Origin of the sequence: Shouchella sp. JSM 1781072, assembly GCF_041949915.1 — a bacterium.
Classification (GTDB): Bacteria; Bacillota; Bacilli; order Bacillales; family Bacillaceae_D; genus Shouchella.
In genome coordinates, this window is the sequence record NZ_JBHFQE010000001.1 from 115,344 (window position 1) to 229,575 (window position 114,232).

Below are 114,232 nucleotides of genomic sequence, written 5' to 3' on the forward strand. Positions count from 1 at the left end.
TACACCAGGGTATCCTGGATCGGGACCATTTGGGCAACCGATTATGGAAGGGCGTGTAGGTACTGGCGTTGGAATTGATCGAATTCAACGAGTGCGCGATCAATTTTTAGATCAACAGTTTCGATTAGAAGCCCATGTTTCAGGATATACAGGCGTTCAAAGCAGAACGTTCAGTAGACTTGAAGATTTATTTAATGAGGCGCCTCATAATGAAGGGGATTTAGGAGGACTTTCGAGTCAACTCAATGGTTTTTTTAACGGCTGGAGAGAGATTGCTGCTGGACAAGATAGTCAGGCAGTGTTGATTGAACAATCTGAAGCCGTAATGGACACGTTTGATTCTTTAGAGAAAGCGTTTCAATCTGAAATCCGTTTACTCGAGCAAGAGCAAGACATCACCGAAACGAAGATAAACGATTTACTCGCACAAGTCGCAGATAATAATGCTGCGATCAAGAAAATAGAAGAGAATGGACAAGCTGCAAACGAACTTTATGATCAGCAAGATCTGTTAATCGACGAGTTGGCAACTTTGATCCCGATTGAAGTAAGCCGATCAAGTTCGCAAAAAGGGCACGAAGGTAGTTATGATATTAAACTATTAAACAGTGACGTTGTGTTAGTAGATGGACAAGCATCTGCAGATTCATTTTCTCCTTTTACCTTTTCTGTAGAAAATCAAAACGGTGAACCTGCGTTGATAGTCAATGGTGAACCGTATAGTGACGTGATTAGCGGGAAATTTCTTGGAATTGATGCTTCTATAGCTAACGTTGAAAAAGCAATTGAAACGATGCAAGATCTTAGAGGTCAGCTTATTGAAGATGTGAATGGCATCTTGCCTAATTTTTTTGATGAAGCAAGCCGGCGTGTCTCAACTGATTTTATTGAAAATCCCAATCTTTTAAATGTGAATAAAGAGACGGCACAGCGTATCGCAAATCTTAGTCAAGAAAATGATTCTGTGACGAAACAATACCAGCAGTTTATGAGTGAATTAGGCGTGGAGACACAAAGCGTACAGAGGAAGGCCGAGGCAGCTCAGGCTCGATTACGCAACATTGATGGAAACCGCATGTCGATAAGCGGCGTTTCGTTAGATGAAGAACTGACAATGTTGGTTCAGTTCCAGCATTCCTATAATGCGGCTGCTCGGGTAATGACGGCAATGGACGAAATGCTTAACACCGTTATTAATGGAATGGGCGTAGTTGGACGTTAAAGGGAAGGAAATGATGAAATGAGAGTTACACAGTCTATGTTAACGGCAAATACGTTGCACTATTCACAAGCAAGCTATCAAAGACTTTCTACTTTACAAGAACAATTAAGTACACAGAAAAAAATCACACGGTTTTCGCAAGATCCTGTTACAGCTGCTAAATCAATGCAATTTCGCGAATCAGCTGACCAAATTCAACAGTATAAGCGTAATATGAGTGAAGCACACAATCGATTGGATCAAAGTGATACATCCCTACGAGAAACGAATAGTATTTTAACGAGAATTCGTGAATTGGCGATAAAAGCATCAACGGATACATATGGTGAAGACGAACGAAAAAGCATTGCTCAAGAAGTTGAGCAATTGACAGACCATCTGCTCACAGTAGCAAATACAAATATTGCAGGAAACTATATTTTTAATGGTGAACAACGGGATCGTGCGCCAATAGAAAAACTTGACCCATCCACGGTTACAAGCGATCAATTTAATAACAATACAATGATTTATTTTAATGGCTCGACATATGCCTATCAAGAAAACGGTACGTTTGAAAATGAAGAAGGTGCGCAAGTTCAATTTCAAGACGGGCAATGGTTTTCTGGTGAAAATTCTATTCAACCGGAAGAAATGCGAATGATGAATCATCAATTTGCTTCTGCAGCATTTGAATTAGAACTTCAGCAAGGCGTAAAGATCACGGTTGGAGCTGATGCTCATCGTTTGTTTACAACCGATATGTTTAATGAATTGTATCAATTTCAACAAGCGCTTGCTGATCCAAATATTGAAGCAGAAGAGTTAAGTGCTTTTGTTGGTAAGGTAGACGGTCACTTAAGAACAGCGGCAGATATAAATGGGCAACTTGGAGCACGAATGAACCGGGTTGATTTAATTGAAGATCGGCTAAATACGCAAGCATTCTTACTAGAGAAAGTTAAATCTGAAAACGAAGACGTTGATTTCGAAGAGACGGTTATGAAATTATTAGTCGCAGAAACCGTTCATTCTGCTGCACTAGCAGCAAGTGCACGAGTCTTGCAACCTTCATTATTAGATTTCTTAAGATAGGTGGTTTCCATGCAAGTTGAGACAAATTATTTAGGCACAATTGAAATCGAACAAGCGGACGTGCTCCATTTTCCAAATGGGCTCCCCGGTTTTCCTTTAGAAAATGAATTTGTATTAATTCCGTTTCCACAAAGTGACTTCTTTCTCTTACAATCAACCAAAGGAAAACACGTTGCTTTTGTCTGTTTAAATCCATTTTCAATCTGGCAGGATTATCGGATTGAGCTCGATCAAAATACAATTGACCAGTTAAAGATTGAAAAGGAAACCGATGTCGCTGTATTTGTGCTGATTACGGTTAAAGACCCCTTTTCTACGTCAACGGCGAACCTTAATGCACCACTTGTCATGAATACGGTTAGCCATTTAGGTAAGCAGCTGATCTATGAAGCGCAGTTGTATCCATCAAAAGCGTTACTCGCAGGTAAGGGAGGCGAATAAATGCTTGTTCTCTCACGAAAAATCAATGAATCTATTTGCATTGGCGATCATATTGAACTGACTGTTTTAGAAGTAAGTGGTGATCAGGTCAAGATTGGCATCCAAGCACCAAAATCGGTCGATATTTTTCGAAAAGAAATCATTGAAGTGGTCGAAAAAGAAAATAAGCAAGCTGTCGAATCCTTATCTATTGATTCACTTAAAGCGTTAATAGAACAAAAGAATCAATCGTAAGTTTAGCTAGTATGATTTTTCAAAAGGTGGCGATATAAGGTCCATGGAAATTCATTCAGCAGGAAACCATTCATTTTTAAGCGATCCTCTTTACCGTGTTTTGGATAGGAACCAAAACCGAACAGAAACAGAGAACACCCTTGCGACTGATGAGCAAAAGGTAAAGAAACGTGCCTTATCTTTCCACATTCATTCTGATCTTGGTCGGGTGTATGTGAAAGTTGTGGATTCGGACACCGAGGAAGTTGTTCGTGAAGTTCCACCTGAACAATTACTGAATCTTGTTGCATCAATGATGAAGTCAGCAGGATTAATAATCGATCGTCAAGTATAAAAAGAGGTGAAGAAACGATGCGACTATCAGGCTTATCATCGGGGCTAGATATCGATCAAATGATGAAAGACCTCATGCAGGCAGAGCGGATGCCTGTAAATAAATTAGAAAAACAAAAAACAGAGCTTGGTTGGAAAATGGACAACTACCGAGATATCAATTTAAAGCTACGCGCTCTCCATACATCAATGTTTGACTCCGTTATGCGTGCATCCTCCATGCAAAGGCGCTCGGTTTTGTCATCGAATCAAGCGGTTGTTTCAGCTACGGCTTCTTCTAATGTTGGAAATACGAGTTTTACAATTAATGAAGTAAAGCAATTAGCTACTTCCACTACTTCAATTGGTCGACCGATTTCAAAACAGAACTCGAGTGAACCTGTCTCCAATCAAACGTCGATTAAGGAATTAGCTGGGGATGAAATGGAATGGGTTTCTGGAAGAAAAGCACGAGCATCTGTTCAAGTTAGCGAGGATAAGACGATTTCATTAACGCAGCCCTTAGCGGATGGTGCAACACATATTTTGGTTCAAGGCAAAGCATATGAAGTTGTAGCCGACCAAGGTGCTCCTTTACAACAAAATCAAGTTCGTTTAGACGATTCCGGGACCGTTACGTTTCATGATGACGTATCGTTGTCGTCACAAGTACAAGTAGAATACATTGCAAAAGCTGAAAATGAAGAGCAAGCACAGCGCTATACGTTTTCATCCCTTTCTGTCATGGCAAATGAAAAAGGGGAGTTCCACACAACATCCTTTTTCTTTAATGAAGCTGATACGATTCAAAGTGTCGTGACAACGGTCAATCAATCAAAAGCAAATGTATCGGCTTTTTTTGATGACCATAATAAAAAGCTTGTGTTGACGAATAAAGATACCGGGACATTTAATACGTCAGAAAATGAATTTGCCTTTAGCGGTGGGTTGTTTACGTCTGCCTTTGGTCTAGATGAAGTGACAAACGGTCAAAATGCAATTTTTACTATTAATGGTCTTGATACGGAAAGACGGAGCAATACATTCGCCATAAGTGGCATGACGATAACGCTTAAAGATGTGTCAACCCAACCCATTACGCTCACTGCGTCTACAGATGTTGACTCGATTTATGAAACGATCACATCCTTTGTAAAAGAGTATAACGAGTTAGTTGACTTTATGAACGGCAAAGTCAATGAACGCTACTATCGTGATTATGATCCTTTAACAGATGAGGAAAGAGATGCATTATCTGAAACGGAAGCAAAAAGATGGGATGAACGAGCGCAAAGTGGCTTGTTACGAAATGATTCACTTTTGCAAACGAACATGAACCAAATGAGGAATAATGTGTATAAAGTAATCCCTACTGGTGGTTCGTTTACACATCTATCGCAAATTGGCATTACGACGACGAGAGACTATGCGGATGGTGGAAAGTTAGAAATCAATGAGGATAAGTTAAGACAAGCGATTGAGAATGATCCTGAGGGTATCTTCACGCTATTTAATGGAAATCAAGAAACTGAAGGAATCGCTCAGTCCATGAGGCGAGACTTACAACAATCTATGTCTGCAATTGCAAGAAGAGCTGGAGGTTCAGAAGGATTCCATGAATTGCACCAGTTTACGATTGGGCAACAAACTCGAACGATTGATCAGCAATTAGAAAATTTCGAACGTCGGTTAGAGCAAAAAGAATCAAGATACTGGCGTCAGTTCACGGCCATGGAGAGAGCGATGCAAATGGCAAATCAACAAAGTGAATCGTTATTTAACTTGCTTTACAACAATTAAGGGAGGCACTGTATGCTAAAACAAGCGACGTACAAACAACAATCCGTCCAAACAGCCTCTCCGGGAGAATTAACGCTTATGCTTTACAATGGCTGTCTGAAACAACTGAGAATAGCAGAAGAAGCCATTGAAGCAAAACAGTTTCAACAAAAAAACGAAGCGTTAACAAAAGCAGAGGCGATTGTAAAGGAGCTCATGATTACTCTAAAAACTGACAGTGAAGTTGGCCAAAATATGATGCGAATGTATGAGTATATTCACCATCATTTAGTTGAGGCGAATATAAAAAGCGATGTATCTTCTTTACATGAAGCAAAACAATATATGCTGGAATTTCGAGATACGTGGAAAGAAGTTATTCGGTTGGAGCGCCAGCAACGTTATGGAGGAGCTGACGTAAATTGACAACGGTAGAAAAGAACTTGGCGGCGCATACCACGAACCTTGTTACCCACCTTTCTAATGGCTTACCTAATGAGGATCTTGATCGAGATGGTTACATTGAAGAGCTGATGCGTTTACTAGAAAATCGACAAAACGTCATTAATGAGTTAATCAAGCAAGACGCACATGAGCCGTTGAATTTAACAGAAGAAAAGCGGATCAAAGAGCTTCTTTCAACTCAGCTTGAAGCAATAAAAAAAGAGATGAGTCGATTTACCAAGCAAAAAGAAGGGCGTCAAAGATACCAGCAGGCATATGGAAGAAGCCAATCCGGCGTATTTTTAGATAAAAAAACGATATAAATGAAATGTGAACATGCGCTAGTTTGTAAACTGGGGTGTGTTTTTTCTGATAAAAAAAGAATCCCTGTGCATGGTGCAAGGGATTCTTCGTAATTATTGTGCAACAGATGGGTATTGGATGCCTTCTGGACTGTTCACACTCGAGCGTGTCACGGTTAAGTCTTTTCGTACCGCATATTCTTCAGCTGGAGCATCAATAATAAATTCAAATACAGTATTTGATTTTTCAAGGAGATACGTTTCTTTATCAATAAATAGCATAAAATCAAGCTGTGAAACCTGATAGGAGCTATTTCGCAAGTCAATCTCTTCAAGTCCAAATAAGGACTGATCAAACAAATCCATATGTAATGCCATATCATCGAGCTCCTCATTGGTTGCTTCTATGGTTAATACATACAGATCGTCATATTCCCGTACAGAAACAAATTCTGTGATCCCCTGTAAAAGAGATAGTTGGTTTTGAGGTGAATAGTCAGAGGACAAAATAGACCCTACCTCCGCTGTTTCATTAATCTCTTCCCATCCATCATTATTATGGTTTGAAATAAGCATATCATCAATTTTTAATAAACCGAGTGCTTCCTCGACTTGATCAATCTTGCCAGCATCCGTCATGGCATATCGAGCAAAATTTGAATAGATAACCTCTGGTTCTTTTTGATAAGAAAGGGTTCCATCGGTTACTTTTTGAATTTGTTCGTCTCTGAATGAAATAAAATCTGTCATTTTTATATTTGCACTGTAATTTTCAAGTGTTGATTCAGCAGCAATGGCGTTTTCAATGAGAGCATGACTTTGGTCATCTGAAGGTTGATGATTCATCTTCTCTGTCTCATCTGGTAATTGTCTCGGTTCATCCGTTTCGATATCGGATAATGAACATGCCCCGAGAAGGATTGATAAAGTCACACTTGAATATAGCCAATTTTTGTGTAACATGGTCATCTACTCCTGCTAATTTGAGTGAGCGCCCTTTAATAATATTACATTTGTGTTACAAGCGCTTGTGACATTGTAACAAAAGTCGTATAAGTTGCAAATAGGAAATTAGAACCAAGGCTACTTTTTCAAAAGAAAAGCGTTCTATATTATGGAAGAAACAGAAGCAGGACTCATGTCGAAAAAAATTCTAGGAAAAACTTTCGACAAATTTCATATTTTCCATCATTTTTACGTTTGACTTAAAACTTGTATTCTATTAACTCTTAATAGAAAGCGTTAACAATTTAAGAGAATTTGATCGACATAATCAGACAAAATGCCGACTCGTAATTTGAAGAAAGAGTTTGACTTATATGAATCGTGCTGGTATATTGAATCTGTGGTATAACACCATATAATGAAATTTTATGTAACGAAGGGAATGTGAAACATGCAAGGAAAAGTAAAATGGTTCAATGCAGAAAAAGGTTTTGGTTTTATCGAGCGTGAGGATGGAGACGACGTATTCGTACACTTCTCAGCAATCAACTCTGAAGGATTCAAAACTCTTGACGAAGGTCAAGATGTAGAATTCGAAATCGTTGAAGGCGCTCGTGGACCACAAGCTGCAAACGTAGTTAAGCTTTAATTCACATTCCTGTAAGGATATGAATAATAGCTAATGCTCAACCCACTCCATTCTTAATGGGGTGGGTTTTTTGTATTGATTTTGTCAAATCTTCAATGTTTAAGAAGGATTTTAGAGGGAAATGTAGAAGTAAGCAAGGGAAAAGGAGGAGTTCAACGATGCATTATAATATTCGTGGTGAAAACATTGAGGTAACGCCAGCAATTAGGGAGTATGTGGAAAAGAAGGTCGGAAAGCTTGAACGATACTTTGATACCACTCCAATTGCGGATGTAAATGTAAAGCTACAGATCATTAATAGTAGCGAATCAAGTATAGAGGTTACTATTCCAATGCCAAGGCTCTTATTAAGAGGCGAGGAAACAAATGCGGATATGTATGCAGCAATCGACGTAGTCGTCGAAAAGTTAGAACGCCAAATTAGAAAGCATAAAACGAAAGTCAATCGTAAATTTAGACAAGAGGGTAGCCTCAAGCATATGTTTAAAAACGACTTGGAACCTTTAAGAGAAGAAATCATTGAAGAAGAAGACGAAAATGATTTAGAAGTGGTTCGAACGAAGCGATTCAATTTAAAACCAATGGATGCAGAAGAAGCAATTTTGCAAATGGATTTACTAGGTCACAATTTCTTTGTCTTCTCTGATGCTGATAGTGGAAGCACAAACGTTGTGTATCGTCGAAGAGATGGGAAATACGGGTTAATTGAGTCAGAAGCATAAAATGAAAGTGTCAGCCATGCGCTGACACTTTTTAATGTTGACAGGTGGGCAAGCAGTCTTGTAAGCCACTGTTTAAACTGCTAATATAAGGTATGATCATGTAAAAAGAATCGTTTCGTGTATTGCCGTTAAGAGAGGAAGATGAAGATGCTCGGATTACTTCGAAAAGTAGTAGGCGATCCTGCTCAAAAGCAATTAAAGAAAAATGAAAAAGTGATTGATCAAGTTGAGGCTTTAGCTGATGAAATGACAAAGCTCTCGGATGACCAATTAAGAAATAAAACACAAGAATTTAAGCAACAAATTGAAGAAGGTACGTCAATTGATGACATTGTTGTTCCTGCCCTAGCCACTGTAAGAGAGGCGTCGAAACGAGTGCTCAATGAGTACCCTTACCGTGTGCAGTTACTTGGAGCGCTTGCCTTGCACCAAGGAAATATTTCCGAAATGAAAACAGGTGAAGGGAAAACGCTTGTTGGTACCTCAGCTTGTTATGTACAGGCGTTACTTGGGAAAGGTGTTCATATTGTTACTGTTAATAATTATTTAGCTAGCCGTGACTTAGGGAATTATGGTCGCGTATTTCAATTTTTAGGGTTAACAGTTGGATTAAACGAAAACGGTTTAACCCGAGAAGAGAAACAAAAAGCTTATGCTGCAGATATTACGTACAGCACGAACAACGAGCTTGGCTTTGATTATTTACGTGACAACATGGTTCTTTATAAAGATCAAATGGTTCAACGTCCTCTTCATTTTGCGTTAATTGATGAAGTTGACTCCATTTTAATTGATGAGGCTCGTACCCCATTAATTATTTCAGGTTCGGTTGAGCGAAAAACAAAGCTTTATGGGCAAGCCAATACATTTGTGCGTGTACTCAAAGTAGATGAGGATTATACGTATGATGAAAAGACAAAAGCGGTTCAATTAACCGATGAAGGGGTTAATAAAGCCGAGCGTGCCTTTAATATTGATAATTTGTATGACCAAAAGCATGTCTCGCTTAATCACCATATTAACCAATCATTAAAAGCACATGTAGCTATGCAACGTGATGCCGATTATGTAGTAGAAGACGGCGAGGTAGTGATTGTTGACCAATTTACAGGCCGACTTATGAAAGGCCGAAGATACAGTGACGGTTTACACCAAGCGTTAGAAGCGAAAGAAAATTTGCAAGTGCAAAAAGAAAGCATTACGCTCGCTTCCATTACATTCCAAAACTATTTTAGAATGTATCAAAAGCTTGCAGGTATGACCGGTACTGCCAAAACGGAAGAAGAAGAGTTCCGAAATATTTACGGTATGGATGTTATGGTTATTCCAACAAATAAAGACATCGCTAGAGATGACCGCTCTGATTTAATTTATAAATCGATGCAAGCGAAATTCAATGCGGTTGTGAACGAAATCGCGGAGCTACATAAAGCTGGACAACCGGTTCTTGTAGGTACAGTGAATGTAGATACGTCCGAGATTGTTTCGAAAATGTTAACGAAAAAACGTATCCCGCACCATGTGCTAAACGCGAAAAACCATGAGCGTGAAGCGGAAATTATTGAAAATGCTGGTCATAAAGGCGCTGTGACCATTGCCACAAATATGGCTGGGCGTGGAACGGATATTAAGTTAGGACCTGGTGTGAAAGAAGTAGGTGGCCTTCACGTACTAGGAACAGAGCGACATGAATCTCGTCGTATTGATAACCAGTTACGAGGACGTTCTGGTCGTCAAGGAGATGTCGGTTCCTCGCAGTTCTACTTGTCTATGGAAGATGAACTCATGAGACGCTTTGGTTCAGATAATATGCGTAACATGATGGAGCGCCTTGGTATGGAAGAAGACCAGCCAATTGAATCTAAGCTCGTATCTAGAGCCGTGGAAACAGCGCAGAAGCGTGTGGAAGGAAATAACTATGATGCCCGTAAACAAATCTTGCAGTTTGATGATGTCATGCGCGAGCAACGTGAAATTATTTACAAGCAGCGGATGGAAGTGCTTGAGTCAGACAATTTACGGTCTATTGTAGAAAATATGCTAACAGCAACGGTTGCCCATGTTGTCCAAACGCATACGCCAGATTCCCTTGTGCAGGAAGAATGGGACTATCAAGCGATTGTCACGTATATTAATGGACAGTTGTTATCTGAAGGGGCATTAACTGAAAAAGAGATTAATGGTCTGGAACAAGAGGAAATTGTGGAGCTTGTAACGGAAAAAGTTCGCACGGCTTATCATCAGAAAGAATCCGAAGTGTCTCCTGAGCAAATGCGTGAATTTGAAAAAGTAATCATGCTTCGTACAGTCGATCGTAAATGGATGAATCACATTGATCAGATGGATCAGTTGCGACAAGGGATTCATTTACGTGCATATGGGCAGAACGATCCGCTTCGTGAATATCGTTTCGAAGGCTTCAATATGTTTGAAGCGATGATTGTTGAGATTGAAGAAGAAGTGTCGATGTACGTCATGAAAGCTGAAGTTCAGCAAAACTTACAGCGACAAGAAGTGGCGCAAGGAAAAGCTGTTCAACCGTCAGCGAATAATGATGAACAAAAACAAGCGAAGAAAAAGCCTGTCCGCAAAGGAGAAGACATTGGTCGAAATGATCCGTGTATCTGTGGAAGTGGCAAGAAATATAAAAACTGTTGCGGTGCAAACGGCTAAGTTTGATAAATGAAGAGGTGGAAGCGTTGGATTTAGTAGAAATTAAGCAAGAGCTAACGGCTTTAGAGAAACGATTAACGGACTTTAGGGGGTCTCTTTGACGTCGCAGATAAAGAAGAGCGAATTGCTGAGCTAGAGGAGAAAATGACTGATCCTGGTTTCTGGAATAACCAAGAAGAAGCTCAAAAAGTGATTGCGGAAACGAACGGCCTTAAAGATCAAGTGCATACGTTTAAAGATATGGCTGAGGCTTACGAAGATTTAGAAGTGAATCTTGAGTTAGTTCGGGAGGAAGGCGATCCTGAGCTAGCGGCTGAATTAGAAAACGGGGTAAAAGCGCTTATAGAGAAAATGAACCAATTTGAACTGCAGCTTTTACTAAGCGAGCCTTATGATAAAAACAATGCCATTCTAGAACTTCATCCTGGTGCTGGTGGAACAGAATCCCAAGACTGGGCTTCGATGCTTCTAAGAATGTATACGCGTTGGGCTGATAAGCGAGGCTACTCGGTTGAAACCCTTGATTATTTACCTGGTGAAGAAGCTGGGGTGAAAAGTGTAACATTGCTCATTAAAGGACATAATGCCTATGGGTATTTAAAAGCGGAGAAAGGCGTCCATCGTTTGGTGAGAATTTCGCCATTTGATTCTTCTGGAAGAAGGCACACATCGTTTGTTTCCTGTGAAATCATGCCCGAGTTAGACGATACCGTCGATATTGAATTAAATACGGAAGATCTAAAAATTGATACGTATCGCGCCAGTGGTGCAGGTGGTCAGCATATTAATACGACTGATTCCGCTGTTCGTATTACCCACCTTCCAACGAATACGGTTGTTACGTGTCAAAGTGAACGCTCTCAAATTAAAAACCGCGAACAAGCGATGAAAATGATGAAAGCAAAGCTCTATCAATTAAAAATTGAAGAACAAGAGCAACAACTTGCCGAAATTCGTGGCGAACAAAAAGAAATTGGTTGGGGAAGTCAAATTCGTTCATATGTCTTCCACCCGTATTCGATGGTGAAAGACCATCGCACAAATCATGAAAATGGAAATTCGAATGCCGTGATGGATGGGGATTTAGACCCGTTTATTGATGCGTATTTACGTCAAACTATTAACATTGACTAGAAAATAAAACCGGCTTAGTAGCCGGTTTTTTGCTTGAATGTTGCTAATGAGGAGGGACGTTATTGAAGCCGTATGTACCCGTAAGTATAGTGACGTTTCTTCTCTTATTAAGTGGATGTGGTTCTAAAGGTGATGATTCCACCCAAGTACAGGATAGTGAGGAACGAACGTTTAGTGGTGATGAATATGAACTTTATCAAGAAAACAGCTGTATTACGTGCCACGGAGATCAGCTGCAAGGAGCAACAGGGCCGACGTTAATTGGCTTAGATTATTCGGCTGAAGAAATTGAGGCAATTATAAAAGATGGTATCGGCTATATGGCACCTCAAAAAGTCGAAGAAGAAGATCGAGAAGCATTGGCAAAGTGGCTAAATGAACTGTAACCATACAGTTCATTTTTTTGTGTTCGCCATGTTTACCCGCTAATATCTGACAGTAAACCTCAATTGAAATAGAAATGTAATATTTTTAGCGCTTATCTAATGATATAATAACCGCGAAGCGTGACTAAATGTCTGCAAAACATGACAAATAACAACAATTGACCTTGGGATTATTGATTAAAGGTTGTGATGAAATGAGTTTAATACAGCTTACGGATGTCTGGAAAGTCTATCCTAACAGCGTGAAAGCAATAAATGGTATGTCTGTTCAGTTTAATAAAGGCGAGTTTGTTTATATCGTTGGTCCAAGTGGCGCCGGTAAATCTACATTTATTCGCTTATTATATCGAGAAGAACAAGTATCTAAAGGTGAAATTTACATTGATAACGTGAATTTATCTCAACTGAAACACAAAGAAGTGCCTAGCTTAAGAAGAAGAGTTGGCGTAGTCTTTCAAGATTTTAAGCTGCTTCAATCGCTTACAGTATATGAGAATATTGCCTTTGCACTAGAGGTTATTGAAGAACACCCTTCAAAAATCAAGCAAAAAGTAATGGAAGTATTAGAGCTTGTTAAGATAAAAAGTAAGGCGAAATTTTATCCAAGTGAACTGTCAGGTGGTGAACAACAGCGTGTAGCGATTGCGCGAGCTGTTGTCAATCGACCGGATATTTTAATTGCGGACGAGCCTACAGGAAACCTCGATCCTGATACAGCTTGGAGCATCATGGACATTTTAGAAAACGTTAATGCTCTTGGTACAACAGTTATCATGGCTACGCACAATAAAGAAATTGTGAACACGCTAAAGCGCCGAGTGATTGCGATCGAAGCTGGACGCATTGTACGTGATGAAGCTAGGGGGAACTACGGTTATGAAGTTTAATGCAGCCAAGCGTCATATCCGTGAAGGGTTTAAAAATATTGGACGTAGCGGTTGGATGACATTTGCATCAATAAGTGCTGTAACCGTTATGCTCGTCATTGTTGGTTTCTTTATGATCGTTTTCTTAAACGGGAATCATATCGCTTCAACAATTGAAGATAATGTCGAAATTCGAGCTTTTATTGAAAGAGGGACAGACGAAGCTGAAATCAATGACTTAATTGAAGAAGTGAATGAAGAGTATGATGTTGCACAAGTAGAGTTTATTGATAAAGAAGAGGGGCTTGAAAACTTAATTGCCTCAACAGACGGAGAGGATTATTGGGGGAGCTTACGAGAAGACAATCCATTAAGAGATGCACTACGGATTATTGCGTCAACACCTCAGTTAACGGAAGAAATTGCTCAGTCAGTAGATGAACATCCATATATAGGAAGAGTTTCTTATGGAGAGGAAATTATTTCTGATCTGTTTACGATTACGAACACAGGAAGAGTAGCAGGAGCTGTTGTTGTAGCTGCACTATTATTCACGGCGATGTTCTTAATCTCAAATACAATTAAATTAACAATTTTAGCGAGAAAAAATGAAATTCAAATTATGAAATTAGTAGGTGCGAAAAATAGTTTTGTTCGTTGGCCGTTTTTAATTGAAGGGATGTTATTAGGGATTTTAGGAAGTATCGTTCCTATTTTACTAATAAGCTTCGGCTACACTTATTTATACAATCAATCGGCGAGCTTTTTACAGAGCGTACCGTATGATTTACTTGCACCTAACCTATTAATCTTACAATTATCAATCTTATTAGTGGTTGTTGGACTTGGCGTTGGTATATGGGGAAGCGTCATGTCTGTGAGGAAATTTTTAAAAGTGTAAAAGGTATATTCATTATCAAGGGGGAAAAAGGGTTGAAAAAACGTACGATAAGAGCGACTGTTGCAGTAACTGCAGCAGCGGCTCTCCTATTTACTGGGGTCCAACCAGCAATGGCAAATACAGAAATCAATTCAAAATTAGATCAGGTGCGTGAACAGCAAGCATCAAACCAAGAATCCGCTAACGAAACACGTTCTGAAATTACAGAGCTAGAAAGCGAGCTTGATGAACTTTCAAGTGAAATTCAAACATTGACGGTAAAACAAGATGAAAACGAGCAAAAGCTAAATGACACAGAAGCTGAACTTGTTCAGCTTGAAGAGGAAATCAAAGCGCTTGAAGAAGAAATCAAGATTATTGAAGAGCGCATTGAAGAGCGTACAGAAATTTTGCAAGAGCGTGCCGTTGCAGCATATGAAACAGACGGAGAAGTAAGTTATATTGAAGTCTTGCTTGGTGCGCAAAGTTTCGGGGATTTTATTGAGCGTTTTAGTGCAATTACAACCATTGCTGAAAGCGACCAAGAGTTACTAGACGAGCATGTTGCAGATGAAGAACGTCTACATATTGCAAAAGAAGAAGTTCAAGAGAAAAAAGCAAAAGTAGAAGAAAATAAAGCAGCTTTAAAAACCGTTCAAGAAGAATTGGATAGCCAACAAGGTGAATTAGAGCATTTGCAAAATGATTTAAATGACAAAGAAGCACAACTTCAAGACGAATTAAATGCGATTATTTCTGATGAAGAATTGCTAGAAGGGCAAGAAGCCGCTCTTGAAGCTGAGCTTGTTGCGTGGGAAGAAGAGCAAGAAAGAAAACGTGAAGAAGAAGAGCGTCGCAAACAAGAAGAGAAAGAAAGACAAGAGCGTAAAGCTGCAGAAGCGGAAAGAGCTGCAGAAGAAGCAGCAGAATCTGCTAAAGCAGAATCTTCTTCTAAAGCAGAAACAACGGAGCGTGCATCAAAATCAGCAACACCGTCGTCTAGTGGAAACAATGCTCCGGTCCAAACGACTGCAGCAGCTCCATCAGCAAACAACTCATCTTCCTTTATTCGACCTGCAACAGGAACCGTTACTTCTCAATTTGGTCCACGTTGGGGAAGACAACATTGGGGCATTGATATTGGGAAAAATGGCAGAAGTGGCGATGTACCAATCGTATCTGTATTAGACGGAACCGTTGTTGAAGCAGGATACCACGATGGTGGTTTTGGTAATTGGGTACTTGTTACGCACCAAATGGATGGTCAACAATATACAACTGTATATGCACACTTAGATCGAATTGATGTTCGTGCGGGTCAACGTGTTGGTCAAGGCCACCAACTAGGCACAATGGGGAATACTGGGGATTCACAAGGCGCACACCTACACTTTGAAGTACATAGAGGTGCCTTTAACTGGGCTCGTACAAATGCTGTTGATCCAATGAATTATATATAAAACGAAAATAGCGTCCACCTACAGGGGCGCTATTTTTAAATTTTTTGACAAAAATAGGACAAACGAGTTTTGACATTAGGCTGAGAACGACTTAGAATAAATATAATGCTTGAATTGTATGTCTAACTCATTGGGAGTGGTGAAGCGTTTTGAAATTAAAGCAGTTGATTTTTACTTTATCGGTGATGGTCATTATTGCTGTAGCTGCTGTCTTTTTTATAAATGATGGAATTCAGTTTGGGGCTTCAAATGAAACACCGCCTTCTTCAAGTGGTGAAGATGTTGATGTTCCAGAAGTGCTATTAGATGATGATGAGTTGATGGAGAAATTCGAAACAGCATTAACAACGATTGAAAATAATTACGTTTCTGAAGTAGAGCGAACAAAGCTGGTTGAAGGGGCTATCAGTGGGATGGTTGAGACATTAGAAGATCCCTTCTCAGATTATATGGATGTCGAATCAGCAGCAAATTTCCAGGAATCATTGAGCTCTCATTTTGAAGGAATTGGTGCAGAAGTTGGTATGGTGGATGGCTATGTGTCTATTATTAGTCCGATGAGAGAATCTCCAGCGGAACGGGCGGGTCTCTTACCAAATGATGCAATCGTAGAAATTGATGGAGAGTCGATCGAAGGCTATTCCGTAAATGAAGCGGTTCAGCTAATTCGTGGCGAAGGTGGTACGGATGTCACGCTGACGATTCAAAGAGGCGAACAAGGTGAACCTTTTGATGTCACAATTGAACGAGATCGAATTCAAGTGGATGCAGTCCGTGCAGATACATTTGAAGCGGATGGTCAATTAATTGGCCGTTTAGAAATTACATCGTTCTCTGAAGATGTGGGGAGTCAGTTTGAAGAGTTGTTACAGGAATTAGAAGATGAAGGCATTGATGGTTTGATTGTGGATGTTCGGAATAATCCAGGTGGCTATTTAGATGGCGCACAAAATATCGGAAACCTAATAATCCCTGAAAATAACCCGATTGTTCAAATTGAGCATAGCAATGGAAGTATTGAAAGCTATGAATCCGATTTAGATGATCGTAAACCGTATCCAATTGTTGGTTTAATAAATGAAAGTAGCGCTTCAGCTTCCGAAATTCTCGCTGCAGCACTAAAAGAATCAGGAGGCTATGATCTTGTTGGAAACACGACTTTCGGTAAAGGTACCGTCCAAAAATCAATTCGAATGACCGATGGAAGTGCCTTGAAGATTACGACCGATCGATGGCTAACTGCAGGCGGAAATACCATTGATCAAGATGGTGTTGAACCGACTGTTGAAGTTGATCAGCCAGATTATTTTTACTCAGTTGCCCTTTCCATTGAAGAGGCTTTTGAACAAGACCAAGTATCCGATCAAATCGGCCGTGCACAAAGCATGCTCGAAGGATTGGGATATGAAGTAGGACGAACAGATGGCTATTTTGATGACCAGACCGAAAGTGCGATAACTGAGTTTCAAGAAACGCATGATTTAGACGTTAATGGTCAACTCGATGAAGATACTGCGCAAATGATTCAAGAAGAAATACGCGCTCATATTCGAGATGTGGAAAATGATGCACAATTAAATCGAGCGATTGAACTTGCTGCTGAGCAAGCATCATAAGTATAATAAGAAGTATTACATGCATGAAAAAGAGATATCTGTATGAACTAGCACAGATATCTCTTTTTAAGTAAGTGCTGGAGGACAAGTTATGGTAGATACAATCGTAATTGCACTAGCGAGCTTTTTTTTAAATCCTGTTGTTTATATTGGTTTACTCGTACTCTTTTTTATTGCAAATCAACGTGTAAAGCTAGAACGAGAATCATTTCATACGCGGGTATATGCACGACGGGCCGATTTTTTATTTAGTATCATTCCTTCTTTTGTGGCGGGTGTACTAATTAGTATCGCCACAGTTGCAGTTGGGGCGTTATTGCCGATTGATGTTGTGATTGCAATAGGAGTGGCAACGCTGCTGTTACTAGTAACTGGACAAATGCAGCTCGTGACACCGACTTATTTATTTTTACTTGTTGGACTTTATCTTGTACTCGTACCACAAGTAATTGCAGTTCCTAACATAGATGATTCAATGAGAGCCTCTTTCATTTTTCCGACAATTTTATTTATAATGACCGTCTGCTTACTAGCGCAAGCGGTGCTAATTCGAAAAAACGGTTCGAAGTTAGTGTCTCCACAGTTAGAACAAGGGAAAAGAGGACGGTATGTCGGCATTCACAAGATAAATCGGTTGTGGATTATACCAGTTGTATTCTTTATTCCTGAAGGCATCGTTTCCCTTCCTTGGTCATGGCCGTTGTTTACAGTAGGAAATTTGGCTCTTCAGCCTGTTCTGTTTCCGATTTTTCTAGGATTCAAATTGCAAACGCGTAATCAGATGCGTCGACGTACGGATCAACATACACGTATATATCTTTTATTAGCAATCATAGCTGCGGTATCTACAATTATCGTAACCTTTTATCCGAATGCATGGCTGTTTGCAAGTATACTAGGATTGATGGGGCTTCTTCATCTCACATTGCAATTGTCTATTTGGCAAAAAGCAAAAAAAGATCCTGCTTTTTTTACGGAGGAAGAAGAGAGCTGTCGTGTGGTAGGGGTACTCCCTCACAGTCCTGCTGGAAAAATGAACATTTTAATTGGCGAGGAATTAACAAAGGTAAATGGAATGATTGTATTTGACGAGACGACGCTTTATCAAGCGCTTCAGAAAAATGCTGTTTATTGTAAAATTGAAGTGAAAGATAAAGATGGCGAGAAGCGCTTCGTGCAAGGGCCTCTCTATAATGGCGAGCACTATCAACTAGGTGTCTTGCTTGTGCGAAAACAAGAGAAACTGAGTAACTCCATTATTTGAATCAAATAAAATAACCTCATAAAAAGACGACTAATCCTGTATTGGAATAGTCGTCCTTTTTTATCGTAATGCGTGCAAGGTAGCGCTTATTTAAGGTGTATCTTCAGATGTTCGTAACGCTGCTTTTTGCCTCTTCTTTAAAGGCGGGAGCTGGGAAATGGTATCTTGTTGCTTAGAAATGCGATATAAAACAAACCAGATAAGAGCAAAGCCGATTAATTGAGCAATCGTGACTGTTTCTTCAAGTGTAATCCATGATACAAGCAAACCTGTCATTGGAAAACTCAATTCCGCAATCGTTGCCACAGAAGCTTTCACCGACTGGAGACCTCGGTAATATAGAAGCATTGATACAAGACCTGGCAATAAAGCAGACGCGAGAATGTTAAGCCCGATAAAGGTTAAAGCCACAGCTGATTCAGGTGTTGTCCACATTTCAGGTGATACTGTAATCAATACACCAAGCAATGGTAAAGCAAGCAAGAAGCGTAAAGCAGTCACCGTTTCGTGACGACATTTTTGTAGAAGAATACGACCCATCACGGTTGAACCTCCCCACAGCGCGGCTGCACCAATCGCATACAAGCTGCCTAGCTGAAGGATCTCGCTTGGATTATTAATCGGAAAATAAAAACCGAACGTTAGTAAATAGGTACCAACTAGTGCGATCGGTACGTATAAACCAAAACGTTGGGGTAGCTTCTCTTTTAACAGAAAATGTGCCAGCGTAATCGCAAAAAGGGGTTGCAACTTTTGTAATAAGAGGACAGAATTAATTTCGCCACCTGATGAAGCAATTGTTAAACCTTGAGTAAACAAAAGCGTTGCAATGGCAGAGCCACCCCACGAAATAAATAAGAGTGCGCCTAAATCTTTAAAGCGCAGTTTTTTAATATCGCTTCGGAATTTATACAAAATGGGTATAGCGATTAAAGCTAAAATAATATGTTCGATAAAGACGATTTGTAGAGAAGTCATTGTATCGAGTAATAAAATTCGAAACAATGGATTGATCCCCCAAAAGGCGGCACCAATGACAATAAACCAAAATGTTTTATTCGTTCGTTGTTCGTTCACAGCTGTGAGCTCCTTTTCAGTGAAAAGGTCTTCTGTAAAAATCAAAAAAAGCCCTGGACAAAAAAATGTTCAGGGCTGACGAAATAAACGTAGCAAAGGCTACATTCTTTCAATTTGATCTTCTCCCATCCGGACTTTACCGTCGGCTTTGGAATTTCACCAAATCAGTCCACATCATGATGTGGAGTCGCGGGCTTTACCGCCGGTCAGGAATTTCACCTGCCCCGAAGACACCTATTCAAATGTAATAATCATTATTGTTATCATACTGGATTATCAGCTATTCGTCCATAAATATGTTCATTAACAATATATGGGTACGCACGTGCGTTCGTAAAAGTTGGTATATGGAGTGAAAACTGTGATATAATTAAGCGAACGTGTGTTTAGAGAAGGATGAACATGTATTGTTTTAATGGACGGAAAATGGGAATAACAGTAGGATAATGTTCTTTTGCGAAGGAGGGGTGAGTGGATTAACTGACGAACATCCAGTTAATCGCTCTATTAAAGATGGATCAAACGTTCCAATTAGTATCAGACTATTCGCCTCAAGGCGACCAACCAAATGCAATTGAAAAAATTGTACGTGCGATTGAAAACGGTGATCGGCATCAAACGTTACTTGGCGCAACGGGGACCGGTAAGACGTTTACAATGTCAAATGTGATTCAAGCAGTCAATAAGCCGACATTAATTATGGCACACAATAAAACCCTTGCTGGACAGCTGTACAGTGAGTTTAAACAATTTTTTCCGAATAATGCAGTTGAATATTTTGTTAGCTATTATGATTATTATCAACCAGAGGCGTATGTGCCGTCGTCTGATACCTTTATTGAAAAAGATGCAAGCATTAACGATGAAATTGATAAATTACGTCATTCGGCTACAAGCGCCTTATTCGAAAGACGAGATGTGATTATCGTAGCTAGTGTGTCGTGTATATATGGTTTAGGTAATCCAGAAGAGTACCGAGACCTTGTTTTATCTATACGTACAGGAATGGAAATGGATCGAAATGAGTTATTACGCAGGCTTGTAGACATCCAGTATGATCGAAATGATTTAAATTTCATCCGCGGAACATTTCGTGTAAGAGGCGATGTTGTGGAAATTTTCCCAGCTTCTCGTGACGAGCAATGTATCCGGGTTGAGTTTTTTGGTGATGAAATTGACCGGATGACAGAAGTAGACGCATTAACAGGTGAAATTAAAGGCGAACGCAACCACGTGTCTATTTTTCCGGCATCTCACTTCGTTACCCGAGAAGAAAAAATGAAAAAAGCGATTGCGAACATTGAAACGGAGTTAGAAGAACAGTTAAAAACGATGCATGAAGAGGGGAAATTGCTAGAAGCGCAGCGTTTAGAACAGCGTACGCGCTATGACCTTGAGATGATGGCTGAAATGGGCTTTTGCTCAGGGATTGAAAATTATTCCCGTCATTTAACACTAAGAGAGTCTGGGGCTACACCGTATACGTTAATTGATTTCTTTCCAGAAGACTTTCTACTTATTATGGATGAGTCTCACGTTACATTGCCTCAAGTACGAGGTATGTATAATGGTGACCGAGCTCGAAAAGAAATTCTTGTGAACCACGGGTTCCGTTTGCCTTCAGCATTGGATAACCGACCATTGAAATTTGCTGAGTTTGAAGGGAAAGTGAGCCAAGCGGTTTATGTTTCGGCAACACCTGGACCTTACGAGCTAGAGCATACTCCAGAAATGGTTGAACAAATTATTCGACCAACTGGTTTATTAGATCCGCCAATTGAGGTTCGCCCAATTGAAGGACAAATTGATGATTTAATTGGCGAAATCCATGAGCAGATTGAACGGGACGAGCGTGTACTCGTTACCACATTAACGAAGAAAATGTCTGAAGACTTAACGGATTACTTAAAAGAGTTAGGGATAAAAGTCCGCTATTTGCATTCTGAAGTAAAGACATTGGATCGACTTGAGATCATTCGCCAGTTAAGAATGGGGACGTTTGATGTTCTCATTGGGATAAATTTATTACGAGAAGGACTAGATATTCCAGAAGTTTCTCTCGTTGCCATATTGGATGCAGATAAAGAAGGATTTCTACGAGCGGAGCGTTCTCTTATTCAAACGATTGGTCGAGCTGCCCGAAATGAACACGGTCGAGTCATCATGTATGCGGATAAAATGACAGGTTCAATGGAAGTGGCGATAAGCGAAACGAAGCGCCGTCGAGAGATTCAGGAAGCATATAATATAAAGCACGGCATCACGCCTCAAACGATTCAAAAGAAAATCCCTGATGTAGTCCAAGCGACGTATGCAGCGGAAGAAGATGGCGAATACGATGTTACGCAAAAACCGCAACAAAAAATGACGAAAAAAGAACGTGAAAAGACCATTGAACAAGTAGAAGTAGAAATGAAGCAAGCTGCGAAAGATTTAAACTTTGAACGAGCAGCTGAACTTCGAGATATGCTGTTAGAGCTTAAAGCGGAAGGATGACGGTATGGCACACGAAGAGATTGTCGTTAAAGGGGCACGATCAAATAATTTAAAAAATATGGATGTCTCAATTCCTAGAGGAAAGCTTGTTGTGTTAACGGGCTTATCCGGTTCTGGGAAATCATCTTTGGCATTTGACACCATTTATGCAGAGGGACAAAGGCGGTATGTAGAATCGTTATCCGCCTATGCGCGTCAATTTTTAGGGCAAATGGACAAACCTGATGTTGATTCAATTGAAGGGTTATCTCCAGCTATTTCGATTGATCAAAAAACAACGAGTCGAAACCCGCGTTCAACCGTTGGAACGGTAACAGAGATCCACGATTATTTAAGGCTTTTATACGCTAGAATCGGTAAGCCTATTTGTCCAAAACATGGCATTGAGATTACATCGCAGACGATTCAGCAAATGGTTGACCAATTGCTAGAGTTCCCTGAACGTACCAAAATGCAGATTCTTGCGCCTATGGTTTCTGGACGAAAAGGAACCCACGCTAAAGTATTTGATCAAATTAAAAAAGATGGCTACGTTCGTGTCCGTGTTAATGGAGAAATGCGAGAAGCAACGGAAGAAATAGAGCTTGATAAAAATAAGAAACATAACGTGGAAGTGGTCATCGATCGGATTGTTGTGAAAGACGGAATTCAAACGAGAATGGCTGATTCACTAGAGACGGCTTTAAATCTTGCTGATGGACGTGTGTTGATCGATGTCATTGACGGCGAAGAACTTCTGTTTAGTCAACATCACGCTTGTCCGGAATGTGGATTTTCCATTCCTGAATTAGAGCCACGCTTTTTCTCATTTAACAGTCCGTACGGCGCGTGTACCGCTTGTGATGGCCTCGGTGTGAAGCAAGAAGTAGATGCGGAGCTCGTGATACCTGATTCAGACAGAACGTTAAGGGATCATGCCATCGCACCGTGGGAGCCAACCAGCTCATCGTATTATCCACAGCTACTTGAAGCGGTATGCGAGCATTTTTCCATTGATATGGATACGCCTTTTAATCAACTGTCGGAAAAACAACAATCCATCATTTTGAATGGGAGTGGAAAAGAAAAGATCTTTTTCCATTATGAAAATGATTTTGGGCGCGTTCGTGAGCATATGATTGTGTTTGAAGGAGTTTTAACGAACGTTAGCCGCAGGTATAGAGAGACAAGTTCAGATTATATTCGCGAGCAGATGGGGACTTATATGTCCCAGAAAAATTGTCCAACTTGTAAAGGCTATCGATTAAAAAAAGAAGCGCTTGCTGTTTATGTTGGGGATAAACATCTCGGAGAAGTGAGTCAATTTTCTTGTACCGATGCGCTTCAGTTTATGCAAACGTTGGAGCTATCAGATAAAGATCGTTCGATTTCAAGACTTATTCTGAAAGAAATTGAAGACCGAATTGGCTTCCTTATCAATGTGGGATTGGATTATCTTACACTATCTCGAGCGGCTGGCACGTTATCGGGTGGGGAAGCGCAGCGTATTCGACTTGCGACACAAATTGGCTCATCGCTTATGGGTGTGCTCTATATTTTAGATGAACCTTCCATTGGGCTGCATCAACGAGATAATGACCGCTTAATTGAAACGTTAAAACGGATGCGCGATTTAGGAAATACGCTCATTGTTGTTGAACATGACGAAGATACGATGTTAGCAGCGGATCACATTATCGATATCGGACCAGGGGCAGGTGTGCACGGTGGTTATGTGACAGCACAAGGCTCTCCACAAGAATTGATTGCTGATCCCAACTCCTTGACAGGTCAGTATTTAGCTGGTGAAAGATTCATTAAGGTTCCAACCGAGCGTCGCTCCCTTACTGGTAGAAAGTTTATTGTGAAAAGCGCTACGGAAAACAATTTAAAAAATATAAACGTCACATTCCCGCTCGGTGTCTTTACTGCTATAACAGGTGTTTCTGGTTCTGGAAAGAGTACCCTTGTAAACGAAATTGTCCACAAGTCTCTTGCGCAAAAAATTCATCGTGCCAAAGATAAGCCTGGAAAGCACAAAGAAATTGTCGGTATTGAGGAAATGGATAAAGTCATTGACATTGACCAATCACCAATTGGCCGTACGCCACGATCCAACCCTGCAACCTATACAAGTGTATTTGACGATATTCGTGATGTGTTTGCATTAACGAATGAAGCAAAAGTAAGAGGGTACAAAAAAGGGCGCTTTAGTTTTAATGTGAAAGGCGGTAGATGTGAGGCATGTAAAGGAGACGGCATTATCAAGATTGAAATGCACTTTTTGCCTGATGTTTACGTCCCGTGTGAAGTTTGTCACGGGAAGCGCTATAATCGCGAGACGTTAGAAGTAACGTACAAAAGCAAAACGATTGCAGATGTATTAGAAATGACGGTCGAAGAGGGCGTTGAGTTTTTTGGAAGCATTCCAAAGATTAAACGTAAAATCCAAACGTTAATTGATGTTGGTTTGGGATATGTCCGGTTAGGGCAGCCGGCAACGACGTTATCTGGTGGAGAAGCACAGCGTGTGAAACTCGCTTCACAGCTTCATAAACGACCAACAGGGAAAACCCTGTATATTTTAGATGAACCGACGACAGGTTTGCATGTGGATGACATTGATCGCTTGTTAGGCGTCATTCAGCGTCTTGTCGATAATGGCGATACCGTTCTTGTAATTGAGCACAATCTCGATGTGATTAAGACGGTTGATCACATTATTGATTTAGGCCCTGAAGGCGGTACTGGTGGGGGTCAGCTCGTTGCGCAAGGAACTCCTGAAGAAGTGGCAGAAGTGGAAGGATCATATACCGGACGCTACTTAAAACCGATATTAGAAAGAGATAAAGCACGCTACGCAGAAAAATTCGAGTTTTCATCATAAAAAATAGGGAAAAAATGAAACATGTGACCTTGCTTCTTCGTAATAAGATCATAGAAGATAATATTGAAAAGGAGCGATCGTGATGGAAGAACGTAAAATGATTTTAAAGATGATAGAAGATGGGAAAGTCTCTGCTGAAGAAGGCTTAAAGTTACTTGAAGCTGTTGGGAAAGAGGAGGACGTATCCTCTAACTCAACTGCTAGTAATACCGGCTCATCTAGTAAAGAACGCCAAGATCCTGAAGAGTCACCTTTTACGAAGTTTACCAGTTTTTTTGAATCCGCTTTTCAAAAAGTGAGAGATGGTGATTTTGACTTTAACTTTGGAAACGGAATGGACATTCAACATACGTTTGAAGAAGAACAAGCTGAGTTTAATAAAGTAAAGGTTTCTTTAGAAAATGGTTCGTTTGCCGTTGTACCGTGGGAAAAACAAGGTGTACGATTAGAACTTGATGCAAAAGTATACCGAACAAATAACGACGAGCAGGCACATGAATTTTTAATGAAAGAATCGTCTTTTTCAATATCTGACGGGGAATTAGTGTTTGAAACGAAGTCAAAAACAATGAAAGTGAATGGAACGCTATATGTTCCAAAATCTTCCTATGATAGCATTAAACTTTATACGTTTAATGGGTCTTTAACTGGGGAATCGATACAAACGAAAGAGCTTGAAGCGAACACAACAAATGGCTCAATTAAAGTTACGCATGTGGAAGCAATAAAAGCAAGCTTGGAAACAATGAATGGATCGATTACGATTGAGGAAAATACGATTGGCTCGTTATTTGCAAAAACGTTTAATGGAACGATTAAAGCAGATGGAAAAATTGAAGATGCTGATGTGGAAACAGTGAACGGGTCCATTACGTATTATTTAAATAAAAACGACGATACGGCTGGTTATTTAGATGTTAAAACGACTACAGGTAGCGTCAAACTCTTTATTGCAGAAGATGTTCGATTTGAAGGGAAGCTTCGTTCAAATGTCGGCTCCATTCACAATCATCTTGAATCGTCAATTGTTCATGACGAGAAAAAAGAACTTGCGCAACGTTATATGCACGTAACCGCTAATGATGACATTTCAGGCAAGGTGAAAGTTCGTGCTGTTGCTAATACTGGTAGTATCACATTAAGAAATCAATAGAAGAAGTATATGTCGTTGAAAGGAAGTAATGTTAGATGAAGCAACTAAAACGATCATCGAATAAGCGTATGATAACAGGCGTATGTGGCGGAATTGCTGAATACTTTTCAATCGATCCAACAATTATTCGTCTTATCGCTGTTATCTTAGCGTTAATCTCAACGGTATGGCCCGTTCTTATTGCCTATATCATTGCTACATTTTTAATGCCAACTGAGTAAGGAGGGGTTCATATGAGATGGCTTATTGGTCTTGTGCTTAATGCACTTGTGCTTTTACTTTTATCAGCGTTATTCTCTGGTTTTACCTTAAGTGGATTTGGCGCTGCCTTGATTGCTGCGCTTATCTTATCAGTCTTAAACTGGACTGTAAAACCGTTACTGACGATATTAACGTTGCCAATAACCATTTTAACGCTAGGATTATTCCTATTTGTCATTAGTGCGTTAACATTAATGTTGACCGCTTGGTTTATGGGAAGTTACTTTGTGATTGATGGTTTTGGTATTGCTTTACTTGCAGCTGTGATTATTGCGCTGTTCCAAGCGATTTTAATAAACCCTGTCAAACGAAGCTAATTTTATAAGAAATCTTTGAGACGTAGGGCGCTGACTCTGCGTCTTTTTTGTTCACTTTTTTAAGGTTTATGACTCTGGTAAAAATCGTGCTACAATATGGCTAGTGGAAAGCTAAGTAAAAGAGGTGTGTGCATGTCAAAAGTGACAGCGAATGATATATTAGAGAAATTCCAATTTGAACTATTAGCAGGGGAAGAAGGGATTTATCGTCCAATTACGACGAGTGATATTTCTCGTCCAGGAATTGAAATGGCTGGTTTTTTTACGTATTATCCTGCTCGTCGTCTGCAGTTAATTGGACGAACCGAGCTATCTTTTATAAAATCGTTATCGGATGAAGAAAAAGAAGAGCGGATGACAAAGCTATGTACCTATGATACACCTGGTATTATTTTATCTCGAGGATTAGAAGCTCCGTCTCAACTTATTGCGGCAGCAAATCATAAAAATGTACCTGTTCTTCGATCAACATTAACAACGACACAGCTTAGTAGCCGTGTAACCAACTATCTAGAAAGTGAATTAGCGCCTGTCACGGCTGTACACGGGGTTCTTGTTGATATTTATGGGATTGGTGTGTTAATTACTGGTGGCAGTGGTGTCGGTAAAAGTGAAACTGCGCTTGATCTTGTGCGTCGAGGCCATCGCTTAGTAGCCGATGATTCAGTTGAAATTCGTCAGCAAAATGAAGATACGTTAGTTGGGCACCCTCCGCCGTTATTGCAACATCTACTCGAAATTCGAGGGTTAGGAATTATTAATGTGATGACCTTGTTTGGTGCTGGAGCGGTTCGGCCGTTTAAACGTATAAGCTTATGTATGAACCTCGAGACATGGGATCAGAAAAAAGCGTATGACCGTTTAGGTCTTGAAGAAGATAAAATGAAAATTTTTGATACAGAAATAACAAAGATGACGGTGCCTGTTCGTCCAGGACGAAACTTGGCCGTTATAATTGAAGTGGCTGCAATGAATTTTCGCTTAAAGCGGCTTGGTTTTAATGCTGCTCAAGAATTTTCAGAGCGTCTGACGCAAGTAATTGAACAAGGGGATAATGAAGAATTTTAATGATAGAGAGTAGAGAGGTGAGACAGATTGAATACACAAATTGAACCGATGGATCGGGTTTTTATATCGCTTGGGCCAATCGATATTTATTGGTACGCGGTGTTGATTCTTTTAGGTGTGTTTGTTGGTTATTTATGGACACGTTATGAAGGGGATAAGCGAGGTCTTCCCAAAGAAACGTTTGCTGATTTACTCGTATGGGCGTTGCCGATTTCTATTATTTGTGCGCGACTTTACTATGTCATTTTTAGATGGGATCAATTTGCAGATAGTCCGTTAAGCGTATTTAACATTCGAGAAGGCGGAATAGCGATTCACGGGGCGTTAATTGGTGCGGTTGTAACGGCGATTGTCTTTGCTCGCGTGAAGAAGTTATCTTTTTGGAAAATTGCCGACGTTGCTGCACCAGCGATTCTTATTGGTCAAGCGATTGGTCGATGGGGAAACTTTGTCAACCAAGAAGTGTATGGTGGGGAAGTGTCAAGAGAATTTCTCGAAGGGCTATTCTTGCCTGACTGGATCATTAATCAAATGTACATAAATGGCACGTATTATCATCCTACCTTTTTGTATGAATCGTTATGGAGTGTGGTAGGTGTCATCGTCTTAATTTTGTTAAGAAAAGCGAACTTAAGACAAGGGGAACTTTTCTTCAGTTACGTCATTTGGTATTCTGTCGGCCGATTCTTTATTGAAGGCATCCGTTTGGATTATTTGTTAATCGGGGAAACGCTACGAACTGCGCAATTTATTTCAATCGTTCTAGTTGGATTAGCAATTATTCTATGGATTTATCGACGTATGGTCGTCCAGCCCCCACGTTATTTAGATACGGATGGTGCTACGACTTCAGCAAACACAAAGAATAATAAACAGAAAAAGAAAAAATAGAAAGAAGGGATTCCATGGGAGTGGTGAAACGAGGGCTCTTGTCTGGATTGCAAACGACCTGGACATTAGGGAAAATTATTTTTCCGATTACACTGTTTGTTACGCTTTTAGGTTATACGCCTGTCTTAGGCTGGATTGCTTCAGGAATTGCACCAGTGATGAATCTTATTGGTTTACCTGGAGAAGCTGCAATTCCTCTAGTGATTGGAAATGTGCTTAATTTGTTTGCAGGGATTGGCGCTATTCTATCCCTTGAATTAACCGTAAAAGAAGTATTCATTCTTGCGATCATGTTATCCTTCTCGCACAATTTAATTGTGGAATCAGCAGTGGCGACAAAAGTCGGAATTAAAGTTTTCCCTATTGTCGCCGTCCGGATTTTCTTAGCGCTTTTTTCTGCATTTGTGATTAACCTCATTTGGGATGGCGGCAGCGAGCAAGCCGTTTATGGGCTTGCTTCAGCTACGCAAGCAGCAGAACCGACAACGATTTTAGGAATGGTGTTTGTCGGGCTGCAAACAGCTTTTTGGGGCGTAGCCCAATTAGCGATGGTCGTCATTCCTTTAATGCTCGTTGTGCAAATTATGAGAGAAAGAGGTTGGCTAAAGGTCATCTCAAAATGGTTGTCCCCACTCACTCGCCTTATTGGAGTGGATCGCAATACATCCGTAACGCTTGCTTCTGGATTAACCATCGGTCTTGCTTATGGAGCAGGAGTGATGATTGACGCTGTAAAAGAAGATAAAGTAAAGAAAAAAGATTTGTACATCGTCTTTATTTTTCTCGTCGCATGTCATGCAGTTGTAGAGGATACGCTCGTCTTTGTTGTGCTAGGGATTCCAGTTTGGCCACTGCTAGTGATAAGAGTGATAACAGCTCTATTGCTAACCATCGTTATTTCAAGAGTATGGACACGATTAGAAAAAAGAAAAGAGTCTGCATATGGAAAGGGTGCCCTATATGACCATTAATACAGTTTTGTTTGATTTAGACGGTACGTTAATTGATACGAATGAGTTAATTATCCAATCGTTTCTTCATACGCTTCAGGCGGATTATCCAGGCCAATATACGAGAGAAACGGTTCTTCCGTTTATAGGCCCGTCTTTGATGGATACCTTTTCTTCTATAAATCAAGAGAAAGCGGAAGCGTATATTGCAAAGTATCGCGCACACAATCATTTACATCACGATGCGCTCGTGACGATTTATCCAGGAGTTAAAGAAGGCATTGAGCAGCTTCATCAACAAGGATATAAACTTGCGATTGTCACGACTAAAATAAAAGAGACGGCTCGAATGGGTTTGAAGTTAACAGGCTTAGAGCCTTATTTTGATGTAGTGATTGGGCTTGATGATGTAACAAACGAGAAGCCGAATCCAGAACCTATTTTGAAAGCATTAGAACGTTTAGGCTCTTCCCCTGAAGAGGCCATTATGGTTGGAGATAATTCTCATGATGTATTAGCTGGTCAACGTGCTGGGACCATAAGTGTTGGGGTAGGTTGGGCTCTTAAAGGAGAGGCTTATTTACAATCCTTTAACCCAGATTTTATTATCCATTCGATGGACGACCTCCTTCAGATCGCGAAAGAGAGATGAGTAGAAAGACAGAGCGTTACCCCGTTTCAGGAACGAATTCTCTTTGGCAGCTATACAAGACGGTCTCGTTTTGGAAAGTTGTGAAAATCTTTCTCGTCAGTCAAGTAGCAAGAATTACCCCTTCTATGAGGATGAAAAATTGGCTGTATCGAACGTTTTTAAACATGAAGATTGGCCAGTATACAGCGTTTGCGCTAATGGTGATGGTTGATGCCATGTTTCCTGAACGTATTAAAGTCGGAACAAATTCAATTATCGGCTACAACACGACAATCTTGGCTCATGAATACCTCATTAAGGAATATCGCTTAGGCGATGTTATAATAGGAAATGATGTGATGATTGGTGCGAATTGCACGATATTACCTGGGGTTACGATAGGTGATCGTGCTGTCGTAGGCGCTGGCACAGTTGTTCATAAAGACGTAGCTGCGGATACGTTTGTCGCTGGAAATCCGATGTGTTTTATTAAGAAACTTTCAAGCGAATAAAGGAATTCTCGGTTTTTGTCGAGAAAAGACTTAGACGATGGTCTAAGTCTTTTTTTTGTAACCAAAAACGAGAAGGGCTGTTGTTGACTTTCCTACCAAACAAATGTAAACTATTAAAAAACTTTAATTCGTTAGCGATTTAATAAACTAAAGCATTTGAGGTGTTTAGCGTGTCCCAATTATTTTTATTTGAAAAGCCTTTAGGCATGAGAGATAAATTGCCACATCAATATCGCATGCAGAGCACCATTGCTGCACAGTTGTTACAAGTAATCGCAGGATGGGGGTATGAAAAAGTACAAACACCTGCGTTAGAGTATTTTGAAACTGTCGGGAAATTGTCGGCGATTCCCGATCAACAACTGTTTAAGTGTATTGATTTGTCGGGGAATACCCTTGTCTTAAGACCGGATATGACCGCTCCAATTGCTCGCCTCGTTTCTTCAACAATGAAAAATCGTTCATTTCCGTTACGGTTATCGTATCACTCAAACTTGTACCGTGCGCAACAACTCGAAGGCGGGCGTCCAGCAGAATTTGAACAAGTTGGAGTCGAGTTAATTGGAGATGCAACAGCGAGTGGAGACAGTGAAATTGTTGTGCTCTTTCAACAAGCGATTGAGGAAATTCGGCTTGAACGCTACCAGCTGGTACTTGGACATATTGGGTTTTTACAAGCGATGCTCAAGGAATATATACCCGCAACGCAAGATGCTGAGAACATTCAAAGGCAGTTATTTGAGAAAAATGATGTCGGTTTTCGAGAATCTGTATCTGCATGCAACTTGCCTCCGCACATTGAAGAGCGGCTACTTCAACTCATAGACTTACGTGGCAATGAACTTGTGTTGGATCAAGCAGATGAGCTCGTTACGTCTGAAGAAGGAAAACTAGCCATTCAAGAACTTCGTCATATTTGGAAGGTTATTAAGGAAGAAGGATTTGAAGACGTTGTCCAATTTGATTTAAGTACGGTTTTGCATATGAGTTACTATACAGGATTTGTTTTTGAAGCGTATCATGAAGATGGTGCTCAACCTATCGGTGGCGGCGGTCGTTATGATGAATTATTAGCGCAATTTGGTCGGAGTGCCCCTGCAACAGGATTCGGTGTAAGAGTCGATCTTTTGAGTGAGGTGTGTGGGGAGTTTACGCAAAACGAAGAGAGTTGGTGTTTCGTATACCACCAGTCTCGTAGAAAAGAAGCATTTGAAAAAGCGTACCAATTACGTCAAGAGGGGTATAGCGTTATTTTACAAGATGAAGCTGGACTAACGGATAATTGGAAAAAAGACCAGTCCGAAATGGCGTATCTTTATTTTGAAGAGGAGGAGGGGAAATGAATCAACTTACCATTGCGATGCCAAAAGGAAGAATTTTTCATGAAGCTGTAGCGTTGTTAAGAACAGCCGGCTATCGACTTCCTGAAACCTTTGAAGAGTCAAGAAAATTAATTATTGATGTACCAGAAGAGCATTTGCGCTTTGTCCTTGCTAAACCGATGGATGTGCCGACTTACGTTGAACAAGGGGTAGCTGATGTAGGGGTAGCAGGAAAAGACGTGATGCTGGAAGAGAAGCGGGATGTGCATGAGATGCTTGATTTGAAAATTAGTGCCTGTCATCTAGCCGTTGCGAGTTTACCAGACTATCAAAAAGGTGAACTGCATCCTAAAGTGGCGTCAAAATATCCGAATTTAGCCATTCAATATTTTAAAGAACAAGGGGAGCAAGTAGAAGTGATCAAACTAAATGGCTCCATTGAACTTGCGCCAATTATGGGACTTGCCAACCGAATTGTTGATATTGTATCGACTGGACAAACGTTGGAGGAAAATGGCTTGATTGAATTGGAAAAGATTCAAGAAATCACGTCCAGGTTTATCGTAAATCCAGCGAGTTATCGAGTGAAACGTGCAGAAATACAACGTATGATTAAACAATTGCAAGCTGTCGTGTAGGAGGGGTAGCGTGATTATTACGAACATTCAACAAGACGAAACCATTAAACTACAAAAACGACGATTACAGGACGATCAAACCGTCATGGATCGGGTAACGTCGATTATCGAAAACGTGAAGCAAGACGGAGACCGTGCTTTATATGAACTAACAAAAAAGTTTGATGGTGCGAACCTGACCTCACTTCTTGTATCAAAAGAAGAGGTAAATGCAGCGTACTTAGCCATTCAAGAGAATGAACTGGTAGCCATTCGCAAAGCGATAAAAAATGTTCGAGCGTATCATGAGGAACAACATAAAAGTTCCTGGATGAAGACGAGAGAAGACGGAACGATGCTAGGACAAAAAGTGACGCCACTTGATACGGTAGGCTTATACGTTCCTGGGGGAAAAGCAGCCTACCCCTCATCCGTCATCATGAACGCTATACCTGCGCTGGTAGCTGGAGTAGGACAGATTGCCTTGGCTTCTCCACCAGATGAAGATGGACAACTTCCAGCAGGGGTGTTAGTTGCTGCGAATGAATTAGGACTTACGTCAATGTATAAAATGGGCGGTGCTCAAGCGATTGCTGCTTTTGCTTACGGAACAGAAACGGTCAAAAAAGTAGATAAGGTAACAGGACCTGGCAATCAATATGTGGCGCTCGCCAAGCGGTCTGTATTTGGAGAAGTTGACATTGATATGATTGCGGGCCCTAGTGAAATTTGCGTGTTAGCAGACGAAGGGGCAAATGCTCGTTTTATTGCGGCGGACCTACTTTCGCAAGCTGAACATGATGAACTGGCTTCAGCCATATTGGTTACCACCTCTTCTCTCTTAGCAGAACGTGTTCAGGTGGAAGTTGCGCAACAGCTGGACGAATTGTCGCGTCCTCAGGTTGCAAAGCAAGCGATTGCAGATTATGGTCATATTTATGTGTGTGAATCTTTCGATCAAGCGGTGAAAGTTGTAAATGAATTAGCGTGTGAACACGTGGAAATTATGACCGAAGAGCCAATGGAGATGTTAGGGAAAATTAAGCATGCCGGTGCTATTTTTATTGGTCCGTATAGCGCTGAAGTAGTAGGTGACTATATCGCGGGGCCAAGTCATGTTCTCCCTACGAACGGGACAGCGAAATTCTCAAGCCCATTGTCGGTCGATGATTTTATAAAGAAAACGAGTATTATTTCATATAGCAAACAAGCGTTTCAAGCAGATGCACAAGCGGTTATGTCGCTCGCACAAATGGAAGGGTTAGAAGCCCATGCAAAAGCAATTGAAGTTCGATTACAGGAGGATTAATCATGAGTCGTCAAGGAACCGTTAAGCGAAAAACAGGCGAAACAGATATTGAATTAACGATAAATGTTGATGGGGAAGGTACGATTGATTTACATACAGGCGTACCCTTTTTAGAACACATGCTTCACTTGTTTGCAAAGCATGGACAGTTTGACTTAAACGTACAGGCAAAAGGGGATATCGAAGTAGATGCTCATCATACAACAGAAGATATCGCGATTTGTTTAGGGGAAGCTTTTAAAAGCGGATTAGGCGATAAAGAAGGAATTCGTCGTTATGGCTCAGCGATTGTGCCAATGGACGATGCACTTGCACAAGTGGTTGTTGATTTAAGCAATCGACCCCATTTAGAATATCGCGTTGATTTGCCAAGTGGGCAGGTAGGAACGTTTGATACTGAACTTGTACGAGAATTTTTTTGGAAACTAGCGATAGAAGCAAGAATGAATCTCCACATCATTGTTCACTATGGCCACAACACACACCACATTATTGAAGCGATCTTTAAAGCTTGTGCACGTGCGTTAAATGAAGCGAGCAGCATTGACTCAAATCAGAAAGGCGTATTGTCCACAAAGGGGTTGCTTTAATGATTGGCATTATCGACTATGGAATGGGCAATCTTCATTCCGTTTCAAAAGCGCTTGAGCGTCTGGAGATCCCGTATCTGATTAGCGGGATTCCGCAAGAACTGAAAACGTGTGATGGCTTTATTTTACCTGGTGTAGGCGCATTCCCTGATGCCATGAAGAATCTAGAAAGCACTGGGTTACGAACATTTTTAGACGAACAAGTTTACCAGCAAAAGCCCCTACTTGGCATCTGTTTAGGGATGCAGTTGTTATTTGAAAAAAGTACTGAGTACGGGGAAACGGCGGGACTTTCTTATTTAAACGGACATGTTGTTCATTTCTCTGAAAAAATTCATCCAAACGAAACAAGCTTAAAAATTCCCCATATGGGTTGGAATGAACTGTCATTTATAAACGATAAAGCGAGTACGGAGGGAATGGAAGAAGGCTATGTGTACTTTGTCCATTCGTACGTCGTAGAAGCAGCGAAAGCAATTATAGCGGCAAAAGCCGATTATGGGACAGATGTTCCGGCAATCGTCGAGCAAGATCTCGTATTCGGTATGCAGTTTCATCCAGAAAAAAGTGGTCAACTAGGGACAGCTTTATTAAAACGCTTTGGAGATTTAGTGAGAAGAGGAGTGTAGAAGATGAGTGTAACAATCTTTCCTGCAATTGATATTTTAAATGGCCAATGTGTTCGATTGGAACAAGGCGATTATGCTAAAAATACGGTTTATCATGACTCACCGCTACAGACAGCTCAATCGTTTGAAGCTGCTGGCGCGAAATGGGTTCACCTTGTTGATTTAGACGGGGCCAAGCAAAAGAAACCGGTGAACCATGAACAAATTGGAGAAATTGCTAAGCAGTTAACCATACCTGTTCAAGTTGGTGGAGGTATTCGGACAGAAGACGATATTGCGTATTACTTAAACCTAGGGGTAAAGCGGGTCATTCTAGGAAGTGTTGCTGTTAACCATCTTGATTTTACGAAAGAGATGGTGCAGAAATATGGCGATGCAATTGTGATCGGTTTAGATGCTCGTAATGGATATGTTGCAACGGAAGGTTGGGTAGAAACGTCAAGCATTCAAGCAGAAGATTTGGCGAAAATGTTGTTAGATGCTGGTGTGAAAACATTTATTTATACAGACATTGCTAAAGACGGAATGCTTGAAGGACCAAACATTGATGCATGTGAACGGCTAGCACAGATGGCTGGAAACCATGCAGAAATTATTGCCTCAGGAGGGGTAAGCCAGCTTGACGATGTGGAAACATTACGAGAAACGGCCATAGCGGGAGTTGTGATCGGAAAAGCGTTATATGACGCGCGCTTTGACTTAGCTGAAGCGATAAAGGCAGGCGAGAATTCGAATGCTCACTAAACGAATTGTTCCTTGTTTAGATGTGAAAGAAGGGCGAGTTGTGAAGGGCACTCAGTTTCTCTCATTGCGAGATGCTGGTGATCCTGTTGAACTTGCGCAATATTATGATGAACAAGGAGCAGATGAACTTGTATTCTTAGATATTTCCGCTTCTCATGAAGGGCGTAGAACGATGTTGGATGTGGTTGAGCAAGTGGCTGCTTCCATCTCTATTCCATTTACAGTTGGTGGAGGCATCAATGATAACGAAGCCATTCGCCGCATTTTACAGGCAGGAGCCGATAAAGTTTCTTTAAATACAGCGGCCTTAATGAATCCAGCTTTTATTGAAACCGCAGCACGTTTCTTTGGCTCGCAATGTATTGTCGTTGCCATTGATGCAAAATTTCATCCAGAATTAAAAACGTGGAAAGTCTATACCCACGGCGGGCGGAAAGAAACAGATTGGACAGCCGCAGCGTGGGCGCAGCGAGCGGTACAATTAGGTGCAGGAGAGTTATTAGTCACAAGCATGAATAAAGATGGGGAAAAATCAGGATTTGATTTACCGTTGCTGCAAGCAATTAATGAGCATGTTGAGGTCCCGATTATCGCTTCTGGAGGTGCTGGAACAGCGGAACATTTTGTAGAAGTGTTTCAAAAAGGACGAGCAGATGCGGCTTTGGCTGCTTCAATTTTTCATTATAAAGAAACAACTGTTCAAGAAGTGAAAGATGTCGCGAAATCAAAAGGGGTGCACGTAAGATGAATCACGTAACATTTAACAAGGATGGTCTAGTGCCAGCTATTGTTCAGGATGCGTCTACTAAAGAGGTATTAACGCTTGCTTACATGAATGAAGAAGCGCTTAACTTAACAATCGAAACCAAAGAATCGTGGTTTTATAGTCGCTCTAGAGAGGCATTATGGCATAAAGGCGCAACGTCTGGAAATAAACAAACGGTTGTTGATATTCGCTATGATTGCGATCAAGACGCGGTCTTATTGCTCGTTGAACCGCTAGGTCCTGCTTGTCACACTGGCTCCTATAGCTGTTTTACAAGCGAACAAGGTAAAGATGTTTCCGATCCGTTGACGATCTTAAAAACCCTTGAAAAAACCATTGCTAGTCGGAAAAAAGACATGCCTGAAGGGGCGTATACCACGTATTTATTTAATGAAGGATTAGATAAAATTCTTAAAAAAGTTGGAGAAGAGGCTAGTGAAGTCATTATTGCCGCAAAGAACAACGACCATACAGAAATGCATTGGGAAGTAGCCGACTTACTTTATCACGTTCTCGTCTTACTTGAAGAAAAAGAAATCCCTCTAACAACGATTATGCAGACCCTTGAAAAACGCCATAATAATTAAACAATTAGGAAAAAGTCAAAGAATGTTTGACTTTTTCTTTTTTTTTCTAGAAAATGTAGTCGGAACAACGAATAGATTAAGCTATAATGAATACTTGAGCATAGATTAGATTTGGTTGGAGGTACAACCGACAATGAGTAAAAAACAAGCGAGCGAACATGCCGGTTCAACGGTCGTCCCATTTTATCGAAGTGGCGATTATTTTTTTCATAAAGGTTTGGCAGCTTTTCAAAATAAACATCTTACTCGGGCAGCGAAATTATTTGAACGTGCAGTAAAGTTAACGGAAACGGAACCTGTGTTTAAAATTCAGCTTGCTGCCGTTCTTACGGAGCTATCAGAATACGAACGCTCGAATAAAATATTGTATGGTGTTCTTGAGTCATCGAATGATGAACATCCTGCTTGTCATTTTTTTATCGCCAATAATGAAGTGTATCTCGGGCATTTCTTTCAAGCAGAAAAGCATGTAAACCTCTATTTGACTCTCGATCCTGAAGGGCCATTTGTTGAGGATGCAAGAGAGTTAGCAGAGTTGTTTGAAGAAGATCCGTTGGATGAAGAAGAAAAAGAAGAAGAGTCGTTAAATAATCATGAAAAAGCCTGGGTGTTTTTAACGGAAGGCAAAGCGAATGACGCAATTCCTCTTTTAAAAAAAGTATTGGATATTCATCCAAAAAATTGGGCTGCACAAAATCATTTAGCAGAAGCGTTGTTTCGGACAGGAGAGGTTGAGTCTGCATTTGAAACGTGTGACGCCGTTCTTGCTGAAGATCCTGGTAACTTATTAGCGCTATGTAATGTAACCGTCTTTTATTATAAACTTGGCTATCAAAATGAAACCGCTCATTATGTGCAAATGCTAAAGAAAATTAAGCCTATTCAACATGACTATAAAATTCGGCTTCTTCATGTCTTATGCCATCTGGAAGAATATGAAGAGGTTGCCTATCGTAAAAAGGATTATACGCTCGTTAAGGAATCAATGTTGTTGCGTTGTTTTGCGGTAGCGGAATATCATAATGGAAATCGAGATTTTGCCATTCAATTTCTGAAAGAAGCAATAACAGCAGGTGATTCAAATGCTCCATACGTTCTGGAGCAGGTAGAAAAAGATGCGGAACATCGTATTTTCTTTCCTTTAATGGAGCAGGATGTTGATATGAGCATGTTAGTAGACAATCAGCCAAATACTCCGCTAGGATAAGAATGAAGCGAAAAAGGAATAGCTAATAGAGAGTGTAAGTTCGTTGCATAACGATGTTTATGTGTACGTTAAATCAGTTAGAAAAACAAAGGAACGATGTAAGGGGTGTACAGAATGTCAGAAGAAATGATTTATGATGTTATTATTGCAGGAGCAGGTCCAGCTGGAATGACAGCTGCTGTTTATACGTCTAGAGCAAATTTAAAAACCATTATGTTAGAGCGAGGAATGCCAGGTGGTCAAATGGCAAATACCGAAGAGGTTGAAAACTATCCTGGTTTCGATCATATTTTAGGACCTGACTTGTCTAATAAAATGTTTGAACATGCCAAGAAATTTGGAGCGGAATATGGTTATGGGGACATCAAGGAAATTATCGACGAAGGTGAAACCAAAAAAGTGATTGCAGGTTCAAAAGAGTACCGAGCGAGAGCTGTTATTGTGTCTACTGGAGCGGAATACAAAAAGTTGGGAATTCCAGGTGAGCAAGAATTAGGCGGTCGAGGTGTTTCTTATTGTGCAGTATGTGACGGGGCTTTCTTTAAAGAGCGTGAATTGATTGTCGTTGGTGGCGGAGATTCTGCTGTTGAAGAAGCGGTTTACCTCACACGCTTTGCTTCTAAAGTGACGATTGTTCATCGGAGAGATCAATTACGAGCGCAAAAAATTCTCCAGGATCGTGCATTTGCAAACGATAAAGTCGATTTCGTTTGGAATAAAGTAGTCACAGAAATCAATGAAAAAGATGGCAAAGTAGGCGGCGTTACGCTTGAAGATACAGAAACAGGAGAAACGTCAACAATGTCTGCAGATGGTGTATTTGTCTATATCGGGATGCTTCCGTTAAACGAAAGTGTAAAAAACCTGTCTATTACGAACGAAGAAGGCTACATTGAAACAAATGAAGAAATGGAAACGAAAGTTCCAGGAGTATTCGCAGCTGGAGATGTACGTGAAAAATCGCTTCGTCAAATCGTTACAGCAACTGGGGATGGCTCCATTGCGGCTCAAAATGTTCAACATTATCTTGAGCACTTAGAAGATCAAAAAAAAGCTGTTACTGAATAGAAAGATATTTTTTCTTAAAGTATCTGTAACCTATTTGAAACAGAGAGATGCTAAACTAAGAATTGTAATTGACCCCCTTTTTTATTATAGAGTTTTCTTTGGAGCACGGATTCTATCCGTGCTCATTTTTTTGCGCATTTTTGACAGAGGATGAATCATTGTCGCTTTTATCATTTAAATGTATACTATAGAATTAGGAACGTGGGGTGATTAATTTGCAACGGATAACCAATTGTTTGTTAACTACTGAGAATCAATGTCTTATGTTGCAAAAGCCAAGTAAAGGTTGGTGGGTCGCTCCCGGTGGGAAAATGGAACAAACGGAGACGATACAAGAAGCAGCAATAAGAGAATTAAAAGAAGAAACCGGGCTGACTGTAGTGAAGCCTGAGCTTCAAGCTGTCACGACGATGGTCATACTTGATCAGAACGGTGGCATCCAAGATGAATGGATGATGTTTACGTTTAAAGCCGTTCGATCAACAGGTGAGTTATTTGAACATTCGCCTGAAGGTAAATTACAGTGGCAGCCAATCGATGCGTACAAAACACTCCCGATGGCTGATGGAGATCGATTCATATTTGATCATGTCTTTTATGGTGAAGGCATTTTATATAGCACGTTTTATTATAATACGGAACACCAACTATTAAAGAGTAGACGTAGCGCAGCTTGCGAGTAAGGAGGGCTTAATCTTGAAAAATGTAGAAGTTGTCGTAATAACAGGTATGTCTGGTGCTGGGAAAACGGTAGCGGTCCAGAGTTTTGAAGATTTAGGTTACTACTGTGTCGATAACCTACCTCCAGCATTGCTCCCAAAATTTATAGAGCTGATTGATGGTGGTGTTGACAAAGTAACAAAAGTTGCTTTAGTCATGGATTTAAGGGGCCAGTCGTTTTTCGATGAATTTTTTCAAGCGATTGACTTGCTAAGAGAAGACCCAGCAGACCGTCTTCATATTCAAATTTTGTATTTAGACGCAAAGGATGCCAAGCTTGTTCAACGATATAAGGAAACGAGACGAACCCATCCGCTAGCAAAAAGCGGCCTTCCTTTAGAAGGAATTAAAAAAGAACGTGAGCTTCTTGAAGAAATGAAGGGGAGAGCACAACAATTCATTGATACAACAGAGCTTAAGCCTGTACAACTTCGTTCGAAAATTATGGAACGTTTTGCATCAAATGTGAGTGATTCCTTTACCGTTCATTTTGTATCGTTTGGATTTAAATACGGAATTCCGATTGATGCAGATGTTGTATTTGACGTCCGTTTCTTGCCTAATCCCCATTATCTTGATGAATTACGTCCGAAAACAGGGCTGCAAACGGAAGTTTCTTCTTATGTTTTAAAATGGAAAGAAACCAAACAATTTCTTGAGAAATTAACCGATCTCTTTGACTTTACGCTTCCACACTATAAGCGGGAAGGAAAAAGTCAGGTGATCATTGGAATTGGGTGTACTGGGGGGCAACATCGATCTGTGACACTAGCTGAATATTTAGCAGATGCGTATAAGGATCAATATCATGTGTATGCGTCACACCGAGATATTGATAAAAGAAAGGCAGCGCAACGATGAGAAAGAAAGTCGTTGTCATCGGTGGGGGAACTGGTTTATCGGTTATCTTAAAAGGATTAAAAACATATCCAGTCGATATTACAGCCATTGTAACGGTTGCAGATGATGGAGGAAGCTCGGGCATCTTGCGCAAAGAACTCGATATTCCTCCACCTGGAGATGTTCGGAATGTGTTGGTGGCGCTTGCGGAAGTAGAGCCACTCGTTGAAGAATTGTTTCAACATCGTTTTGCAAGTGGCGATGGATTAAACGGTCATTCATTAGGCAATCTCCTTCTTGCTGGAATGACATCGATTACAGGTGACTTTCAAAAAGGGATTGCCACATTAAGTCGTGTATTAAATGTGCGCGGAAATGTGTTGCCAGCTGCGAATAAAAGTATTATTTTGCATGCTGAAATGGAAGATGGCACCCATGTGAGTGGGGAATCAAAAATCCCATTGGCTGGAAAGAAAATCAAACGAGTGTATCTAACACCTGATGAGATTTCGCCATTACCAGAGACACTTGATGCACTTCAGTCAGCTGACTTAATTGTGTTAGGTCCAGGATCTTTATACACTAGTATTCTTCCAAATCTTCTCGTTCCAGGAATTGTCGAAGCGATCGAGTCTTCTAAAGCAAAGAAAGCGTATATTTGTAACGTTATGACGCAAGCAGGAGAGACCGATCAATATTCCGTTTCCGATCATGTTCAAGCGCTATTCGCTCATTGCAAAGGTGAAATCGTGCAAAGCGTTTTGGTTAACCATCAAGAAATGACTGAAAAGGCGCTTGCACGCTATAAGCTTGAAAAAGCAGAGCAAGTAGTGTTTGATGAAGAAATTTTGAAAGAATTAGGTGTTTCGGTCATTAAAGATCAGTTTGTGGTAGAATCAAATTATAAGATACGGCATGATGCGATTCGAGTGTCGGAAGCGTTGTTGAGTTTGTTGGAAGCAGAGGATGAAAGCATGAACGTGCGTTAATCCTCTGTTCTGTTAGAAAGGGTGATCAGGCGTGTCATTTGCAGCGAGCGCCAAAAAAGAATTAACGCAGCTTGAAGTGGATGCATGTTGTGCGAAAGCAGAACTGTCAGCATTGATTCGTATGAATGGCGCATTGTCTCTAGCGAATCAGCAAGTTAGTCTCGATGTTACAACAGAAAATGCGGCAATTGCTAGACGGATGTATACATTAATAAAGCGCTTGTATCCACATATACACATTGAACTGCTTGTTAGAAAGAAAATGCGTCTCAAGAAAAACAATGTTTATCTCGTGCGCATAACAAAAGAAGCGCGTGAGCTTCTTACGGACTTAAGTATCTTAAAAGAACCGTTTGAGTTTATTCGCACGATTGAGCCGACAATTGTTCATAAGAGTTGCTGCAAACGGGCTTATTTACGAGGTGCCTTTTTAGCAGGAGGATCGATTAACCATCCTGAAACGTCTTCTTATCATCTTGAGATCTTTTCTTTGTATGAAGAGCATAATCAAGCGGTATGTGAATTAATGAACGAGTTTTCCTTGTCAGCAAAAACGCTCGAGCGGAAAAAAGGATTTATTACGTATTTAAAAGAGAGCGAGAAAATCACGGAATTTCTAAATATTATTGGCGCTCACCAAGCACTTCTTTATTTTGAAGATGTTCGAATCCTTAAAGATATGCGAAATTCTGTGAATCGTCTTGTGAACTGTGAGACAGCGAACCTTAATAAAACCGTTGGTGCTGCATTACGCCAAGTGGAAAACATTCGTTTTATTGAAAAGACAATCGGATTAGACCAACTTCCTCCAAAACTTCAGGAGATTGCAACGTTACGTGTGACCCATCAAGATGTTACGCTAAAAGAACTCGGTGAAATGGTTGAAGGGGCAAAAGTAAGTAAATCAGGTGTGAATCACCGTCTAAGAAAAATTGATGATTTTGCAGACAAGCTAAGAAACGGTACGTATAATCAAAAATAAAGAAAATAATCGGTTGAAGGAGTATGACTATGGCGCAAAAAGAAGTGACAATACAATTGAAAACTGGTTTACAAGCAAGACCGGCAGCTTTATTTGTCCAAGAAGCAACTCGTTTCGCTTCGGATGTTTTTATTATTAAAGAGCATTCTAAAGTAAATGCCAAAAGTATTATGGGGTTAATGAGTTTAGCTCTTGGTAAAGGTACTGTCATCACGATTGTTACAGAAGGTCATGATGAAGATGAAGCTCTTGACGCGCTTGTTACGTACGTACAAAACGAGGAGTAAGGCTTTAAACGGATATAATAGGATGGAAAGCGATCGATCGAACAGTAGGGGTCATCGCTTTTTATTATCCGCTGGAAGTGGAAAATTCTTTGAAACATTTTTAAGTAACGAATCGTATAGGATGGAAAGGAGATGGGACTATGCGAGATGATGATATTATTGATTATAGAGAAGAAAAAGAGCCAGAAGGAAAAGGAATTGCCGCGCTGATTTATGCACTAAGTTTATTTGCACCAATTTTGGCACCGTTGTTAATCTGGTTAATTGCACGACCTGATTCAGATTTTATTGATTTTCACGGTAAACAATATTTTAATTTCTTTATCTCTTATACGATTTATTCAGCTGTAGCAGGTATACTAGTCATTGTTCTTATTGGGTTAGTCATTTTACCTATTCTTGGACTGCTCGCGTTTGTTTTCACGATTGTCGCGGCAGTTAAAGCGTATCAAGGGGCGTACTATGTGATTCCTTTGACGATTCCTTTTTTTCGAGCGAATTCATAAAAAACACGGAAACGATGTGAATCATCGCTTCCGTGTTTTTGTTTGACCGTTTATTTTTTGTTCGTTTCGAATACTTTATCAATCAAACCGTATTCTTTTGCTTGATCAGCCGTCATAAAGTTATCACGATCTGTATCTTTTGCAATTTGCTCGTACGGTTGACCAGTGCGCTCAGCCATGATTTCATTAAGCTTCTGGCGCATTTCAATAATACGTCTAGCATGAATTTCCATATCAGACGCTTGACCTTGCATACCGCCTAATGGTTGGTGAATCATTACTTCACTATTTGGAAGAGCCATTCGCTTCCCTTTTGCGCCTGCCGTTAGAAGGAACGCACCCATAGATGCAGCCATTCCTGTACAAATCGTAGATACGTCAGGTTTAATAAACTGCATTGTATCGTAGATTGCCATTCCAGCAGTAATGGATCCACCTGGAGAGTTAATATAAATGGAAATATCTTTTTCAGGGTCTTCTGCTTGTAAGAAAAGTAATTGCGCCACAATTGAATTCGCTACATTGTCATCAATCGCGCTACCAAGCATAATAATTCTGTCTTTCAAAAGGCGGGAATAAATATCGTATGCTCGTTCACCGCGGTTCGTTTGCTCAATTACAGTAGGAATTAAATTCACAAGTGATTCCTCCTCGTTTTCGTCATAGTATAGTAGTACTTTATTACTCTGGTTCCATTTTAACCTAATGGTCAATTAAGGTCAAATTTATTGTTTGATTTATGTAGAATGAACCAGGTGCATACCTTCTTTCATGATAGCCGAATTTTGTTTGATGTAAACCTTTAAAAAAATACGAAAAAAAGAAAGCGTTTTCATTAAAAGAGATGCTGTTTTATGATATGATAGATAAAGGAGGAGATCGATATGGAGCTAGGTCTTTTTCAAAAACAAACCATTAATTTAGTCATGACTCATGAATTGCGTCAAGCCATTCATTTATTACAGTATTCAACTGTAGATGTCCGGTCTTATTTAGAAGAGTTAGCGTTGGAAAACCCATTATTGGAAATTAAAAAAGCATTTCTTCAAGAAAACCAAAAGCAATTTTCGGGTGTAACAAGCGATGAAAAACATCGTGCGCTAGAAAATACGCCTGAGATGAACGGGACATTAAAAGAGTTTTTAGCCGATCAACTAGTTGATTTAGGGCTAACAAGCGTTGAAAAAAATCAAATGAAACGCTTGATAGAGAGTTTAGACGACGACGGTTATTTAGTCGAAACGCAAGCCGAATATTGTAAATGGTTATGTTGTACAGAAGATGAGTTTGATCTTTTAGTAAAGAAATTGCAATCTTTAGAACCTGCTGGTGTCGGGGCATATTCGTTAGCTGAATGTTTGTTTTTACAAATTGAGAGATTAAATCTTGCCCATCCTAAAACCGAAGCGATTGTCCTTTATGAGCTCGATAAACTGGCAGAAAGAAAATGGAAACAGCTTGCGAAAATCTACAATATCACCATGTTAGATGTTCAAGAGATTTATGATTTAGTACGTTCACTGCATCCTCGACCAGGCGCTTCTTTTTATTCAGCGCCGACCATGTACGTTGAGCCTGACGTTTATTTAACGATTCACCAAGATGAATTGGTCGTGACAGCAAATTCACATATGCTACCTAACATTGAAATGAATCAAGAATATAAGCAATTGCTTCAGGTTGACCAAGAATCGAGACGATATTGTCATGAAAAAGAACAGCAAATTGACTGGCTCTTAACGAGTTTAAAACAACGTGAAAAAACAATTTTGCAAGTAGCAGAAGTGATTAGCAACATCCAAGCGTCTTATTTCTTATCAAAACAAGGGCAGTTACAACCAATGACGTTACAAATGATTGCGACAGAACTTGATATTCATGAGTCTACGGTTAGTCGTGCTACAGCTAATAAATATGCACAAACACCGAGAGGATTAATTGAATTAAAATCGTTGTTTTCGGCTCGGGCATCTACGCAAAGTGAAGATGTATCAAATTCTTCCGTAAAGCTCATGCTGAAAAAGCTCGTGGAAAAAGAAAATAAAGAAAAACCTTTATCGGACCAGCAAATTGTTGAAATCCTTATGGAACATGAAAACATTTCGCTATCGCGGAGAGTGATTGCGAAATACCGTGATGAGCTGGGCATTTTATCATCTGTTAAGCGCAAGCGTTATCAAGATCATGAAAGGATTGTTTTATGAATTTAGTGTTTTATACAAAAGACCACTGCCCTTTGTGCGAAAAAGGCTTTGAAGAAGTGCAACAAGTTGCTGAAGAATATCAACTAGTCATCGAAAAAATCGATATCTATTCCGATGATGCGTTATTAGAAAAATATCAACTTATGATTCCAGTTGTCTACTACGGAGAATATGAACTCGGGTACGGTCAACTTGACGCAAATAAACTTGATGCTCAATTAAAGCGGATACAAAAAGAAATTCAAGTACTTTAGCTTGTTTAATTATCACTTCCTTGTTAAAATACAAGCGTAAGTGATCTTTTTTTACCCTTGTCGGGACACAATATGTCACAGGTGGACAATTTACGTCCCGGTTGTTGGAGGTGATGTCATTCGTTCGTTATTGAAATTGCAACAGCATTTAGTGCCTGACCTGATGCAAACGATGTTAAAACGATATCGGTTTTTACAATCGATTCGCTTAATGCAACCGATTGGTCGGCGTGGATTAGCAACGAATATGCAGCTATCTGAACGAATTGTTAGAGGTGAAGTCACACTTCTGAAAGATCAAGGGTTGATTGACCTTAGTACAGCAGGTATGACGCTTACGGCACATGGCGAAGCTGTTTTTACAGAGCTTGAAGAAGTTGTCGCTGAATTGTTAGGTCTCACTCATTTAGAAGAACGCTTAGCTACACACTTAGGTTTGACACGTGTTATTGTCGTTGCTGGCAACAGTGATGATGACGAATGGGTCAAGCAAGAGCTAGGAAGAGCCTGTATGAAAGAGATTCAAGCAATTGCTGAAGAAAATGATGTTCTTGCTGTAATGGGTGGAACAACATTGGCAGCTGTAGCGAATATGGCTGAGCGAAATGAAACGCTCGCTTCTACAACATTTGTCCCTGCAAGAGGCGGACTTGGCGAAAAAGTGGAGATTCAGGCAAACACAATTAGTGCTGAATTTGCTAGACGAACAGGTGCCGCTTACCGCTTATTACATGTTCCAGATCAGTTAAGTGAAGATGCCTATCGATCGCTTGTATTAGAACCAACCGTAAAGGATATTCTAGAAGTGATTAAATCTTCTGCCGTAGTCATACATGGAATTGGCGACGCGCAGCGAATGGCAACAAGACGTCATTCAAAAGATCTGTTTATGGAAACGCTAGAGCGGGAACAAGCTGTAGCAGAAGCATTCGGTTACTACTTTGATGCTTCAGGAAAAATCATCTATAAACAACGGACGATTGGTCTTCAGCTCAACGAGTTAGAAGGGAAGCATGTTATCTCTGTAGCGGGTGGGAAATCAAAGGCAAATGCAATTCTTGCGTTTATGAAACATCGCCCAAGTGATGTACTCGTGACAGACGAAGCTGCAGCTAAGGAACTTTTGCAACACAAAGCTTGAAAAAAAGGGAATTCCCTTTTTCATAAATGATTGACTAGGAGGAAATAAAGAATGGCAACTAAAATTGGAATTAATGGTTTCGGACGTATTGGACGTAACGTATTTCGCGCTTCTTTAAATAACCCAAATGTAGAGGTAGTCGCGATTAATGATTTAACAGATGCAAACATGCTTGCACACCTACTTAAATATGATACGGTGCATGGTGTTCTAGATATGCAAGTAGAAGCAAAAGACAACACGCTTGTTGTTGATGGAAAAGAAATTTATGTATCTGCTGAGCGCAACCCTGCTGACATCGGTTGGGGCGAGCGTGGCGTAGACGTAGTTGTTGAATCAACTGGATTCTTCACAAAGCGTGCGGATGCAGCGAAACACATCGAAGCAGGAGCGAAGAAAGTAATCATTTCTGCACCAGCTTCAGATGAAGACATCACCGTTGTAATGGGTGTTAACGAAGATAAATATGATGCGGACAACCATCACGTTATCTCAAATGCTTCTTGTACAACAAACTGCTTGTCTCCATTTGCTAAAGTATTAAACGACAAGTTTGGAATCCGTCGTGGTTTGATGAACACGGTTCACTCTTACACAAACGATCAGCAAATCCTTGACTTGCCTCATAAAGACTACCGTCGTGCGCGTGCAGCAGCAGAGAACATCATCCCAACTTCTACTGGTGCAGCGAAAGCAGTAGCGCTTGTACTTCCAGAGCTTAAAGGAAAATTAAATGGTGCGGCAATGCGAGTTCCAACTCCAAACGTATCACTTGTTGACCTTGTAGCAGAGCTTGATAAAGAAGTTACAGCTGAAGAAGTAAACGCAGCGCTTAAAGAAGCGGCTGAAGGCGATCTTAAAGGAATCCTTGGTTATTCTGAAGATCCACTTGTTTCTCAAGACTATAACGGTAACCCACATTCTTCTACAATTGACGCATTATCTACAATGGTCATGGAAGGAAACATGGTTAAAGTAATTTCTTGGTATGATAACGAGTCTGGTTATTCAAACCGTGTTGTTGACTTAGTAGACTACGTTGCCAGCAAAGGACTTTAAGTTTAAAATAGACAAGTGATAGGAGGAAGGCTCGTTGCCTCCCTCCTTTGCGCTGTCTGCAAGACTTACTAGGAGGTAACTCATGAATAAAAAAACCCTTCATGATTATGAATTACAAGGAAAAATTGTTTTCTGTCGCGTTGACTTCAACGTACCGATGAAAGATGGCGCAATTACAGACGAAACGAGAATCAAAGCGGCAATCCCGACGATTCAATACTTAAAAGAGCAAGGCGCAAAAGTGTTGCTTGCTAGCCACCTTGGTCGTCCAAAAGGTGAAGTAGTTGAAGAGTTGCGCTTAGCCCCAGTAGCCAAGCGTTTAGGTGAACTTTTAGGGCAAGAGGTTCAAGCTGTAAAAGAAGCACATGGTTCAGAAGTAGAGAAAGCAGTATCATCCATGAACAATGGTGACATTGCGGTTCTTGAAAATGTACGTTTCTACCCTGGTGAAGAAAAAAATGATGCGGAACTTGCAAAAGCATTTGCAAACGTAGCAGACCTTTATGTAAACGATGCGTTTGGTGCGGCTCACCGTGCTCACGCGTCAACTGAAGGCATTGCGCAATACTTACCATCAGCTGCAGGATTTTTAATGGAAAAAGAACTTGATGTGTTAGGAAAAGCATTAGAAACACCTGAGCGTCCTTTCACTGCGGTGATCGGTGGAGCAAAAGTCAAAGACAAAATCGGTGTGATCGACCACTTACTAGATAAAGTGGACAACCTCATTATTGGCGGTGGTTTAGCGTACACGTTCGTTAAAGCTCAAGGCCATGAAGTAGGCAAATCCCTTTTAGAAGAAGATAAAATCGATTTAGCCAAGCAGTTTATGCAAAAAGCGAAAGACAAAGGCGTAAACTTCTATATGCCAGAAGATGTCATTGTTGCAGATGATTTCTCTGATGATGCGAACAAGAAAGAAGTTGCCATTACAGAGATTCCAGCTGACTGGGAAGCGCTAGACATTGGACCAAAAACGGCAAAAACATATGCAAATGTATTAAAAGAATCAAAGCTTGTCATCTGGAATGGACCAATGGGTGTATTCGAGCTTGAGTCATTCGCAAAAGGAACAAAAGCAATTGCAGATGCACTAGCAGAAGCAGAAGGAACGTATTCTGTTATCGGTGGCGGCGATTCTGCTGCGGCCGTTGAGAAATTCGGCTTAGCAGAAAAAATGAGCCATATTTCAACAGGAGGCGGAGCAAGCCTTGAGTTTATGGAAGGAAAAGACCTTCCAGGCGTTGTCGCACTATCTGATAAGTAATCTTAAGAAGAGGTGAATGAACCTATGCGTAAGCCTATTATTGCAGGAAACTGGAAAATGAATAAAACGCTAAGCGAAGCTATCTCTTTCGCGGAAGCAGTTAAGAAGGACATCCCGAGCCAGTCTGGTGTCGATACGGTTGTATGTGCACCTGCACTTTTCTTAGAGCGTCTAGTTGATGCTGCTAAAGGAACAGATTTAAAAATTGGTGCTCAGAACATGCACTTTGAAGAGAACGGTGCATTCACAGGTGAAGTAAGTCCTGTTGCGCTGAACGACTTAAATGTATCCTATGTGATTATTGGTCACTCTGAGCGTCGTGACATGTTTGCAGAAACAGATGAATCTGTTAATAAAAAAGTCCATGCAGCGTTTACCCATAATCTTGTGCCAATCATGTGCTGTGGTGAAACAGACGAAGAGCGTGAATCAGGCAAAATGGAATCTGTCGTAAAAGAACAAGTTGAAAAAGGTCTTGCTGGATTAACAGAAGATCAAGTGAAACAAACCGTTATTGCGTACGAGCCAATTTGGGCAATTGGAACAGGTAAATCTGCGACTGAAAAAGACGCTAATACAGCCTGTGCGTTCGTTCGTAAAGTCGTTTCAGAAGCTTTTTCACAAGAAGCAGCTGACGCAGTTCGCATTCAGTATGGCGGTAGTGTAAAACCGGCAAACATTAAAGAATATATGGCACAAAGCGATATTGATGGTGCCCTTGTTGGTGGAGCAAGCTTAGAAGCAGATTCGTTTAAAGAATTAGCTGGTGCTGCAAAATGAGTAAAAAGCCCGTTGCGCTAATTATTCTCGATGGCTTTGGTCTACGAGATGAGGCAAAAGGCAATGCCATCGCGCATGCAAATAAACCAAACTTTGATCGCTACTGGAATGAGTATCCTCATGCTACCCTTCGTGCAGACGGAGAGTATGTAGGACTACCTGAAGGTCAAATGGGAAATTCAGAAGTTGGTCATCTTAACATTGGGGCAGGCCGCGTCGTGTATCAAAGCTTAACCCGTGTGAATTTATCCATTCGTACTGGAGAATTCTTTGAAAACGATACGTTCCAACAAGCAATGGATCACGTCAATGAAAAAGATTCTGCATTACACATTTATGGGCTACTCTCTGATGGCGGAATCCACAGTCACATCGAGCACATTTATGCTGTACTTGACTTAGCGAAGCAAAAAGGTGTCAAACGTGTTTATGTACATGGATTCTTAGATGGACGCGATGTAGGTCCAACTTCAGCAGAGGTATATTTGCAAGGTCTTCAATCCAAACTTGATGAGCTCGGAACAGGCAAACTAGCGTCAGTGCACGGTCGCTATTATGCGATGGACCGAGACAAGCGTTGGGAACGAGTCGAAAAATCGTACCGCGCCATGGTCTATGGAGAAGGGCCAAGCTACTCTTCTGGCATTGAAGTAGTAGAAGATAGCTATAAAAATGATATCCTTGATGAATTTGTGATTCCTTCTGTTATTACAAACGAAGACGGTTCACCTGTTGCAACGGTGAAGGATGAGGATGCGGTGATTTTCTGTAACTTCCGTCCAGACCGAGCCATTCAACTTTCACAAGTATTTACAAATAAAGAATTTAGCGGTTTTGATCGTGGACAAGCGCACCCTGAACACTTACATTTTGTTTGCTTAACAAAATTTAGTGAGACGGTTGACGGCTATGTCGCGTTTAAACCGACCAATCTTGATAATACTCTCGGTGAAGTATTGTCGAAGCAAAACTATAAGCAATTGCGTATTGCAGAAACAGAGAAATACCCTCACGTTACGTTTTTCTTTAGTGGTGGTAGAGAAGAGCCGTTTGAAGGAGAAGAGCGAATTCTCATTGATTCTCCAAAAGTAGCGACTTATGATTTACAACCAGAAATGAGTGCGTATGAGGTAACTGATGCATTGGTCAAAGATATTGAAGCGGATAAACATGACGCGATTATCTTAAACTTTGCAAACCCAGATATGGTAGGGCACTCAGGGAAACTTGAGCCTACTGTTAAATCAATTGAAGTCGTTGACGAATGCCTTGGACGAGTAGTAGACGCGCTTCATCAACAAGGCGGACATGCCATCATTACCGCTGATCACGGGAATGCAGATGAAGTCATTACACTGGAAGGCAATCCGATGACGGCTCATACGACAAATAAAGTACCTGTTATCGTAACGGATACGCATGCAACGTTGCGTGAAGATGGGATTTTAGCAGATTTAGCACCAACGGTTCTTGACCTTTTAGGTGCAGAACAACCAAAAGAAATGACTGGAAAAACGTTAAGAAAATAATATTTTTAGGAGTGACGTAAATCATGACAATTATCTCTGATGTTTATGCACGCGAAGTACTCGATTCTCGTGGCAATCCAACAGTTGAAGTAGAAGTTCATCTTGAATCAGGAATTATGGGCCGTGCCCTTGTACCAAGTGGTGCATCAACTGGTGAATACGAAGCAGTTGAACTACGTGACGGCGGCGACCGTTACATGGGTAAAGGTGTAGAAAAAGCGGTTGATAACGTAAACGAAACCATTGCACCTGAACTTATTGGTGAAAATGTTCTTGATCAAATCGGCATTGACCGTTTAATGATTGAGCTTGACGGAACAGAAAATAAAGGAAACCTTGGTGCTAATGCAATCCTTGGGGTATCAATGGCTTGTGCACATGCTGCAGCAGAAGCACTTGATCTTCCTTTATACGTTTATCTTGGCGGATTTAATGCAAAGCAACTTCCAGTACCAATGATGAACATCATTAATGGTGGGGAGCATGCGGATAACAACGTAGACATTCAAGAATTTATGGTTATGCCAGTAGGTGCTGAAAGCTTTAAAGAAGCACTTCGTATGGGCGCAGAAATTTTCCATAACTTAAAATCAGTGCTTAAATCAAAAGGATACAACACAGCTGTAGGAGACGAAGGCGGATTTGCTCCGAACCTTTCTTCAAACGAAGAAGCCCTTTCTACAATCATTGAAGCAATTGAAAAAGCAGGTTACAAGCCTGGTGAGCAAATTCAACTTGCAATGGATGTTGCGTCTTCTGAACTATTTAATAAAGAAGATGGCAAATACCACTTATCTGGTGAAGGCAAAGTTCTTTCTTCAGCAGAAATGGTTGATTTCTACGCTGAGCTTTGTGAAAAATATCCAATCATCTCAATTGAAGATGGCTTAGACGAAAACGACTGGGATGGCCACAAATTATTAACAGAGCGTCTTGGTGATAAAGTTCAATTAGTAGGAGATGACTTATTCGTAACAAACACGAAGAAGCTATCTGAAGGAATTGAAAAAGGAATTAGTAACTCAATCCTTATCAAAGTAAACCAAATCGGTACACTTACAGAAACATTTGATGCGATTGAAATGGCGAAGCGCGCTGGCTACACAGCCGTTATCTCTCACCGTTCTGGTGAAACAGAAGATGCGACAATCGCAGACATCGCTGTTGCAACAAACGCTGGTCAAATCAAAACAGGTGCACCTTCACGTACAGACCGTGTTGCGAAGTACAATCAACTTCTTCGCATCGAAGACGAGCTTGCTGATTTAGCACAGTACAATGGTCTTAAGTCTTTCTATAACTTAAGCAAGTAAGTTGAAATGAATAAAAGCATCAGATGTCGACTCTTTTTAGAGCGTCCGTCTGATGCTTTTTTTGTACCTTTTTCAAAAAAAGGCATATATAATAGGCACTCGGCCTATTCTCTTATTCCATTAAAGATCCTGGTTCTTGAGAATCAGTGATGTCCGTAATGATTTGTGAGATATCTGTATTGTCGAGAACACCGTTAAACCGCTCGGCTCCGGGACCTTTGGCAAACACAGGAATCATATTCCCACTATGTCCACCAGTTGCGCTGGCCTCACGAATGTCGCGATTCATTACGCCTACTTGGTAATGATTTGCGATAAAACTTCCAATCTCCCAAGCTTGCTCATGAAGGGGTTTTAACTCGTTGTTCTCGTCATAAATGTACCCATTAAATGCGTCAAGCTCATCATTTGTTAACGTTATACCAGCATATTCTTCCACTGTAGCTCGCACGCTGTCTGTATCATACATACCTTCGTCTTCTTGAAATGTAAACTGCTGTACCATATATTCTGGGGAAGCGGAGACACTTCGAAGTCCTTCTTTATCCATCACTTCAGATACGGCCATACCCATTGTTTCGTGATCTGCTAAAACGACGAGTAAGGTATCATCGCGCCCATCAACCCAATCCATTACGTCTTTTACCGTATTGTCAAACTCAATCGTTTCTTGCCATACGCCGGATACATCTGCAGCATGAGCAGCATGATCAATTCGCGCACCTTCAATCATAAGAAAAAAGCCTTCTTCATCATTTTCAAGTAGATCTAAAGCTGACGCGGACATTTCATTTAAACTTGGCTCGTTTGAGTCGTTAAGGTCTAAATCTGCTTTATAGTTCATGTAAGAATCGTGAAACAATCCGAGCAAGCGATCTGCTGAGTCTACTTCATGTAACGCATCGCGATCGGTCACTACTGTATAATCGTTTTCCTCAAATTCTGCGACAAGATCTCGTCCATCTTGCCGTTCTGGAGAGAAGTATTCTGCTCCTCCACCGAGTAAAAGGTCGTATTCGTTTTCAAACATTTGCCTGGCAATGTCAGCTTGTCCATCACGACTTTCCACACTTGCGGTAAAGGCCGCTGGCGTTGCATCAGTTACTGTATTATTTGAAATGACACCTACTTTTTTACCTTCGTCTTGGAAAAGACGCAAGATGCTCTCAACTGGCTGCATATCTGGATCAACACCAATCATACCGTTATCCGTTTTCGTCGACGTCGCAATGCCCGTTCCCGCAGCAGCAGAATCGGTCACCCATTGATTAGCTGAATATGTACGCATTAGCGCTGTGTGATCAAGGGATTCCATATGTAACTCGCCTTCTTTGCCATATTCAAGCAAACGAGCGATTTCAATCTGGCCAAACCCTAATCCATCTCCAATCATCATAATGACATTTTGAGGTCGATCGTTTTCAGCGTCTGTGTCACTTTCTTGAGCTGTTTCTTGATCTGAACATCCAACCACCATTAAAGCGGTTACAGCGAACGCAGTAAAATAACCCGCATGTTTCTTCAAAAATCATTCCCCCTAAATTTGGATAAACGTCCTTATATTTCTATATTAGCATAATGTTAAAAGGAATTTAATTGCTTTGAAAAAGTTAGGAATTTTCAGATGTTAAGAAGTAGTACGGATGACTTTTGTTAATGCTCAAGTCCAAGCTATAATAGAGGAAAGACGGTCGTGTATAGGAGAGTTATTATGAAGTTGATTATTGGCGTAACAGGTGCTACAGGTGCACCCATTGCGATAAAACTTTTAAAAACGTTAAAAGAATTAAAGATTGAAACGCATCTTATCTTGTCGAAATGGTCAGTCGTTACGATTGCACAAGAAACGTCCTATAGCGTAAAGGATGTAAAGGCGCTTGCAGACTATACGTATGGGAGCGAAGATCAAGCTGCATCGATTTCAAGTGGATCAAAACGTGTAGATGGAATGATCATCGTGCCGTGTTCGATGAAAACGTTGGCAGCCATTCGTACAGGTTTAGCGGATAACTTAATTGCTAGGGCAGCTGATGTCATGTTAAAAGAACGAAAACAGTTACTGTTAATGACGAGAGAGACGCCTCTTAATACCATTCATCTTGAAAATATGACTGAGTTGTCAAGGATGGGTGTGACAATTTTCCCGCCTATGCCTGCTTTTTACAATCAACCTCAAACGATTGATGATCTCATTGAACACATAGTTTATCGAGCGCTTGATCAGTTTGGCATTGAACACCAGTCTGCGAAACGTTGGGAGGGGTTGAAAGATGAATCATGATTTACCTGTTGAGGTTGAACACTTTCTAAACGGAAAAAATCTTAAAGAGAAAACCGAGATAGCCATTTATTTCGTAACGGTTAATGATAAAGGCTTTCCTTATAAAGCGTTGCTAAGTGTAGGAGAGTTATTGAAAATGGATGAACGTACGATTCGGATTGCTTTATGGGAACGTTCAAGTTCTGTTTCATACGCGCAAAAAACGAAAAAGGCAACGCTTCTCCTTGTTCTGCCACCTAAAGCATTTGATATTCTACTGGAGCTAAGATATGTTCGAACAGAAGAGGGGCAAGCTATATTTGAAGGCAAAGTCAGGCAGGTCAAAGAAGACCAAGCGCCTTATGCAACCATTGTCTCGCCTGTGCAGTTTCAGTTAAAGAACGAAAAGCATACCTTGGATTACTGGGTAACGAAGCAAGCATTACTGAAAAAATAACCCCTTGTCTTGATCTATTCACTATGTTAAGATAATCCTATTGAATGTGTTTACGGAGGTGTAGGGATGCAACTGTTTTTAATGATTGCGTTAATTATCGTATCTGTTTTACTTGTTACTGTTGTTTTACTTCAGCCAGGTCGTAGTTCTGGTTTAGCTGGAGCGATTTCTGGTGGAGCAGAGCAGTTACTTGGAAAGCAGAAAGCGCGAGGTCTTGAGGCGGTTTTGCATCGAGCGACTATTGTGCTAGCTGTATTATTTTTTGTATTAACAGCAGCAAATGCGTATTTCCTATAAGAAGAACCGAACGTCTGGACATTCATCCAGACGTTTTTTGTGTTTGAAAATGGTCAAAAAGAGGAAAACTTCGCATGAAGAGGTGAATGTTGCGTGCGTTTGAGTATTTTAGATCAAGTCCCTACGTCAATAGGGAAAACAGTGGAAGAAACAGCACAACAAACAGTTGATCTTGTCATTCGAGCGGAGCAACTAGGATACGAACGCTATTGGTTTGCTGAGCATCATGGAACGAAGGGGCTAGTCTCAAGTTCTCCAGAGCTTTGGATGGCAACAGCTGCTGCAAAAACGTCTCGAATTCGTGTCGGCTCAGGTGGCGTTTTGCTGCCGCAGTATAGTGCTTATAAAGTAGCGAGCATGTTCAATCAATTAGAAGTGATGTACCCAAATCGAATAGATGGCGGGTTAGGCCGTTCGCCAGGTGGAAATGAGCGAATACGGAGAGCACTTGCGAACGGAAAAGACAGCGAGATGGATCGCTTCTGGGATAAAGTGGACGAAGTCGTGCAGTGGACAACGAATCGAAGTCACGCTGGCATGACCGCTTCACCATTGCCGATTACGAATCCATCTTTATATATACTTGGTTTAGGAGAGCGGAGCGCAACAGTGTCTGCAGAGAAAGGACTAGGTTTTGTTCATGGCTTTTTTATTCAACCGGACCGATTAAAAGAAGCGCACGAAGCGTATCGTTTAGCGGTAAGCGATCATAAAGATGCATTAACAGCTGTATTTGTTATTTGTGGAGAAGATGATGCGCATGCGGAATCTCTAGCTAAGCAGCAAGATTTGTGGCTTTTGCAAACGGAAAAAGGACTTGATAGTCGAATTCCTTATGAAATGAACCGTCAATTAACAGTTCGTGAAGAGGAAATAATTGTTAAAAACCGAAAACGGATGATTATTGGGTCAGTTGACACTGTAAAGCTAAAGCTAGAACGACTCGCTGAACAAGCACAATCGGATCAGTTTTTACTCTTAACGAATGTGTTCGACTACAAAGAAAAAAGAAAATCCTTTGAGCGCTTATCCACATTACTGTCATCTTAAGAAAAGAGGCGATGGGTTTGATTGGGTGTTTATGCATTCACGGCTTTACTGGTGATCCATGGGAAGTTGAGCCGATTGTCAAAGAGCTACAAAAGCAAGAAGGCTGGGTCGTGTACAGCCCGGTCTTGCCTGGCCATGGGAAAGAGTTAAATGAGTTAAAAACAGCTACGTACGAAGAATGGGTGTATACAGTTGAAGTGGCATTTGAAGAGCTACAGAAGCGATGTACGGAAGTATTTGTCATCGGCTTCTCAATGGGAGGCATGCTCGCAAGCTATATCGCGGCGAGGTATCCTGTTGGTAAGTTAGTCTTGTTAAATGCAGCAGCATTTTATTTCAACCCGAAGCAATTTTTTAAAGATATGATTGCCGCCATTCGGTTTCACATCACTGGCAATCAAGAGGAAGATCAGCTGATTGAGCTCTATGAGAAGAAGTTTAAAGAAACGCCTTTTGCAGCGTTGTCCCAATTCTTGCAGCTCGTGCAAAAGACAAAGCCGTATGCAAGCAGAATTCGCGTACCCACATTAATCATTCAAAGTGAGCAAGATGGTTTGGTGCCAATGAAATCAGCTTATCATCTTTATGATATTATTGAATCGGATGAAAAAGAGTTAATTGCGATGAAACGATCGCGACATATGATTTTTCATGGGTTTGAAAGCGAAGAAGTAATCAATCAAATTAAAGCGTTCTTAATAGAAAGTAATGAAGAGAGGAAGAAAACAACATGAAGATTGTTGCACCTAAGCCATTTACATTTACAGGAGGAAAGCGAGCTGTTTTACTCCTTCACGGCTTTACCGGAACAACAGCAGATGTGCGTATGCTTGGACGGTTTTTACAAAATGAAGGGTACACGTGCCATGCGCCGCTTTATCGCGGGCATGGTGTTCCGCCAGAGGAGCTTGTTACGTATAGTCCTGACGATTGGTGGGAGGATGTGGAAGCAGCCTATGACCACCTTAAACATGAAGGGTACGATGAAATTGCGGTGTGCGGGTTATCGCTAGGCGGGGTGTTCACGCTTAAATTAGGTCTTTCTAAACCAGTAAAGGGCATCGTATCAATGTGTGCACCTGTTCGACCGAGAACAGAAGAAGCGATAAAAAAAGGCTTTTTGAAGTATGCAAAAGAATACAAGCAACTGGAGAAGAAGAACGAAGACGACATTGAGAAAGAAGTCAATGCGTTAAAAGAAACATCAATGGATACGCTCTATAAATTACGCCAGCTAATGGACGATGTGAGAAGTGAATTAGACTTAATTTATTCACCTGCCTTTATTGTACAAGCTAGGCATGATGAAATGATTGATACAGAGAGTGCCACCATTATTTACAATGAAATTGAAACAGACGACAAAGAAATCAAATGGTACGAAGACTCAACTCACGTTATTACATTAGGCGATGAAAAAGAGCAGCTTCACCAAGACATTCTGTCGTTTTTAAATGAACTAGACTGGTCAAACTAAAAATAGAAGAAAAAGGAGTGAAACAATGTCTGACCAAATAAAGATCGAAGAAATTCTACAGTATTTTAAAGAAGAAGCAACAAAACCCGTTTCTGTTGAAGAATTAGAGGAACGGTTCAATGTAACTTCAAGCGACATGTTTAAAGAGCTCATTACAACGTTAAACGAGCTTGAAGGAAAAGGAGAAATTATTCGGACACGAACCAACCGTTACGGAATTCCAGAAAAACTAAACTTGATTCGTGGCCGTGTACAAGGGCATGCAAAAGGGTTTGCCTTTGTCATACCTGATGAAGGAGACGAGGATGTGTATGTCCCGCAGGGATCATTATCAGGTGCAATGAACGGAGATATCGTGTTTGTTCGTATTGACGAGCGAGGAAGTGGCTCAAGAGCAGAAGGAAAAGTCATCCGTATTATTGAACGTAAAGTAACGGAAATTGTAGGAGAATACAAAGAGTTCAAATCATACGCATTAGTTGTTGCCGACGACAAGCGCATCAGCGCCGATTTCCTTGTGATGAAAGGAAAAGAAAAAGGGGCTGTTGATGGTCATAAAGTCATTGCAACGATTACGCAATATCCAGAAGGGCGTTTTGGTGGCGAAGTAGAAATAAAAGAAGTGTTAGGTCATAAAAATGATCCGGGAATGGACATCTTATCGATTATTTATAAATATAGCATTCCGCAAAGCTTTGCTGATGAGACCCTTGAACAAGCAGAAAACGTACCTGATGCCATTGATCCAAGTGATCTGAATAATCGTCGTGATTTACGAAACGAACAAATTGTGACCATTGATGGAGCAGATGCAAAAGATTTAGATGATGCGGTACAAGTGAAAAAGCTAGACAATGGTAACTATGTTCTAGGCGTTCACATTGCGGACGTATCTCATTATGTGAAAGAAGGAAGTCCTATCGATAAAGAAGCGTCGGAACGGGCAACAAGTGTCTATTTAGTTGATCGGGTTATTCCAATGATTCCCCATCGGTTATCAAACGGGATTTGTAGTTTAAATCCGCAAGTTGACCGCTTAACACTTTCTTGTGAGATGGAAATCGATCAAAATGGCGGCGTAGTAAAACATGAAATTTTTCAAAGTGTCATTAAAACGACTGAGCGAATGACGTACAGTGATGTGCGAGACATTCTTGTCGATAAAGATGAAGCGTTGCGTGAAAAATATCAAGCGCTCGTTCCAATGTTTGAAGACATGGAAAAACTGGCACAAATTTTACGAGATAAGCGTTTTGGTCGTGGCGCCATTGATTTCGATTTTAAAGAAGCAAAAGTATTAGTGGATAGCGAAGGTGCACCTGAAGATGTGGTCTTGCGCCAACGTTCAGTTGCCGAGAAGCTTATTGAAGAATTTATGCTTGTCGCAAACGAAACGGTAGCCGAGCATTTCCACTGGATGAAGCTTCCGTTTGTGTATCGAATTCATGAAGACCCTGATGCAGAAAAATTAAATTCGTTTCTAGAATTTATCACTGGTTTTGGCTACGTCGTTCGCGGAACGGCTAATACGATTCATCCACGAGCATTACAATCGCTTTTAAAAGAAGTCCGAGGAGAACCTGAAGAAACGATTATTAGCCGAATAATGCTTCGTTCGATGAAACAAGCAAAATATGATGTCAATTCAGTTGGACACTTTGGATTATCTGCCGAGTTCTATACGCATTTTACATCGCCCATCCGTCGTTATCCAGATTTACTCGTTCACCGTTTAATTCGAACGTATTTAATCCAAGGCAAGACCGATGCCAAAACGACAGGTCATTGGCAGGAGAAACTTCCTGGCTTAACGGCGCATGCATCTGACATGGAGCGACGTGCAGTTGATGCGGAACGAGACACCGACAATGTGAAAAAAGCTCAATATATGGAAGATAAAATCGGTGAAGTATATACGGGCATGATTAGTGGTGTGACGAATTTTGGTTTATTTGTGGAATTAGAAAATACGGTGGAAGGTCTTGTCCATGTTAGCTATTTAACCGACGATTATTATCGGTATGACCAAAAGCATTACGCGATGATCGGAGAGCGAACGGGAAATGTCTTTCGTATTGGAGATGAGCTTGAAATACGAGTCGTTTCGGTGAATACTGAAGAAGCTTCTGTTGACTTTGAAATAGTAGGGATGAAGAAACAAAAACCAAAAAGAGGCAAAGATCGTCCGAAAGTCATTGATGGAGGAAAGCGTAATCCAAAACGCAACAAATCAGATCGTCCTCAATTAACAGGAGATCCGAAAAAAGACGGATCACAAAAAAGCGGTAAACGTAAAAAGAAAGCATTTTATGAAAATGCTCCTAGTGTAAAGCGAAAAAAAGCTCGTAGAAAAAAGCGCTCTTAATAAGAAAAAATAGCCCTTTTGTCTGAAGACGTCTGTCGGTTTCATAAAGGTGCCTGCTTGAGTCTTGTCTCGTTCCTCTTTACACTAGGTGAGTGGAAGGAGGAACGGATTATGAAAACAGAAGTAAGTTTAACATTGGTACGAATAGTCGTAGGGATCATTTTTATCGCCCACGGATTAGATAAATTTAATGGGGGCATTGAAGGAACGGCTGAATTTTTTCAAAGCGTCAACATACCATCACCAGATGTTATGGCTGTTGTGGTTGCGCTAGTTGAAATCGTTGCTGGTCTTGCCCTCGTACTTGGTTTATTAACTCGAGTAATGAGCGGTATCCTTATGGTTGTAATGGCTGGTGCTATTTATATGGTAAAATTCGATCAAGGATTTATCGGAGGCTTTGAATTTGATTTATTGCTTTTCTTTGTGCTCTTATTATTTGTTATGAATGGCAGTCAATTTTTAGCAACAGATGCTTTATTAACAAAAAAGAAAAAGCGTCAACGCTTCGGTAGAAGGTAATAACCGTTATAAATTGATGGGGAAGTAGGTGTGTCAGTGGCTGAAACAGAAGGAAAATTAATGGCGCAAAATAAAAAAGCGCGCCACGATTATTTTATTGAAGAAACGTATGAAGCTGGGATTGTCTTAACTGGAACAGAAATTAAAGCTATCCGTGCGGGAAGAATGAACTTAAAAGATTCGTTTGCTCGTATTCGAAATGGCGAAGCGTACTTGCACAATGCTCACATCAGTGAGTATGAACAAGGTAATCGTTACAATCATGAACCAACACGAGCGCGGAAATTGCTCTTACACAAAAAGCAGATTGACAAACTGATTGGTGAAACCCAGCAACAAGGCTATTCAGTCGTTCCGTTAAAAGTGTATATTAAAAATGGGTTTGCGAAAGTGTTAATTGGTCTTGCAAAAGGGAAAAAGAATTACGATAAGCGTGAGACTCTTAAGCGAAAAGATGCGAAACGTGAAATGGATCGGGCGATTAAAGAGCGAATGAAAGGGTAAGGCGTTGTACTTGATTTTTTGTATGGATTTAGTATAATAGGAAATCTAGGCGTAAAGCCTTGTATATTTTTCTGGGGACGTTCTGGATTCGACAGGGATAGGTCGAGCTTACGTTGCGAGTCGAGGTGCGGCCTCGTTAAAACGCATTAGCCTATAACTGGCAAAGAAAACAATAACTTCGCTTTAGCTGCATAAGCTAAGCGGTCTCTCCTCTCCATCGCCCATGTGGAGTGGTAGAGACTCAACTTAAGTGGGATACGCCTTACTCCCTCCGCCTGAGGGAGTTGGAAGAGATTAATCAGGCTAGCTGCACAGAAGCCTGTCTTTGGGCTGACGTGTTAGCGAAATGCTAATACAAAGACTACGCTCGTAGAAGCGTAAGTGCCGTTATCTCTGGACGTGGGTTCAATTCCCACCGTCTCCATATAAAAACCCTGAAGTTACGTAATGTGCTTCAGGGTTTTTTTGTATAATAAAAGCACCACTTAACGTTAGGAGCGTTCCATATGCATACAATCTATCTTGTTCGACATGCTCACTCTCCTTATACTCCAGACGAACGGGGTCGCCCACTATCGGAAAAAGGGCTGAACGATGCGTTAGAAATTGCCAATTACTTTCAGTCTATTCATGTGGATCGCTTTATTTCGAGTCCTTATCAGAGAGCGGTTCAAACCATTGAACCTACAGCTGTATTGAAAAATAAATCCATTATCTTTGAAGAAGGATTTAAAGAGCGCCAGCTTGCTAAAGAGTCGGTAGTCGATTTTGAGGCTGCAATACATGCCGTTTGGAAAGACGAAACATTTACACATGATGGTGGCGAATCAAACGAGACTGCAAGAACAAGAGGCATCAACAGTCTTTGGCGTTCGCTGGATCAAGACAAGCAAGACGAAACCATTGTGATTTCGACGCACGGGAATTTATTAGCGCTTTTACTAAATCATTTTCATAAACGTTATAATTATGCATTTTGGCAACAGCTAGATATGCCGGATATTTATCAACTAACGTTAGAAAAACAACAAATGATTGATTGTAAAAAGGTTTGGAGGAAGAATATGTAAGAAAAAAAGTGCTAGGCAACTTGTCTCCTTTTATGTATAATTATAAATAAATTAGATTTAATATGCATTTAAGGAGAACGTTATGGAACAGTTAAAACAACAGCAACCTGATTCAAATCATAAAAAGAATCACGAGCAATCGACTCGTTCAATTCTTACTTTTTTATTGCCATCCTTACTTGGTGCTTTTTTATTTCTAGTGCCGTTTAAAATTAACGACAATTGGACCGTTTTAATCGGTTATGCAGCTGGCCGGATCGAAGGTTCTCTAGAAGCGATACTGCCGATGTTTTTATTAACTATCATTTTAACATCTGGCGTTGTTTCCTTGTTATCATGGGCTGTAAAGCCAGCGCTTATAATGGAAAACACCGCTTTAAAAGCTCTTTTTTATACTAGTTTACCATGGACGATTATTCGCGTTGTTGGTGCCCTTTTTGCGCTAATGGTCATGACTGAAACAGGATCAGAGGTTGTCTATAGCGCTGCAACTGGAGGAACGATCTTCACGGATTTATTGCCAGTATTGGCTGTTTGGTCCGTTGTTATGGGATTGTTAATGCCCCTTTTGCTTGAGTATGGTTTAATGGAATGGTTAGGAACGCTCGCTAAAAAAGTAATGAGACCATTATTTAATCTTCCAGGCAGAGCTTCTGTTGATTCATTGGCATCATGGATGGGAAACAACATGATGAGTATTTTAATTACGATTAATCAATATGAAAATGGCTACTACACGAAACGTGAATCCGCCGTGATTGTCACGAACTTTACGATTACGTCGATTGGCTTCAGTTTAATTATCGCTGAGATCTTAAGTTTAAGTGAACGTTTTGTGCCATTTTATTTAACGGTACTAGCTGGTGTATTTGTAGCAGCATTTATTTGCCCAAGAATTCCGCCGTTATCAAAAATGAGTCATACGTATGCAGGCGAACAGCCTGGTATGATTAATGAAACAGTCGCCAGCGGTTCATTATGGAGCCAAGCATTTAAACGTGGCGTAACAAAAGCTGCGCATGCGCCAAAAACAACACAAGTGTTTAAGAAAGGCGCATTTAACGCGTTGGACATTTGGTTCGGCATGCTTCCTCTTGTCATGGCGATTGGAACGATTGCGCTTATTATTGCCGAATTCACACCAGTTTTCACGTATCTTTCATATCCACTTGTACCGGTCTTAGAGTGGATGAATATTCCGGAAGCTGCAGAGGCAGCACCAGCTTTACTTGTTGGTTTTGCTGACATGTTTTTACCAGCTATTTTAGGTGCAGGAATAGAGAGTGAATTAACTCGATTTGTCATCGGTGCAGTTTCCCTTATTCAACTCGTATACATGTCTGAAATTGGGGTCATGTTAATGCGTTCAAGTATTCCGATTTCATTTTGGCAGTTGTTGATTATCTTTATTCAACGTACGATTATTGCAATCCCTGTTGTTGTCTTGATTGCGCACGTTATTATTTTTTAAAAGGAGTCATCTAGAATGTCACAACGTTGGAACGAGCTACAAGAAACTATTCCTTACCGTCTTGCCCCGAGTATGGCAAAAGACCATCCGAATTTACCTGTTATTAAAGAAGAAGGCTGTTATTACTATGGGGTGGATGGAAAACAATATTTAGATTTTACGTCAGGCATTGCGGTTACCAATGTCGGGCATCGTCATCCGAAAATTGTTGAAGCCATTAAAACAGAAGCGGATTCATTTACGCATGGGCCGATTGGTGTGATTCAATATGAATCGATCTTATCATTAGCAAATGAACTTGCAGATGTGATGCCAGGAGACTTAGATTGTTTTTTCTTTGGAAATAGTGGAACAGAAGCGATCGAAGGGGCGTTAAAACTTGCACGACATGTAACAAAACGACCAAACGTGGTTTCCTTTACAGGATGTTTCCACGGTCGTACGTTAGGGTCAATGAGTGTTAGTACGTCAAAAGCAAAATATAAAGCGTACCAGCCTGCTCAAAACAATGTATTACAGCTTCCTTATTACCAATCTGGTGATAGCGAGGAGCTAGCCATTCAAAAGCTTGATGAAGCATCTCAAACCATGTTTGCTCATCAAACGCTCCCAGAAGAAGTAGCATGCTTTATCATTGAGCCTGTGCTCGGAGAGGGGGGCTATATTGTCCCGCCTGCTGCGTGGTTAAAGCGTATAAGAGAGATTTGTGATGAACATGGAATCCTGCTCATTTTTGATGAAGTACAAACAGGCTTTGGTCGAACAGGAGAATGGTTTGCGGCACAAGCATTTGATGTCACACCTGATATTATGGCAGTTGCAAAGGGAATTGCTTCTGGCTTGCCGCTTAGTGCAACCGTAGCGAATCATAAGCTGATGCAGCAATGGCCACTCGGGAGTCATGCGACAACATTTGGTGGAAATCCTATTGCGTGTGCAGCTGCAAGGGCAACGCTTCAAATCATTAAAGAAGAAAAACTCCTTGATAATGTAAAAGAAGTGGGGACGTATGCAGCGAATAAGGTACGCTCACTTCAAGCAGAGTTCGCATGTATTGGATCAGTCCGTCATGTAGGCATGATGATTGGGATTGAGATTGTTGATCCAGAGACAGGGAAAAAAGATGGAGAACGAGCAGCAAAGATTTTAGATTTAGCACTTGAAGAAGGCGTCCTTTTTTACTTTTGTGGCAACGAAGGGGAAGTATTGCGTATGATTCCGCCTTTGACTGTGACAAAAGAGCAAATTGATGAAGGACTAACAAAATTGCGCCAAGCTCTTACTAGATTGAATCGCTAATACGACGAAAATCTTCATACACGACTGCGCCCACTCTTGAATATACTGCTTCTGATAGGAGAGGATAGAAGGGTGGCGTTGTCTGATGAACAAAAAAGAGATTTGTTTTATAACGTGCGTCAACGATGAGACCTTGTACGAACGAGCAGCTAGTCATATAGATATGCTGTATTTACCGCGAGATTATACGGTCACAAAAATCGCGATACGTGATGCGTTAAGCATGACAAGTGGCTATAATACGGCTTTAAAGCAGTCGAATGCAAAGTATAAAGTGTATCTGCACCAAGATACAATGATTATTAATCGGATGTTTCTTCATGATTTACTGTTCTTATTTGAGAATCACCCAAGCTTAGGGATGTTTGGTGTGATCGGCGCGAAAGATTTACCTGAGAATAGCGTTTGGTGGGATAGTAAGCTGAAAGCTGGAAAAATATTAGAGAAGCGCGACACATACGGGTATTTATCATTTATTGAAGCGGACTATGCTTTTCAAACTGCGGCCGTTATTGATGGCGTACTAATGGCAACCCAGTATGACATTCCGTGGGAGGAACAATTTGATGGCTGGCATTTTTATGATGTGAGCCAAAGCTTTCTATTCCAAAACAAAGGGTATGAGGTAGGCATTGCGCATCAACCTCATCCGTGGGTGATGCATGAATGTGGCGAAGAATTTGATCAACTCGCCTATGGCCGTTACCTTCACCAATTTCACAAATGGCAACGCACACTTTCACAGTAAATAGGAAGTGTGTGTTTTTGTTGACGATAATTATTAGTGGACAAACATAGATTGGAGCACCTTTGAATAAAATGGGCATTGGAGGTGTATGGAAATGGAACGGAAGCCGAAAAAACCAAATCGAAAAGCGGAACAAGTTGAACAATACTCACGAAATAACTACAATAAACCTTTAACAACCAATCAAGGCATTAAAATTTCAAATGATGAAAATACTTTAAAAGCTGGTGAGCGTGGACCGAGTTTGCTTGAAGATTTTGTGATGCGAGAAAAGCTTTCTCACTTTGATCGAGAACGAATCCCAGAAAGAGTCGTACATGCAAGAGGATATGGCGCATATGGAACGTTTCGAGTGTACGAATCTCAAGCAGCGTTAACAAAAGCTCATTTTTTGCAAGATCCTAGCATTGAAACGCCTGTGTTTCTCCGATTTTCAGAAGTAGCAGGTTCCAAAGGAGCCGCTGAGACAGTGCGTGATGTTCGTGGTTTTGCGGTGAAATTTTATACGGAAGAAGGGAATTTTGATTTAGTTGGCAATAATATTCCCGTATTTTTTATTCAAGATGGCATTAAATTTCCCGATCTTATTCATGCGGTGAAACCAGAGCCAAATAATGAAATTCCACAAGCGCAAACAGCTCACGATAATTTTTGGGACTTCATGGCAAATAATAAAGAATCTGCTCATATGATGATGTGGATCATGAGTGATCGAACGATTCCTAGAAGTTTTCGGACAATGGAAGGGTTTGGAGTACATACATTCCGCCTTGTAAATGAAGCTGGAAAAGCCCATTTTGTGAAATTTCATTGGAAGCCAAAGCTAGGTGTTCACTCGCTTGTCTGGAATGAGTCGCAGAAACTTGGAGGAATTGATCCAGATTTTCATCGGAGAGACTTATGGGATGTGATTGAAGCTGGTGGTGAAGCGGTTTGGGAGCTAGGTATTCAAGTCCTTGATGAGAAAGATGAATTTAAGTTTGATTTTGATATCCTTGATTCGACTAAAATATGGCCAGAGGAAGATGTACCTGTGCGTCGAATTGGGGAAATGCGGCTAAATCGAAACGTAGAAAATGTTTTTGCAGAGACAGAGCAAATTGCGCTCCATCCAGGAAACATTGTTTCGGGTATTGATTTTACAGATGATCCACTACTCCAAACACGATTATTCTCGTATACAGACACGCAAATGTATCGAGTCGGCACCAATCATCAAGAATTACCGATTAACCAGCCATTATGTCCATTTCATAATAATCAACGTGACGGTGCGATGCGCCATACGGTTGATAAGGGCCAAGTACACTATCATAAAAATTCACTTTGGAACAACACCCCCTTTGAAGTCGACCCTAGTAAAGGTGGATTTGTTACTTACCCAGAAAAAGTCAACGGGGTGAAAATTCGAAAAACAGCTAAAAGCTTTCTTGATCATTACTCGCAAGCGAGGTTATTTTGGAATAGTATGAGCAGCTGGGAGCGCGACCATATCGCCAATGCGTTTAGTTTTGAATTAGGGAAAGTGAAGAGCAAATCGGTTCGTCAGCAAATGATTAATCATATTGGTGGCGTAAGTACAGAATTAGCCACAGTTGTGTCAAAACAAATCGGCGTTCAGCCTCCTTCCGTAGCAGAATCGAAAGTCAGGAAAGCATCGAAAGCGTTAAGTATGGCGAATCAAAACCAATCTGTGAAATGGCTTAAAGTGGGTGTATTACTGTCTGAAGGCTTTGATGGACCAGCAACCAAACGTGTAGTGGAGCGCTTGAAACAGGATGGGGTAAGGGTTGAAATTTTAAGTGAGAAGCAAGCGGAAGTTAGAGGAACAGACAATGTCACGTATACACCTGACGCAAGTTTTTTAACGGGCTCGCCGCTACTATATGATTCCATTTATGTGGCAAGTGGTAGAAGACCGGATAGCTATTCAACTGGCCAGATGGCTCACTTTATTCGCGAACAATTTATGCACTATAAACCAATAGGGGTCTCTCCTAAGGTAAAACCGTTGCTGCAAGAATTAGGAATCGAGGGAAAAGAAGCTGTCTTAATCAATGATCATGATTCTTTCCTTGATGAGTATATGAGTGCGCTCGCTAAACAGCGCTTTTTTCAACGGGTATAAAAAACATGCTAGGCGACAAGTTTGCAACGTTGCCTAGCATGCAATAATTACTGGTATGGAAGTTGAGATTTGTCTTGTGTATGCTGTTGATAGCTTTGTTGAATAGATGATTCTTGAGTTGGCGTCAAGCTATACAATCCTTTGCGAAACATCGTTTCATACAAGGTTCGCTGCATTTGTGAGGCTTCATTATTTGCTTGGTGAATCGTTTGATAATAAGCTTCATGACTCGCCTCATGTTCAGCAACTGAATACGATACGGTGATATATTTTTCAGTTGTAAGCATGTCCGTAATATAATCTTGGTCATTCATAGACGTTGTTGTAGGGATTTGAATCTTTGGGTTTTGAACTTTTTGCTGATTCATCATAAAGCCTCCTTATTGGTAAGTCGGTGGTTGATTTTGATTCGTAAGCAGTTGTAAAAACTGCTCGTAATGACGTTGATGCATTTGACCAGCTTGATCAATGGCTTGTTTGATCTCAGGATCTTGGCAGCTTTGTGCAAAAGAATGAGCTTTCTTTGCAGCTGTTAAATTCCATGCCATCATATCGTTAATATAATTTAAATCTTTTCCTGTTATAACGGCTGGAGCTTCTTGCATCATTGATTGATTTTGCTGTTGTTGAACGTTTTGCTGTTGTGGATTCATGATGTCCCTCCTTAAAATAACGATCTTCATTAGTATTTTTAATCAGGGATTTTTTATTCAAGTCAACTTTATGAACAACTGAAATGCGTTTGATAAAGCGACAATGGTTTTGCCGCGCAAATAAAAAAGCGGGAGATGCAGAGATAAAAAGAAAAAAAGGAGAATTTGCAGAAAATTGCTATTGCAAACGCTATCATAATTCGTTATAGTTAAAGAAAGCTTATGACATGAGCGTTTTTTTTGGCTCAAAAAATGAATGAGTATTCATTCGTTTTTAATATGAGAGGAGGGTGACACGAATCATGTCACGTCATATAAAGAAAACTGCGGTCATTGGATCGGGTGTAATGGGGGCAAGCATTGCTGCTCATTTGGCCAATGCAGGAACGCCTGTTTTATTACTCGACATCGTACCAAAAGAGAAAGAAACGCAAACACAGTCTAGTGTTGCTACTGCTGAAAAAAAGCATACGCGCAATCAATTAGCGGATACAGCAGTTAAAAAACTCCTAAAACAAAAACCGGCACCACTGTCTTCAAAGAAAAATATTGAATTGATTGAAACTGGAAATTTAGAAGATGATTTAAGTCGTTTAAGTGAAGCTGATTGGATCATTGAAGTCATTATTGAAAATTTGGATGCAAAAAAAGAATTGTTTGCGAAAATTGATGAGGTAAGAAAAGAAGGTTCAATCGTTTCCTCCAACACATCAGGGATCTCGATTGAAGCGATGTCAGAAGGTAGAAGTGCTGATTTTAAAGCACATTTTCTAGGCACACACTTTTTTAATCCACCTCGTTATTTAAAGCTGCTTGAAGTGATTCCGGTGAAGGAAACAAATCAAGAAGTAATCGATTTTGTCCGTTCTTTTGCAGAAGAATCCCTTGGTAAAGGAGTTGTTGAAGCAAAGGATACACCAAACTTTATTGCAAATCGAATTGGAACGTATGGCTTACTCGTAACCGTTCATGAGATGCTGCGCGGTGGATATTCAGTGGGAGAAGTGGATTCGGTTACAGGAACATTAATCGGTCGCCCTAAAAGCGCTACATTCCGTACTCTCGATGTGGTCGGCTTGGACACCTTTTTACATGTTGCCAAAAACGTGTACGACGTGACGAGTGGAGACGAGCAAGCGATGTTTGACCCACCTGGATTTATGCGTGAGATGGCAGAAAAAGGCTGGATAGGAGCCAAAGCAGGCCAAGGCTTCTTCTTAAAAAAAGATGGCGTCATCTATGAACTTAATCCTGAAACGATGGAGTATGAAGACCGAAAAAAATTAAAAGCACCGTCTATTGAAAAAACGAAAGCCTTAAAGTCTAAGAAGCAAAAAATTCAAACCGTTGTGTTTGCCGATGATCGTGCGGGACAACTTTTATGGAATATCATTAGTCCAGTCCTTCTTTACACGGCAGAAAAAACGTATGAGATTGCGAACGATGTGCTAGCTGTAGATGAAGCGATGCGTTGGGGATTCGGCTGGAGCATGGGACCATTCGAATTATGGGATGCACTTGGTTTCAGACAGACCGTAGAGAAGATGAAAGCGGACGGACGATCGCTTCCTACTTGGGTTGAAGAGATGTTTGAATCAGGGAAAGAAGGGTTTTATACAGACGGTCAATTTATTCATGCAAAAGAATATGTGCCGATTCGCCAACATGAAAAGTATCTATCATTAAATCATTTAATCAAGACAAATACGGTGATGAAAAATACTGGTGCTGCCATGATTGATATTGGCGATGATGTAGCGTTACTAAAATTCACATCACCAAACAATTCCATAGGTCTTGATGTCATTCAAATGATAAATAAATCAATTGCAGAAGCAGAAAAGAATTTTAAAGGATTAGTCATTGGAAATGAAAGCAAGAACTTCTGCGTTGGAGCAAATCTGATGATGATGCTCATGGAAGCACAAGATGACAATTTCTTTGAGCTTGATATGGTCGTGAAGCAGTTCCAGCAAGCAACATCTACAATTCGCTATTCAAATGTTCCGATCGTAACAGCGCCGTTCCAAATGACACTTGGTGGCGGAGCGGAAATCAGTTTACCAGCTGCAAGTATCCAAGCGAGTCACGAAACGTATATGGGTCTTGTTGAAGTTGGCGTCGGTCTTATTCCAGGTGGAGGAGGAAATAAAGAATTATACCTTCGTAACTTAGAGCGCTACGGCAACTCACCAGCACAACTGCAGCAAGTAGCACGGGAAACGTTTGAAACGATTGCAACCGCGAAAGTTTCAACTTCTGCCGCTGAAGCAAAAGATAACGGCTTTATGAATCATCGCGATGGAATCGTCATGAACGATTCATTCGTTAACCATGCCGCAAAACAAAAAGTCATCTCTCTGTTTAATGCAGGCTATCAAGCACCAGCGAGAAAGAAAATTCCTGTTACAGGGGAAGCTGGATACGCGACATTGATGTTAGGTGCAGAAATGATGAAGTGGGGTGGATACGCATCCGAACACGATTTAAAAATTGCGAAGAAGTTAGCGTTTGTGATTTCTGGGGGTCGCTTAAAAGAAGGCACGCTTGTTGATGAGCAATACTTACTCGACCTTGAGCGTGAAGCGTTCTTAAGTCTGATCGCCGAACCAAAATCACAACAACGGATGCAGCATATGCTTACAAAAGGAAAACCATTACGTAACTAGGAGGGGTCACACGTGAAGGAAGCTGTCATTGTATCAGGTGCTCGGACGCCTGTTGGAAAGGCAAAACGAGGTGCCTTCGCACACGTACGTTCAGATGATTTAGGCGCTACGGCTGTTAAAGAGACAATACGTCGAGCTGGAAATGTTGAATTAAATGAAATTGAAGATGTGATTATTGGTTGTGCGATGCCAGAAGCAGAACAAGGCATGAACATGGCCCGTAACTTAAGTGTTCTAGCGGGGATTCCGCAATCTGTACCAGCTGTCACGATCAATCGTTATTGTGCTTCAGGACTTCAAACGATCGCCTACGGAGCAGAACGTATTATGCTCGGGCAAAGCAAAATTATCGTTGCAGGTGGCGCAGAATCTATGAGCATGATTCCAATTGGCGGCCACGTGATTAAGCCAAATCCTAAACTCATTGATGAAGCACCCGAATATTATATGTCAATGGGCTACACAGCGGAAGAAGTCGCACGTCAATATGGCATTAGTCGTGAAGATCAAGATACATTTGCGACAGAAAGTCATAAACGAGCTGCCGCAGCTATTCAAAATGGGTATTTTGAAGATGAGATTGTACCAGTCCATGTTCAAGAGCAGGTGTTAGGTGAAGATGGAAAAGTAAGTGTGCAAGAAAGAATGGTTTCTGTGGACGAAGGTGTGCGAGCAGATACGACATTTGAGACGTTGTCAAAACTAAAACCAGCATTTCAATTAAAGGGGACGGTTACAGCAGGGAACTCATCACAAATGAGTGACGGCGCTGCTTCCGTATTATTAATGGAAAAAGAAGAGGCGACTGAGCGCGGACTCTCACCAATCCTGAAATTTCGAAGTTTTGCAGTTGCTGGCGTGGCACCGGAAGTAATGGGGATCGGTCCAATTGAAGCGATTCCGAAAGCGGTACGTCAAGCGGGCTTGCAATTAGAAGATATCGGCTTGTTTGAACTAAATGAAGCATTTGCATCGCAAGCATTAGCAATTATCCGCACGTTAGGACTTGATCACGACAAAGTGAACGTAAACGGTGGCGCGATTGCACTCGGTCACCCACTAGGCTGTACAGGTTCGAAGTTAACCTTATCCCTAGCGCACGAAATGAAGCGACGCGGTCAGCAGTTCGGCGTTGTGACGATGTGTATTGGCGGCGGCATGGGTGCTGCAGGAGTATTTGAACTCGTTTAACTAATAAGGAGGAAATAACAATGAGTGAAGCAACAGACAATTTATTAAAAGGTGGCGGCTTTTTACTAGAAGATATTGACGCATCACAGTACTTTGCGCCAGAAGATTTTACTGATGAGCAATTGATGATTGCGCGTACGACTGAAGATTTCATTGAAAAAGATGTGAAACCTTATGTTGATGCGATTGAAAACCATGAGTTCCAACACACGACTCGATTATTGAAAAAAGCTGGAGAGTTAGGCTTATTAGGAGCAGATGTGCCAGAAGAGTATGGTGGAATTGGTTTAGATAAGATAAGTTCTTCTCTCATCTCAGAACGCTTTAGTCGTGTAGGGGCATTTGGTTTAAGTCACGGCGCTCACGTTGGGATCGGTTCTTTGCCAATTGTTTTCTTCGGCTCACATGAGCAAAAAGAAAAATACTTACCGGCCCTTGCAACAGGTGAAAAATTTGCTGCGTACGCGCTAACAGAGCCAAGTTCTGGTTCGGATGCATTAGGAGCTAAAACAACAGCTGTTTTAAATGAAGAAGGCACACACTATGTTCTTAACGGTGAAAAACAATGGATTACAAACTCTGCTTTCGCTGATGTCTTTGTGGTTTACGCTAAAATTGACGGTGAAAAGTTTACGGCGTTTATCGTTGAAAAAGAGTTTGATGGTGTATCAACTGGACCAGAAGAAAAGAAAATGGGTATTAAAGGTTCATCCACACGTACACTAGTATTAGAAGATGCAAAAGTCCCTGTGGAAAATGTACTAGGTGAAATCGGACGCGGTCACATCATTGCGTTTAACATTTTAAACATTGGTCGTTACAAGCTTGGTGTTGGGTGTATTGGTGGAGCGAAAGTCGCGCTTGAGCTAGCAGCAAACTACGCAAACGAGCGCAAGCAGTTTAAAACACCAATTGCATCATTTACATTAATACAAGAAAAATTGGCTTCGATGGCGACAGAAATTTTCGCATCAGAAAGTGCGATTTATCGTACGGGCGGCTTAATTGAAGATCGATTTGCAAGTCTTTCAGAAGAAGAACAAAAAGATGGCCGTGCAGTAGCATCAGCGATTGCTGAGTATGCAATTGAGTGTTCCCTTAATAAATTTGATGGTTCCGAAACGCTTGATTTTGTTGCGGACGAAGCGGTACAAATTCATGGTGGTTACGGGTTCATGGCTGAATATCAAGTCGAGCGTATTTATCGAGATTCTCGAATTAACCGGATTTTTGAAGGAACGAATGAAATTAACCGGATGCTTGTTCCTGGTACGTTAATGCGTAAAGCGATGAAAGGCGAGCTGCCATTCCTAGAGAAGGCGACTGCTCTTCAAGAAGAATTAATGATGCTCATGCCACAAGAAGTAGGCGATGAGCCGTTAGAGCAAGAGAAGTACTTGCTTTCTATGGCAAAGAAAATCTTCTTAATGATTGCAGGTACAGGAGCGCAAAAATATGGTCCTGAACTAGATAAAGAGCAAGAAGTGTTAGCGGTAGTCGCAGATATCGTGAATGATATTTATTCGCTTGAGTCTGTTGTTTTACGGACAGAAAAAGCAATTGCGAAATCGTCAGTTGAAGCACAGAACCAAAAATTGTTAATGACGCAAGTGTTTGCGCAAGAAGCAATGAATCGTATTGAAGCGAATGCGAAAAAAGCGCTTGTGCATGTGGAGGAAGGCGATACGCTTCGCACGATGCTTTCAATGTTGAAAAAATTAACGAGACATACGCCAATTAATGTTGTCGGAAAGAAGAGAGAAATTGCGAAAGCGGTTATTGCTGAAAAGAGATTTGTTGTTTAACGATTGGTTACACTTTTGAGGGCTATCCCTCAAAAAAAATATAAATGCTCCTCTCGCAAGGAGCGTTCTCCTCAGAAAGGAAGCAGCGACTCGCTGTTTCCTTTTAAATTATGTTAAAATGCTTGTAGATGAGATGGTTTGAGGAGGAAAATTAATGAACGTAACAATTTATGAATACCCAAAATGTGGAACGTGCCGAAATGCGAAAAAATGGCTAGACGAACACAACGTCAAATATGAAGCGATTCATATTGTTGACGAGCCACCGCATGCTGAAACGTTAAAAAAGCTTCATCAAAAAAGTGGTCTAGAGCTAAAAGCGTTTTTTAATACAAGTGGAAAAAAATATCGTGAGCTTGATTTGAAAAACAAACGTAAAGCAATGAGCGAGCAGGAGCAATACGAACTTCTTGCCTCTGACGGTATGCTAATAAAGCGCCCCATTGTGACTGACGGAAAGACGGTTACACTAGGTTTTAAAGAAGATCAGTTTCAAGCAAACTGGGCATAATCCGTTGTTGTCAAACAAGTTATTCTTTTCGAAACAGTGATTTTCATGTATGATTATGACGAAAACGTTACAATGGAGGGGAAAACATGAGTAAACTACCACAGGAATTAAAGTATTCCGAAGAACACGAATGGGTAAAAACTGAAGAAGGAAATGTGCGAATTGGGATTACAGATTTCGCCCAGTCTGAACTAGGTGATATTGTATTTGTTGAATTACCAGAAGTAGGCGATGAAATTGAAGCGAATGAGCCTTTCGGCAGCGTTGAATCAGTAAAAACTGTATCAGAGCTTTATGCACCGATAAGCGGAAAAGTTGTCGAAGTGAACGAGGATTTAGATGACTCGCCTGAATTTGTAAACGAATCCCCATACGAAAAAGCATGGATGATCGTTGTGGAGCCAACGGATGCGAATGAATTGGACAAGCTCATGTCTCCTAGTGAGTACAGCAGCATGATAAACGAAGAAGATTGAAAATAAACGCTCATAGAGATCTTTCTCTATGGGCGTTTTAAATTTCCTGGCTTATCTTCCCTCGGATAGTGAGGCTTCTCCATACATACGATAATTGTAGGCGGAGAGGCCGAAGGAGGAGTTTATGGAAAACGTAAATATCACTCAAAAAGTTGTCGCAAAATATGATGGAGGTCGGCTAAAGCTCTACGTCGACGGAGCAATGATTGGGGAAGTCATTGAGACGAGTCAAGGCCTTCAACATAATATGAGTAATGGCTTTATCTTTGATAAGGAACAAATCTTTCAAGCGCAAAATGAAAACTGGCATGAAGTAACGTCATTTATTGAGGATAGTTGGCATTAAAGGCTACCCATATGAGCGGGTATTTCGTATACTTACTTAGAGAGACGAAATAACCGCTAAATGGGGTACATACATGATAAGGGGAAAAAATCTGTTATCAACGTTCCAACCTTATAGTCAGACTGTTCGATATTTTTTTGTTTCATCGATTTGTTTCAATATTGCAATGGGTATTTTTATGGTTATGTATCCGTTCTATGTGCGAGAATTAGGTTACGATGATACACTTAATGGTACAATCATCGCTTTTCAAGCTGCGGCGACGGCCATTGCCTTATTACCCGCAGGCTTATTAGGCGACCGTTATGGAAGAAAAAAGATGCTCTTAATTGGTGCAAGTATGCTCGCACTTAGCTTTATTATTCGTTCATTTGGAACGTCAGAATGGCTTTTGCTTTTTGGTGCAAGCTTAACAGGGTTTTTCTTTGCGTTTTTACAAGTGTCGGCAATTCCTTTGTTAGCAGAACATTCTAAAGAAAAGCAACGTGTGAAATTATTTGCCCTTCATGCAGCACTAATGATGGCTGCAAATGTGATCGGCCATTTATTTAGTGGCACGTTGGCAGATAGTTTGTTTGCCTTTACCGCTTTGACGATGCAGCAAGCCATTCAGATCACGTTGTTTCTTGCTTGCACATTAGCGCTCGTTTCCTTTTTTCCACTTTGGAAAGTAAAAGAATCCGTGAAAATTGAAAAGGTACAAAAAGTAGCTATGGGACTCTCTCGTTTCCCTAAAAGCAAAGAGTGGAAACTAATTAGCTTATTTGCCGTATCGAGCTTATTAATTGGTTTTGGATCCGGTCTCGTTATTCCATATTTAAATTTATATTTTAATGATCGTTTTGATTTAAATTATTCCATGATCGGATTTATTCTCGCTCTAGGTCAGGCAATGACGGTTTTTGCAATGCTAATTGGGCCAAAGGTTGTGAATCGTGTTGGAGAAGTCAGGGCGGTTTTCATCTTACAAATGGGGTCGATACCGTTTTTACTGCTAACGGCTTTTACAAATATGATTTGGCTCGCCGTTATTGGATTTTTATTCAGGCAAGCGTTAATGAACGCTGGAAACCCGATTCAAGCTGCCCTTGTCATGAAGCTCGTTCACCCGAAAATGAGGGGAACAGCAAATTCCGTTACACAAATGGTATTCCAGTTAGGCTGGGCGCTTATGGGACCAATCTCAATGGGCATCGTTGCATCGTATGGTGCTTATACAGGCTATGCTATTGTATTTTGCATAACAGCATGCTTGTATGTATTAGGATCAGTCTTCTTTTTATTTGTCTTTCAAAAAAAGGTAGCAGAACATGATAAACTGAATAAACTAGAGATGGAAAAGCACGTAGGTTCATAAAAGGATTGACGGCTGTGGCTTCGCATGCTATGATGCTCATATTATCTTAATAAAATATTTCTTATCCAGAGTGGTGGAGGGACTGGCCCGTTGAAACCCGGCAACCGCAAACATTATGTTTGAAGGTGCTAAATCCTGCAAAGCAGTTATGCTTTGAGAGATGAGATGACCATAGGTAAACCTTCCTGTCATCTTACAGGAAGGTTTTTTTAATTATTGGGGGGAACAACTTGATTTCGTTAGAAGGAATCAGCAAAACATATACGACGAAAACATCAACTGTAAAAGCAGTGGATCATGTCGATTTGCAGATTGGTAAAGGAAATGTGTTTGGCATTATCGGCTATAGTGGGGCTGGAAAAAGTACCCTAGTCAGATTGTTGAATTTATTAGAACGTCCATCAACAGGCAAAATTACGTTAGATGGTGTGGAACTAGCTTCTCTTGGAAAAAAAGCGTTGCGAGAAGAGCGTCAGAAAATAGGGATGATTTTTCAACACTTTAATTTACTTTGGTCAAGAACGGTAAAAGAAAATATTTCATTTCCACTTGAAGTCGCGAAGGTTCCTACGGAAGAACGTAAAAAACGGATTGAAGAGTTAATTGATTTAGTCGGTCTACGCGGAAGAGAAGATAATTACCCATCGCAACTAAGCGGTGGCCAAAAGCAACGGGTTGGCATTGCTCGTGCCCTTGCAAACAACCCAAAGGTGCTCTTGTGTGATGAAGCGACTTCTGCTCTTGATCCGAAAACGACCGATTCGATCCTTGATCTTTTAACGGATATTAATAAAAAACTACATTTAACGATTGTTCTTATTACGCATGAAATGCATGTTATTCAAAAGATCTGTCATGAAGTGGCCGTAATGAGTGATGGCAAAATTGTTGAACAAGGTCCGGTTATTGATGTATTTAGACGACCAAAAGAAGAGATGACGAAAGAATTTGTGAAGCAAGTAGCGCAAGTTCAAGCGGATGATTTTATCGCAGAAGATATCACGCTTCAACGTGGTGAGCAAGTCATTGCGTTAACGTTTATTGGCAACCCGGCAGAAGAACAGCTTGTCACTGATTTAATTCGGTCATTTCCGATTAACGTCTCGATCCTTCAAGGAAACATTTCGAAGCTTCAGCAAGGGTCGTATGGAAAGCTGTATCTCCGTGTAGCTGGCGAGCAAGATTCGCTAGCAGAGGCGGTTCAATTTATTCGTCAACAAGAAGTGGAAGTCGAGGTGATTAAACATGCTTAATCAACTCTTTCCAAATGTAGTGTGGGAGAATTTATGGCTCGCCACTTATGAAACGGTGTATATGACCGTTATTGCGGCAGCTATTACATTTATATTAGGGATTATATTAGGCTTGTTTTTGTATTTAACCGCAAAGGGAAATCCTTGGGAGAATCGATTTTTCTATACGCTTGTCGGTGCCTTTGTAAATATTTTTCGATCCATACCGTTTATTATTTTAATCATTTTGCTTATTCCCTTTACGAGAGCCATTGTTGGTTCGATGTTTGGGCCAAGTGCAGCGTTGCCTGCGCTAATTATCGGTGCAGCACCGTTTTATGCACGAATGGTGGAGATTGCCCTTCGAGAAGTAGATAAAGGTGTAGTCGAAGCCTCACAAGCAATGGGGTCATCCAATCTTCATATTATTTTCAAAGTATTGCTACCAGAATCAATGCCTGCTTTAATTTCAGGCATTACCGTAACGACTGTGGCATTAATTGGCTACACAGCCATGGCTGGAACGATCGGTGCCGGGGGACTTGGTACATTAGCGTATCAGGAAGGGTTTCAGCGGACGAACACAGACGTCATGATTATGGCAACAGTGGCTATACTAGCGATCGTATTTCTATTTCAATTGATTGGCGATTTCTTAGTCAATCGATCAGATAAAAGATAAAAGAGGAAAAGGAGAGAGTTCATATGAATAAATTTTTAAAAGCAGTAGGAATTGCAGGTGTATCCGTGGCACTCGTTGCTTGTGGATCAAGTGAAGATGAAAACAATGAATTGGCTGAGAATGAAGATGGGGGAACAACCATCCGTATTAGTGCATCAAACATCCCTCATGCGGAAATTTTAGAAGAAGCAGCTCCAATTCTTGAGGAACAAGAGATTGAACTTGATATTCGCATTGCACAAGACTATATTTTACCAAACCGTGCCTTAGCGGATGGCGAAGTCGATGCGAACTACTTTCAACATCGTCCATACCTAGAGAGTCAACTAGCCGAAAATGAAAACTATGACTTTGCTGAAGCAGGTGCCATTCATGTCGAGCCAATCGGCTTATATTCGCAAGACTATGAGGATTTAAATGATCTTCCAGACGGTGCGACGGTAATGATGAGTAATTCGGTTGCGGACCAAGGAAGAATTCTTTCCTTGTTGCAAGAAAATGGTGTTATTACGCTTGAAGATGGCGTTTCAGTAGAAGCAACAGAAGCAGATATTGTGGATAATCCGAAAAACTTATCGTTTAACATGAGCCCTGACGCAGAACTTCTTCCGCAAGCTTATCAAAACAATGAAGCAGAAGTCGTTGCGATTAACTCGAACTATGCTTTAGGCGCTGATATCTCTCCGACTGAAGAAGCGATTGCCATTGAAGGCGAAGATAACCCATATGTGAACTTAATTGTTGTTCAAAGTGGGAATGAGAATGACGAAGCGATTCAAGCACTTGTAGATGTATTGAAATCGGATGAGATTCAGTCATTTATAGAAGAAACGTACGACGGTGCTGTGATTCCAGCTGAATAAATTCGTTTCATAAGCGCTTCAGACAAAAGCGCTCTCCGGATAGTCCGTCAGTTTTTTGTGATGAGAATGGACGTCTCTGACCGGAGAGAGTGATCTGAGGCGTTTTTTCTTCTGTCATAAAGCGCCTTACTAATTCCCGGGTAAATAGTTGCACGATGACGTAATTCCTGTGTAAGGTTAATACTGGAAAAAGGAGGGGATATGTTGAGTTCAAAAAAGGATATGCGGTTCTTATGTTACCCATATATGAGGGAAAATGGATCACTTGTTGATTTTGAAATTCGTACAGATTCGCTCGCCGTTCGGATCGGACAAGCGGCTGGATTGGTTGAAGGGTTACCGGAAATGAGGGAGCTGTTATTGCAGCTGACAGCTCAAGCGTACCACTTGAACGGCTCTGTCCGCGGAAATCAAGCGATTAAGCAAGAAGAGCTTGATTGGTTGAGTGAAATCTATGATACCTATGAAGAGCAAGTAAGAGATCAGATTCAACAATTTTTATTGCCTCAAGGGTCGCCTGCTGCTAGTGCGCTTCACGTTGCTCGAAGTGAAGCAAAGAAATCTGTTCGAGCGTTACATAAAGTTAGTTTAGAGAAAGACGTTCCGAAGTTGCTGTTTGACTACACGCATTTACTTGCAAACGTTTTGTTCCTACTTGCAGTTTGTGTAAATAAACAAGCAGGTGTGGAGGAAATTCCCTTTTCGAGTCAATCTTATCCAAAAAGAAGGAGAGAATCAGAATGAAAAAACTCATGTTTTCTGCAGTTGCGCTTAGCTTTGTGCTAGCAGCTTGTGGGGATTCGTCAGAAGAGCAAAACGAACAAGAGCAAAATCAAGATCAAGAACAAACAGGGTACACCGTAGAAGATGCACGGGGTATGGAGTTTACGTTTGAAGAACCACCTGAAACCATTGTTTCCATCTTACCGAGCAATACTGAGATCATTTTTGCTCTTGGTCAAGGAGACAAAGTGGTTGGCGTGTCTGATACAGACGTATATCCAGAAGAAGTAGAAGACATTGAAGTTGTTGCTGAATTTGAAAATCCATATGCAGAGCGGATGCTTGAACTTGACCCTGATATTATTATCGGTTACGAATATGGAAATAATGAAATGGAACAGCTGAATGACCTTGATTTACCTGCCTTTGCAATCGATTCTGCTGCAACAATGGACGATATCTTTGAAGATATTCAATTGATTGCAGATGCGTTAGGTGTACCAGAAGAAGGCGAGCAGTTAATCAATGACATGAATGCGGAGTTCGATGAAATTGCTGAAGCGGTAGAAGGTGTAGAGGAACGCTCTGTCTATTTTGAAATTAGCCCTTCTCCAGATATTTGGACGTTAGGAACAGGCACATTCCAACATGAAATGATTGAAATTGCTGGCTTACAAAATGTGTTTGATGATGTACAAGGCTGGACGAGCATTAGTGATGAACAGGTTATTGAGCGTGATCCGGAGTTCATTTATACAACAGTTCATTACACAGAAGCCCCGCTTGAAGAGATTCGTCAACGTGATGGTTGGGATACAATTGATGCAGTTGAAAACGACAACCTTGAGCAAATGCCGCCAGATATTATGGATCGTCCAGGACCGAGAATTACTGAAGCAACGCGCATTCTAGCGGAAACGGCTTATCCAGAAGCATTTGAATAATTTTTTGTATGCCTAGATCTAAATCGCTCATACTATCGGTATCACGTTAAAAGGAGCGATTTTTTTGAATCGAGAAGGACATACATCAACAGAACATCATATGATGCAATATAAAAAAGGCGTAGGTACATTTGAAGAGAAAATGCCGATTTTTGCTGAGAAATATAATGAATTTACGGAACAATGTTTTAAAGATGGCGCCATTTCTAAAAAACATAAACAGCTGATCGCTCTTGGTATGAGTATTCATGCACAAGATGAGTATTGCATGATTTATCATACAAAAGGGTGCTTAGATAATGGTTGTACAGAAGAAGAGCTCCTCGAAGCCATTTCCGTTGCAACAGCGTTTGGAAGTGGAGCAGCGCTTAGCCAAGGGGCAACCCTCGTGCAAGAAGCATTCCGTGAATTTGGCAATTCCCTTCAATAGTAGCGGAAACAGAAGAAACATTGCGGAGAAGACGTTTAAATTGAATAGAGTCGGGAATAGAGGTTCAGAGTAGCGGATATGCTACTCTGTTTCTTTTGAAGTGAAAAAAGAAAACCTGTAAAATAAGTGATGTTGGGGAAAAGAGAGAGATCCCCCTTAAAACAAGAGAGGATGAGAGACAATTACGAACACGCGACTTTCCTACACAAGTGAAATGGAAAAAGGATTACAGCAGAGACATGGAGTAAGCTATGCCGAATATGAAAGCAGCCTTGACAAACGACTGCAAATTGAGCGAGAGCGAACAAAAGAACATGATGCTTGTAACCGGCTTGTTCGATCGATTCAATCCCATACGAGCTAATACCCTTACAAGTGTTTGCATAGCTGGCGCACAGCTAAAAAAACACTTTATCAAAGCGACATTTATATGAAGCATATTGTTTAATAGCACGCATAACGTTGACTTTAATGGAATGAACAGCGACGATAGAACCAAGAGTATTTGGCTCAAGCGCTGTCCGTGAGAAGCAGCAGTTGTCCGTGCTTTTTATGTGCATATTTTTATAAGAATGGATTTTTTTCAAAAGGGCTGATAAAGTCATGTTCACAAATGAGTGGATGCCCCGTTTGGAGAATGAGGGACGACTCTAGCAGGAATAGGTCGAGGTGGAAACGGATGATATGTTTATGCCAAAAGTATCCACCATTCTATTCTGTATACGACTTAGTTGAACCAATTTTGAGTGGAGACATTCATTTAAATTGAGACAGATTTAGATTAGGCGGATATTTCTAATTCCGTCTTCTTGAAGTCTATGAGTATTTGTTATAAAATTAGAATGAGAATAGATTGATAATCATTAAAAAAAGCATGCAAGTCTGCTCAAGCTAGCAGACTTGCTTAATTCATGGAGGGAATACACATGTCTGTACCTAACTTAAAGATTGAGAATCTACACGTCTCTATTGACGATAAGGAAATCTTAAAGGATTTTAATTTAGAAATAAATGGTGGAGAAATTCACGCAATCATGGGACCAAACGGAACAGGGAAATCAACACTTGCTTCTGCGATTATGGGTCACCCAAAATACGAGATCACATCTGGTTCAGTCACAATGGATGGCGAAGATGTTCTTGAAATGGAAGTGGACGAGCGCGCCCGTGCTGGTATGTTCCTAGCAATGCAGTACCCAAGTGAAATTAGTGGGATTACAAATGCAGATTTCATGCGTTCAGCGATCAATGCAAACCGTGAAGAAGGCGATGAGCTATCTTTAATGAAATTTATTCGTAAAATGGACGAGAAGATGGATGTTCTTGATATGGATCAATCGTTTGCACAGCGTTACTTAAACGAAGGTTTCTCTGGTGGTGAGAAGAAGCGTAACGAAATTCTTCAACTATTAATGCTTGATCCGCGTATCGCCATTCTAGATGAGATTGACTCTGGTCTTGATATCGATGCATTAAAAGTCGTTGCGGAAGGTGTAAACCAAATGCGCGGAGAGAACTTTGGTTGCCTAATTATCACGCACTACCAACGTTTGCTTGACTACATTACGCCAGACAAAGTACACGTAATGATGCAAGGTCGTATTGTTAAATCTGGTGGAGCTGAACTTGCTGAGCGTCTTGAGGCAGAAGGTTATGACTGGATTAAAGAAGAGCTTGGAATTGAAGACGAGCGAATCGACGCTGGTCAAGAAGCGTAATTCAGATAACAAAATTGCTTTTAACGATAAAACAGCAAAGGATGGTATTGTATGTCAGTTGAGACAAATCCAATGATTGGAGCGGAAGAAATACAAAAGCGCTCTGAATTAAATAATGAACCAAAATGGCTGAGCGACCTTCGTTTAGCAGCTCTTGAAAAAGTAGAGTCTTTGGAACTCCCTAAACCAGATAAAACAAAAATCCATAACTGGGATTTTGTAAACTTCACGCAAGATTTAGGTCAATCGAAAGTTGTCACAGCAGTGGACGAGCTTTCGGCAGATATTCGCGAATACTTGGACGAAGATGCGACAGGGAACAGCTTAATTGTTCAAGATAATGCATCAACGGTCTATCAAACGAATGCGCCTGAATTAGTAGATAAAGGCGTTATCTTCAAAGACCTTGCCACAGCTGTTGTGGAAAACGGCGATCTAGTGAAGAAATACCTTTTCTCTGAAGCCGTTGGTCAAGACGAAAATAAATTGACAGCGATGAATGCCGCGCTTATGACTGGCGGAGTTTTCATCTATGTACCTAAAAATGTACATGTGGAAGTGCCATTACAAGCGCTTTATGCATCTTCAAAAGAAAACGGAGGACTATTTAATCACGTTCTTCTCGTTGCAGAAGATAATAGCTCCGTAACGTACGTTGAAAACTACGCAGCTTATGGTGACGGCGTGAAAGTAGCAAACGTTGTAGCTGAAGTTTATGTTGGATCAGGTGCTCGCGTTTCATTCGGCGGCGTTGATACGCTTTCAGAAGGAACAACAACATACATTGTGCGCCGTGGACATGTTGAGCGTGATGGCCGCATTGAGTGGGCACTTGGTCAAATGAACGACGGGGACACAGTTGCAGATAATACGACGTATTTAATTGGCGACGGTTCGTTTGCAGATGCGAAACTTGTTACAATTGGAACAGGTCAGCAAAAGCAGAATTTCACGACGCTCATTAAGCATTACGGGAAGCACTCTGAAGGGTACATCTTAAAGCATGGTGTTATGACTGGACGAGCGTTAGGTATCTTTAACGGAATCTCGAAAATCGAAAAAGCAGCAACAAAGTCTCACGGTGAGCAAACAGAGCGCGTGCTTATGCTAGGTGAGCGTGCTCGTGGAGATGCAAACCCAATTCTTCTAATTGATGAAGATGATGTTACAGCAGGCCACGCAGCATCTGTTGGACGGATTGATCCGCTACAAATGTTTTACTTAATGAGCCGCGGTATTTCTCGTACTGAAGCAGAACGTCTTGTCATTCATGGCTTCCTTGAGCCAGTTGTTGCGCAGCTCCCAGTTGAGTCTGTTCGTAAACAAATGCGTTCGGTTATTGAGAGAAAGGCGCAGCGATGAACGCTAAGGAGATAAAAAAGCTTTTTCCAATCCTTGATCAACATGTGAATGGAAATCCGCTCGTCTATCTCGATAGTGCGGCTACTTCACAAAAGCCGATTCAAGTGATTGAAAAGCTTGATGATTATTACCGTCGCTATAACTCAAACGTTCACCGAGGTGTCCACACACTAGGGACAATTGCTACAGATGAATATGAGGGTGCTCGAGACAAAGTCCGAGCATTCCTCAATGCGAATGATACAGCAGAAATTATTTTTACAAGAGGAACAACGACAGCGTTAAATCTCGTTGCCCAAAGCTATGGGAATGAACATGTTCAAGAAGGGGATGAAATCGTCATCACCCCAATGGAACACCATTCCAACATCATTCCTTGGCAACAGCTGGCGAAACGTAAAAACGCCACGCTTAAGTATATTCCACTACAAGCAGATGGTACGGTTTCTATACATGATGTGGAAAATACGATCACAGAGAAAACTAAGATTGTTTCCGTCATGCACGTATCAAATGTACTTGGAACTGTAAATCCTATTAAAGAGATTGCGGCAATTGCTCATCGAAATGGTGCAGTAATGGCGGTAGATGGCGCACAAAGCGCTCCGCATATTCAAGTCGATGTGCAGGACCTAGATTGTGATTTCTTTGCATTTTCTGGTCATAAAATGGGTGGACCAACTGGAATTGGTGCTCTTTATGGAAAGAGAGCATTGCTTGAAAACATGGAGCCGGTTGAATTTGGCGGTGAAATGATTGATTTTGTCGGTTTGTATGATTCAACGTGGAAAGAACTGCCTTGGAAATTTGAAGGAGGAACACCAATTATCGCTGGTGCGATTGGTATGGGTGCTGCGATTGATTTTATAACCGATTTAGGGTTTAATGAAATAGAACAGCACGAAAAAGAATTGGTTGACTATTCGTTTGAGCGCTTAGCGGATCTTAGTGATCTAACGATTTTTGGCCCTCGTCAACGTGCTGGTGTTGTGACATTCCAGCTTGGTGATGTTCACCCGCATGATGTTGCGACCGTATTAGACGCAGAAGGCATTGCCGTTCGCGCAGGTCACCATTGTGCACAACCATTAATGAAATGGTTGAACGTCGTGGCAACGGCTCGAGCTAGCTACTATGTTTACAATACAAAAGAAGATGTTGACGCTCTGGCAAACGGATTAGTCAAGGCAAAGGAGTATTTCAGCGATGTCTTCTCGTGATTTAGATACACTCTATCGTCAAGTGATCATGGATCATTACAAGAATCCACGAAATCGCGGCGAGCTAGAGGGAGATGCACTTACCGTAAACTTGAATAACCCAACATGTGGGGATCGTGTTCAAGTTCAAATGAAAGTAAAAGATGGCGAAGTAACGGAAGCGGTTTTTACTGGTGAAGGTTGTTCCATAAGCCTTGCGTCTGCATCGATGATGACGCAAGCGGTAAAAGGACGATCGGTAGAAGACGCACTAAAGCTTTCAGATATTTTTTCAGATATGATGCAAGGAAAAGACTATGATGAGAAGACGTTCGATTTAGAGGATATTGAAGCACTTTCGGGTGTGACAAAATTCCCAGCGCGGATTAAATGCGCGACGCTTGCATGGAAAGCACTTGAACAAGGTTTAGACGTAAAACCATCATCATAATTATTAGGAGGGATTCCGAATGGCAAAAAAAATGCCTGATATCGGTGAATACAAATACGGGTTTTCGGATCGTGACGTGTCTATCTTCCGTTCTGGACGTGGACTGACAAAAGAGATCGTTGAAGAAATTTCACGTATGAAAGATGAACCTCAGTGGATGCTTGACTTCCGCTTAAAATCTCTTGAGCAATTCTATAAAATGCCAATGCCTCAGTGGGGCGGCGATCTTTCAGAGCTTAACTTTGACGACATTACGTACTATGTTAAAGCGTCTGATAAAACAGAGCGTTCTTGGGATGAAGTACCAGAAGAAATTAAAAATACGTTTGATAAGCTTGGGATTCCTGAAGCAGAGCAAAAGTATTTAGCTGGTGTATCTGCTCAGTATGAATCTGAAGTGGTTTACCACAATATGCAAGAAGATCTTGAAAAGCTTGGTGTTGTCTTTAAAGATACAGACTCAGCTTTAAAAGAAAACGAAGACATTTTTAGAGAACATTTTGCATCTGTTATTCCAGCTGCAGATAATAAATTCTCTGCTTTAAATTCAGCTGTATGGTCTGGTGGTTCATTCATCTACGTTCCTAAAGGGGTAAAAGTAGATACGCCACTTCAAGCGTACTTCCGTATTAACTCTGAAAACATGGGTCAGTTCGAGCGTACATTAATCATTGCAGATGAAGATAGCTCGGTCCACTATGTTGAAGGGTGTACAGCACCTGTTTACACAACAAACTCTCTTCATAGTGCTGTAGTTGAAATCATTGTAAAAGATAACGCATATTGCCGTTATACAACGATTCAAAACTGGGCGCCAAACGTATTTAACCTTGTAACGAAGCGTGCAGTAGCTGATCGTGGCGCAACAATGGAATGGGTTGATGGAAACATCGGTTCAAAACTTACGATGAAATACCCGGCTGTTATCATGCGTGGAGAAGGTGCAAAAGGAACGGTTCTTTCCATCGCGATTGCTGGTAAAGGACAGCACCAAGATGCTGGTGCAAAAGTTTCTCACTTAGCGCCAAACTGTTCTTCAACGATTGTGTCAAAATCAATTTCAAAACAAGGTGGTAAAGTAACGTACCGCGGTATTTGTCACTTTGGTCGTAAATCAGATGGTTCGAAATCTAAAATTGAGTGTGACACACTGATTATGGATAACGAGTCGACTTCTGATACGATTCCTTACAATGAGATTTTGAATAACAACATTACCCTTGAGCACGAAGCAACCGTTTCAAAAGTGTCTGAAGATCAGTTGTTCTATCTTATGAGTCGTGGCCTTGGTGAAGAAGAAGCGACAGAAATGATTGTTATGGGCTTCATTGAGCCATTTACGAAAGAACTCCCAATGGAATATGCCGTTGAAATGAATCGTCTTATCAAGTTCGAGATGGAAGGTTCAATCGGTTAATACCATTTTTAAGAAGAAGGGCGACCGTCGCTCTTCTTTTTTTTGTCATGAATTCTCTTCTCTTTCGTATGCTGAGAGTACATACAAAGAAGAGGTGAGACTATGAATATGCAGTCCTTATGTGATCAGTGTTCAAACGTACTACATGGACAGGGCTCGGTACATAACGGGGTTTGTTCCATCACCATCCCTAGGCACATTGCTGCTACGATACAAGGAAGGTGGGCAAAAGGAGCGATCCACGCTGGGGTGACATTCGAGTCATTCGATGAACAAGGGTTTGCGTTAAATTTAGGTGAGTTTGTCATTCTAGAAGAAGAACTTCACTCGTTTACGCAAGCTCTTCTTCAACAGGGGATCGTTATTGGTGCTATTCATAACCATTGGATCTTCACAAGTCCGACATTACTCTATGTTCACTTCCAGTCAATTGACCTACCGATTCAATTTGCTCAAAAAACAGCAAATGCAATGCAAACATTACGATCTTTGTAAAAGAAGGTTGTAGAGAATCGCATTTCCTACTTGTTTACGTTAAAATAGAAAAAAACAGCTCTGGGGGAACGGAATGTGATTTACATTGGTTTAACTGGTTGGGGGGACCATCATTCTTTATACGAAGGCATTAAACCTCATCAAAAGTTAGAGACCTATGCTGGCTACTTTCCTATAGTTGAGCTAGATTCGAGTTTCTATGCTGTGCAATCACAAGCTTCAATGGAAAAGTGGATCAAAGAAACACCGGATTCTTTTCAATTTATTGTAAAAGCCTATCAAGATATAACAGGACACACGCGAAATGAATCGCCTTTCTCATCACGAGAAGAGATGTATCAAGCATTTACGGCTTCATTGGAGCCATTAATAAAAGCAAACAAGCTTGCCATGGTACTTTGTCAATTCCCTCCATGGTTTGATGTCCAGTCAAAACACGTACAGGTTCTTCGGTATGTGCGAGAAAAGCTAAGAGACTATCCAACGGCATTGGAGTTTCGGCATCAGTCTTGGTTCTCGTCCCAATATAAAGAAAAAACACTGCAATATATGTGCAACGATAACTGGATTCACAGTATTTGCGATGAGCCTCAAGCAGGAGAGGGATCTGTTCCGACCATACTTGAGCCAACCGTAAAAGAAAAAACACTCGTTCGTCTTCACGGTCGCAATCGCCACGGATGGAACGGTCCAAGAAATGGTGAGAATTGGAGAGAGGTTCGCTATTTATATGATTACAATAAGCAAGAGCTTAGGGAATGGGAAGCCAATCTAGTGCAGCTAGCTCAAGAAGTAGAGAATATTTATGTTGTGTTTAACAACAACTCGGGTGGACATGCGGCAGGGAATGCACGAACGCTTATTCAAGATATGAACATCGTGTATGAGGATTTAGCCTCTCGACAATTAGATTTATTTTAATGGCTAGGGGAATGCGCTTTGATGATTCTATTGTTTTTACTTGTTGGTTTTATAGCAGGAGCGTTCGGGAGCTTGCTTGGATTAGGTGGAGGCGTTATTGTTGTTCCAGCACTACTGCTGATGCCTTTGATCGTTACGGATTTAAATACTATTTCTGCTCAAGCTGCTGCAGGAACATCATTAGCCACAATGATTATAACAGGTTTATCTTCTGTGTTAGCCTATCATAAACAACGTGTCATTGACGTAAAAAGCGCGTTTATCTTTTTAATCGGCATTGTACCAGGGGCTGTGCTCGGGGCTTTTGTAAGTCGAGCCTTACCTACAGAAGCGTTTTTAGTTTACTTTGGCTTCTTCATGTTAGTAATCGCGTTAAGTCTCTTTTTTCGACCTAAGCATCACATTGAAAAAAGAACGCAAAAATCGTATTGGCGCACAGGTGTAGACGAAAGTGGCAAGCCATTTGCCTATGGTTTCTCTTATCCAACGGCTATTCTCATTAGCATCGTGGTCGGTTTTTTATCGAGTCTATTCGGTGTGGGTGGTGGAGCGATTATGGTTCCAGTTATGATGCTAGTGTTCGGCTACCCAATCAAAATAGCTACAGCAACAGCGATGTTAATTGTGCTGTTTTCGGCGATTGTAGGAACTGGCGCACATGCAATAGGTGGACATATTGAATGGATGCTTGTACTGGCTCTTATCCCAGGTGCTTGGCTTGGGGCGACGTTTGGTGCTTGGCTCAATCGACGCCTGCAATCGAATATGCTTTTAATCGTTATGAGAGTCGTTTTTATTGCGCTAGCTATCCAGCTTATCGTCCAAGGGTTTATGTAAGGGTAGTTGATCAAGGAGGGATCGTCATTAAGACAACTGTAACAATTTTTCATACGAACGATATCCATAGTGGTTTTCAAAACTGGTCAAATATCGTTGGATACATAAAGCAACATCGTTCTCAACACACACGTTATGTGGATTTAGGTGATCACGCGGATCGAGCAAACCCAATGACGGAAGCTACGGCCGGGGTTGGCAATATTCAATTGTTAAATGAAGCGAACGTTGATTTTGCAACAATTGGTAATAATGAAGGGGTTACCTTTTCTCAAGAAATGTTAGATGATATGTATAGCGAAGCGCAATTTCAAATCATTTTAGCAAATCTTCGAGACCGAAAAACGGGACAGCGACCACATTGGGCTGTTCCCTCCCTCATTGATGAAATGGACGGCATACGGATTGGTTATATTGGCTATACCTCAGCTATGACGCATTTTTATGAACAGTTAGGGTGGGATGTTTCTTATACAATTGACGACATTCAAGCCGATGTTAATCGATTAAAACCGGACGTTGATGCTGTTATTTTATTATCTCATCTAGGTTTACCAAAAGATGAAATGATTGCAAAAAACGTCCAAGGAATTGCAGCAATTATAGGTGCACACACGCACCATAGTTTACACGGTGGGTTGAAAATCAATGAAACATGGATTACCCAAGCTGGAAAACACGGTAATTATTTTGGTGAATTGACGCTAACATTTGAGCAAAATCAGTTGATCCATACAGAGCCAAAGTTAATTGATCCAACACAATGTCAGGAAGACGAAAGTAGTAAGCAGCTTTTAGAGACGTTAAATCAACAAGCAACTACTGCCCTTTCCGAACCAATGATTGCACTGACAAAACCATTTGATGTGAAATGGTTTGAACCAACACATGCGACACAGGGATTATGCGATGCACTAACCGAATGGTGTGGCGAAGAGATTGGTATGTTGAATGCAGGAGTGCTAATGGAAAGTTTACCAAAAGGCAATGTGACGTATGGGGATATTCACCGAATCTGTCCACACCCCATTAATCCATGTATTGTGGAATTGACAGGGAAGCAATTAATCGATACAATTCGCAGAGCTCAGACCGATGATATCGTTAAGCTAGAGCTAAAAGGCTTCGGTTTCCGAGGAAAAGTGCTCGGGTTGATGTTGTTTACTGGTATCGACATTACGTCCGAAGGGATCTTTGTAAAAGGTGAGCACGTAGTTGAGGATGCGATGTATCGACTGGCAACCCTTGATATGTATACATTTGGTTTTTTATTTCCGCATATTGCGAATGCAGCTTATAAACAATATTTACTGCCTGAATTTTTACGTGATATAGTTGCGAAGTTATTGCAGACAGGAACAAACACGTTTTCTTTTTCATAAGGTGTGAAGAGACCAGTTGAAAAAGGAGCGGATTTGTCCAATGATAAACGTTGATCCTATTGTAATTGATGGCGAAACATTTTTAGCGATTACGGTGAAATTACCAAAGACTAATTTTATGGCTGTTACATGTGATGCAGGTTATATTATGTGTGGCGCTTTAGATGTAGGGCTCTTAAATGATAAGCTTAAAGAGAGAGGCATTATCGCTGCACGTGCAGTTGGGGTACGAACGATTGAACAGTTACTAGAGGCCCCACTAGAATCTGTCACGTTAAAATGTGAAGAATTAGGTATAACAAAAGGAACCATTGGCAAAGACGCTTTATTAAAAATGAAACAAGTAGAAGAGTAATTGATTGAAGGGATGAAGCTAACAATGCAGCAATATTTACAGCTATGCGAGCATGTGCTAACACAAGGCTCGCAAAAATCAGATCGGACAGGCACTGGAACGATTAGTACATTTGGGTATCAAATGAGATTTGATTTACAACAAGGATTTCCAGTTGTCACGACAAAAAAAGTCCATCTTCGTTCTATTATCCATGAGCTTCTATGGTTTTTACAAGGTGATACGAATATTAATTATTTAAAAGAAAATGGCGTGCGTATTTGGAACGAATGGGCAGATGAGTCAGGCGATTTAGGACCTGTATATGGGAAACAGTGGCGCTCTTGGGAAGGAGCTAATGGAAAAACTGTTGATCAGATTAAAGAAGTCGTTGAACAAATTAAGACGAATCCAGATTCTCGTCGTCTTGTTGTGAATGCGTGGAATGTGGCAGAGATTGATGATATGGCTCTCGCCCCTTGTCACTGCTTGTTTCAATTCTATGTTCAAGATGGAAAATTATCTTGTCAGCTGTATCAACGAAGTGCAGATGTGTTTTTAGGGGTTCCGTTCAACATTGCATCTTACGCATTATTAACGATGATGATTGCACAAGTTTGTGATTTAGAGCCTGGAGAATTTGTTCATACTTTTGGTGATGCCCATCTTTATTCCAATCATATTGAACAAGCCAAATTGCAGCTAACAAGAGATCCTCATCCACTGCCAACGATGAAAATAAATCCAAATGTGAAGAATATCTTTGATTTTACAATTGAGGATTTTGAATTAGTTGGCTATGAAGCACATCCGCACATTAAGGCGGAGGTATCAGTATGATTATTTTTGTGTATGCAAGAGACAAGCAGTATGGAATCGGAAAAGATAACGATATGCCTTGGCACTTGCCAGCTGATTTAAAGCATTTTAAAAACACGACTACGGGTCAAACGATCGTGATGGGGAGAAAAACATTTGAATCGATGAATGGCCCACTTCCAAATCGTCGTAATGTCGTTCTAACAAGAAATGAAACGTTTTCTGCTCCTAATACAGAAGTCGTTTATTCCATTGATGAAATCGTGCAGGAAAGCAAAGAGCAAGATATTTATGTTATTGGTGGCACAGAAATTTTTAAGTTATTCTGGGAAGAGTGTGATAAGCAAATTGTAACGGTCATTGATCATGTTTTTGATGCGGATACATTTATCCCTGCACTTGATAAAGAAACGTGGGATTTGGTTGAAGCGATTCAAGGTACGATGGATGAGAAAAACCGCTACCCTCATGAGTATCGAACGTATGTGAGAAAGAAATAACATTTTTTAGTTCAAAGCCTAGTCCCCCTTGCATAGAAATAGACAAGAGGGGGTGGGCTTGTTTTGCGTAAACGTCATCGATTTCAACCGATAAAAGCTGCTAAACAATCTGGAGCTCCTTTGCCTTTTCGATATGTCTTGCTATTCTCGTCTATCTTATTTGCGATCTTGTCAATTCAAGGATTGTGGTTCGTTGATTCTCAACTTCGACCCATTATTTCGCAAATTGCACATCGTGAAATGGAGCGGGTCGCAACGTACACGATTGAGCAGGCAATGACAGAAGAGCTTTCCAATATGGATATGAGTGAAATCTTTATAAAAGAAACCAATAACGATGGAATTGTCGTTTTTCTTGATGTTAATACGCAAAAGTATAATGAATTAATGGGACGGGTTCAGCATCGGGTTCATGAAGTCATGAATCAAATTCAGCGTGGAGAGATAAACAGCTACGGTGATCAAAATCATGTTGTTGCAACGATTCCTCTAGGTCGTGCATTCAATAATGCGCTATTAACCGATGTAGGACCTGGCATTCCTGTTCGATTTGCATTAATGGGTGATGCAAAAGTACAAATGAGGGATGAAGCAGAGGCACTCGGCATTAACAATACACGGTTATCTTTTTATGTGAACATTGATGTCAATATGGATGTCATCCTCCCGTTTTCTGAAACATCGGATACGATATCCGTTGAATTGCCAGCAGGATTTGCTTATGTTGCTGGACCTGTCCCACAGTTTTACGGAGGGCAAGGTGGCTTTGGGTATCCAGTCATTGGTGAAGAAGACATGAACCAAGAAGAGATGAATGAACAAGACGTGAATCAAGAACAAGAAGAATAGAGAAGCGAACGTGTACATCATTCTGTTTAAAAATGTCGTCAAATCTGAACGGTTTCACTTAATGAGATACATGATTACATTTGAACGAAACAAAATAGTAAAATTGTCGTATTTTGTCATTGTTTGTGAAACAAACGTATGGTAAGATAAATGATGAATTGAATAGAACACCTCATCTGCTTGATGGGGTAGAGGCGCAAAAAAAATCAGTACATGCTTGGAGCTTGAACAGCAATGATTAGAGTGGAAAGGTTTTTTTGCCGAAGCGAAAAGAAACGTTCATTTCTTTTTAGCTGGGTCGTCATTTAACAAGTGGCGGACTGTCACAGGAAACTGTGGAGGACTACTATGGATGGGACTGTTAATTGTTTTAGACAATAATGGGTTTATACCATGATTGTCTTTTTTTTGGTTACAGTCTTTAAAGGAGAGGTTATTATGGATCACGTAGGTTGGTTATCACTTGTTCCGCCGATTGTGGCGTTAACATTAGTGATTTTAACAAGAAAGGTTTTTATTTCTTTAGGAATTGCCATTTTAATTGGGGCATTTATCGCATTCGAAGGCATCATGCAGGCTTTTGCTGGGATTTTTCAAACCTTTATCTCGTTTTTTATTTCGTTTGAAACATTGGAAGAGCCAAGCTTTGCAGGAGTTGTGCAATCAATGGTTGAGAATGGGGTTTCCATAAATGATTGGGAACTAAATATTATGTTGTTTCTAGTCTTTCTAGGAATTGTTGCGAGTCTGATTACGTTCTCTGGTGGTGGACAAGCTTTTAGTCGCTGGGCAGAAAAACGAATTACGACGAGAAAAAAATCATTGTTTTTACCGTTTGTATTAGGAATTATTATCTTTATAGATGATTACTTTAATGCTTTAACAGTAGGAAATACGAGTCGACCTCTAACCGATCGTTATCGTGTTTCACGGGCAAAATTGTCTTATATTGTCGATTCAACATCAGCGCCAATCTGTGTGATTACGCCTATGTCAAGTTGGGGTGCATATATCATTGGGATTTTTGCATCCGTGTTTGCTGCGAACCAAATCATTGAATATAGTCCGCTTCAAGCATTTATTTACACGATACCCATTAACTTTTATGCGTTAATCGCACTTATTTTCATTGTATTAGTCATTGTTTTTAACATTGATATCGGGTTAATGAAACAGCATGAAAAACGAGCAAAAGAAGACAACCAGTTAACAGATCCAGCTAAAGGAGAAGTGCCAGGAAGTTTATCTGCTGATTTACAGATGGATAACGGGCGTGTCTCGCAATTGTTTGTGCCGATTCTTGTTCTTGTAATTGCAACCGTCACAATGATGTTGGTGACAGGTGCTCAAGGCGCGAGTGGGGATGGCGTAGACGTTACAGTCTTAACGATGATGGAGTACACTGACATTGGGTTATCGCTTTTAGTCGGTAGTTTTATCGGTCTTTTAACGACGATTGCGATGACCTTTATGACAAAACCAAAAGCGTCTGATTTTGGTAAAGCCGTGATTGCTGGTGTCAAATCAATGCTACCTGCAATTGGAATTTTGTTATTAGCATGGACGACGATTGAAATGATTGGCTTACTAGGTACAGGAAACTATTTGGCTTCATTAATTGATCAATCCATTCACCCTGGATTTTTACCAGTGCTTATTTTCTTAGTAGCCGCGTTTTCTGGATTAGCAACTGGTACGTCTTGGGGGACGTTTGGTATGCTCTTACCGATTGCGGCGCAAATTGCTGTTGTTGTTGAACCAACAATGCTTATTCCAATGCTTGCGGCTGTTCTCGCTGGTTCTATTTTCGGTGATCACATTTCACCCATTTCGGATACAACAATATTGTCAGCAGCAGGTTCTGGCGCCCACCATATGGATCATGTCATTACCCAGTTACCGTACGCGATTATGACAGCCGTTATTTCAACAATTGCCTTTTTCATTCTTGGATTCTTCGGTGCAGTTGTTGCTTGGATTGCCGTAGCAGTTATCCTTGTTATAGCTGTAGTGATTCTGCAACGAATGAACAAAAAAGATGCTGTAGCATCATAAGTAATAGAGCAAAGCATCTGCTTTGCTCTATTTTTTTGCTTGTTTTGCCGCCCGCTCCCATTGTTTTAAGGAAGGGAACGGGTCAAAGGACCATTCTGTTACACCATTATCACGATACATGCCGTAATGTAAATGGGGTGGAAATTTCCCTTGCGTCCCTGGTTTTCCATAGCCAGATGAACCGCAATAGCCAATAACTTGACCAGCTTCCACAATGGTGCCTTCTTCTATCCCTTTTTCAAAACCACTTAAATGAGCGTAATAATGATAAATGTTATCTAAATCACGAATACCCACACGCCAACCACCATAAGGATTCCAACCTTTTGTTTCAACAATTCCATAAGAAGACGATTGAATCGGAACGTTATAATTTGCAAAAAGGTCGGTTCCTTCATGAATGCGTCGACCACCCCAACCACGTCTGTCGCCCCACGTGCTACGATAGCTATAATTATGGTGTAGTGGCATAACGAAGGCATGTTTATGAAGGTCAAGCGTTTGAAACTGTTGATACACTTTTGCATGGCCAGCGACAATATTTACGCTTTGTTCGCGTTGATAAATATGCCATAACGCAATGCGAAAGTCTTCTTCTGTTAGACCGTACGACTCTAAATAACGGGCAAGTGTATAAAGGACATCTTCGTCATCGTTTAGTAAAGCTTTTCCATCCCCATTTCCATCTAAGCCAATTCCTTCGAACAATTGAATCGTATTGGGATTATCATCGTCTTGATTTGGGTTTAACGGACCAATCCATTCTTCTTTTGCATAGTAAATTGAAATAAAGCCTTCTGAATCTGGTCGATCGCGTAATGCTTTTCGAAGACCGCGCTCATACGAATCAACCGCAGCTAAGTAATACCAGGGAACGCTCGTAATGGTTTCCATTTTATGATATAAGGCATTTCGTTCAATATAAGGATTAGGCGTTTCCTCTGCTTGTGCTTGAGGAATAATAGGGCTAAGGCAAAACAAGAAAATCAATATCGAACTAATGACGGAACGATACGTGAACATTTGCATTCTCCTTTCTCAAGCTTTTGCTTAGTTTCTTCCTGTTAGGCAAAAAACATTACAACAAAAACTTGCCATTTTTTGTAGAATTTTTGTGAAACGTCATTGGTCAAGTGGCTTAAATCATGTTACGATTAATTTGATAAAAAGAATTTTCCCAAAGAAGGGATGTTTTTGAATGACTGAAAAAAAAGACATGCATCTACGTAAGCCAGATTGGTTGAAAATTAAACTAAATACAAATGAATCGTATACAGGCTTAAAAAAAATGATGCGAGAAAAGAAGCTACATACAGTGTGTGAAGAAGCTAGATGCCCGAACATCCATGAGTGTTGGGCCGTGCGAAAAACAGCAACGTTTATGATTCTCGGAGATACTTGTACAAGAGGCTGTCGCTTTTGCGCAGTTAAAACAGGGCTCCCAACAGAATTGGATTTAGAAGAGCCAGAGCGTGTTGCGGACTCTGTCGAAACAATGGGATTAAAGCATGTCGTCATTACAGCAGTCGCAAGAGATGATTTGAAAGATGGCGGCGCTTTTGTGTTTGCTGAAACTGTAAAAGCTGTTCGTCGTAAAAGTCCTTTTTGCACAATTGAAGTGCTACCGTCGGATATGCTCGGAAATGAACAAAGCCTACAAACGTTAATGGACGCTAGACCAAATATCATGAACCATAACATTGAAACGGTTCGCCGTTTAACGCCAAAAGTACGTGCGAGAGCGAAATATGATCGTACATTAGAATTTTTGCGTCGAGCAAAAGAAATGCATGCAGACATCCCAACAAAATCAAGTATTATGATTGGACTAGGTGAAACAAAAGAAGAAATTGTGGAAACGATGGACGATTTACGCGCTAATGATGTAGACATTCTTACCATCGGCCAATATTTGCAACCAACGAAAAAACATTTAAAGGTTATTAAATATTATCATCCAGATGAATTCGCTGAACTAAAAGAAATTGCATTAAGTAAAGGGTTTAGTCATTGTGAAGCAGGTCCACTTGTTCGCTCTTCTTATCATGCAGATGAGCAAGTGAATCAAGCTCAGGTGAATATGGAAGCAAAAAAAGTGCAGAGCGAAACACATGTCTCTTCATAAGTAAGAATTTAAAAAAGCTCATCGACAATGTCGACAAGCTGAAGACCGTTGGCATTAACGGTCTTTTTTATTTGCCTTCTCGTAGTGCTTTTTGTTTATCGCGCATAATGTCCATATCTTCATCTGTTCCTAATTCCACATTACCTTGAGGGTCTTTCTTTAATTCCTCAATTGTATCTTCAATTAAAGATGCATTTTCTACACTTCCTGAAGTGGAGTTTTGGTAGCGTTCAATATCTTTCATATGCATTGGGTCATTTGAAACATACACATCATAAAAGCTAGGCACAACAGATAAGGCTGTACGTTTTACTTGATCGGCTACAAGATTTTCTGGCTGGTCGTCTCGTTGTTCATAAACGGCAAGAACGTACTTGTCGGTTACAAGTACAGCTGCTTCTTCGATTGATGGGTTATCAACAATCATACGTGAAATGCCTTCAGCTAACATATCGCGATTGACAACTAACGCGCCAGCTTCATCATTATTGTGCTGCATTTCTTCATACGTATGCTGAGAAAATCCATAACCACGGGCCATTAAATTTGAGTCGTATTCTGTGCCTCTAGCGGTTTGATGTGCTTCGTTTGTTTCATAAATTCCTTGTTGAGATTGTTGGTTACAAGCTGTGAGAACACTAACAGCAGCAAGTATAGTAAGTGCAATCCTCATTTGAATCCCCCATTCAAAATTTATCGTGCACATTTACTATTCCACGCAAAAGGATTGCTTAGTGGTAACAAATAATGGATGAAGAAAACGGAAAGACTACAGAGAATTGTGAGCAAATATGATAAACTAAGGCTAGTACGTCTGAAGAAGTGAATTGAGGTGGTTTTTCATGATAACCATTTGTGGTCAACATTACGAAGTCGTTCAAGACGAGAAAGCCGGTTGGGACGAAGAAGCTTTTAAAGCGCGTTATAGTGACGTGCTCAATAAATACGATTATATTGTTGGTGATTGGGGTTACAACCAATTGCGTTTGCGTGGATTTTTTGAAGATAAAAATAAAAAATCAACGTTTGATAAAAAAATTAGTACACTACCTGATTATTTATATGAATACTGTAATTTTGGTTGTGCTTATTTTGTCGTCAAACGTGTGAGCGAAAAAGCGGCAACGAATAAAAGCTAATGGCGGAATCTCCAAGGGAGCATTCGCCATTAGCTCGTTTGTTTAACCGTTATTCATCATGAGTAGGGTGATGACTTGGGTATTTTCGCGGTTGATGGGCATGTTGTTCTTTATCATTGTAGTTAAACGCACTGTATTCACGTTGGTCATCTTCCCATGGTGTTGATTTATTTTCAACAGGAGTATCTTTATGAATCGGTGACCCATAAGGCCCTTCAGGTGTCGCTTCAGGCACAATATATTGGTGAGAGGCTTCAACATTTTTAAAATCATGGTAGGTGTCTTTTTCTGCCATGTGATCTCCTCCTTTAAGAGCATTATGCCCAGTTAGAATAAAAAAAATGAACACATCAGGAGGAAAGGCATATGTATTTTGTTGACAGAAAAAGAATAGACGACGTGTTGTCCAATATGGAAGAACTAACACATTTTTTAATGAATGAGAAGGCACCAGAAGACATGAGAGGAAAACTCTCTCTTGAACGAGCTGTAACCGTCCTAATTGAATCCATCATCGATGTAGGCAATCAGCTCATAGATGGGTTTATTATGCGGGACCCAGGTGGCTATGAAGATATCATTGACATCTTAGAAGATGAAAAAGTCATTACGTCAAGTGATGGAGAATCGTTAAAGGTCGTCATTCGTTTACGTAAACCGCTTGCTTATGAATACACAACGATTGACCATCAAGCGCTGTACGAAGATGTAAATAATCAATTAGAAAGCTTAAAACAATTTCCCCAACACATACAGGTCTATTTAAAAAATGAACTAGGTGTGATTACAGCGTTTATTCCTGAGGAGAAATAAAGATGAAACATCAATTTAAACGTTATTTATTTGATTTAGATGGTACCGTTTACAATGGAGACACACCGATTGACAGTGCGGTTGCATTTATTCACAAACTAAATCAACAAGCGATTCCATATGGGTTTATTACAAATAACTCTACAAAAACGACGGAACAAGTGGCGGACAAGCTTAGGAAATTTCATATACTTGTTGAACCAAAACAAATTGTAACGTCTGCGTCAGCGACGGCTCTTTATGTAAAAAAACAAGCAGCGAATTCCTCTGTCTATGTAATTGGCGAAACAGGATTGCAAAACGCATTCGCTGATTTTCAAAAAGATGACGAACAACCAGATGCCGTGATTGTAGGACTAGACCGACAAATCACGTATGAAAAATTAAGCAAAGCCGCACGGTTGATTCGCGAAGGCGCGCAGTTTATTGCGACAAATCCTGATCGAATGCTTCCGTCAGCTGATGGACTTGTGTGTGGCAACGGAGCTCTTGTGGCGGCTATTGCATATGCCGCTCAAAAAGAGCCTATTACAATCGGAAAGCCGAATGAAGAAATCGTTTCTATGGCTTTAGAGCAGCTACAGTTTTCAAAAGATGAAACGATTGTAGTTGGGGATAATTACGAGACTGATATTATGACCGGAATTCAAGCTGGTTTAGCTACTTTGCACGTACAGACCGGGATTACCGTTGATTGTAGCATTTATGAGAAGCAGCCAACTTTTTCAATTGCTTCTTTAAATGATTGGGTGATTTAAGAGAAGAAAATAAGCAAAAATGGATGATTCCTTTGATAGGAGATCATCCTTTTTTTTACTCTGTATGCTCTCTACGGTGAGCGAGACGGCTTGAAGCGGCAGCAGCAATTGCACCAACAATATCATCTAAAAATGTATGACAATAAGAGGAAGACTTATCGTTTAGTTTTTTGATTATGCCTGGTTTTACTTTATCAACGTATCCATAGTTCGTAAATCCGATTGATCCATAGACGTTGACAATAGATAGCGCAATAATTTCATCAATGCCGTATAGTCCTTCATCACGTGCTAAAATGGATTGCAATGGTTCATCGAGCATCTTTTTCTCTGTTAATTTATCAAGCTGGATGCCAGTTATGATAGCATTCTGCACTTCTCTTTTCGAAAGCACTCGATCGATATTGTCGATACACGCTTGAATGGTCAAAGCAGAGTGATAGTTGCTTTGTAGTTCGTATACAAGCTCCGCAATTTCCTCAATCGTGACGCCTCGTTCAAGCAAAAGATCTCTAGCCGTTCTTTCAACAGCATCCATATCATCCCTCCACATTCGCACAGTCATTCTTTCCATATAGTTTACGTTCCGACACACATTTTATGCGACTAGGTCATAGACTAGAAAAGGATACATATGGAGAGGAGGAATGTTCGTGCTTGAACGGAACTTGTATGATCATTATAAATTGTATTGCACGGAACGGTTTTCAATTGGTGAGTTCGAAGGATTTCAAGCGAATCAAGAATCGTATTTAATTATCCCGAAAGAGGAATTGCAAATGGAGGAGGCGCAAATGCTTGCTTTTTCCGATTATATGAGAACTGCTGGTGATCATTCCGTACTTGAACTTGTACAAAATCGATCAAATCAAACTTCTACTCTCATTGATGGTACAGAAGTTTACGTCTTTCGCATCCCTTCTGTTGAGGGGGAGCGCAGCACGAGAATTCGCTCCACTCATGATTTAGGTGGGCAGTTAAAAGGGTGGCATGCTAGAGGGCAACAAGGTGCAGGAAACTGGACGACATTGCAAGCGAGTCGCTGGCCTTCTATCTGGGAGCAACGGCTTGAGCAGCTTGAAAATTGGTACGCGCAAAAAAGAGCCACAGGACCCTCTACAATAACGGATGAATTGTTTTTGTATACGTATCCTTATTTTATGGGGATGACAGAGAATGCAATTCAATACGCAGTAGATACAGAGCTGGATATCCCAATGGAGCCAAGAGATAGCGGGACCATTTGTCATAACCGATTTAAAGAGACGTCATGGCTAAAGATCTCTGAGAGTGGGCAAATCATAAAATTACCAACAACCTTTTTATTTGATCATCCAGCACGGGATCTTGCCGAGTGGATTCGAGATCGACGTGTTCAGCAAGAGCAAAGACAAACGCAGCAAGATATCGCTTCGTTTATGAGCGGTTATGAAGAAACGCAAGTATTGTCACGGTTTACATGGCAATTAATGTATTCAAGATTGCTTTTTCCACTGCATTATTTCGAGTTAATTGAACACTATTATCGTGCACAAATACCAGGAGAGCAGTTGGGCTACTCAGAACAACTTCGTTCGTTTCTCGATAAAGAAAAACAAAATGGCGCTTTTCTAAATGAATTAGCAGAAGATGCGAAACTTCATCGTTATCAGTCGATTCCTGAATTGGATTGGATCATTGGGCAAAAAATTTAAGAATTTTCCTTGCAAAGAAAACAAACTCCCGCTATAATGTCCATTATATAAAGACATTAGTTCTTCTGAAAAAGACTTCGAGCGACTATCGAACGTTTTTTATGGATGGATAAGGAGTGGGGCAGTTGTTGATGTGGAAAGGATTACTGCAAGAATATAAAACGTATTTACCGGTAAATAATCAAACCCCGAGCCTTTCGCTAGGTGAAGGCAATACGCCACTTGTGCAGTTTGAGCGGTTATCTGAACAATGGGGAATTGAGCTTTATGGAAAGTATGAAGGATTAAACCCGACAGGTTCTTTTAAAGATAGAGGTATGGTCATGGCTGTTGCAAAAGCCGTAGAAAAAGGAAAAACGGCGATTATGTGTGCGTCAACAGGCAATACGTCAGCATCGGCAGCTGCTTATGGGGCCAAAGCTGGAATTCGTGTATTCGTCGTTATTCCAAAAGGGAAAATTGCGCAAGGCAAGTTAGCGCAAGCCGTAATGTTAGGTGCAGAAGTGATCGAAGTGGACGGTAATTTCGATCAAGCCTTAAAAACAGTTCGTGAACTTACGGAAGATTCTTCTATTGAACTTGTAAACTCAGTCAACCCTTACCGACTGGAAGGCCAAAAAACAGCAGCGTTTGAAATTTGTGATCAGCTCGGTTCAGCTCCAGATGTATTAGCGATCCCTGTGGGCAATGCGGGGAATATTTCTGCTTATTGGTTAGGATTTCAAGAATACCATCAAGCCTTTCAAACAGGGCTTCCACAAATGCATGGCTTTCAAGCTGAGGGTGCAGCTCCAATTGTTCGAAATCAAGTTGTTGAGAATCCGGAGACAATTGCGACTGCGATAAGAATCGGGAATCCTGCAAGTTGGAAGAAAGCAACGGAAGCAGCAAAAGGTTCAAATGGCGCGATTGATATGGTTTCGGACGAAGAAATCATAGAAGCTTATAAAGTGCTGGCCAAAAACGAAGGCATTTTTGCAGAGCCAGGATCTTGTGCATCGATTGCAGGCATAAAAAAAGCTGTTGCGAATGGTCAAATCGCCAAAGGATCGAAAGTCGTTGCCGTTTTAACAGGAAATGGATTGAAAGATCCTGTAACGGCAATGGATGTATCACCATCGGAGCGAGTTGTACTTCCGCATTCTACTGAAGCAATTAAAAATTATTTGCTCGGTAAAGAAATGGTGGTGTGACGATGCTTTCGATAAAAATTCCTGCTAGTACTGCAAATTTAGGGCCTGGGTTTGATTCAATTGGCATGGCGCTTAATCGGTATCTCTACTTAGAAGTGGAACGAGCTGAACAATGGTCGTTTCATTGTGATTCTCCAGGCTTAACGAATTTGAAGCCAAATAATTTAATGGTTAAAGCCGCCGAATTTGCTGCGAAGCATTTACAAATCGACTTATTACCGTGTCGTGTTTCCATGAATAACGATATCCCGCTCGCAAAAGGATTTGGATCAAGTGCGGCGGCGATTGTAGCTGGCATTGAAATCGCCTGCTATTGCGCAGAGAAAACGATTACTCAAGTAGAAAAAGTGCGCATTGCATCGTTGTATGAAGAACATCCCGATAATGTGGCACCGTCAATATATGGAGGGCTCATTATTGGGGCACACCGTGAACACCGAACAGACGTTATTAAAGTTGAACAGCCACAAGTTGATTTGGTCGCGCTTGTTCCACCAGAGATATTGGAAACGAAGAAAGCAAGAGGCATTCTGCCAAAACAGCTCGATTATAAGCAAGCCGTTCAAACAAGTGCATTAGCAAATGTGATGACTGCCGCAATGATGGCAAATAATTGGGTTTTAGTAGGCGAACTCATGATGGAAGATGAATTTCACCATCCTTACCGCAAACATCTCATCCCATATTGGGAAGAGGTGATGGCATATGTAAAGGATCATCCCTATGCATATGGTGCCGCTTTAAGTGGGGCCGGTCCTACCGTTCTTTGTTTTGTTGAACAAGGGAGCAGCGACATGTTTGCAAAAGAAGTGAAACGACGGTTTCCTTATTTTGAGTCACTCGCCTTACAGCCTGAAACGGTTGGAACAGCGGTTTCAGTTGCGCAAGCATAGCTTGAAGAAGAATTGGCATACTACTCAAAAAAGGAGGCGTATGCATGTTACACGTTAGTGAGTTACAAGATGGCCAATCAGTCTTTGTTATTTATAGCAATCCCCACACCCCTACAGTTGCCACAATTCAGGAAGGCTACATTTCGGTCGATTCACTTGGTACATCTGTTGTTGTCTATGATTACTATCACACATTAGAAGAAGATGACGCTGTATTTGCCTCTTATGAAGATGCAGAACAAGTATACAATCAGTATATGATGTAAAAAGAAGCAAACCTAGAGGGTTCTAGGTTTGCTTTCTCTGTAGAGAGACTTAGGATTAGCCCTCTTCCTCCTGCTTTTCCTCTTCAAGGGCATCAATACTGATTTCGCGATTCCGCTTTTTTTCGATAAGCGCACGCTTTTCATCTGGGTGAAGCTCTGCGGCATGCTCTGTTTTATATGTTTCGGCTTCATGCATGCGTTGTTTCGTGTCATCAATTATCGATTGAATTTTTTTTGCGTTGTCACTGCGATCGTCGTGGGTTTCCATAAAAATGTGAGCCTCCTTTAGTAGAAGTATTCTACAAAAAGTGGCGAATATGTACGTAAAAAAGCAGTAAAGCATTCGCTTTACTGCTGAATAAACTGGTGATTAAAATACTTGCTCGATTTCGGTAACCCCTGGTACTTCTTCTAAAAGGGCACGCTCAATCCCAGCTTTTAACGTAATTGTAGAGCTTGGGCAAGAACCGCAAGCACCAAGAAGGCGTACTTTTACGATTCCGTCTTCCACATCAACAAGTTCAACGTCTCCGCCATCACGTAGCAAAAACGGACGAAGCTTATCCAATACCTCTTGTACTTGCTCCATCATATCTGTGCTTGTTTCCATTTGGAATCACTCCTTTCATCTTACTCTCATTATAATCGTCTAGAAAAAAAAAATCCATGCATCTGCACAATTATTTTTTGTGGATTCCCTTCTGCTTCTCATGTAAGCTTATCATAAAGGCGAGAGAGAGGGTGGAAGGCATGCCAAAAATTGAATTTACTGTGTATGGTGCAGAACAGAAATGTGCATCTTGCGTACATTTGCCGAGTGCATTAGAGACAAAAGAATGGCTCGAGGCAGCTTTAGCACGGAAATTTCCTGATGAAGCGATGACTTTTCATTATGTTGATATTCAAGCACCACAGACGGAACAAGAGCGAGAATGGTCTGAAAGCATTTTGAATGAAAAGTTTTTTTATCCACTTGTTCTGCTAAATGGAGAAGTGATTGCAGAAGGAAACCCTCAGTTAAAAAAAGTAACGCAACAAGTGGAAGCGGCCCTTGTTCCGCAGGAAAAGCGCTAAGGAATAAACATTCCTTAGCGCTTGTTTGATCATCCACTGTGATATTTGTACATCCATAGAACACCACTTTTTAAGATACGAGCAACGCGACCGGTTAACGGACGTTCCCCCATCATACCGAAACCGTGTTTCTTACCTAATGAACCAAGCACACCTTTTAATTTAATTCGTGGCATCTCTTCAGGTAATGTCTCACCTTTCCACTGGTGCTTTAAAATCGTAACAATTTGTTCTGCTTGACCTTCTGCTAGTTGCGCACTCGGTGCATGAGGCAAGCTTGCACAATCACCAACTACGAAAAGATCGGGATGGTCTGGAATAAAATGCTGAGGTGTCAATACGACGCGACCTGAGCGATCTTTTTCCACATCAAGTTCACGTACGACGTTAACTGGTTGTACCCCGGCTGTCCAAATTACGACATCACTTTCAATTCGTTCATCATGATTGTAAAGAGCTCCTGGCTCCACTTTTGTGATATTGGAATTATTGCTCACGTCGACTCCGTGTTCAATGAACCAATTTTGAACATAGGAGCTTAATTTTTTGGGAAATTGACTCATAACCGATTCGCCACGATCAAAAAGTTTAATAGAAAGATCCGGACGGCTTTCTCGTAGTTCACTTGCTAACTCTACGCCGCTTAACCCAGCTCCAACGATGGAAACAACCCCTTCAGGTCGAACATTATTTAAGGCTTCATATGTGCGACGCGTTGCGCTCATTGTTTGGATGCTGTACGTATAAGTATCTGCACCAGGAACGCCGTGGTACTTATCTGTGCATCCTAAACCAATGACTAATTTATCAAACGGAATGGTTTCGCCGTTGCTTAATTCAATTAAATGATCGTTGGCGTGAATGGTGGAAACCGTCGCGTATTTAAGTGTTAGCCGTTCATCTTCTGGAAGAGATACCCTTAAATGGTGGTCGGAAGCCGTTCCTGCAGCGAGTGCATAGTATTCGGTCTTTAAGCAGTGATAAGGCATTTCATCAACAAGAATAATTTCCCAGTCTTTTGGCAAGTCATTAGGCAATAGTCTTTGCAGGACGCGCATGCCGCCATAACCAGCTCCAAGTACAACGAGTTTCTTCATAAGTAGAGATCTCCTTTTAAGCGAAATTGCTTTAAAACTAGTTTCAATCAGGGACATCGCTTGATGGACAAGTCCCATTCTCGTTCCTTCTTGACGAAAGGCACTCATCGTGTAACCGATGTGGCTATTGATGATATGGGCGTAATGCTCTGCCTCTTCGCCTGTAAGCGTTAAGTCTGTCTCCTCTAACAATTCAACCCAATATGCATGCAAACGCTCTTCGTTTTCGATGACGTGTTTCCAGGTTTGAATTGTTAAACTTGGATGGATATCATAATCTTTCAATAAATACAGTAAACTTGATCGAATTTGTGTTAACACATTAGATAAAGGGAGGATGCTTGTACGTTGCTCCATTAGCTGGAGTAACTGCTTCTCGAATAAGGCGTGTAAAATCGATTCTTTTGTTGGAAAGTGATTAAAGAACGTCCCTTTTGCAACTTGTGCGCCTTTTGTAATTTCTGCAACAGTCGTGTGTTCGAAACCCTTTTCATAAAAAAGAATAACGGCAGACTCTAAGATAGTTGAACGCGTTCGAGATTTTTTTGTTTTGTTCATGTATAGCTAACCGTTCGGAATTTACGGCTATCCTTCACCTCGGTACATGTTTAGTACGAATTAAAAATGACTCTGGTCAGTTTTGATTATACCGATTGCGCTTTCTTTCGACAACCCATAAATGCGAGTTTCTCTTTTTATTTCTGAATCGTTGCAGATTGACTTTATATGACCGACAAAGTAGCATAAAAAAAGAGGTGAAGCAAGTGAATGTACGGATTGAATGCTGTATGACCAATTTAGATGATGGAACGGCTGAAGTGATTGAGCAGCTACAATCAGTTCCTTATACAGAAATCATTGATTACGGGTGTTTATCTCATTGTGGATCATGCAGACATGAACATTTTTTACTTGTAAACGATACGTACATTGCTGGAACGACCGTAGATGAGCTTGTAAAGCATGTCATGAACTATGTGTCATCCCTTAACAAATAAACCAAAAGATATAATGAACAAGAGGAGGCAGTCATCTTGCAGCACATACCATTTAGTCATACTTGGCCATATGAAGTTCAAGGAAAAGACATTTATGTTGAAGAATGTCCATATTGTCAGCAACAGCATGTGTTAACAACGATGAAGCAAAAAGACTTGCGGCTTGCTAAAGAACAATTTAAAGTGCGTTTAAATATGCCGTGCTGTCATAGCGTGATGATCGTTTTAGAAGCAGATGAAGACTATTTTTGGGCAAATGAACCATTAAGAAGGTGAAGACGATGAAATTTACAAAAATGCACGGTCTAGGAAATAGTTATATTTATGTGAATATGTTTAATGAGAAAATACCCGAAAGTCAGTTGAGTGAAACCGCTGTGCGCGTGGCAGATAAGAATAAAGGGATAGGAAGTGACGGGATGATTTTAATCTATCCGTCACAAAAAGCAGCTGTGAAGATGCGTGTGTTTAACAACGATGGATCTGAAGCAAAAAACTGTGGAAATGGCTTACGTTGCGTTGCGAAATATAGCTATGAACATGGATTGGTTTCAGAAAGCGATTTTTCAATAGAAACAGCAGGTGGAATGGTGGAAGCAACGGTTTTTCCAGATAAAGCTGGAACCATATCGTCGGTCACGATTAATATGGGAAAACCGAGATTGCTTGCGGAAGAGATTCCAATGAAGGCAGAAGACCTGAAGCAAGAAGTAATAGCCAAACCGGTCGAGTTAGCAGGGAAAGTCGTTAAACTAACCGCTGTTTCTATGGGCAACCCTCACGCCGTTCAATTTGTTGACAACATTCATGAAGCCCCCGTGGAAGAATTAGGGCCTGAACTTGAGAAGCATGCGCTCTTTCCAGAGTGGGTGAATGTAGAATGGGTTGAAGTCGTAAATAAATCAGAAATTCATTTTCGCGTTTGGGAAAGAGGTTCTGGTATTACGCAAGCGTGTGGAACGGGAGCTTGTGCTGCGGTTGTAGCGAGCATCTTAAATGGTCATTTAGAAAAAGAGACAGATGTCTTGGTGCATTTATTAGGCGGAGATTTACAAATTCGATGGAACGAAAATGGAGACGTTTTGATGAATGGGCCAGCCGAATATATTTGCAGTGGAGAATGGTATTTATAAGGTAAAAAGGGCTTGCAACGAATACGCTGCAAGCTTCTTTTTTAATATTCTTTAATGATGTTATAAAATGTGTCTCGTTCAACAGGGTTTTTGCCTGCGCTTTTAATCATATGAATGAGCTCTTTTCTTGTAATTCCAGCAGAGGTAAGGGCTCCAACGGAATGAGAAATTCGCTCTTCAATTAATGTACCATGAATGTCGCTTGAGCCGAATGTTAATGCCATTTGTGTTAATTGCACGCCAATATTGATCCAATACGCTTTAATATGCTGGAAATTATCAAGCATTAAGCGACTAACCGCGATTGTTCTCATGTCATCGTAAGCAGACGTACGTCTGTTTAACCCTGCTTTTACATTTCTAGGCTGCATCGCTAATGGAATAAACACCATAAATCCATTCGTACGATCTTGTAGTTCACGCACGCGCTGCATATGGATTAATCGTTCTTCATGAGATTCAACCGAACCGTAAAGCATTGTTGAATGCGTGCGAAGTCCCAAATTATGAGCAGTTTCGTGTGCTTCGAGCCACTGGTCTGTTGAAGCTTTTTCAGGACTCATGATCGCACGGTAACGCTCTGTTAAAATTTCAGCGCCGCCACCAGTAAGTGTAGATAAGCCAGCGTCCATTAAGGTTTGGATGACTTCTTTCATTGAAATTCCAGCAAGACGAGAGAAAAATTCAATCTCTGCTCCTGTATAAGCTTTAACCGTTACGTGCGGATAGTGCTTTTTCAACGTTTTCACGATATTCACATAGTAGTCAAAGCCAACTTCATTGTTGTGCCCGCCGACAATATGGAATTCGCGAATGTTGTCATTCCAGCGATCAGATACGTATTTTAATAACGCTTCTTCATCCATTGTATAAGCGCCTTCTTCACCAGGCTTACGCTTAAATCCGCAGAAGCCACAATTCGCTTCACATACATTCGTTGGATTAATGTAGAGGTTCTCAATAAAATAAACGTTCTGACCATTTTTTCTTTCATTTACAAGGTTCGCTAATTGCGCAACACCAAGTAAATCTGGTGTTTCATATAATGTTAGGCCGTCTTCTATGGATAAGCGTTCACCGTTCAAAACTTTTTCTTTTACGTCTTGAAGTTTTTTGTCTGTCAAAAGCACACTCATCTTCGGATTCCTCCTTTAACAACATCGCTTGATGCATCGAACGAAGTCTATTAGTTGATCACGTATTCTATTATACTACTACATATTTAAGAATGAAAGGAACGACAAACGATCATAAAGAGAAAATAAGCAGAATGACATATTGAAACATGATGCTTGACCGAGGTAATATACAGGGTGGTGAATACTTATAATCTTGGAGGTAAGTAAAATTGAAAACACGGCATGATCGATGTTTGGATAAGTTAGAATTGTTACGCCAAGAGATGTTACTAGCAGCTAAGCGACATGGATTAAACCATCCTCTTGTCCTCACATATAGTGAACAAATTGATGATATACATAATGATTTAATGCGCAAAGGCCAATGTCCAATTAAGTAGTATGACTTGAGTATCAAAATGAAAAGGTCTATACTATAGGAAAGATAATAAGGGAGGCACGAACATGATTACTCTAACAGATGCAGCGGCAGCGCAAATTCTTTCAATGAAGAAAGACGAAGGCGACGATTCATTAATGTTACGAATCGGTGTACAAGGCGGAGGCTGTTCTGGTCTTTCCTATGGCATGGGTTTTGACGATGAAAAAGCAGAGAGCGACATACAATTCCAAGTCAATGGACTCGATATTTTAGTGGATCAGGAAAGTGAACCGATCATTAAAGGATTAGTGATTGATTATAAACAAAATATGATGGGCGGCGGATTTACTATTGATAATCCAAACGCCATTGCCAACTGTGGATGTGGCTCTTCTTTCAGAACCGCTACCAACGCAGGTACACCGGAAAATTGTTAAAGAAAGAACCGAAGACGCTTGTCTTCGGTTCTTATTTTTTTTCTGGCTCTAAATAATGGTTATAACGTTTTTCTAGATACCGCTGTAACCAAGCAAGCAGCGAACAGACGCCCCAGTAAATGAGTGCTGCGACGACAATAACGGTTAAATAGTTAAATTCCCGACCGCCAATGATTCGAGCTTGATACATTAATTCAGGTAAGGCAATCGTAGACGCAATCGACGTTGATTTAATTAATGTTAAAAAGACGTTGCTCAATGGTGGCAAGGCAATCCGAATCGCTTGTGGCAAAATAATGTAGCGCATGGCTTGCCATTTTCTTAATCCTAAAGCAGCAGCAGCTTCTTGCTGGCCATAAGAAACCGATGAAAGTGCTGAGCGATTCACTTCTGCAATATATGCAGACGTATTTAAACTAAACGCAACAATTGCAGCGGCAACAGCACTTAAACTTAAGCCAAGCTCCGGCAAAGCAGCATAAAGTAAAAAGAGAAGCACAAGTATCGGCACACCACGATTAAACGATATAAAAAGCATGCTCGGCCATCGAACATATCTACGGGGAGACATACGGCCGAATGCTAAAAATAACCCTAATACCATGGCAATGAGCATACTGACAACAGCGACGAGCATTGTATACTGCAAACCTTTTAAAATGAACGGGAATGATTCAATTGCTAGCGTAAGGTCAAATGAACTCATAGATGAACATTCCTTTTTTTATTCAAAATCGATATCTGGAAGTTCCGTTACATCGTAGCCTTCAAAAAATTCTTCTGAAAGGGCTGTAGCTGTACCATCATCCAATAATTGTGATAACGCATCATTCACGGCTTCTAGTAAAAGAGGCTCGTTCTTTGCCATCATTATCCCTTGTTCGCTTGGATCATAGAATAAGGTCGGATGAATTTGAACATTTATATCGGAAAGATGATTCACGGTAATGGATTGAAGATAATAATCGTTCAAAACCACATCGCCTTGTCCATTTTCAACAGCGCGCAAATAAACATCGTTTGTCACATTATCAAAATAGGTAGGTGTGGCTCCGTATTCTTCCGCTTTTTGCATATAAGTCGTGTTCATTGCGCCAAGCGCAATTTTCCCATCTAAATCTTCAAGAGATTCAATTCCTGATAAATCATCTTCTCGAACAATCGCACTTCCAAATGAGTATTTATACGGTGTGGAAAAATCAAAGTTTTCTTCTCGCTCCTCGGTAATGGCTAAGCTGTTAGCAGCAAGGTGAACGCGACCACTGTTTAACGCTTGTGTCATCGTATCTACGCCAATTTCCTCGAACTCAACTTCAACATCAAGAAGAGCAGCAATTTCTCTTACAAGTTCAACTTCGTACCCCGTTAATACATCATCTTCAGAATGATACGACGTTGGAAACAACGTTCCCGCTGTGGCAACCGTCATCGTTCCAGACTCTTGAATCGCATTCCAAGCTTCATTTCCGCTTGTCTCTTCTGTTTCATCAGATCCGCAAGCGACGAGAATAGTTGTTGCAAGTAAAGAAGGAAAAATAAGTTTTTTCATTGATGTAAATCCCCCTAATTCAATATCCTTAGTAAGTATGCACCGATTAAGCAAAACAATCAAGATGTAAACAGTTTCTTCCATTATAAAAGAATATCCTTAAAATCAATATTGTCGCAAGCGCTGCGACGAAATTGTATTTTCCTTTTATTGAAGGGCACGCTATAGGTGGATAAGATTGAACTAAAGTATATATACGAATAGGAGGAAATACGATGGCCGAGAAAAAAAGCATTCGGTCCCGCGTACAAAAGTTTGGGAGTAATTTAAGTAGTATGATCATGCCAAACATTGGCGCGTTTATTGCCTTTGGTACGATAACCGCAATTAATGCTTTCTTCATGATAGAAATCTTGGAC

Annotated in this window: 125 protein-coding genes, 1 other RNA gene, 1 pseudogene and 3 riboswitches (2 of these 130 only partly in view); of the genes and pseudogenes, 110 read left to right on the forward strand and 17 right to left on the reverse strand. The window is 40.8% G+C overall.

Annotated elements, in window-relative coordinates; translation table 11 throughout:
• The 8 genes in view from flgK to ACE1TH_RS00625 are tightly spaced (at most 43 nt apart) and all read left to right on the forward strand, a layout consistent with a single transcriptional unit that may run on beyond the window.
• Positions 1–1,222: the 3' portion of a flagellar hook-associated protein FlgK gene (gene flgK, locus ACE1TH_RS00590; RefSeq protein WP_375078213.1), read on the forward strand. 134 nt of this gene lie to the left of the window's left edge; 1,222 of the gene's 1,356 nt are visible here — the last part of the coding sequence; its start codon lies off the left edge, out of view; its stop codon occupies positions 1,220–1,222.
• Between the two features lie 18 nt (positions 1,223–1,240).
• A complete protein-coding gene (gene flgL / locus ACE1TH_RS00595; RefSeq protein WP_375078214.1) occupies positions 1,241–2,296 on the forward strand; it encodes a flagellar hook-associated protein FlgL in 1,056 nt (351 codons plus the stop codon).
• A 9-nt stretch (positions 2,297–2,305) separates the two neighbouring features.
• Entirely contained in the window at positions 2,306–2,737 is a 432-nt protein-coding gene (gene fliW / locus ACE1TH_RS00600) for a flagellar assembly protein FliW (protein ID WP_099301730.1), read from the forward strand.
• Positions 2,738–2,971, forward strand: coding sequence for a carbon storage regulator CsrA (gene csrA / locus ACE1TH_RS00605; RefSeq protein ID WP_099301729.1), 234 nt, complete (start codon positions 2,738–2,740; stop codon positions 2,969–2,971).
• Positions 2,972–3,014: 43 nt separating this feature from the next.
• Positions 3,015–3,305 carry a flagellar protein FlaG gene (locus tag ACE1TH_RS00610; protein WP_099301728.1) on the forward strand — a complete coding sequence of 97 codons (291 nt, stop codon included), beginning with the start codon at positions 3,015–3,017 and terminating at the stop codon, positions 3,303–3,305.
• Positions 3,306–3,322: 17 nt separating this feature from the next.
• On the forward strand, positions 3,323–5,083 hold the full coding sequence (fliD, locus tag ACE1TH_RS00615; protein WP_375078215.1) for a flagellar filament capping protein FliD: 1,761 nt from the start codon (positions 3,323–3,325) through the stop codon (positions 5,081–5,083).
• A gap of 12 nt (positions 5,084–5,095) precedes the next feature.
• Positions 5,096–5,488 carry a flagellar export chaperone FliS gene (gene fliS / locus ACE1TH_RS00620; RefSeq protein ID WP_099301726.1) on the forward strand — a complete coding sequence of 131 codons (393 nt, stop codon included), beginning with the start codon at positions 5,096–5,098 and terminating at the stop codon, positions 5,486–5,488.
• A complete protein-coding gene (locus tag ACE1TH_RS00625; protein WP_375078216.1) occupies positions 5,485–5,829 on the forward strand; it encodes a flagellar protein FliT in 345 nt (114 codons plus the stop codon). Before fliS ends, ACE1TH_RS00625 begins: the two co-directional genes overlap by 4 nt.
• 93 nt (positions 5,830–5,922) lie before the next feature.
• On the opposite strand, the gene ACE1TH_RS00630 is transcribed toward ACE1TH_RS00625, so the two are convergent.
• Positions 5,923–6,771, reverse strand: a complete 849-nt coding sequence (locus ACE1TH_RS00630) for a DUF6612 family protein (RefSeq protein WP_375078217.1) — start codon at positions 6,769–6,771, stop codon at positions 5,923–5,925.
• Between the two features lie 433 nt (positions 6,772–7,204).
• Between ACE1TH_RS00630 and ACE1TH_RS00635 the strand changes: the two genes are divergently transcribed.
• The 10 genes from ACE1TH_RS00635 to ACE1TH_RS00680 all read left to right on the forward strand — a co-directional run bounded on the left by ACE1TH_RS00635 (position 7,205) and on the right by ACE1TH_RS00680 (position 18,403).
• Positions 7,205–7,402, forward strand: coding sequence for a cold shock domain-containing protein (locus ACE1TH_RS00635; RefSeq protein WP_035420575.1), 198 nt, complete (start codon positions 7,205–7,207; stop codon positions 7,400–7,402).
• A gap of 158 nt (positions 7,403–7,560) precedes the next feature.
• Positions 7,561–8,124 carry a ribosome hibernation-promoting factor, HPF/YfiA family gene (gene hpf / locus ACE1TH_RS00640; protein ID WP_375078218.1) on the forward strand — a complete coding sequence of 188 codons (564 nt, stop codon included), beginning with the start codon at positions 7,561–7,563 and terminating at the stop codon, positions 8,122–8,124.
• A 147-nt stretch (positions 8,125–8,271) separates the two neighbouring features.
• On the forward strand, positions 8,272–10,797 hold the full coding sequence (secA, locus tag ACE1TH_RS00645; protein ID WP_375078219.1) for a preprotein translocase subunit SecA: 2,526 nt from the start codon (positions 8,272–8,274) through the stop codon (positions 10,795–10,797).
• Positions 10,798–10,823: 26 nt separating this feature from the next.
• A protein-coding gene (gene prfB, locus ACE1TH_RS00650) for a peptide chain release factor 2 (RefSeq protein WP_255223788.1) occupies positions 10,824–11,931 on the forward strand; the annotation gives its coding sequence in 2 pieces (ribosomal slippage) (positions 10,824–10,895 and positions 10,897–11,931; 1,107 coding nt in all).
• Positions 11,932–11,993: 62 nt separating this feature from the next.
• Entirely contained in the window at positions 11,994–12,317 is a 324-nt protein-coding gene (locus tag ACE1TH_RS00655) for a c-type cytochrome (protein ID WP_099301720.1), read from the forward strand.
• Between the two features lie 194 nt (positions 12,318–12,511).
• Complete coding sequence (gene ftsE / locus ACE1TH_RS00660; protein ID WP_099301719.1) at positions 12,512–13,204, forward strand: cell division ATP-binding protein FtsE; 693 nt, start codon at positions 12,512–12,514, stop codon at positions 13,202–13,204.
• Complete coding sequence (gene ftsX, locus ACE1TH_RS00665; protein ID WP_099301718.1) at positions 13,194–14,084, forward strand: permease-like cell division protein FtsX; 891 nt, start codon at positions 13,194–13,196, stop codon at positions 14,082–14,084. Before ftsE ends, ftsX begins: the two co-directional genes overlap by 11 nt.
• Positions 14,085–14,116: 32 nt before the next feature.
• A complete protein-coding gene (locus ACE1TH_RS00670) occupies positions 14,117–15,523 on the forward strand; it encodes a murein hydrolase activator EnvC family protein (protein ID WP_375078220.1) in 1,407 nt (468 codons plus the stop codon).
• A 149-nt stretch (positions 15,524–15,672) separates the two neighbouring features.
• Positions 15,673–17,139, forward strand: coding sequence for a S41 family peptidase (locus ACE1TH_RS00675; RefSeq protein ID WP_375078221.1), 1,467 nt, complete (start codon positions 15,673–15,675; stop codon positions 17,137–17,139).
• Between the two features lie 91 nt (positions 17,140–17,230).
• Complete coding sequence (locus ACE1TH_RS00680) at positions 17,231–18,403, forward strand: hypothetical protein (RefSeq protein WP_375078222.1); 1,173 nt, start codon at positions 17,231–17,233, stop codon at positions 18,401–18,403.
• 90 nt (positions 18,404–18,493) lie between these two features.
• On the opposite strand, the gene ACE1TH_RS00685 is transcribed toward ACE1TH_RS00680, so the two are convergent.
• Entirely contained in the window at positions 18,494–19,480 is a 987-nt protein-coding gene (locus ACE1TH_RS00685) for a DMT family transporter (RefSeq protein WP_375078223.1), read from the reverse strand.
• Positions 19,481–19,593: 113 nt separating this feature from the next.
• Positions 19,594–19,716, reverse strand: a riboswitch (FMN riboswitch).
• 277 nt (positions 19,717–19,993) lie between these two features.
• Between ACE1TH_RS00685 and uvrB the strand changes: the two genes are divergently transcribed.
• The 26 genes from uvrB to ACE1TH_RS00815 all read left to right on the forward strand — a co-directional run bounded on the left by uvrB (position 19,994) and on the right by ACE1TH_RS00815 (position 43,788).
• Entirely contained in the window at positions 19,994–21,976 is a 1,983-nt protein-coding gene (gene uvrB / locus ACE1TH_RS00690; protein WP_099301713.1) for an excinuclease ABC subunit UvrB, read from the forward strand.
• A gap of 4 nt (positions 21,977–21,980) precedes the next feature.
• A complete protein-coding gene (uvrA, locus tag ACE1TH_RS00695) occupies positions 21,981–24,842 on the forward strand; it encodes an excinuclease ABC subunit UvrA (protein ID WP_255223784.1) in 2,862 nt (953 codons plus the stop codon).
• An 82-nt stretch (positions 24,843–24,924) separates the two neighbouring features.
• Complete coding sequence (locus ACE1TH_RS00700; protein WP_099301711.1) at positions 24,925–25,995, forward strand: DUF4097 family beta strand repeat-containing protein; 1,071 nt, start codon at positions 24,925–24,927, stop codon at positions 25,993–25,995.
• A 35-nt stretch (positions 25,996–26,030) separates the two neighbouring features.
• The gene (locus ACE1TH_RS00705; RefSeq protein ID WP_099301710.1) at positions 26,031–26,216 is read left to right on the forward strand and encodes a PspC domain-containing protein; all 186 of its coding nucleotides are present in this window, start codon (positions 26,031–26,033) and stop codon (positions 26,214–26,216) included.
• 12 nt (positions 26,217–26,228) lie between these two features.
• Complete coding sequence (locus ACE1TH_RS00710; protein WP_099301709.1) at positions 26,229–26,573, forward strand: phage holin family protein; 345 nt, start codon at positions 26,229–26,231, stop codon at positions 26,571–26,573.
• Between the two features lie 132 nt (positions 26,574–26,705).
• A complete protein-coding gene (gene hprK / locus ACE1TH_RS00715; RefSeq protein ID WP_099301708.1) occupies positions 26,706–27,641 on the forward strand; it encodes an HPr(Ser) kinase/phosphatase in 936 nt (311 codons plus the stop codon).
• Positions 27,642–27,668: 27 nt separating this feature from the next.
• A complete protein-coding gene (gene lgt, locus ACE1TH_RS00720; RefSeq protein WP_099301707.1) occupies positions 27,669–28,532 on the forward strand; it encodes a prolipoprotein diacylglyceryl transferase in 864 nt (287 codons plus the stop codon).
• 14 nt (positions 28,533–28,546) lie between these two features.
• Complete coding sequence (locus tag ACE1TH_RS00725) at positions 28,547–29,503, forward strand: nucleoside recognition domain-containing protein (RefSeq protein WP_099301706.1); 957 nt, start codon at positions 28,547–28,549, stop codon at positions 29,501–29,503.
• Positions 29,493–30,134 (forward strand): pyrophosphatase PpaX, encoded by a 642-nt coding sequence (ppaX, locus tag ACE1TH_RS00730; RefSeq protein ID WP_375078224.1) that lies wholly within the window; start codon positions 29,493–29,495, stop codon positions 30,132–30,134. Before ACE1TH_RS00725 ends, ppaX begins: the two co-directional genes overlap by 11 nt.
• Complete coding sequence (locus tag ACE1TH_RS00735; protein WP_375078225.1) at positions 30,131–30,625, forward strand: acyltransferase; 495 nt, start codon at positions 30,131–30,133, stop codon at positions 30,623–30,625. Before ppaX ends, ACE1TH_RS00735 begins: the two co-directional genes overlap by 4 nt.
• 170 nt (positions 30,626–30,795) lie before the next feature.
• Positions 30,796–31,968 (forward strand): ATP phosphoribosyltransferase regulatory subunit, encoded by a 1,173-nt coding sequence (locus tag ACE1TH_RS00740; RefSeq protein WP_375078226.1) that lies wholly within the window; start codon positions 30,796–30,798, stop codon positions 31,966–31,968.
• Positions 31,965–32,585 (forward strand): ATP phosphoribosyltransferase, encoded by a 621-nt coding sequence (hisG, locus tag ACE1TH_RS00745; RefSeq protein WP_099301702.1) that lies wholly within the window; start codon positions 31,965–31,967, stop codon positions 32,583–32,585. The genes ACE1TH_RS00740 and hisG overlap by 4 nt, the downstream gene beginning before the upstream one ends.
• Before the next feature lie 10 nt (positions 32,586–32,595).
• A complete protein-coding gene (gene hisD, locus ACE1TH_RS00750; RefSeq protein ID WP_375078227.1) occupies positions 32,596–33,873 on the forward strand; it encodes a histidinol dehydrogenase in 1,278 nt (425 codons plus the stop codon).
• Positions 33,874–33,875: 2 nt separating this feature from the next.
• On the forward strand, positions 33,876–34,463 hold the full coding sequence (gene hisB, locus ACE1TH_RS00755; RefSeq protein ID WP_099301701.1) for an imidazoleglycerol-phosphate dehydratase HisB: 588 nt from the start codon (positions 33,876–33,878) through the stop codon (positions 34,461–34,463).
• Positions 34,463–35,092, forward strand: coding sequence for an imidazole glycerol phosphate synthase subunit HisH (gene hisH / locus ACE1TH_RS00760; RefSeq protein WP_099301700.1), 630 nt, complete (start codon positions 34,463–34,465; stop codon positions 35,090–35,092). Before hisB ends, hisH begins: the two co-directional genes overlap by 1 nt.
• Before the next feature lie 3 nt (positions 35,093–35,095).
• Positions 35,096–35,836, forward strand: coding sequence for a 1-(5-phosphoribosyl)-5-[(5-phosphoribosylamino)methylideneamino]imidazole-4-carboxamide isomerase (gene hisA, locus ACE1TH_RS00765; protein ID WP_375078228.1), 741 nt, complete (start codon positions 35,096–35,098; stop codon positions 35,834–35,836).
• Positions 35,826–36,584, forward strand: a complete 759-nt coding sequence (gene hisF / locus ACE1TH_RS00770) for an imidazole glycerol phosphate synthase subunit HisF (RefSeq protein WP_099301698.1) — start codon at positions 35,826–35,828, stop codon at positions 36,582–36,584. The genes hisA and hisF overlap by 11 nt, the downstream gene beginning before the upstream one ends.
• On the forward strand, positions 36,581–37,189 hold the full coding sequence (gene hisIE, locus ACE1TH_RS00775) for a bifunctional phosphoribosyl-AMP cyclohydrolase/phosphoribosyl-ATP diphosphatase HisIE (protein WP_375078229.1): 609 nt from the start codon (positions 36,581–36,583) through the stop codon (positions 37,187–37,189). Before hisF ends, hisIE begins: the two co-directional genes overlap by 4 nt.
• A gap of 133 nt (positions 37,190–37,322) precedes the next feature.
• On the forward strand, positions 37,323–38,396 hold the full coding sequence (locus ACE1TH_RS00780) for a tetratricopeptide repeat protein (protein ID WP_255223780.1): 1,074 nt from the start codon (positions 37,323–37,325) through the stop codon (positions 38,394–38,396).
• 114 nt (positions 38,397–38,510) lie between these two features.
• Positions 38,511–39,464, forward strand: a complete 954-nt coding sequence (trxB, locus tag ACE1TH_RS00785) for a thioredoxin-disulfide reductase (protein WP_099301695.1) — start codon at positions 38,511–38,513, stop codon at positions 39,462–39,464.
• 206 nt (positions 39,465–39,670) lie between these two features.
• Entirely contained in the window at positions 39,671–40,147 is a 477-nt protein-coding gene (locus ACE1TH_RS00790; protein WP_369682415.1) for an NUDIX hydrolase, read from the forward strand.
• A gap of 10 nt (positions 40,148–40,157) precedes the next feature.
• Positions 40,158–41,045, forward strand: coding sequence for an RNase adapter RapZ (rapZ, locus tag ACE1TH_RS00795; RefSeq protein WP_375078783.1), 888 nt, complete (start codon positions 40,158–40,160; stop codon positions 41,043–41,045).
• The gene (locus tag ACE1TH_RS00800) at positions 41,042–42,013 is read left to right on the forward strand and encodes a gluconeogenesis factor YvcK family protein (RefSeq protein ID WP_099301693.1); all 972 of its coding nucleotides are present in this window, start codon (positions 41,042–41,044) and stop codon (positions 42,011–42,013) included. The genes rapZ and ACE1TH_RS00800 overlap by 4 nt, the downstream gene beginning before the upstream one ends.
• A 31-nt stretch (positions 42,014–42,044) precedes the next feature.
• Positions 42,045–42,995: a DNA-binding protein WhiA gene (whiA, locus tag ACE1TH_RS00805; protein ID WP_099301692.1), complete on the forward strand. Its 951-nt coding sequence runs from the start codon at positions 42,045–42,047 to the stop codon at positions 42,993–42,995.
• 29 nt (positions 42,996–43,024) lie between these two features.
• The gene (locus ACE1TH_RS00810) at positions 43,025–43,282 is read left to right on the forward strand and encodes an HPr family phosphocarrier protein (protein ID WP_099301691.1); all 258 of its coding nucleotides are present in this window, start codon (positions 43,025–43,027) and stop codon (positions 43,280–43,282) included.
• A 140-nt stretch (positions 43,283–43,422) separates the two neighbouring features.
• Positions 43,423–43,788, forward strand: coding sequence for a DUF4870 domain-containing protein (locus ACE1TH_RS00815; RefSeq protein ID WP_099301690.1), 366 nt, complete (start codon positions 43,423–43,425; stop codon positions 43,786–43,788).
• 50 nt (positions 43,789–43,838) lie between these two features.
• Here ACE1TH_RS00815 and clpP read toward each other — a convergent pair whose 3' ends face one another.
• Entirely contained in the window at positions 43,839–44,501 is a 663-nt protein-coding gene (gene clpP, locus ACE1TH_RS00820; RefSeq protein ID WP_303708797.1) for an ATP-dependent Clp endopeptidase proteolytic subunit ClpP, read from the reverse strand.
• Positions 44,502–44,672: 171 nt separating this feature from the next.
• On the opposite strand from clpP, the gene rpoN reads away from it, so the two are divergent.
• The 8 genes from rpoN to eno all read left to right on the forward strand — a co-directional run bounded on the left by rpoN (position 44,673) and on the right by eno (position 53,335).
• The gene (rpoN, locus tag ACE1TH_RS00825) at positions 44,673–45,992 is read left to right on the forward strand and encodes an RNA polymerase factor sigma-54 (protein ID WP_255223778.1); all 1,320 of its coding nucleotides are present in this window, start codon (positions 44,673–44,675) and stop codon (positions 45,990–45,992) included.
• A complete protein-coding gene (locus ACE1TH_RS00830; protein ID WP_099301688.1) occupies positions 45,989–46,246 on the forward strand; it encodes a glutaredoxin family protein in 258 nt (85 codons plus the stop codon). Before rpoN ends, ACE1TH_RS00830 begins: the two co-directional genes overlap by 4 nt.
• 130 nt (positions 46,247–46,376) lie before the next feature.
• Positions 46,377–47,387 carry a sugar-binding transcriptional regulator gene (locus ACE1TH_RS00835; protein WP_375078230.1) on the forward strand — a complete coding sequence of 337 codons (1,011 nt, stop codon included), beginning with the start codon at positions 46,377–46,379 and terminating at the stop codon, positions 47,385–47,387.
• 51 nt (positions 47,388–47,438) lie between these two features.
• The gene (gene gap, locus ACE1TH_RS00840) at positions 47,439–48,446 is read left to right on the forward strand and encodes a type I glyceraldehyde-3-phosphate dehydrogenase (protein ID WP_099301687.1); all 1,008 of its coding nucleotides are present in this window, start codon (positions 47,439–47,441) and stop codon (positions 48,444–48,446) included.
• Positions 48,447–48,528: 82 nt separating this feature from the next.
• A complete protein-coding gene (locus ACE1TH_RS00845) occupies positions 48,529–49,713 on the forward strand; it encodes a phosphoglycerate kinase (RefSeq protein WP_375078231.1) in 1,185 nt (394 codons plus the stop codon).
• 24 nt (positions 49,714–49,737) lie between these two features.
• On the forward strand, positions 49,738–50,493 hold the full coding sequence (tpiA, locus tag ACE1TH_RS00850; RefSeq protein WP_099301685.1) for a triose-phosphate isomerase: 756 nt from the start codon (positions 49,738–49,740) through the stop codon (positions 50,491–50,493).
• Positions 50,490–52,022 (forward strand): 2,3-bisphosphoglycerate-independent phosphoglycerate mutase, encoded by a 1,533-nt coding sequence (gene gpmI, locus ACE1TH_RS00855; protein ID WP_099301684.1) that lies wholly within the window; start codon positions 50,490–50,492, stop codon positions 52,020–52,022. Before tpiA ends, gpmI begins: the two co-directional genes overlap by 4 nt.
• A gap of 23 nt (positions 52,023–52,045) precedes the next feature.
• Positions 52,046–53,335, forward strand: coding sequence for a phosphopyruvate hydratase (eno, locus tag ACE1TH_RS00860; protein WP_255223776.1), 1,290 nt, complete (start codon positions 52,046–52,048; stop codon positions 53,333–53,335).
• Positions 53,336–53,447: 112 nt separating this feature from the next.
• Here eno and ACE1TH_RS00865 read toward each other — a convergent pair whose 3' ends face one another.
• Positions 53,448–54,860: an alkaline phosphatase gene (locus ACE1TH_RS00865; protein ID WP_375078232.1), complete on the reverse strand. Its 1,413-nt coding sequence runs from the start codon at positions 54,858–54,860 to the stop codon at positions 53,448–53,450.
• Between the two features lie 186 nt (positions 54,861–55,046).
• Here ACE1TH_RS00865 and ACE1TH_RS00870 point away from each other — a divergent pair, with 186 nt between their 5' ends.
• From ACE1TH_RS00870 to ACE1TH_RS00940, 15 genes are all read left to right on the forward strand, one after another.
• A complete protein-coding gene (locus ACE1TH_RS00870; RefSeq protein WP_375078233.1) occupies positions 55,047–55,616 on the forward strand; it encodes a non-oxidative hydroxyarylic acid decarboxylases subunit B in 570 nt (189 codons plus the stop codon).
• Positions 55,606–56,052: a hypothetical protein gene (locus tag ACE1TH_RS00875; RefSeq protein ID WP_375078234.1), complete on the forward strand. Its 447-nt coding sequence runs from the start codon at positions 55,606–55,608 to the stop codon at positions 56,050–56,052. The genes ACE1TH_RS00870 and ACE1TH_RS00875 overlap by 11 nt, the downstream gene beginning before the upstream one ends.
• A gap of 66 nt (positions 56,053–56,118) precedes the next feature.
• Entirely contained in the window at positions 56,119–56,349 is a 231-nt protein-coding gene (gene secG / locus ACE1TH_RS00880) for a preprotein translocase subunit SecG (protein ID WP_255223773.1), read from the forward strand.
• A 93-nt stretch (positions 56,350–56,442) separates the two neighbouring features.
• A complete protein-coding gene (locus ACE1TH_RS00885) occupies positions 56,443–57,399 on the forward strand; it encodes an LLM class flavin-dependent oxidoreductase (protein ID WP_375078235.1) in 957 nt (318 codons plus the stop codon).
• Positions 57,400–57,416: 17 nt separating this feature from the next.
• Positions 57,417–58,133 carry an alpha/beta hydrolase gene (locus ACE1TH_RS00890; RefSeq protein WP_099301679.1) on the forward strand — a complete coding sequence of 239 codons (717 nt, stop codon included), beginning with the start codon at positions 57,417–57,419 and terminating at the stop codon, positions 58,131–58,133.
• Entirely contained in the window at positions 58,130–58,876 is a 747-nt protein-coding gene (locus tag ACE1TH_RS00895; RefSeq protein ID WP_099301678.1) for an alpha/beta hydrolase, read from the forward strand. Before ACE1TH_RS00890 ends, ACE1TH_RS00895 begins: the two co-directional genes overlap by 4 nt.
• Before the next feature lie 25 nt (positions 58,877–58,901).
• Positions 58,902–61,241, forward strand: coding sequence for a ribonuclease R (gene rnr, locus ACE1TH_RS00900; RefSeq protein WP_099301677.1), 2,340 nt, complete (start codon positions 58,902–58,904; stop codon positions 61,239–61,241).
• Positions 61,242–61,352: 111 nt separating this feature from the next.
• The gene (locus ACE1TH_RS00905) at positions 61,353–61,763 is read left to right on the forward strand and encodes a DoxX family protein (protein ID WP_255223770.1); all 411 of its coding nucleotides are present in this window, start codon (positions 61,353–61,355) and stop codon (positions 61,761–61,763) included.
• 36 nt (positions 61,764–61,799) lie between these two features.
• Positions 61,800–62,267, forward strand: coding sequence for an SsrA-binding protein SmpB (smpB, locus tag ACE1TH_RS00910; protein WP_099302159.1), 468 nt, complete (start codon positions 61,800–61,802; stop codon positions 62,265–62,267).
• 73 nt (positions 62,268–62,340) lie between these two features.
• Positions 62,341–62,694: a transfer-messenger RNA gene (ssrA, locus tag ACE1TH_RS00915) on the forward strand.
• A 79-nt stretch (positions 62,695–62,773) separates the two neighbouring features.
• Positions 62,774–63,337: a histidine phosphatase family protein gene (locus ACE1TH_RS00920; RefSeq protein ID WP_099301676.1), complete on the forward strand. Its 564-nt coding sequence runs from the start codon at positions 62,774–62,776 to the stop codon at positions 63,335–63,337.
• A gap of 82 nt (positions 63,338–63,419) precedes the next feature.
• Positions 63,420–64,808: a YjiH family protein gene (locus ACE1TH_RS00925; protein WP_099301675.1), complete on the forward strand. Its 1,389-nt coding sequence runs from the start codon at positions 63,420–63,422 to the stop codon at positions 64,806–64,808.
• A 15-nt stretch (positions 64,809–64,823) separates the two neighbouring features.
• Complete coding sequence (locus ACE1TH_RS00930; protein ID WP_099301674.1) at positions 64,824–66,107, forward strand: aspartate aminotransferase family protein; 1,284 nt, start codon at positions 64,824–64,826, stop codon at positions 66,105–66,107.
• 85 nt (positions 66,108–66,192) lie between these two features.
• The gene (locus ACE1TH_RS00935) at positions 66,193–66,855 is read left to right on the forward strand and encodes a glycosyltransferase family protein (protein WP_099301673.1); all 663 of its coding nucleotides are present in this window, start codon (positions 66,193–66,195) and stop codon (positions 66,853–66,855) included.
• A gap of 94 nt (positions 66,856–66,949) precedes the next feature.
• Positions 66,950–68,983, forward strand: a complete 2,034-nt coding sequence (locus ACE1TH_RS00940; RefSeq protein ID WP_255223768.1) for a catalase — start codon at positions 66,950–66,952, stop codon at positions 68,981–68,983.
• Positions 68,984–69,030: 47 nt separating this feature from the next.
• On the opposite strand, the gene ACE1TH_RS00945 is transcribed toward ACE1TH_RS00940, so the two are convergent.
• Positions 69,031–69,354, reverse strand: a complete 324-nt coding sequence (locus ACE1TH_RS00945) for a spore coat protein (protein WP_255223767.1) — start codon at positions 69,352–69,354, stop codon at positions 69,031–69,033.
• A gap of 9 nt (positions 69,355–69,363) precedes the next feature.
• Entirely contained in the window at positions 69,364–69,636 is a 273-nt protein-coding gene (locus ACE1TH_RS00950; protein WP_099301670.1) for a YvdQ family spore coat protein, read from the reverse strand.
• A 302-nt stretch (positions 69,637–69,938) separates the two neighbouring features.
• On the opposite strand from ACE1TH_RS00950, the gene ACE1TH_RS00955 reads away from it, so the two are divergent.
• From ACE1TH_RS00955 to ACE1TH_RS01090, 28 genes are all read left to right on the forward strand, one after another.
• Entirely contained in the window at positions 69,939–72,305 is a 2,367-nt protein-coding gene (locus ACE1TH_RS00955) for a 3-hydroxyacyl-CoA dehydrogenase/enoyl-CoA hydratase family protein (RefSeq protein WP_099301669.1), read from the forward strand.
• A gap of 12 nt (positions 72,306–72,317) precedes the next feature.
• Positions 72,318–73,496 (forward strand): acetyl-CoA C-acetyltransferase, encoded by a 1,179-nt coding sequence (locus tag ACE1TH_RS00960; RefSeq protein ID WP_255223765.1) that lies wholly within the window; start codon positions 72,318–72,320, stop codon positions 73,494–73,496.
• A gap of 20 nt (positions 73,497–73,516) precedes the next feature.
• Entirely contained in the window at positions 73,517–75,301 is a 1,785-nt protein-coding gene (locus ACE1TH_RS00965) for an acyl-CoA dehydrogenase family protein (RefSeq protein ID WP_375078236.1), read from the forward strand.
• Positions 75,302–75,455: 154 nt separating this feature from the next.
• The gene (locus tag ACE1TH_RS00970) at positions 75,456–75,812 is read left to right on the forward strand and encodes an arsenate reductase family protein (RefSeq protein ID WP_375078237.1); all 357 of its coding nucleotides are present in this window, start codon (positions 75,456–75,458) and stop codon (positions 75,810–75,812) included.
• An 86-nt stretch (positions 75,813–75,898) separates the two neighbouring features.
• Complete coding sequence (gene gcvH, locus ACE1TH_RS00975) at positions 75,899–76,288, forward strand: glycine cleavage system protein GcvH (RefSeq protein ID WP_099301665.1); 390 nt, start codon at positions 75,899–75,901, stop codon at positions 76,286–76,288.
• Between the two features lie 124 nt (positions 76,289–76,412).
• A complete protein-coding gene (locus ACE1TH_RS00980; RefSeq protein WP_099301664.1) occupies positions 76,413–76,634 on the forward strand; it encodes a DUF2553 family protein in 222 nt (73 codons plus the stop codon).
• A gap of 73 nt (positions 76,635–76,707) precedes the next feature.
• A complete protein-coding gene (locus ACE1TH_RS00985) occupies positions 76,708–77,991 on the forward strand; it encodes an MFS transporter (protein ID WP_375078238.1) in 1,284 nt (427 codons plus the stop codon).
• 58 nt (positions 77,992–78,049) lie between these two features.
• Positions 78,050–78,158: riboswitch (SAM riboswitch) on the forward strand.
• A 63-nt stretch (positions 78,159–78,221) separates the two neighbouring features.
• Entirely contained in the window at positions 78,222–79,244 is a 1,023-nt protein-coding gene (locus ACE1TH_RS00990) for a methionine ABC transporter ATP-binding protein (RefSeq protein ID WP_255223762.1), read from the forward strand.
• Positions 79,237–79,905 (forward strand): methionine ABC transporter permease, encoded by a 669-nt coding sequence (locus ACE1TH_RS00995; protein ID WP_375078239.1) that lies wholly within the window; start codon positions 79,237–79,239, stop codon positions 79,903–79,905. Before ACE1TH_RS00990 ends, ACE1TH_RS00995 begins: the two co-directional genes overlap by 8 nt.
• A gap of 23 nt (positions 79,906–79,928) precedes the next feature.
• Positions 79,929–80,768, forward strand: coding sequence for a MetQ/NlpA family ABC transporter substrate-binding protein (locus ACE1TH_RS01000; RefSeq protein WP_099301660.1), 840 nt, complete (start codon positions 79,929–79,931; stop codon positions 80,766–80,768).
• A gap of 201 nt (positions 80,769–80,969) precedes the next feature.
• Entirely contained in the window at positions 80,970–81,512 is a 543-nt protein-coding gene (locus ACE1TH_RS01005; protein ID WP_375078240.1) for a hypothetical protein, read from the forward strand.
• Positions 81,509–82,435: an ABC transporter substrate-binding protein gene (locus tag ACE1TH_RS01010; protein ID WP_255223760.1), complete on the forward strand. Its 927-nt coding sequence runs from the start codon at positions 81,509–81,511 to the stop codon at positions 82,433–82,435. Before ACE1TH_RS01005 ends, ACE1TH_RS01010 begins: the two co-directional genes overlap by 4 nt.
• Positions 82,436–82,535: 100 nt before the next feature.
• On the forward strand, positions 82,536–82,865 hold the full coding sequence (locus tag ACE1TH_RS01015; RefSeq protein ID WP_099302158.1) for a carboxymuconolactone decarboxylase family protein: 330 nt from the start codon (positions 82,536–82,538) through the stop codon (positions 82,863–82,865).
• A gap of 214 nt (positions 82,866–83,079) precedes the next feature.
• On the forward strand, positions 83,080–83,229 hold the full coding sequence (locus ACE1TH_RS01020; RefSeq protein WP_176554291.1) for a YuzK family famiily protein: 150 nt from the start codon (positions 83,080–83,082) through the stop codon (positions 83,227–83,229).
• A 562-nt stretch (positions 83,230–83,791) separates the two neighbouring features.
• Positions 83,792–84,583, forward strand: coding sequence for a Fe-S cluster assembly ATPase SufC (gene sufC, locus ACE1TH_RS01025; protein ID WP_099301657.1), 792 nt, complete (start codon positions 83,792–83,794; stop codon positions 84,581–84,583).
• Positions 84,584–84,634: 51 nt separating this feature from the next.
• Positions 84,635–85,945 carry a Fe-S cluster assembly protein SufD gene (gene sufD / locus ACE1TH_RS01030; protein WP_099301656.1) on the forward strand — a complete coding sequence of 437 codons (1,311 nt, stop codon included), beginning with the start codon at positions 84,635–84,637 and terminating at the stop codon, positions 85,943–85,945.
• Complete coding sequence (locus ACE1TH_RS01035; RefSeq protein WP_099301655.1) at positions 85,942–87,165, forward strand: cysteine desulfurase; 1,224 nt, start codon at positions 85,942–85,944, stop codon at positions 87,163–87,165. Before sufD ends, ACE1TH_RS01035 begins: the two co-directional genes overlap by 4 nt.
• The gene (sufU, locus tag ACE1TH_RS01040) at positions 87,152–87,595 is read left to right on the forward strand and encodes a Fe-S cluster assembly sulfur transfer protein SufU (protein WP_099301654.1); all 444 of its coding nucleotides are present in this window, start codon (positions 87,152–87,154) and stop codon (positions 87,593–87,595) included. The genes ACE1TH_RS01035 and sufU overlap by 14 nt, the downstream gene beginning before the upstream one ends.
• 19 nt (positions 87,596–87,614) lie before the next feature.
• Positions 87,615–89,012 carry a Fe-S cluster assembly protein SufB gene (sufB, locus tag ACE1TH_RS01045; RefSeq protein WP_099301653.1) on the forward strand — a complete coding sequence of 466 codons (1,398 nt, stop codon included), beginning with the start codon at positions 87,615–87,617 and terminating at the stop codon, positions 89,010–89,012.
• A gap of 102 nt (positions 89,013–89,114) precedes the next feature.
• Complete coding sequence (locus ACE1TH_RS01050) at positions 89,115–89,507, forward strand: DUF1259 domain-containing protein (RefSeq protein ID WP_375078241.1); 393 nt, start codon at positions 89,115–89,117, stop codon at positions 89,505–89,507.
• A gap of 75 nt (positions 89,508–89,582) precedes the next feature.
• Entirely contained in the window at positions 89,583–90,428 is an 846-nt protein-coding gene (locus ACE1TH_RS01055) for a DUF72 domain-containing protein (RefSeq protein WP_375078242.1), read from the forward strand.
• A gap of 21 nt (positions 90,429–90,449) precedes the next feature.
• A complete protein-coding gene (locus tag ACE1TH_RS01060) occupies positions 90,450–91,265 on the forward strand; it encodes a sulfite exporter TauE/SafE family protein (protein WP_375078784.1) in 816 nt (271 codons plus the stop codon).
• A complete protein-coding gene (locus tag ACE1TH_RS01065) occupies positions 91,166–92,647 on the forward strand; it encodes a bifunctional metallophosphatase/5'-nucleotidase (protein WP_375078243.1) in 1,482 nt (493 codons plus the stop codon). Before ACE1TH_RS01060 ends, ACE1TH_RS01065 begins: the two co-directional genes overlap by 100 nt.
• Positions 92,648–92,687: 40 nt before the next feature.
• Complete coding sequence (locus tag ACE1TH_RS01070) at positions 92,688–93,002, forward strand: YunC family protein (protein ID WP_099301649.1); 315 nt, start codon at positions 92,688–92,690, stop codon at positions 93,000–93,002.
• A gap of 24 nt (positions 93,003–93,026) precedes the next feature.
• A complete protein-coding gene (locus tag ACE1TH_RS01075; protein ID WP_099302156.1) occupies positions 93,027–93,821 on the forward strand; it encodes a thymidylate synthase in 795 nt (264 codons plus the stop codon).
• The gene (locus ACE1TH_RS01080; RefSeq protein ID WP_099301648.1) at positions 93,818–94,300 is read left to right on the forward strand and encodes a dihydrofolate reductase; all 483 of its coding nucleotides are present in this window, start codon (positions 93,818–93,820) and stop codon (positions 94,298–94,300) included. The genes ACE1TH_RS01075 and ACE1TH_RS01080 overlap by 4 nt, the downstream gene beginning before the upstream one ends.
• A gap of 63 nt (positions 94,301–94,363) precedes the next feature.
• Entirely contained in the window at positions 94,364–95,149 is a 786-nt protein-coding gene (yunB, locus tag ACE1TH_RS01085; protein ID WP_099301647.1) for a sporulation protein YunB, read from the forward strand.
• Positions 95,150–95,330: 181 nt separating this feature from the next.
• Positions 95,331–95,503: riboswitch (Lysine riboswitch) on the forward strand.
• Between the two features lie 84 nt (positions 95,504–95,587).
• Positions 95,588–97,204 (forward strand): Na+/H+ antiporter NhaC family protein, encoded by a 1,617-nt coding sequence (locus ACE1TH_RS01090; protein WP_375078244.1) that lies wholly within the window; start codon positions 95,588–95,590, stop codon positions 97,202–97,204.
• Between the two features lie 27 nt (positions 97,205–97,231).
• Here ACE1TH_RS01090 and ACE1TH_RS01095 read toward each other — a convergent pair whose 3' ends face one another.
• A complete protein-coding gene (locus tag ACE1TH_RS01095; protein WP_099301645.1) occupies positions 97,232–98,227 on the reverse strand; it encodes a M23 family metallopeptidase in 996 nt (331 codons plus the stop codon).
• Positions 98,228–98,402: 175 nt separating this feature from the next.
• On the opposite strand from ACE1TH_RS01095, the gene lipA reads away from it, so the two are divergent.
• A complete protein-coding gene (gene lipA / locus ACE1TH_RS01100) occupies positions 98,403–99,329 on the forward strand; it encodes a lipoyl synthase (protein ID WP_099301644.1) in 927 nt (308 codons plus the stop codon).
• 67 nt (positions 99,330–99,396) lie between these two features.
• Here lipA and ACE1TH_RS01105 read toward each other — a convergent pair whose 3' ends face one another.
• Positions 99,397–100,002: a YhcN/YlaJ family sporulation lipoprotein gene (locus ACE1TH_RS01105; RefSeq protein WP_255223754.1), complete on the reverse strand. Its 606-nt coding sequence runs from the start codon at positions 100,000–100,002 to the stop codon at positions 99,397–99,399.
• A 169-nt stretch (positions 100,003–100,171) separates the two neighbouring features.
• On the opposite strand from ACE1TH_RS01105, the gene ACE1TH_RS01110 reads away from it, so the two are divergent.
• On the forward strand, positions 100,172–100,468 hold the full coding sequence (locus tag ACE1TH_RS01110) for a YutD family protein (RefSeq protein WP_099301642.1): 297 nt from the start codon (positions 100,172–100,174) through the stop codon (positions 100,466–100,468).
• Positions 100,469–100,517: 49 nt separating this feature from the next.
• Here ACE1TH_RS01110 and ACE1TH_RS01115 read toward each other — a convergent pair whose 3' ends face one another.
• The gene (locus ACE1TH_RS01115; RefSeq protein ID WP_099301641.1) at positions 100,518–100,763 is read right to left on the reverse strand and encodes a hypothetical protein; all 246 of its coding nucleotides are present in this window, start codon (positions 100,761–100,763) and stop codon (positions 100,518–100,520) included.
• Positions 100,764–100,834: 71 nt separating this feature from the next.
• Here ACE1TH_RS01115 and ACE1TH_RS01120 point away from each other — a divergent pair, with 71 nt between their 5' ends.
• Both ACE1TH_RS01120 and ACE1TH_RS01125 read left to right on the forward strand, forming a co-directional pair.
• Positions 100,835–101,281 carry a DUF86 domain-containing protein gene (locus ACE1TH_RS01120; RefSeq protein ID WP_255223753.1) on the forward strand — a complete coding sequence of 149 codons (447 nt, stop codon included), beginning with the start codon at positions 100,835–100,837 and terminating at the stop codon, positions 101,279–101,281.
• A 2-nt stretch (positions 101,282–101,283) separates the two neighbouring features.
• Positions 101,284–102,039 carry a TIGR01457 family HAD-type hydrolase gene (locus ACE1TH_RS01125; RefSeq protein WP_099301639.1) on the forward strand — a complete coding sequence of 252 codons (756 nt, stop codon included), beginning with the start codon at positions 101,284–101,286 and terminating at the stop codon, positions 102,037–102,039.
• A 55-nt stretch (positions 102,040–102,094) separates the two neighbouring features.
• Here ACE1TH_RS01125 and ACE1TH_RS01130 read toward each other — a convergent pair whose 3' ends face one another.
• Positions 102,095–102,577, reverse strand: coding sequence for a phosphatidylglycerophosphatase A family protein (locus tag ACE1TH_RS01130; protein WP_099301638.1), 483 nt, complete (start codon positions 102,575–102,577; stop codon positions 102,095–102,097).
• 115 nt (positions 102,578–102,692) lie between these two features.
• On the opposite strand from ACE1TH_RS01130, the gene yutH reads away from it, so the two are divergent.
• The 4 genes from yutH to ACE1TH_RS01150 all read left to right on the forward strand — a co-directional run bounded on the left by yutH (position 102,693) and on the right by ACE1TH_RS01150 (position 106,085).
• Entirely contained in the window at positions 102,693–103,733 is a 1,041-nt protein-coding gene (gene yutH / locus ACE1TH_RS01135; RefSeq protein WP_176554289.1) for a spore coat putative kinase YutH, read from the forward strand.
• A 131-nt stretch (positions 103,734–103,864) separates the two neighbouring features.
• The gene (gene thrC, locus ACE1TH_RS01140) at positions 103,865–104,926 is read left to right on the forward strand and encodes a threonine synthase (protein ID WP_099302155.1); all 1,062 of its coding nucleotides are present in this window, start codon (positions 103,865–103,867) and stop codon (positions 104,924–104,926) included.
• A 2-nt stretch (positions 104,927–104,928) separates the two neighbouring features.
• Positions 104,929–105,819 (forward strand): homoserine kinase, encoded by an 891-nt coding sequence (thrB, locus tag ACE1TH_RS01145; RefSeq protein WP_099301636.1) that lies wholly within the window; start codon positions 104,929–104,931, stop codon positions 105,817–105,819.
• 44 nt (positions 105,820–105,863) lie between these two features.
• Positions 105,864–106,085 carry a transcriptional regulator SplA domain-containing protein gene (locus tag ACE1TH_RS01150; protein WP_099301635.1) on the forward strand — a complete coding sequence of 74 codons (222 nt, stop codon included), beginning with the start codon at positions 105,864–105,866 and terminating at the stop codon, positions 106,083–106,085.
• A 55-nt stretch (positions 106,086–106,140) separates the two neighbouring features.
• Here the strand turns inward: ACE1TH_RS01150 and ACE1TH_RS01155 are convergent, their stop codons facing one another.
• A complete protein-coding gene (locus ACE1TH_RS01155; protein ID WP_099301634.1) occupies positions 106,141–106,353 on the reverse strand; it encodes a small acid-soluble spore protein Tlp in 213 nt (70 codons plus the stop codon).
• Positions 106,354–106,455: 102 nt separating this feature from the next.
• Positions 106,456–106,695 (reverse strand): NifU family protein, encoded by a 240-nt coding sequence (locus ACE1TH_RS01160; protein ID WP_054703678.1) that lies wholly within the window; start codon positions 106,693–106,695, stop codon positions 106,456–106,458.
• 140 nt (positions 106,696–106,835) lie between these two features.
• Here ACE1TH_RS01160 and ACE1TH_RS01165 point away from each other — a divergent pair, with 140 nt between their 5' ends.
• A complete protein-coding gene (locus tag ACE1TH_RS01165; RefSeq protein WP_099301633.1) occupies positions 106,836–107,159 on the forward strand; it encodes a YuzD family protein in 324 nt (107 codons plus the stop codon).
• Between the two features lie 29 nt (positions 107,160–107,188).
• On the opposite strand, the gene ACE1TH_RS01170 is transcribed toward ACE1TH_RS01165, so the two are convergent.
• A complete protein-coding gene (locus ACE1TH_RS01170; RefSeq protein WP_255301162.1) occupies positions 107,189–108,256 on the reverse strand; it encodes an NAD(P)/FAD-dependent oxidoreductase in 1,068 nt (355 codons plus the stop codon).
• 393 nt (positions 108,257–108,649) lie between these two features.
• Positions 108,650–108,814 (reverse strand): annotated as a pseudogene (locus ACE1TH_RS01175) (TetR/AcrR family transcriptional regulator); the annotation flags it as partial.
• 206 nt (positions 108,815–109,020) lie between these two features.
• Here ACE1TH_RS01175 and ACE1TH_RS01180 point away from each other — a divergent pair.
• Genes ACE1TH_RS01180 through dapF form a run of 3 tightly spaced genes read left to right on the forward strand, consistent with a single transcriptional unit; the run spans position 109,021 to position 110,387 of the window.
• The gene (locus tag ACE1TH_RS01180; protein ID WP_099301631.1) at positions 109,021–109,254 is read left to right on the forward strand and encodes a YuzB family protein; all 234 of its coding nucleotides are present in this window, start codon (positions 109,021–109,023) and stop codon (positions 109,252–109,254) included.
• Between the two features lie 36 nt (positions 109,255–109,290).
• A complete protein-coding gene (locus ACE1TH_RS01185; protein WP_099301630.1) occupies positions 109,291–109,530 on the forward strand; it encodes a hypothetical protein in 240 nt (79 codons plus the stop codon).
• On the forward strand, positions 109,527–110,387 hold the full coding sequence (dapF, locus tag ACE1TH_RS01190; protein ID WP_375078245.1) for a diaminopimelate epimerase: 861 nt from the start codon (positions 109,527–109,529) through the stop codon (positions 110,385–110,387). The genes ACE1TH_RS01185 and dapF overlap by 4 nt, the downstream gene beginning before the upstream one ends.
• Positions 110,388–110,428: 41 nt before the next feature.
• On the opposite strand, the gene mqnE is transcribed toward dapF, so the two are convergent.
• Positions 110,429–111,523: an aminofutalosine synthase MqnE gene (mqnE, locus tag ACE1TH_RS01195; protein WP_375078246.1), complete on the reverse strand. Its 1,095-nt coding sequence runs from the start codon at positions 111,521–111,523 to the stop codon at positions 110,429–110,431.
• A 212-nt stretch (positions 111,524–111,735) separates the two neighbouring features.
• On the opposite strand from mqnE, the gene ACE1TH_RS01200 reads away from it, so the two are divergent.
• Positions 111,736–111,906, forward strand: coding sequence for a Spo0E family sporulation regulatory protein-aspartic acid phosphatase (locus ACE1TH_RS01200; RefSeq protein ID WP_255223749.1), 171 nt, complete (start codon positions 111,736–111,738; stop codon positions 111,904–111,906).
• Positions 111,907–111,970: 64 nt separating this feature from the next.
• Complete coding sequence (locus ACE1TH_RS01205; protein ID WP_099301627.1) at positions 111,971–112,324, forward strand: HesB/IscA family protein; 354 nt, start codon at positions 111,971–111,973, stop codon at positions 112,322–112,324.
• Between the two features lie 31 nt (positions 112,325–112,355).
• Here ACE1TH_RS01205 and ACE1TH_RS01210 read toward each other — a convergent pair whose 3' ends face one another.
• Together ACE1TH_RS01210 and ACE1TH_RS01215 are read right to left on the reverse strand one after the other, a co-directional pair.
• Entirely contained in the window at positions 112,356–113,030 is a 675-nt protein-coding gene (locus ACE1TH_RS01210; protein ID WP_099301626.1) for an amino acid ABC transporter permease, read from the reverse strand.
• 18 nt (positions 113,031–113,048) lie between these two features.
• Positions 113,049–113,873, reverse strand: coding sequence for a transporter substrate-binding domain-containing protein (locus ACE1TH_RS01215; protein WP_099301625.1), 825 nt, complete (start codon positions 113,871–113,873; stop codon positions 113,049–113,051).
• Between the two features lie 215 nt (positions 113,874–114,088).
• Between ACE1TH_RS01215 and ACE1TH_RS01220 the strand changes: the two genes are divergently transcribed.
• A protein-coding gene (locus ACE1TH_RS01220) for a PTS mannitol transporter subunit IIBC (protein ID WP_099301624.1) crosses the window boundary here: on the forward strand, positions 114,089–114,232 show its 5' portion. It continues 1,578 nt past the right edge of the window; only the first 144 of its 1,722 coding nucleotides appear in the window; it begins with the start codon at positions 114,089–114,091; the stop codon falls past the right edge of the window.

Excerpts from the sequence above, each read along its gene's own strand:
- flgL (WP_375078214.1), top strand. The coding sequence starts at position 1,241 with ATGAGAGTTACACAGTCTATGTTAACGGCAAATACGTTGCACTATTCA.
- fliW (WP_099301730.1), top strand. The coding sequence starts at position 2,306 with ATGCAAGTTGAGACAAATTATTTAGGCACAATTGAAATCGAACAAGCG.
- csrA (WP_099301729.1), top strand. The coding sequence starts at position 2,738 with ATGCTTGTTCTCTCACGAAAAATCAATGAATCTATTTGCATTGGCGAT.
- ACE1TH_RS00610 (WP_099301728.1), top strand. The coding sequence starts at position 3,015 with ATGGAAATTCATTCAGCAGGAAACCATTCATTTTTAAGCGATCCTCTT.
- fliD (WP_375078215.1), top strand. The coding sequence starts at position 3,323 with ATGCGACTATCAGGCTTATCATCGGGGCTAGATATCGATCAAATGATG.
- fliS (WP_099301726.1), top strand. The coding sequence starts at position 5,096 with ATGCTAAAACAAGCGACGTACAAACAACAATCCGTCCAAACAGCCTCT.
- ACE1TH_RS00630 (WP_375078217.1), bottom strand. The coding sequence starts at position 6,771 with ATGTTACACAAAAATTGGCTATATTCAAGTGTGACTTTATCAATCCTT.
- ACE1TH_RS00635 (WP_035420575.1), top strand. The coding sequence starts at position 7,205 with ATGCAAGGAAAAGTAAAATGGTTCAATGCAGAAAAAGGTTTTGGTTTT.
- hpf (WP_375078218.1), top strand. The coding sequence starts at position 7,561 with ATGCATTATAATATTCGTGGTGAAAACATTGAGGTAACGCCAGCAATT.
- secA (WP_375078219.1), top strand. The coding sequence starts at position 8,272 with ATGCTCGGATTACTTCGAAAAGTAGTAGGCGATCCTGCTCAAAAGCAA.
- ftsE (WP_099301719.1), top strand. The coding sequence starts at position 12,512 with ATGAGTTTAATACAGCTTACGGATGTCTGGAAAGTCTATCCTAACAGC.
- ftsX (WP_099301718.1), top strand. The coding sequence starts at position 13,194 with ATGAAGTTTAATGCAGCCAAGCGTCATATCCGTGAAGGGTTTAAAAAT.
- ACE1TH_RS00680 (WP_375078222.1), top strand. The coding sequence starts at position 17,231 with ATGGTAGATACAATCGTAATTGCACTAGCGAGCTTTTTTTTAAATCCT.
- uvrB (WP_099301713.1), top strand. The coding sequence starts at position 19,994 with ATGGATCAAACGTTCCAATTAGTATCAGACTATTCGCCTCAAGGCGAC.
- uvrA (WP_255223784.1), top strand. The coding sequence starts at position 21,981 with ATGGCACACGAAGAGATTGTCGTTAAAGGGGCACGATCAAATAATTTA.
- ACE1TH_RS00700 (WP_099301711.1), top strand. The coding sequence starts at position 24,925 with ATGGAAGAACGTAAAATGATTTTAAAGATGATAGAAGATGGGAAAGTC.
- ACE1TH_RS00705 (WP_099301710.1), top strand. The coding sequence starts at position 26,031 with ATGAAGCAACTAAAACGATCATCGAATAAGCGTATGATAACAGGCGTA.
- ACE1TH_RS00710 (WP_099301709.1), top strand. The coding sequence starts at position 26,229 with ATGAGATGGCTTATTGGTCTTGTGCTTAATGCACTTGTGCTTTTACTT.
- hprK (WP_099301708.1), top strand. The coding sequence starts at position 26,706 with ATGTCAAAAGTGACAGCGAATGATATATTAGAGAAATTCCAATTTGAA.
- ACE1TH_RS00725 (WP_099301706.1), top strand. The coding sequence starts at position 28,547 with ATGGGAGTGGTGAAACGAGGGCTCTTGTCTGGATTGCAAACGACCTGG.
- ppaX (WP_375078224.1), top strand. The coding sequence starts at position 29,493 with ATGACCATTAATACAGTTTTGTTTGATTTAGACGGTACGTTAATTGAT.
- ACE1TH_RS00735 (WP_375078225.1), top strand. The coding sequence starts at position 30,131 with ATGAGTAGAAAGACAGAGCGTTACCCCGTTTCAGGAACGAATTCTCTT.
- hisG (WP_099301702.1), top strand. The coding sequence starts at position 31,965 with ATGAATCAACTTACCATTGCGATGCCAAAAGGAAGAATTTTTCATGAA.
- hisB (WP_099301701.1), top strand. The coding sequence starts at position 33,876 with ATGAGTCGTCAAGGAACCGTTAAGCGAAAAACAGGCGAAACAGATATT.
- hisH (WP_099301700.1), top strand. The coding sequence starts at position 34,463 with ATGATTGGCATTATCGACTATGGAATGGGCAATCTTCATTCCGTTTCA.
- hisA (WP_375078228.1), top strand. The coding sequence starts at position 35,096 with ATGAGTGTAACAATCTTTCCTGCAATTGATATTTTAAATGGCCAATGT.
- hisF (WP_099301698.1), top strand. The coding sequence starts at position 35,826 with ATGCTCACTAAACGAATTGTTCCTTGTTTAGATGTGAAAGAAGGGCGA.
- hisIE (WP_375078229.1), top strand. The coding sequence starts at position 36,581 with ATGAATCACGTAACATTTAACAAGGATGGTCTAGTGCCAGCTATTGTT.
- ACE1TH_RS00780 (WP_255223780.1), top strand. The coding sequence starts at position 37,323 with ATGAGTAAAAAACAAGCGAGCGAACATGCCGGTTCAACGGTCGTCCCA.
- trxB (WP_099301695.1), top strand. The coding sequence starts at position 38,511 with ATGTCAGAAGAAATGATTTATGATGTTATTATTGCAGGAGCAGGTCCA.
- ACE1TH_RS00800 (WP_099301693.1), top strand. The coding sequence starts at position 41,042 with ATGAGAAAGAAAGTCGTTGTCATCGGTGGGGGAACTGGTTTATCGGTT.
- ACE1TH_RS00810 (WP_099301691.1), top strand. The coding sequence starts at position 43,025 with ATGGCGCAAAAAGAAGTGACAATACAATTGAAAACTGGTTTACAAGCA.
- ACE1TH_RS00815 (WP_099301690.1), top strand. The coding sequence starts at position 43,423 with ATGCGAGATGATGATATTATTGATTATAGAGAAGAAAAAGAGCCAGAA.
- rpoN (WP_255223778.1), top strand. The coding sequence starts at position 44,673 with ATGGAGCTAGGTCTTTTTCAAAAACAAACCATTAATTTAGTCATGACT.
- ACE1TH_RS00830 (WP_099301688.1), top strand. The coding sequence starts at position 45,989 with ATGAATTTAGTGTTTTATACAAAAGACCACTGCCCTTTGTGCGAAAAA.
- gap (WP_099301687.1), top strand. The coding sequence starts at position 47,439 with ATGGCAACTAAAATTGGAATTAATGGTTTCGGACGTATTGGACGTAAC.
- ACE1TH_RS00845 (WP_375078231.1), top strand. The coding sequence starts at position 48,529 with ATGAATAAAAAAACCCTTCATGATTATGAATTACAAGGAAAAATTGTT.
- tpiA (WP_099301685.1), top strand. The coding sequence starts at position 49,738 with ATGCGTAAGCCTATTATTGCAGGAAACTGGAAAATGAATAAAACGCTA.
- gpmI (WP_099301684.1), top strand. The coding sequence starts at position 50,490 with ATGAGTAAAAAGCCCGTTGCGCTAATTATTCTCGATGGCTTTGGTCTA.
- eno (WP_255223776.1), top strand. The coding sequence starts at position 52,046 with ATGACAATTATCTCTGATGTTTATGCACGCGAAGTACTCGATTCTCGT.
- ACE1TH_RS00870 (WP_375078233.1), top strand. The coding sequence starts at position 55,047 with ATGAAGTTGATTATTGGCGTAACAGGTGCTACAGGTGCACCCATTGCG.
- ACE1TH_RS00875 (WP_375078234.1), top strand. The coding sequence starts at position 55,606 with ATGAATCATGATTTACCTGTTGAGGTTGAACACTTTCTAAACGGAAAA.
- secG (WP_255223773.1), top strand. The coding sequence starts at position 56,119 with ATGCAACTGTTTTTAATGATTGCGTTAATTATCGTATCTGTTTTACTT.
- ACE1TH_RS00895 (WP_099301678.1), top strand. The coding sequence starts at position 58,130 with ATGAAGATTGTTGCACCTAAGCCATTTACATTTACAGGAGGAAAGCGA.
- rnr (WP_099301677.1), top strand. The coding sequence starts at position 58,902 with ATGTCTGACCAAATAAAGATCGAAGAAATTCTACAGTATTTTAAAGAA.
- ACE1TH_RS00905 (WP_255223770.1), top strand. The coding sequence starts at position 61,353 with ATGAAAACAGAAGTAAGTTTAACATTGGTACGAATAGTCGTAGGGATC.
- ACE1TH_RS00920 (WP_099301676.1), top strand. The coding sequence starts at position 62,774 with ATGCATACAATCTATCTTGTTCGACATGCTCACTCTCCTTATACTCCA.
- ACE1TH_RS00925 (WP_099301675.1), top strand. The coding sequence starts at position 63,420 with ATGGAACAGTTAAAACAACAGCAACCTGATTCAAATCATAAAAAGAAT.
- ACE1TH_RS00930 (WP_099301674.1), top strand. The coding sequence starts at position 64,824 with ATGTCACAACGTTGGAACGAGCTACAAGAAACTATTCCTTACCGTCTT.
- ACE1TH_RS00935 (WP_099301673.1), top strand. The coding sequence starts at position 66,193 with ATGAACAAAAAAGAGATTTGTTTTATAACGTGCGTCAACGATGAGACC.
- ACE1TH_RS00940 (WP_255223768.1), top strand. The coding sequence starts at position 66,950 with ATGGAACGGAAGCCGAAAAAACCAAATCGAAAAGCGGAACAAGTTGAA.
- ACE1TH_RS00945 (WP_255223767.1), bottom strand. The coding sequence starts at position 69,354 with ATGATGAATCAGCAAAAAGTTCAAAACCCAAAGATTCAAATCCCTACA.
- ACE1TH_RS00950 (WP_099301670.1), bottom strand. The coding sequence starts at position 69,636 with ATGAATCCACAACAGCAAAACGTTCAACAACAGCAAAATCAATCAATG.
- ACE1TH_RS00955 (WP_099301669.1), top strand. The coding sequence starts at position 69,939 with ATGTCACGTCATATAAAGAAAACTGCGGTCATTGGATCGGGTGTAATG.
- ACE1TH_RS00965 (WP_375078236.1), top strand. The coding sequence starts at position 73,517 with ATGAGTGAAGCAACAGACAATTTATTAAAAGGTGGCGGCTTTTTACTA.
- ACE1TH_RS00970 (WP_375078237.1), top strand. The coding sequence starts at position 75,456 with ATGAACGTAACAATTTATGAATACCCAAAATGTGGAACGTGCCGAAAT.
- gcvH (WP_099301665.1), top strand. The coding sequence starts at position 75,899 with ATGAGTAAACTACCACAGGAATTAAAGTATTCCGAAGAACACGAATGG.
- ACE1TH_RS00980 (WP_099301664.1), top strand. The coding sequence starts at position 76,413 with ATGGAAAACGTAAATATCACTCAAAAAGTTGTCGCAAAATATGATGGA.
- ACE1TH_RS00985 (WP_375078238.1), top strand. The coding sequence starts at position 76,708 with ATGATAAGGGGAAAAAATCTGTTATCAACGTTCCAACCTTATAGTCAG.
- ACE1TH_RS00995 (WP_375078239.1), top strand. The coding sequence starts at position 79,237 with ATGCTTAATCAACTCTTTCCAAATGTAGTGTGGGAGAATTTATGGCTC.
- ACE1TH_RS01000 (WP_099301660.1), top strand. The coding sequence starts at position 79,929 with ATGAATAAATTTTTAAAAGCAGTAGGAATTGCAGGTGTATCCGTGGCA.
- ACE1TH_RS01005 (WP_375078240.1), top strand. The coding sequence starts at position 80,970 with ATGTTGAGTTCAAAAAAGGATATGCGGTTCTTATGTTACCCATATATG.
- ACE1TH_RS01010 (WP_255223760.1), top strand. The coding sequence starts at position 81,509 with ATGAAAAAACTCATGTTTTCTGCAGTTGCGCTTAGCTTTGTGCTAGCA.
- ACE1TH_RS01015 (WP_099302158.1), top strand. The coding sequence starts at position 82,536 with ATGATGCAATATAAAAAAGGCGTAGGTACATTTGAAGAGAAAATGCCG.
- ACE1TH_RS01020 (WP_176554291.1), top strand. The coding sequence starts at position 83,080 with ATGGAAAAAGGATTACAGCAGAGACATGGAGTAAGCTATGCCGAATAT.
- sufC (WP_099301657.1), top strand. The coding sequence starts at position 83,792 with ATGTCTGTACCTAACTTAAAGATTGAGAATCTACACGTCTCTATTGAC.
- sufD (WP_099301656.1), top strand. The coding sequence starts at position 84,635 with ATGTCAGTTGAGACAAATCCAATGATTGGAGCGGAAGAAATACAAAAG.
- ACE1TH_RS01035 (WP_099301655.1), top strand. The coding sequence starts at position 85,942 with ATGAACGCTAAGGAGATAAAAAAGCTTTTTCCAATCCTTGATCAACAT.
- sufU (WP_099301654.1), top strand. The coding sequence starts at position 87,152 with ATGTCTTCTCGTGATTTAGATACACTCTATCGTCAAGTGATCATGGAT.
- sufB (WP_099301653.1), top strand. The coding sequence starts at position 87,615 with ATGGCAAAAAAAATGCCTGATATCGGTGAATACAAATACGGGTTTTCG.
- ACE1TH_RS01050 (WP_375078241.1), top strand. The coding sequence starts at position 89,115 with ATGAATATGCAGTCCTTATGTGATCAGTGTTCAAACGTACTACATGGA.
- ACE1TH_RS01060 (WP_375078784.1), top strand. The coding sequence starts at position 90,450 with ATGATTCTATTGTTTTTACTTGTTGGTTTTATAGCAGGAGCGTTCGGG.
- ACE1TH_RS01070 (WP_099301649.1), top strand. The coding sequence starts at position 92,688 with ATGATAAACGTTGATCCTATTGTAATTGATGGCGAAACATTTTTAGCG.
- ACE1TH_RS01075 (WP_099302156.1), top strand. The coding sequence starts at position 93,027 with ATGCAGCAATATTTACAGCTATGCGAGCATGTGCTAACACAAGGCTCG.
- ACE1TH_RS01080 (WP_099301648.1), top strand. The coding sequence starts at position 93,818 with ATGATTATTTTTGTGTATGCAAGAGACAAGCAGTATGGAATCGGAAAA.
- ACE1TH_RS01090 (WP_375078244.1), top strand. The coding sequence starts at position 95,588 with ATGGATCACGTAGGTTGGTTATCACTTGTTCCGCCGATTGTGGCGTTA.
- ACE1TH_RS01095 (WP_099301645.1), bottom strand. The coding sequence starts at position 98,227 with ATGTTCACGTATCGTTCCGTCATTAGTTCGATATTGATTTTCTTGTTT.
- lipA (WP_099301644.1), top strand. The coding sequence starts at position 98,403 with ATGACTGAAAAAAAAGACATGCATCTACGTAAGCCAGATTGGTTGAAA.
- ACE1TH_RS01105 (WP_255223754.1), bottom strand. The coding sequence starts at position 100,002 with ATGAGGATTGCACTTACTATACTTGCTGCTGTTAGTGTTCTCACAGCT.
- ACE1TH_RS01110 (WP_099301642.1), top strand. The coding sequence starts at position 100,172 with ATGATAACCATTTGTGGTCAACATTACGAAGTCGTTCAAGACGAGAAA.
- ACE1TH_RS01115 (WP_099301641.1), bottom strand. The coding sequence starts at position 100,763 with ATGGCAGAAAAAGACACCTACCATGATTTTAAAAATGTTGAAGCCTCT.
- ACE1TH_RS01120 (WP_255223753.1), top strand. The coding sequence starts at position 100,835 with ATGTATTTTGTTGACAGAAAAAGAATAGACGACGTGTTGTCCAATATG.
- ACE1TH_RS01125 (WP_099301639.1), top strand. The coding sequence starts at position 101,284 with ATGAAACATCAATTTAAACGTTATTTATTTGATTTAGATGGTACCGTT.
- ACE1TH_RS01130 (WP_099301638.1), bottom strand. The coding sequence starts at position 102,577 with ATGGATGCTGTTGAAAGAACGGCTAGAGATCTTTTGCTTGAACGAGGC.
- thrC (WP_099302155.1), top strand. The coding sequence starts at position 103,865 with ATGTGGAAAGGATTACTGCAAGAATATAAAACGTATTTACCGGTAAAT.
- thrB (WP_099301636.1), top strand. The coding sequence starts at position 104,929 with ATGCTTTCGATAAAAATTCCTGCTAGTACTGCAAATTTAGGGCCTGGG.
- ACE1TH_RS01150 (WP_099301635.1), top strand. The coding sequence starts at position 105,864 with ATGTTACACGTTAGTGAGTTACAAGATGGCCAATCAGTCTTTGTTATT.
- ACE1TH_RS01155 (WP_099301634.1), bottom strand. The coding sequence starts at position 106,353 with ATGGAAACCCACGACGATCGCAGTGACAACGCAAAAAAAATTCAATCG.
- ACE1TH_RS01160 (WP_054703678.1), bottom strand. The coding sequence starts at position 106,695 with ATGGAAACAAGCACAGATATGATGGAGCAAGTACAAGAGGTATTGGAT.
- ACE1TH_RS01165 (WP_099301633.1), top strand. The coding sequence starts at position 106,836 with ATGCCAAAAATTGAATTTACTGTGTATGGTGCAGAACAGAAATGTGCA.
- ACE1TH_RS01170 (WP_255301162.1), bottom strand. The coding sequence starts at position 108,256 with ATGAAGAAACTCGTTGTACTTGGAGCTGGTTATGGCGGCATGCGCGTC.
- mqnE (WP_375078246.1), bottom strand. The coding sequence starts at position 111,523 with ATGAGTGTGCTTTTGACAGACAAAAAACTTCAAGACGTAAAAGAAAAA.
- ACE1TH_RS01205 (WP_099301627.1), top strand. The coding sequence starts at position 111,971 with ATGATTACTCTAACAGATGCAGCGGCAGCGCAAATTCTTTCAATGAAG.
- ACE1TH_RS01210 (WP_099301626.1), bottom strand. The coding sequence starts at position 113,030 with ATGAGTTCATTTGACCTTACGCTAGCAATTGAATCATTCCCGTTCATT.
- ACE1TH_RS01215 (WP_099301625.1), bottom strand. The coding sequence starts at position 113,873 with ATGAAAAAACTTATTTTTCCTTCTTTACTTGCAACAACTATTCTCGTC.